A 115343-nucleotide genomic window follows, 5' to 3' on the forward strand; every position below is an offset into this window, starting at 1 on the left:
GTCGGGCCGTCCTCGCCCAGACCGATGGAGTCGTGCGTCCAGACGTACGTCACGGGGAGCTGCATCAGCGCGGACAGGCGCACGGCGTTGCGCATGTAGTCGGAGAACACCAGGAACGTGCCGCCGTAGACACGGGTGTTGCCGTGCAGCGCGATGCCGTTCATCGCCGCGGCCATGGAGTGCTCGCGGATGCCGAAGTGGATGGTGCGGCCGTACGGGTCGGCCTCCGGGAGCGGGTTGTCCGCCGGGAGGAAGGACGACGTCTTGTCGATCGTCGTGTTGTTCGAACCGGCCAGGTCGGCCGAGCCGCCCCACAGCTCCGGGATCACCGCGCCGAGCGCCTGGAGCACCTTGCCGGACGCGGCCCGGGTCGCCACCGGGGTGCCCTCCTCGAAGACGGGCAGTGCCTGTTCCCAGCCCTCGGGCAGCCGGCCCGCGACCACCCGGTCGAAGAGCCGGGCCCGCTCGGGCCGGGCGGTGCGCCACTCGGCGATCCGCTTGTCCCAGGCGGCGTGCGTCTCCGCGCCCCGGTCGAGGGCCCGGCGGGTGTGGGCGAGCACGTCGTCGGCGACGTCGAAGGTCTTGCCCGCGTCGAAGCCGAGAACCCGCTTGGTGGCCGCGACCTCGGCCTCGCCCAGCGCCGAGCCGTGCGCGGCCTCGGTGTTCTGCGCGCCCGGAGCCGGCCAGGCGATGATCGTGCGCATCGCGATGATCGAGGGTCGGGATGTCTCCTCCCGCGCGGCCAGCAGCGCGTCGTACAGGGCGTGCACGTCGACGTTGCCGTTGAAGGCGGGCTCGATCCGCTGTACGTGCCAGCCGTACGCCTCGTACCGCTTCAGCACGTCCTCGGAGAACGCGGTGGCCGTGTCGCCCTCGATGGAGATGTGGTTGTCGTCGTACAGGAAGACGAGGTTGCCGAGCTTCTGATGGCCCGCCAGCGACGAGGCCTCGGCGGAGATACCCTCCTCCAGGTCACCGTCGGAGACGATGGCCCAGACGGTGTGGTCGAACGGGGACGCTCCCTCGGGGGCGTCCGGGTCGAACAGGCCGCGTTCGTAGCGGGCGGCCATCGCCATGCCGACGGCGTTGGCGGCGCCCTGGCCCAGTGGGCCGGTCGTGGTCTCCACCCCGGCGGTGTGGCCGTACTCGGGGTGGCCCGGCGTCTTCGAACCGTGCGTCCGGAACGCCTTGAGGTCGTCCAGCTCCAGTTCGTACCCGGCGAGGAAGAGCTGGGTGTAGAGGGTCAGCGAGGTGTGGCCGGGGGAGAGGACGAAGCGGTCGCGGCCCGTCCACTCGGGATCGGCCGGATCGTGACGCATCACCTTCTGAAAGAGCGTGTACGCGGCGGGCGCGAGGCTCATCGCCGTTCCCGGGTGCCCGTTGCCGACCTTCTGCACGGCGTCGGCGGCCAGCAGACGGGCGGTGTCGACGGCGCGCCGGTCGAGTTCTGTCCAGTTCATGTTCAAGAAGTCCTCGATGAGACGGCGGAACTGCTCTGACGTGTTCAAAAGTAAAAGTCTGACCTTTGTTGGGGAAGGTCGTGGTGTGCCAGCCTTCGGTGAAACTGGGACACCGACGACGACGCGGCGGCGAGGACATGACGGACAGAGACTTCCCGGACGGCGACCGGATCAAGACCTTCCCGTTCCCCGTCGACCGCAGCCTCTCCGGTGTCGGCATGCAGATCGGCCCGATGGACGGCGGCGGCCCCTGGCGCGCGGACACACCCGTGGAAGGGGTCCACCGCATCGACTTCCATGTGGTGATGCTGTTCGACGGCGGCCCGGTGCACCACATGATCGACTTCACCGGGTACGAGGTGGGCGCGGGCGACGTGTTGTGGATCCGTCCGGGGCAGGTGCATCGATTCTCACGCGTGAGCGAGTACCGCGGGACCGTCCTCACCATGCAACCGGGCTTCCTGCCCCGCGCGAGCGTCGAGGCGACGGGCCTCTACCGCTACGACCTGCCGCCGCTGCTCCGCCCCGACGAGGCCCAACTGGCGGGGCTGCGCGCCTCGTCGGCCCAGCTCGAACGCGAGTACGTCGACACCGCCACGCTGCCGCTCAGCCTCCACACCGCCGTACTGCGGCACTCCCTGACGGCCTTCCTGCTGCGCCTCGCCCATCTCGCCGCCAGTTCGGCGGAGGCGGAGCGCCGGCCCGGCGACACCACCTTCACCCGCTTCCGGGACGCCGTCGAGCGGGACTTCGCCGGCAACCACAGCGTCAGCGCGTACGCCGACGCCCTCGGTTACTCCCGCCGCACCCTCGTCCGCGCGGTCCGCGCCGCGACCGGCGAGACACCCAAGGGCTTCATCGACAAGCGGGTCGTCCTCGAGGCGAAACGGCTGCTGGCCCACACGGATCTGCCGATCGGCCGGGTCGGCGTGGCCGTCGGCTTCCCCGACGCGGCCAACTTCTCCAAGTTCTTCCAACTGCACGCCGGGGCAACGCCGGTAGCGTTCCGGGCGGAGATGCGGTGACCCTCCGGGGTGAACGCGGGGGCCGGCGTGCGAGCGGTGCTGTCGGGGGTGAAGTGGGCGGCCGGCGTGCGAGCGGTGCTGTCGGGGGTGAAGTGGGCGGCCGGCGTGCGAGCGGTGCTGTCCGGGGGTGGACGTGGGTGGTTGGCGTGCGAGCGGTGCTGTCGGGGGTGGACGTGGGTGGTTGGCGTGCGAGCGGTGCTGTCGGGGGTGGACGTGGGTGGTTGGCGTGCGAGCGGTGACCCGTCGGGGGTGAAAGCGGGTGGTCGGCGTGCGCGGTGACCCGTCGGGGGTGAACGCCCACGGCCGACGGCCGACGTGCGGGCGGTGGCCCATCAGGGGTGAACACCGACGACCGGCGTGAACGTGCCCGAGGGGCTCCGCGCTCGTGCGCGAAACCCCTCGGGGATGTGCCGACGCGCCGCTCAGCGGCCGAAGTTGAACCAGTTCACGTTCACGAAGTCCTGCGACTGCCCGCTCGTGAAGGTCAGATAGACGTCATGGGTGCCGGTGACCTGGCTCATGTTCATGGGCACCGTCCGCCAGGACTGCCAGCCACCGGTGTTGGCGATCGAGAAGTTGGCGACCGGTGCGCTCGTCCGGCTGTCGAGTCTGACCTCGACCAGACCGCTCACCCCGGTGTTGGCGCCGGAGGCGACCCGGGCGATGAACTGGGTGGCCGCCGTGGAGCCGAAGTTGACGTTCTGGAACAGCGCCCAGTCGCCGTTGGCCAGGGAGCCGATGTTCTGGCCGCCGCCGGTGTCGGTCGTGGTCTCGGTGAGGGTGCCGCTCTGGCTGTTGTACGACTCGGCCTGGATGGCGCTGTACGCGTCACGGGTGCCCGTCGGCGGCGGTGTGGTGGTGCCTCCGCCGGCCGACAGCACCTGCACGTAGTCGACGACCATCGGGACACCGGACCGGGTGTCGCCGTCCAGGCCGCCGCCGAACGCGTCCGGGAAGGCGCCGCCCATCGCCACGTTCAGGATGATGAAGAAGCCGTGGTTGGTGGCGTTGGACCAGGTGGTCGCGTCCACCTGGTTCGCGTTGACCGAATGGAACTGGGTGCCGTCGACGGAGAACCGGATCGTCTCGGGGGTCACCGAGCGGTCCCACTCCATGGTGTACGTGTGGAAGCCGGACTGGCAGGTCGTGTTGGGGCAGGCCGTGGAGTTGCCGATGCCGGTCGTCTCGTTGCACGGGCCGCCGGGGTTGGTGCCGCAGTGGATCGTGGCCCAGACCTGGTTGCGGCCCTGGACGTTCTCCATGATGTCCAGTTCGCCGACGCTGGGCCAGTTCTGGTAGTTGCCCCGGTAGGGGGCGCCCAGCATCCAGAACGCCGGCCAGTAGCCCTCGGCGGCCGTTCCGGTGACGTTCGGCATCTGGATCCGGGACTCGACCCGCAGCTTGCCGCCCGCCGGGGGCTGGAAGTCGGTGCGGTTGGTCTCGATCCGGCCCGAGGTCCACCTGCCCGCCGAGTCGCGGACCGGGGTGATGCGCAGGTTGCCGCTGCCGTCGAGGGAGACGTTGGCGGTGCTGTTCGTCATCGTCTCCACCTCGCCGGTGCCCCAGTTGGCGGGGCCACCCGGGTACGAAGTCCCAGTTGCGTACTGCCAGTTGGAGGTGTTGACGCCGGTGCCGGCGGTGCCGTTGAAGTCGTCGACGAAGACCTGGGTCCAGCCGGCGGGCGGTGCGGGGGCGGCTCCCTGCGCGGTCGTCGCCCAGGCCGTGGCCAGCGCCAACGCGCCGGCCATGGCGAGGAACGCGCGCCTGAGCGGGCGGCGGCGTCTGATGGGTATGCCGGAGGTTTCACTCATAGCGGCCTCTTCGGGTGTACGGAGTGAAATGCGCGGGTGGGGGGAGCGCTCCGTGGAGTCCCGTCCTGAGAGCGCTCTCAAGAAGAGCGTGCGGTCAATGTGCGCTCCGGCGCTGCGGCCGTCAAGAGTTAAAGCGGAGAAAGTCCGTGCGGGAGGGGCGAGTTCACCAGGTGAAGATCGGCCGATGTCGGGCGGTCACGGACCGGGCGGGTGAGGGGAAGAGGGGACGGTGAGTCAGTCCCCGGCGGCGGACGCGGACGGCCGGGCCTTCGGCTCGTCCGGGTTCACCGAGAGCGCCGTGTCCCCGGCCACCGCCACGATCGCGTCGTCCACGAGCAGCACTCCGGGCGGCGCCTCCGCCGCGATGTCCCCCGGGTCGTCGAGCGCGTCCGTACGCCACAACTCGCCGCCCGTGGCTCTGTCCAGGGCCAGCAGTCGGCCGAACCGGTTGGCGAAGTAGATCTCGTCGCGGGCCGTCGACACCACCGGAGCGGACAGGTTCTCCATGTCCGTGGCGCGTTCCCACAGCTCCTTGCCGCTCGTCGCCGACACGGCGGTGACCGACCCGTTGGTCCGCACGAAGTACACGACCCCGTCCACCAGCCTCGCCGAGCCGCGCAGCGCCCGTTCCAGCGCGATCCGGTCGGTCTTCCCGGTGTCCGGGTCCACTCGCAGGAACGCGTTGTACGGCCGCTCGTACCCGGCCTGGTACACCTCCTCGGTGGTCTCCGCCTTCAGGAACAGCGGCCGACCGTCGACGGTGCCCAGGGCGAGCGACTTCTCGGGCAGCGCGGCGAGCTCCCGCCGTGTGCCGTTGTCCGGATCGAGCCGTACGAGCTCGAACGGCCTGGTGTCGAGGAATTCGTCGCCCGTCCAGCACAGTTCGTACGGGTCGCCGCCGAGCACCGAGGGGACGCAGCTCACTTCGCCGGGCACGGACGACCGCCACAGCTCCTTGCCCGCCGTGGAGTAGGCGATCAGCTCCTGGTGGTCGGGCGCGAGGGTGAGGATGCCGCCGTCATGGAGGTAGGCCGGTTCGCTGGCGCTGATGTTCCGGGCCCACCGCTGCTTCCCGGTCCGGGTGTCCAGGGCCACCAGGCGCCGTCGGGTGGTGTCGGGTTCTGAGTAGGCGTACACCAGGCCGTCCCGCACGCCGACGGGGTGCGAGGTCTGGGGCAGGGTGCCGTGCCGCCAGCCCATGCGGCCGGTGCCGGCGTCCACCTTCGCGACGACGAAGCCCGTACCGCCGCAGTACAGGTCCGTTCCGTCCGTCAGGCACCCCGGTTCCTTGTAGCCGGTCGCGAGGTACTCGGAAGGGAAGCCGTGGTCGTTCCGCAGTGGTGTACGCCACGGCTGCCAGCCCTTGGGCAGGGACACGGAACGGTAGTCGACGGCGGTGTCGGGGGCGGACGGCGTCGAGCTGTCCTCGAACCCCGCGTACCCGAGCAGTGCGGCGCTCAGCGCGGTGACGGTGAGGGCGGCGCCGAGGCCGATGAGGAACACCTGCCGTTTGGCGCGGCGCTTCGCGGGGCGTCCGTCCGCCGGCCGGTCGTCCTCCGGCCGGCCGGTGGCCGTCCTGGCGTGCGCCTGTCCCCCTTCTGTGCGCCCGTGGTCCGTCGGCCGGTCGAGCGGCACGGGCGCGGTCCCGGTGGCGGCGGGGCCGGCTCCGGGCGAGACCGGCAACTCCAGGAACAGGCGGTGCAGTTCGGAGAGGTCCGGCCGGGCCGTCGGGTCCTTGTCCAGGCATCGTCCGGCGATGCTCCGCAACGGCTCGGGCACCGCGTCCAGTTTCGGTGCCTCGAACATGACCTGGTAGCCCGCCAGATAGGGGCTCTCCGCCTTGAACGGGCTGTGCCCACTGGCCGCGTACACCAGCAGTGAGCCCAGCGAGAACACGTCCGACGCGGCGGAGACGTCCCTCGGCGAGCGCAGCTGCTCCGGTGACATGAACGGCGGCGTGCCGATCACCCGGCCGGTCACGGTGAGCTGCAGGTTGTCAGCGGCACGCGAGATGCCGAAGTCGATGACCCGCGGGCCGTCCTCGGCCATGAGGACGTTCGCCGGTTTCAGGTCCCGGTGCACGACTCCCGCCCGGTGGATGTCCCGCAGTGCCTCGACCAGCCCGAGCGCGAGGCCCCGCATGCCGGCCCCGCTCAGCGGACCCTCCTCGCGGACCAGATCGGAGAGGGTCGGCCCCGGCACGTACAGCGTCGCCATCCACGGCCGGGCCGCCTCCGGGTCGGCGTCCACCACGGGGGTGGTGAACGCCCCGCTCACCCGCCGCGCCGCCGCGACCTCCTGCCGGAACCGGGACCGGAACTCCTCGTCGTCGCAGTACTGGGCGTGCACCAGCTTGATCGCGACCAGCCGCCCCGACGCGGACCGGGCACGATAGACGACCCCCATGCCACCCGCGCCGAGCCGGTCCTCCAGGACGTATCCGTCTATGACGGTGGGATCGTCGTCCTTCAGCGGCATTTCCCACCACGTTCTCATCCGTACGGCAGCTGCCGCCGATCAGCCTAGGGGATGGGTGCGGGGCCGCCGGACCAGGGGCGCCGGAGCGCCGTGCGAGGCCGCGGTGCGGTTCGGAGCGCGCTCCCGTCCTTCCGGCCGGCCCAGGACCGGCTTCCGGCCGTTGAGGCCGTCGGACGCGTCGAAGGTCCGCCCGCCCGGGTTCTTCACGATCACGACGTGCCGAGCGGCGAGCCGTCGCGGAACTGACGGTCCGGCACCGAGGCGTCGCCGCGCCCTTCGTGCCGCGCCCTTCGTGCCGTGCGATTCGTGTCGTGTGAGCGGTTCACGCAGGAGCCGTGGACGGCGGGGGCCCCGCGCCCGCGGCCTCCACGACGGTCTCGCCGGCCCGGGTGCGGGCGTACAGCACCTCTCGGCCCGCCCGGTGGGCGCTGACCAGACCGGCGGTGCGCAGGGCCGTCAGGTGCTGGGAGACGCCACCGGGAGTCAGTCCGGCACGGCGGGCGAGGTCGGTGGTCGAGGCGGGGGCGGTCAGTTCGGTCAGAAGGGTTGCGCGGGAGCGGCCCAGTACCCCCGCCAGGGCATCGGATCCGGTCCCGGCCCGCTTGTGCCAGAGCGTGCCGACGGCGCGTGGCGGATAGCGCAGCGAAGGCTGCCACGGCTCGTCGAGTACGGAGAACACACGCGGCCACACGAAGGCCGACGGCACCAGCAGCAGGCCACGGCCGTCGAGCCGGCGTGCCCCGCGCACGGTGCGGTGCTCCAGACGCAGGTTGCCCCCGGCCCAGGTGACCTGCGGGTCGAGGTCGGCGAACAACTGCTGGGCGCCGCCTTCGACCAGACGGCCGGCGCGGTAGCGGATGTCGTCCTCCAGCAGGGTGAGGATCCGCGACCAGTACGGTGCGAGAGCCAGCTCCCAGTACGCCTCGATCACCTCGGCCAACCGCCCCAGTCCGGCGGCCGGGTCGGCATGCAGCGCCGCCATCCGTGGGGGCGGTATTTCGGCCGTCGTGCGCAGCAGCGCCTGCGGGGTGGCCCGGACCGTGGCCAGCTCCACCTCCAGCGACGGCAGCGGCGTCGTGGGCGGCGGACAGACAAACCCCGGGACGCGACCGGCCCAGGGTGAGCGGGTCGGTACCGGGACGAGGTCGAACAGCGGGCTCAGATCGAGGTCCGCTGCCGCCAGCCGCGGGCGCACCTGCTCGGCCCAGGTGCGATGCACGCCCTGTCCGTCCGCGCCCTTGAGCACCCGGACGCTGGCCACCACCTCCCACAGCGGGGAGATCGCGAAGCGGGTACGGGCCACGTCCTCCACACCGAGTTCGATCTCGATCATTCAGCCGAGGGTAAATCAGTAGGTGCGAGGCCGGCGGTCGCGCACGGTGGCGCGCATGACCGAAGTCCCCGATTCCCCGTGGCGGTCGCGCGACTTCCGCGTGCTCTTCGCCGCGGGCGCCCTCAGCCACCTCGGCGGCAACGTCGGCTACGTGGCGATCCCGCTGCTCGCCGTCACCACGCTCGACGCGGGTCCCGGCCAGGCCGGTGCGCTGGCCGCGCTGTCCACCGTCGCCTTCCTCGTCATCGGCCTGCCCGCGGGCGCCTGGCTGGACCGTCTGCCCGGCCGCCGGGTGCTGGTGGCCGCCGACGCCGCCCGCGCGATGCTGTTCGCCTCGATCCCCGTCGCCTGGTGGCTGGGCACTCTGTCGCTGCCGCAGCTGTACGCGGTGGTGCTGCTGAACGGCTGTGCCACGGTGTTCTTCGACGTCGGCTCGCAGAGTGTGCTGCCCGAACTGGTCGGCCGCGAGCGCCTGGTGCGGGCCAACACGGCCGTCGTGAGCCTGATGGCCGGCGCCAACATCGCGGGCCGCGGTGCCGGCGGCTTTCTGGTCCAGCTCCTCACCGCCCCCCTGGCGATTGTCGGCGGGGCCGTCGCCTACCTTGTCTCCGCCGTCGGCCTCACCGGCATCGTCCGACGACGCGCTCCCGCGACGCCGGGGGAGGGAGGAGTGGCGGGGGCCGGTCGGCGACGGCTGTCGGCCGAGATCGCGGAGGGGCTGCGCCACGTCCTCGGCAGCCGGGAGCTGCTCGCGCTGGCCCTCACCGCGACGCTCACCAACCTCGGCGCACAGATGATCAACGCCGTACTGCCGGTGCTGTTCACCCGGGATCCACACCTGTCCGCCGGGGCACTCGGGGTGTACTGGGCCGCCGGCGGCGTGGGCATCCTGCTCGGCGCAGGTCTCGCGCGCCGCTTCGCCGCCCGCCTCGGCCACGGTCGCACCCTGGGGCTGGCCGGCCTGTGGTTCGCGCCCGGCGCACTCGCCGTCGCGCTGATCGGCTCCGGGCCGTGGCTGTGGGTGGCCGGCGCCGGATGGCTCGTGGTCATGACGAAGACGGGCATCGACAACGTCCTCGGCGTCACCCTGCGCCAGCACCTGACCCCGGACCCGCTGCTCGGCCGCATGAACGCCACCTTCCGCTTCCTGCTCACCGGCGCACTGGCCGTCGGCTCCGCCCTCGGTGGCCTCGTCGGTCAGGTGGCGGGCGTACGCGTGGCTGTCTGGACGGGCGCGATCTGCCTGGCCGGCGCCTTCCTCCCGGTCTTCTGCTCCCCGGTCCGTACGCTGCGCGAACTTCCGCCGCCCGCCACGCCACAGCACCCGGCGGCAGCGGCGTCCGCCACCGAGGCGTGACGCGCGGACCGGGCATCGACGGTGAGATCCGCAGCAACGTTTCCTCGTCGGTGCCCCCGTTTATTCGATGGCTCCGCCCGAGGGCCCCCGCTACCTTCCCCTCATGGCGTTGACTTATGGCACGTGCACGGACCGGTTCGCAGCGGTGCGCGAGGCGTTGGCGGCCTCGCTGGACGACAAGGACGTGGGGGCGTCGGTCGCCGTGTACGTGGACGGTGAGCCGGTGGTCGACCTCTGGGGCGGATACACCGACGCGGACCGCACCACACCGTGGGAGCGGGACACCCTCACCCATGTGTGGTCCACCACCAAGACGATGACCGCGCTGTGCGTGCTGATGCTCGCCGACCGGGGCGAACTGGACCTGGACGCGCCGGTGGCGACGTACTGGCCCGAGTTCGCCGCGGCGGGCAAGGAGGACGTACGCGTCAGGCATGTGCTCGCGCACACGGCCGGCCTGCCCCGCTTCGAAGCACCCACGACGCTGGAGGACCTGTACGACTGGCCGACCGTCACCTCCCGGCTCGCCGCTCAGGCACCGGCCTGGGAGCCCGGTACCGAGGCCGGCTACCACGCGGTCACCCAGGGGTATCTGCTCGGGGAGATCGTCCGCCGGGTCACCGGCCGCAGCCTGGGCACCTTCCTCGCCGAGGAGGTCACGGGCCCGCTGGGCGCCGACTTCCACATCGGGCTCCCCGCCGAGCACGACCACCGGGTGGCGCCGATCATCGCGCCGCCCTCGTCCTCGCCCCGGGGCGGCCCGCCGCCCAACCCGGCCATACCGGACGGCACCGCCAACACGACCGCCTGGCGCCGCGCCGAGATCCCGGCCGCGAACGGTCACGGCAACGCCCGCTCGGTCGCCGCCGTGCAGTCGCTGCTGGCCTGCGGCGGGGCGGCGCGCGGTGTGCGCCTGCTGTCGGAGAAGGGGTGCGAACGGGTCCTGGAGGAGCAGTTCGACGGCACGGACAGTGTCCTGGGCGTACCGATGCGCTACGGCATGGGCTACGGCCTCAACGGCGGCCAACTGCCCAACCCCCGGACCTGTTTCTGGGCCGGCTGGGGCGGCTCGATCGTCCTGGTCGACCTCGACGCCCGGATGGCCGTGGCGTACGTGATGAACCAGATGATCGACGAAGGACTCGGCGACGACCGGGCCTTCATGATCCTCGCGGCCGTCTACGAGGGCCTGTCCGGCTGAAGCCGACGGCGCACTCCTGCTGACCGCACCGGCCACACGACCGCACGCCTCGCACCGGCCCGGGAACCCCGGGCCGGTGCGAGGCGTGGCAAGGGTGTCTGGCAAGATCAACTGTCCTCGGTGGAACCAGAACCCCGCCTTCCCCCTCTCCAGGGTCGGGGGGCGCACAGGTGAGGACCGCGGCCTCCTCCGGCCTGCCGCCACACGATGTTCATGCCCTGTGCATGGTGTTGCTCCAGGGGACCCGTCCACCATCGGATCACGATCGTCCGCCCGTCATCGCCCAGGAGTTCGCATGCCCAGCCGCCGTCGCTTCCTCACCGGGACCGCCGCCGTCGGCGCGACCGGGGCGGCGGCCGGATGTGTCGAGCACGAGGGACGCAAGGCGGGGGTGCGCGAGGTCGCCGCTCCGCAGGTGAGCCGCCCGTCCGCGCCGGTCGTGCCCGCCGCCAGGACCCCGTCGCGGCGGCCGAACTTCGTGGTCGTCCTCGCCGACGACCTCGGCTACGGCGAACTCGGTTCCTACGGCCAGGAACTGATCGACACCCCGCGCCTGGACGCCCTGGCCGCGGAGGGACTGCGCTTCACCGACGCCTACGCCGCCGCCCCGGTCTGCGCCCCCTCCCGCTGCTCCTTCCTCACCGGACTGCACAGCGGCCATGCCACCGTTCGCGAGAACCCCTGGGGTCCGGGCGGCCAAGGCGCTCTCACCGAGCAGGACTTCACCTTCGCCGAAGCGCTGCGCGCCCTCGGCTACCGCACCGCGCTCATCGGCAAATGGGGCTTCGGCCCCGAGCGGCCGGATCAGCCGAGCCACCCCAACTCCCGTGGCTTCGAGCAGTTCTACGGCTATCTGACGCACAAGCACGCGCACGAGTACTACCCGACTTACCTCTGGGACAACGGCAGGAAGCAGGACATCCCCGAGAACCGGGACGGCGCCCGCAGGACCTACGCCCCCGACCTCATCGAGGACCGGGCGCTCGGCTTCGTCGACGCCCACAAGGACGAGCCGTTCCTGCTCTTCCTCGCCCCGACCGTGCCGCACGCCCCGAGCCGCGCCCCGCAGCTGGGGGCGTACGCCGACGAGCCCTGGACCCAGCCGAACAAGGCGCACGCGGCCCAGGTCACCGGCCTCGACACCCTCGTCGGCAACATCGTGGACCGGCTGCGGACACACGGCATCGACCGGCGCACCGTCGTCCTCGTCACCAGCGACAACGGCCCGCACGAGGAGGGCGGCACCGACCCCGACCTCTTCGACGGCAACGGACCGCTGCGCGGCTACAAACGCAACCTGTACGAGGGCGGCATCCGCGTCCCCCTCATCGCCTGGTCCCCGCAGCGCGTCCCGGTCGGCACCACCGACCGGCCGACCCCGCTGACCGACCTGCTGCCCACCCTCGCCGAACTCGCGGGCGCGCCCGCCCCGTCGGACATCGACGGGCTCTCCGTGGCACCGCTGCTGAGCGCCGGTGACGGCGAGGCGGCACGCCACGACCACCTGTACTTCTACCGCAACCACAGCGGTGTCACCTCGCGCGCCGACCAGGTCGACCGGGGCCGGGCCCGGCGACTGGCGGAGGCAGTGCGGCGCGGAGACCTCAAGGCGGTGCGGTTCGCGCCCGGCCAGAACCGCAAGGCGCCCGACGGGAGGTGGGAGGTCGAGCTGTACGACCTCGCCAGGGACCCCGGTGAGCGGAACGACCTCGCGGCGGCGCGGCCCGCCCAGGCCGACGCGCTGGTACGGCTGATGCGGTCCTCCTGGGTGGACGACTACCGGCGCAAGCCCTACGGCGTCACCCTCCAAGTCCAGCCGGAAGACGGGAAGTTCCTGGTCATCGCGTCCTTCGCCAACGGCTCCGCCCGCCCCTGGACCGCGGCCCGCCTCGCCCTCACCGCGCCCAGCGGCTGGCAGGTGCGCGACCTCGGCACGGTCACCACGGACCGCATCCGCTCCGGCGGCCGGTTCGCCGCCCGCTGGGAGGTCACCCCAGACGCGGACACCGACCAGGTCCTGTTTATGGTCCGTGGCACGGCGACACACGCGGGTGCCGTCGTGACGTACGCGGCGCAGGCCCTGGCCGGGAAATAGCCGCGCGCCTCGCTCAGGAAACGGCCGCGCGCCTCGCTCAGGAAACGGCCGCGCGCCTCGCTCAGGAAACGGCCGCGCGCCTCGCTCAGGAAACGGCCGCGCGCCTCGCTCAGGAAACGGCGCCGCGCGCCTCCCTCAGGCGGGAGAAGTGCCCCGGCCCGGAATCAGTGACCCCCGGCGGGGTTCGTCCGGCTGCCAGCCCAGAGCGCGGGAGATCCCGCGTGCCGCCACCCGGACGGCGGGCGTCAACACCGGTACCTGGGCGCCGACGTGGGGCACGACGACGGACACGGCGGCCACCACGGCCCCGCCAGGACCGCGTACCGGCGCGGCCACCGACAGGGCGTCCTCGGTGACCTGACGACCGCTCACCGCCACGCCAGTGCGCCGGACTTCGGCGAGCACACGCCGCAACCGGGTCGCGTCGGCGATGGTGTACGGCGTGAAGGAGGCCAACGACCCCTGGCAGTAGGTCTCCTGGGACGAGGCGTCGCCGTGCGCGAGGAGGGCCAGGCCCACCCCCGTGGCGTGCAGGGGCCAGCGTCCGCCGACCCGGATGTGGACGCCGACGGCGGAGCGCCCGGAGAGCCACTCGATGTAGACGACCTCGTCACCGTCGCGCACCGCGAGCTGCACGTTCTCGTGCGTGGCCTCGTACAGGTCCTCCAGGTACGGCAGCGCGATCTGCCGTAGCGCGAGCCCGCGCGGGGCGAGCGCCGCGAGCTCCCAGAGCCGGAGCCCGACGTGGTAGATCCCGTCCGCGTCCCGCTCCAGGGCGCCCCACTCGGTGAGCGCGCCCACCAGCCGGTGGGCCGTGGTGAGGGTCAGCCCGGCCCGGCGGCTGATGTCGGTGAGGGAGAGCGCCGGGTGGTCGTGGTCGAAGGCGGCCAGCACGGCGAGGAGCCGGTCGGGGGCGGAGCGGACGGCCCCCGGGGGCGCGGTCCTCGGCGACGCGGCCTGCTGGGGCACGGGTCCCGGCGAGGGGAGAGCGTCGGTGGTCATCGTCATGGCGTCACCCCAGTCCGGCTTCGGCGACCTTCTGCAGCAGCACGTGGAGGGTCTCACGCTCGGCGGCGTCGAGGGGTTCCAGCAGTTCGTTCGTGACGCGCTGTCCGGCCTCGTCGGTGTCGCGGAGGAAGGACCGGCCGTCATCGGTCAGGACGATGATCCGGCTGCGGCGGTCGTCGGGGGAGGGGCGCCGCTCGGCGAAGCCCAGCTTCTCCAGGTCGTCCACCAGCCCGACGATCGCGCTCGGGTCGTAGCCGAGCGACGCGCTCAGCTCGCGCTGGAGAACGCCGGGGGACGTGGCCAGGAAGCGCAGCAGCGCGTAGTGCCGCAGCCGCAGCCCCGACTCCTGGAGGGACGAGTTGAACAGCTGCCCTGACCGCAGCCCCAGGCGGTACAGCAGATAGCCCGTGTCCGCGTGCAGCCCGCGCATCCACGGCTCGTGCGCGTCGATCGAGGCGGCGTCCTGAGTCTGCTGGCGGGCGATGGCGGGCTCCCTGGTCTTTGGGGCCTGTCTTTCGGATCAGGCCTGGTCGCGGGGTTGGGTGCGCGCGTCCGCGGCGTTGTCGTCGGTGGCCGACGCTTCGCGTCGACGCCCTCCTCCGCCCTCGCGGCCGTACGCGCCCAGCCCCGCTCACCGGTGTTCGTCCGGCACCCCGGCCCGCAGCCGGCCTGATCCGAGAGGCAGGCCCTGGGTCCCGAGCAAGGGTCGGCGCTTGTGTACCGCCCCAGCATGACGCAACGCCCGGGGAACAACAACTATTGACGTCAACAACTATTGCTCTTAGCTTCGATCTCGTAGCCGCAGTCGGCAGGCGCTCGACAGCGTCGGCCGTCGCACCCCATCCGAAGGGATCCCCTCGTGCCCAGCATCGATCTCACCGGCAAGGTCGCCGTCGTCACGGGCAGTGGCCGTGGCCTCGGTCTGGCCTACGCACAGGCCCTCGCCGCCGTCGGCGCCTCCGTCGTCGTGAACGACATCGACGAGGCCGTGGCCGAAGCGGCCGTGAAGTCCATCACCGAGGCGGGCGGCAAGGCCGTCGCCGAGGTCGTCGCAGTCGGTACGACCGAGGCGGCCGACCGGCTGGTGGGCCGCGCGGTGGAGGAGTTCGGGCGGCTCGACATCCTCGTCACCAACGCGGGCATCCTGCGCGACAAGGTGCTGTGGAAGATGTCCGACGACGACTTCGACGCGGTGATCAACACCCACCTCAAGGGCACCTTCACCTGCGCCCGCGCCGCCGCGATCCGGATGCGCGAGCAGGGCGAGGGCGGCTCCCTGATCCTCGTCGGCTCCCCGGCCGGCCAGCGCGGCAACTTCGGCCAGACGAACTACGCCGCCGCCAAGGCCGGTATCGCCGCCTTCGCCCGCACCTGGTCGATGGAACTGGGCCGCGCCGGCATCACCGTCAACGCGATCGTCCCGGTCGCCGCCACCGCGATGACCGAGACCATCCCGGTCTTCGCCCCGTACGTCGAGGCGCTGCGCGAGGGCAAGCCGTTCCCGGAGTTCCTGCGCAAGGGCGAGGGCTTCGGCACCCCCGAGGACTGCGCGGCCCTGGTCCCGTTCCTCGCCTCGGAGGCGGCGCGCGGTGTCACCGGCCAGGCCATCGGCATCGGCGGCGACAAGGTGGCACTCTGGTCGCACCCGCAGGAGATCAGGACGGCGTACGCGAACGGCGGCTGGACCCCCGAGGCCCTCGCCGACGTCTGGCCGACCTCGCTGGGTGCCGAGCCGCAGACCGTGGGCGTCCCCGCCCCGAAGATCCCGGAGGCGTGATGAGTCCCGCCAACCCCGCCATGAACGTGGACGAGCTGGTCGCGATCGACGTCCACACCCACGCGGAGGTGTCCTCCAAGGGCAACGCCTCCCTGGCCGACGACCTGCACGACGCCTCCTCGGCGTACTTCAAGGTCGAGGGCAAGCGGAAGCCCACCCTGGAGGAGACGGCCGCCTACTACCGCGAGCGGAGAATGGCCGCCGTGATCTTCACGGTGGACGCCGAGTCCGCGACCGGCACCGAGCCCGTCCCGAACGAGGAGGTCGCCGAGGCGGCCGCCGCCAACGCGGACGTGCTGATCCCCTTCGCCTCCATCGACCCCTTCCGCGGCAAGGCGGGCGTGAAGCAGGCCCGCCGCCTGGTCGAGGAGTACGGGGTGAAGGGTTTCAAGTTCCACCCCAGCGTCCAGGGCTTCTTCCCCAACGACCGCGCGGTGGCGTACGCCCTGTACGAGGTGATCGAGGAGACGGGCACGATCGCCCTCTTCCACACCGGCCAGACGGGCATCGGCGCGGGCGTCCCAGGCGGCGGTGGCATCCGGCTGAAGTACTCCAACCCGATGCACGTGGACGACGTGGCCGCCGACTTCCCGCACCTCAAGATCATCCTGGCGCACCCGTCCTTCCCCTGGCAGGACGAGGCGCTCGCGGTGGCCACGCACAAGCCGGGCGTGCACATCGACCTGTCCGGCTGGTCGCCGAAGTACTTCCCGCCGCAGCTGGTGCAGTACGCGAACACCCTGCTCAAGGACAAGGTGCTCTTCGGCTCCGACTACCCCGTCCTCACCCCCGACCGCTGGCTCTCCGACTTCGAGAAGCTGCCGATCAAGGACGAGGTCAAGCCGAAGATCCTGAAGGAGAACGCCGCCCGGCTGCTCGGACTGACGAAGCCATGACGACGCCATGAGGAAACCGTGAGGGACCACCCCATGTGCAATGACGGACAGGGGCACAGACATGCGCAATGAGGGACTGGGGTCGTGGCCCGCCCGCCGTGCCCGCAAGACCCCGCAGCGCACCGCGCTGATCCACGGCGACACGAGCATCACCTACGGGGAGCTGTACGAGCGCACCACGCGCCTGGCCCACGCACTTCGCGCCTCCGGCGTACGCCGCGGCGACCGCATCGCCTACCTGGGGCCCAACCACCCCTCGTATCTGGAGACGCTGTTCGCCGCCGGTACCCTCGGCGCGGTCTTCGTCCCGCTCAACACCCGCCTCGCGGGCCCCGAGATCGCCTACCAGCTGGCGGACTCCGGGGCCAAGGCGCTGGTGTACGGGCCGGCTTTCACCGGGCTCGTCGCCGGACTGCCGGGCGACGGCACCGGCGTCCGCACGTTCGTGGAGACCGGCGCGGAGTACGAGGCACTGCTCGCCGGGGCCGAGGCCGAGCCGATCGACCAGCCCGTCACCGCCGACGACACCTGCATCATCATGTACACCTCGGGGACGACGGGCCGCCCCAAGGGCGCGATGCTCACGCACGGCAACATCATCTGGAACGCCGTCAACGTGCTCGTCGACCAGGACGTCATCACCGACGAACGCGCCCTGGTCTCCGCCCCGTTGTTCCACACGGCAGGGCTGAACATGCTCACCCTGCCCGTGCTGCTCAAGGGCGGCACCTGCGTCCTGGTCGAGGCCTTCGCCCCGGAGGCCACCTTCGACCTGATCGAACGGCACCGGATCACCTTCATGTTCGGTGTGCCGACCATGTTCGACCAGGTCGCCCGGCATCCCCGCTGGGCCGACGCCGACCTGTCGTCGCTGCGGATGCTGTCCTGCGGCGGCTCACCGGTGCCGACCCCGCTCATCGCGAAGTTCCAGGAGCGCGGGCTCACCTTCCTCCAGGGCTACGGCATGACGGAGGCGGCCCCCGGCACGCTCTTCCTCGACGCGGAGCACGCCGTGAGCAAGGCCGGTTCGGCGGGTGTGCCGCACTTCTTCAGCGATGTGCGGGTCGTACGGCCGGACATGACCCCGGTCGACGTCGACGAACCCGGCGAGGTCGTGGTCCGCGGACCGCACGTCATGCCCGGCTACTGGGGGCTGCCCGAGGAGACGGCCGCGGTCTTCGCCGACGGCTGGTTCCGCAGCGGGGACGCCGCCCGGGTCGACGAGGACGGCTATGTCTTCATCGTCGACCGCATCAAGGACATGATCATCTCCGGGGGAGAGAACATCTACCCCGCCGAGATCGAGGACCAGCTCCTCGCCCACCCGGACGTCGTCGAGTGCGCGGTCATCGGCATCCCCGACGACAAGTGGGGCGAGGTGCCGCGCGCGGTCGTCGTGCCGCGGGAGGGCAGCGCCCTGGACGCCGACGAGGTGCTCGCCTCGCTGGCCGGGCGGCTCGCCAAGTACAAGATCCCGAAGTCGGTGGTGATCGCGGACGAGCTTCCGCGCACCGCCTCCGGAAAGCTCCTCAAGGCCCGGGTGCGCAAGCGCTACGGCACGAACTCTTAGCTAAGGAACGTCATATGAGCATCACCGTGAACGGCATCGACGAACTCAAGAAGCTCGCCGGCAGCGACCTCGGCACCAGTGAGTGGATCGAGGTCACCCAGGAGCGCATCGACACGTTCGCCGACGCGACCGGGGACCACCAGTGGATCCACGTCGACCCCGTGAAGGCGGCCGAGGGCCCCTTCGGTGCGCCGATCGCCCACGGCTACCTGACCCTGTCGCTGTTCATCCCGCTGTTCACCGAGCTGCTGGATGTCGAGGGTGTCTCGACGAAGGTCAACTACGGCCTGAACAAGGTGCGTTTCCCGTCGCCGGTGAAGGTCGGGTCGAAGATCCGCCTGGTGGGCAGGCTGGCGTCGGTGGAGGACGTGCCGGGAGGCGTGCAGATCACGGTCGACGGCACGATCGAGATCGAGGGCGCGCCCAAGCCGGCGGCCGTCCTGCAGAGCCTTTCCCGGTTCTACGCCTGAGCGCTCCGCCGGGAGCGCCACAGGGGCGCGGGGCGAGGGGAACCGCCGGGCCGACGTGGCCGGTCGCGCGGTTCCCCACTTCCCGGAGAAGGCCCTGGTGCTCAACTCACGTCCACGAACACCGGGTTCGAGTAGAACCACGTGTCCTCCCACGGGTCCCCGTCGCCGGGCGAGTGCGGGATCGGGCCGTGGGGGTCGGTCGCGGCGCCCAGGTAGCCCGCCCCGTTGCGCTTGCCGTCGCTGCCCCGCAGCCGGAGATAGAAGGACTCGTCCCCGGCCGTGACCGGGATGCGCAGGGTGTACGTGCCCTTGCGGCCGCTCACGTCCTTGGTGTGGACGACCTTGGTGGCGGGGGCCTGCCAGGCGTCCCGGTCCGTCACCGGGCCGCGCACCGCGCCCCGGATGACATCGACATGGGCCAACTCCGGCAGGATTCCCCGGGGGTTGGCGCGCGACGCGGTCGTCACCGTCACGCTCAGCGTGAGCCTCTCGCCCTTGCGGACACGCAGCCGGCCACCCAGGGTGACGCCCCGCCCGTGGTCGCGGTCGCGCCGCACGCGGACGTCGAGGCCGTCCAGCAGATGGCCGTGGTCGACCCAGACGCGGCCCGCCCGCAGGCCCGCCATCACCGCGCGGTAGCCGTAACGGGTCACGCCCACGTGGGTGCGGCTGAACTGGCCGGGCCAGAAGTCGCTGCCGGGCTGCGGGGTGTCGGTGTTCACCGGGTCGGGCAGCTTGCCGGTGTTGTCGAAGTTCTGCCCGGCCGGCCAGTCGCCGTTCTTCCAGGTGTCGAAGACGATCCGGTGGGCGTCCGAGTTGGTGGTGATCGAGAACAGCCTGCCCTCGGCCAGCATGGAGTCCCAGAGACCGCCCACGGTCGATGTCGACCAGTCGAAACCGCCGTACGTGAGGTAGGCCTCCGCCGGGTAGCCGGGCCAGGACTGGGCCGACGGCTTGTTCTCGTACTCGCCGCGTATCGAGGTGGCCCCCCGCCAGCCGGGGATCGCCGCGCCCTGGGCGCCGGGCGCGCCCTCCATGCCGATCATGATCTCGGGGGCCGCGTCCCGCCAGGCGCGCATCTCGTGCGGGGAGTCGATGCCGAGGCGCAGGGGGTGGTTGGCCAACACCAGCACGTCGTCCACGTATCCCTTACGGCGCTGCTCGGCCAGCCACTTGACCGCCCTGACGGCATGCGCCTCGTTGCGGGCGGTGTCCGCGCCGCCCACGGAACCGTCCGTGTAGCCCAGCAGTTTGCCGTCGTAGTCGCGCTCGAAGCGGGTGAGCAGGTCCACCTCGTGCCGGCCGGGGGTCGTGAAGACCGTGCAGTGCTCCGCGGCCGGGATGTACCACTCCAGGCCCTGGAAGATCAGCTGCCGCGGGTTCTCGGCCCGCGCCTTCAGGATCTCCTTGTGCTCCAGCGCGGCCCCGAAGTCGGCGTGCCCGAAGTTGGAGTGCTCGGTGAACACCATCCAGTCGAGGCCGTACTTCGCGCCCGCCGCGGCCAGTTGGGAGAACGTGTACTTGGCGTCGTGGCTGTAGACGGTGTGGATGTGGTGGTCGCCGACCAGGTAGGCCAGGCGCGGGTCCTCGCCGCCGTAGGGGCGGGAATGCGCGGAGGCGGGTGCCGTGAGGGCCCCCGTGGCGCCCATCGCGAAGGCGGCGCCGAACAGGCCCGCGCCGCGCAGCAGGCCGCGGCGTGACACGCCCTGCGCGTCGAGGTCGGCGGGGGAGACGGACGGATCGGCCCAGGCGGGCAGTTGCTGCTCGTGCGTGCCGGACAGGCCGGACGGGTCGGACATGATCGGGGTCCCTTCGCGTCTCAGTGGTTCATGAACGACTCGACGGGCAGCGCCCGTTCGACGATCCGGACGTCACCGAGCCGCCCGTGCAGGATCTGGTCGATCTTCCCGGCGTACTCGTAGCCGCCGAGGATCCAGGGCAGGCCGACGGAGGCCAGTCCGACGACGGTGGCCTTCGGGTTGCGCACGACCGGGCAGCCCTGGACGTAGAGCGTGGTGTGCTTGCCGTCGTTGACGATCGCGAGGTGCCACCACGTCTCCAGCGGGGTCTCCTGGCCCCAGTTGGTCGCGATGCCCTGCTGGTTGAGCGGGCGCACCGCCCACTGCGGCTCCCTGTCGTTCGACAGCGACAGCGTGGCCAGCGGCTCGTCCGGGTCGTCGGCGGTCCTGCCCGCCGCGCCGCCCGTGCCGGTCCGGCCGAGGAGGCCGGCCCAGGCGTGGTTCGACGGGTTCCAGTCGGCGGGCAGCCGGTAGAACGCCTCGATGGTGTAGCCGCCCTTGAACGTCTTCGAGTTGAGCGGCGCCCCGTCGACCGTCCGCAGGTACGCGCCCTTCAGCGGGGGCTTGCCGCCGTGGAACTCCAGGCTGCCGTGGCCGGGCTGGTCCGGGTGGTGGTCGGCGGACCAGGTGAGCGTGCCGCCGCCGACGGCGACCAGGCCGAGGTCGTTGCCGTGGCCCGAGCGGTCGCGGATCGTGCCCCTGACGGCCGCTCCGTCCTCCTGTCCGTCGAAGCGCCAGTACGCGACCGTGCCGGGCACCAGAAGCTCGGCGACCGGCCTCGACGCCCGCGCGGGCACCGGCGCGAAGCCGGCGAACCGCTCGTCGAAGTCGACCTCGACCGTGAACCGGTCGGAGTCGCCGGAGAGTTCGCTCTCCTGCCGCTCCAGTTCGTTGAGCCCCTTTGCGGCCCGGCCCAGGATCCACGGGGAGATCGTCTCCACGTCGATGGTGTTCCGGTCGAGGTCGAAGCGGTAGAGGCGGATCATCGCCGCGCCGCCGAAGTACCGGTTCTGGTAGTTCGTGAGGTGCAGATGGACATCGTTGTCAGCACTGTTCTTCCGCGTCGCGCGCGCCGCCGGCCAGTAGTGCCCGTTGAGGGTGAGGAAGATCTGATCGTGGTCCTTGATCAGCCGGTCCCACAGCGTCTGCCCGTACGAGGAAAGGGAGTCGTCCCCGTCGACCAGTTCGTGCGTGGTGAGGACGACCGGCGTTCTCGGGTGCCGGGCCAGGACGTCCTGCGCCCACGCGAAGCCCTTCGCGGACAGCCGCCAGTCCAGGGCCAGCACCATCCACTGCCGGCCGCCCGCCTCGAAGAGGTGGAAGGAGTTGTAGCCGTCCGGGGAGGCACCCCCGAAGGTCGGACGGCCCTTGAAACGGGCGGGCCCGAAGACGTCCAGGTACGGGGTGGAACCCCGCTGGTCGTCGGTGGAGGAGCGCACGTCGTGGTTGCCCGCGAGGACGCTGTAGCCGACGCCCTTGCGGTCGAGCAGCCGGAACGCCTCGCCGATCGCCGCGGTCTCCTGTGCGCTGCCGTTCTGGGTGAGGTCTCCGAGGTGGGACAGGAACACGAGGTTCTCGTCCTCACCGTGCTCCAGGAGGTAACGCAGGGACGCCTCGACGGGCTTCTTGTCGATGCTCGGTCCGTCGAAGAGGTACTGGGTGTCGGGCATGACGGCGAGTGTGAAGCGGCGGCTCGTGGGGTCGGGCTTTCGGCGCCGCGGCGCCGCCTGTGCCGCCGTGGCGGGCAGCGCGACCGTCGCCGCCGCGCCCAGCAGGGCCGTGGCACGGAGGAAGTTGCGTCTGCCCGAATGGGCCTGGGCAGACTCCTGCCCCGGTTCGTGCGAGGTGCACACAGTGACTCCGTAGAAAGGGTTGGTGGGTCAGAGCGCCCGCAGCGTCCACGACCAGCGGTGGACGCCCGACGGGACGAGATAGGAGGGCGAGGTGTCGGGCCCGCACGAGGCGGTGCCCAGCCCCCGGTGAGCGGCGTCGATGTGGACCACGCAGCCCGGCCGGGGTGTCAGTTCGTCGTGGTGCGCGGCGGCCGTCAGGTCCGCCGCGCGGTGGCGGGTCACCGAGACCTGCCGGGGTCCGTCCAGCCGCACCGACAGGACGTGGTCGTCGCCGGTGAGCGTGAAGTGCCGTACACCGTGCCGGCCCCCGCTCTCCTGCGGCCGTAGATAGGGGGTGAACAGCTCGTCCACGGTGGCCGAGTGGTGTCCGACGGGCGCTCCGGCCGCACGGTCCGGGTAGCTCTCCCAGGGGCCCTGCCCGTACCAGGCCAGACGGTCGAAGCCGTCCGCCGTCTCGAACACCGTGCCGACGCGGGCCACGTCCGTCAGCTCCTCCGGCAGCACGGCCGTCTCCTCGACGAGGATCCGGCCGTCCACCAGCGCCGTGAACGCCTGCTCGTGCTCCACGGCCCCGGCCCCCGTCGCCCAACGGGAGCGGACCCGCACGGTCGACCCCTTGCGCTCCACGGCGACCAACGCGCGCTCCGCGCGGTCCAGGCCCAGTTCACGCCAGCGCTCGGCCATGCCGCCGAGGACGTCGTTGTCGGTCGGGGCCCGCCACAGGCTCAAGCCCGGCGGGGAGGCGAGCAGCGGGTGCAGCAGCAGCCCGGCCTCGTCCGTCTCCGGCGGCGGGATGTGCCCGAGGTCCTCGTCGGCGCCCACCACCGGCTCGCCCTCCTCCGGCTCGTACCACTGGACCTGCGGGAGGCACACCTCGGTGCCGCGCGGTGCCCAGGGCTCGTCGGCGGCCGTCGTCACCCGCAGCGTCAGCCAGATCTCGCCGCCCCCGCCCGCCGGCTCGGGCCGGTCGATGACGGCCGAGCCACCGGGCGGTACGTCGGGCAGCCGGGCCGGCAGCGTCCAGGTGCCGCCGTCGGCCGCCGCGAACTCCCACTCGGCGGCCAGCCACGACAGATCGCGGAAGTGCTGCCGGTTGTGCACCCGCAGCACCCGCCAGGTCCCCTCGCCCTCCACGGACAGCCGCACCGGGGCGGCGATCTCCCGGTGCTCGAACATCACCGGCTTGGGCGTGCGGTCGGGGAAGACGACCCCGTCGGCGATGAAGGCCCCGTCGTGGACGCTCTCGCCGAAGTCGCCGCCGTAGGCCCAGCGCAGGCCGGGGCCCGCGACTCCGTTCTCGTACAGCCCGGTGCCCCCACGCCCGGCCGGTCGTCCGTCGTTCACACGCTGGAGGATGCCGTGGTCCCAGAACTCCCAGATGAACCCGCCCTGAAGACCTGGGGTTGCCTCGATGGCGGCCCATGTGTCGGCCAGGGTGCCGTTGCTGTTGCCCATGGCGTGCGAGTACTCGCACTGGATCAGCGGCCTGGTCTGCTCGCCCGACAGCGCGTGCGCCACACAGTCGTCGATGGGCGCGTACATCGGGCAGGCGATGTCGGAGGCGTCGTCCGTGGCCGCCCAGTCCAGCTTCGCGGCCCCCTCGTACTGCACCGGCCGCGTCGGATCGTGCCGCCGCAGCCAGCCCGCCGCCGCGTCGTGGTTGGCTCCGTAGTCGGACTCGTTGCCCAGCGACCAGACGATCACCGACGGATGGTTCCTGTCCCGCAGGACCATCCGGGAGACGCGGTCCACGAAGGCGCCCAGATAGCGAGGGTCGTCGGCGATCTCGTGGGCGTGGTCGTGGGACTCGATGTCCGCCTCGTCGACGACGTAGAAGCCCAGCTCGTCCGTGAGGTCGTACAGGGCCGGGTCGCCCGGGTAGTGGGAGGTGCGGATCGCGTTGAAGCCGAACCGCTTCAGCGTCAGCAGGTCCGCGCGCATGTCCTCGTACGACACCGTCCGCCCCGTCAGGGGATGGAAGTCGTGCCGGTTGACGCCCCGGATGTAGACGCGCTCCCCGTTGACCAGCAGGTCCCGGCCGTGGATCTCGACGTCGCGGAAGCCGACCCGGTGGTGCGAGGTGTCGGCGACCGTGCCGTCGGCGCGGTGCAGGCGGACGGTGAGGTCGTACAGCTCGGGGGTCTCGGCGTTCCAGGTCCGTACGCCCTGGACGACCGTGCCCATCCGGGCCTCGCCGAGGAAGTCGGAGACCCGGTCGTCCTCGGTGTTGAGCCGGTCGAACTCGGTGTCCTGGGCCAGCTCCAGGCCGTCCAGTTCCCCGCTGACGTACCACCCGGCGGGCAGCGCGCCCGTTTCCGTCCCCGCCGCCGAGCGCACCCGGCAGTCCACCCGCAGCTCCCCGTCGCGGCGCGCCCGCACGCTCACGTCCGCGAGATACAGCGGATCGGTGGCGTACAGCAGCACCGGGCGGGTGATCCCGCCGAGCCACCACTGGTCCTGGTCCTCGATGTGCGAGGCGTCGGACCACTTCACCACCGTGAGCCGCACGGTGGCCCTCTCCCCGGGCCGGACCAGACCCGACAGGTCGAACTCGGCGGCCAGATGAGAGTCCTTGGAGAGACCGGCCGGCCGCCCGTCCACATGGACGAGCAGCACGCTCTCGGCGGCGCCGACGTGCAGGACGATCCGGCGGTCGGCCCAGTCGGCGGGTATGTCGACCTCCCGCTCGTACACACCGGTCGGGTTCTCGGGCGGCGAGTCCGGCGGGAACTCGGTCCACGGCATACGGACGTTGGTGTACTGCGGGGGGTCCGCCGCCACCTGGAGCGCCCAGGAACCGGGGAGTTCGGCCCAGGACCAGCCGGGGCCGGGTTTCCCCTCGGGCGACGGCAGTAGCTGGAACCGCCAACGGCCGTCGAGCGACAGCGCCCCCTCGCGCCGGTCGACGGCGTTCATGGGCAGCCGCCCCCAGGAGGTCAGCTCAGGTGCTTTCCAGGGGCGCAGGGCGAAGAGTGCGTCGGTCATGACCGTTCCGAAGTCGCTGGTGGAAGGGGGGAGGCGGCCGGCCGGGGCAGGATGCGGCCCGGCAGGCCCCAGGCGGGGTCGACGGGGATGCCGAGGCGGTCCAGGACGGTGGGGGCGATGTCGACGAGGCGGGGTGTGTCCAGCCGGGTGCCGCCGGGCGTTCCCGGCTCGGCGAGGACGACGAAGACCTCGCGCTCGGCGCGCGTGTCGCCGCCGTGGCCGCCGGTGTCGAGATGCCCGTGGTCGGTGGTGACCAGGACCGTCCAGTGCTCGTCCGCCCGGACGGGATCGGAGCGCCGGGACTCGACGGCGTCCAGCAGCCGCCCGAGGTGGGCGTCCTGGGCGAGGAGGGCCCTGTCGTAGGCGGGGCTGAGGGGGCCCGTGGCGTGTCCGGCCTCGTCGGTGGCGCCGAAATACACGAACACGACGTCCGGGTCGTCCTCGGCGAGGCGGCGCACGGCGGTGTCGGCGACGAGCCGGTCCGCGCTCTCGTAGCCGTCGGACTCGCCGTCGTACCGCGCGCGCTCGCCGATGGCGGGGCCCAGGGTGCCGCGGTCCACCAGTTCCGGCCAGGACACCGCGGCTACCGTGCGCAGGCCGGGCCGTGCGGTGACGGCGCGGCTGAGGAAGTCGGGGTGGCGGGAGTAGTCGGCGCCGGTGAAGTCGTTGCCGGTCACCCCGTGCCGGTCGGGCCACACCCCGGTCAGCACGCTCGACCAGCCGGGGCCGGAGTCGGTGTAGGCCATGCTGGTGGACGGCCCGCCCTCGGCCTGACCGTCCACCTCGCCGTAGGGCAGCAGGCTGCTGCCGTGGGCGCCCGCGGCCATCAGGCCGTGCAGCACGGGTGCCGTGGACGGCGGGCGAAGCGAGTCGGGGGTCCCCCCGCGCGGAGACCGGGGGAGGGGCAGCCGGTCGAAGCGCACCCCGTCCATCCCCACCACGAGCACCTTGCCGCGCCCCGGCCGTCCTTCGCCGGCGACGACATCCACCATCGCGCACCTCTCTCCGGGGAGCGGTTCAGCTGCCCTGTACCGCGCCCTCGGTGGCGCCCGCGATGAACCCGCGCGCGAAGATCGCGAAGACCACGACGAGCGGGATGGACGCCATGAGCACACCGGCCATGACCATGCTGTAGTCGGTGTTGTGGCCGAGGTTGAGCTGTGCCAGCTCCACCTGGAGCGTGACGTGTTCGGGGTTGGTGAGCACGATGAGGGGCCAGACGTAGTCGTTCCAGGCACCGACGAAGGCGTAGATGGCCAGGAAGGACAACGCCGGCTTGATCATCGGCAGCGCGACGTTCCAGTACTGGCGGAAGAACCCGGCGCCGTCGATGCGCGCCGCGTCCAGCAGTTCGTCGGGCACCCCGTTCTCGATGTACTGGCGCAGCCAGAAGATGCCGAAGGCGTTGGAGAGCGCGGGCCAGACCAGTGCCTTGAGCATGCCGACCCAGCCGACCTCGGACATCAGGATGAACTGCGGCAGGACGGCCAGCTGTAGCGGCAGCATCATGAACACCAGCAGCGTGCCGAAGAGCACCTTGCGTCCGGGGAACTCGAACTTGGCGAAGGCGAAGGCCGCCAGGGAGTCGACGAACAGCACCAGGACCGTGGTGACGCACGCGACGACGACCGTGTTGAGCATCGACCCGAAGAAGTCGATCGTGTCGAGCACATGCCGGATGTTCTCCAGCAGATGGGAGCCGAAGGTCAGTTTCGGTGGGCTCTTGTAGATGTCGCGGGTGGTGTTGGTCGCCATCACGATCGTCCACACGAACGGGAAGACCGAGATCAGGACGGCCAGGACGAGGAGGACGTGCGCGGTCAGACCCTTGGGGCGGCGCGAGCGCTTCGTGCCCGTGGCCGGCCGTGGCGTGGCGGCTGTCGTCATGACTTCCTCCCTCGTTGCACGATGCGCCAGTTGACGACGACGAGCACGATGATCAGCACGAAGAAGGCCCACACGATGGCCGCGCCGTAGCCGTAGTCGTTGTCGAGGAAGGCCGACTGGTAGAAGTACAGCAGCGTGGTCAGGCCCGCCTGGCCCGGGCCGCCGAGGTTCTGGTTGGCGGCGTTGCTGGCGAAGAGCACCTGGGGTTCGCTGAAGCTCTGCAGACCGTTGATGGTCGAGATGACGACGGTGAACAGGATGATCGGCCGCATGATCGGGATGGTGATCTGGAAGAACGTACGGATCGGCCCGGCGCCGTCCATCCTGGCCGCCTCGTAGACCGACTGCGGGATGGCCTGGAGGCCGGCCAGGTAGATGATCATGTTGTAGCCGGTCCACATCCAGGTCATCAGCAGCGCGATGACCACCTTGATCAGCCACGGATCGCTCAGCCACGGGACGGGCGAGATGCCGACCGTGCCCAGGATCGCGTTGACCAGCCCGAAGTCGTTGCTGAACACCGCGCCGAAGAAGATCGCCACGGCGACGATCGACGTGACGTTCGGCACGTAGAGGGCGATGCGGTAGAAGCCCTTGAAGCGGCGCACCGAATGCAGCAGCGTCGCCAGCACCAGGGCGCCGAAGAGGGTGGGAACGGTGGACAGGACCCAGATCACCAGGGTGTTGCGGATCGACAGCCAGAAGACCGGGTCGTTCCAGAGGAACTCGAACTGCTGCAGGCCCACGAACTGCTTGGTGCCCAGGCCGTCGTAGCGCTGGAAGGACAGATACAGCGAATAGAAGACGGGGACGAACGAGAAGACGATGAAGATCAGGTAGAAGGGAGAGATCGCCAGGTACTGCCGCCAGAACGACAGCACCCCACGACGCTGGGGCCGCGCGACCCCCGCGGGCGGGGTGCGCCGCGGGCGGAAGCGGGCCGGGCCGGGCCCGCCACGGTGCTCGTGCACCGTGGCGGAGCCGGTGACCGGAGGTGACGACACCTCAGTTCACCCCCTGCCGCCTGGCGATCTGCTTGGCCTGGGAGACCGCGTCCTTCCAGGCGTCGTCGGGCTTCTTGCCCTTGGCCTCGATGCTGGTCAGCTCGGCCATGAAGGGAGCCATGACCGCGGAGTCGGCGGGCGCCTCGTAGCTGACGGGTATGGCCTCGGCGGCCGGGCCGAAGACCTCGATGATCTTCTGTCCGCCGAAGAAGGCGTCGGGGCCCGTCATGGCCGGCATCGCGTACGTCTCCGGGGAGGCGGGGAAGATCGCGGCGTCGGTGAAGCTCTTGGCGTTGTTGTCCGGGCTGAGGATCCAGCTGATGATCTTGAATGCCTCTTCGGGGTTCCGGCACTGCTTGGGCAGCGTCAGATAGGAGCCGCCCTGGTTGGCGGGGCCGCCCGGCGTCGCGCAGACCCGCCACTTGCCCTTGGTGCCCGGGGCCGCCGACTCGATGTCCAACGCGTGCCAGGCGGCGCCGACCTCGGTGGTCAGGCTCTTGCCGACGGCGGCGTTCCAGCTCTGGTCGTTGATCTTGGCGTCGAGGCCGAGCGTGTAGGCGCGGACCGCCGTGTCCCACGCGGCGCGGATGTGGTCCTGGTCGCCGATGAAGTGGTTGTCCTGGTCGATGAACCGCTTGGTGCCCTGGCCGACCGCGATGCTGAACACCGACCCCATGTTGTTGATCAGGAAGGTGCCGGGCAGCGCCTTCTTCAGTTCGGTGCCGAGCGCGAAGTAGTCCTCCCAGGTCTTGGCCTCGGCCGCGACCTTGGCCGGGTCGCTGGGCAGCCCGGCCTTGTCGAACTGGTCCGCGCGGTAGAAGAGCGCGGTGGGGCCGATGTCGATCGGGAAGCCGACCTGCTTGCCGTCCTCGGTCTGGGCGAGCTTGGTCTTCCACTCCAGGTACTGCGACGAGAGCGTCTTGAAGCCCAGGTCGTTCAGGTCGAGGAAGCGGTCGGCGTTGGGCAGGAAGGAGGCGATGTCCTCCCCCTTGATGCCGGTGATGTCCGGGACGGAGGAGCCGCCCGCCGCGAGGGTGGTGGTGAGCTTCTGCTTGAAGTCGCCGCCGATGGAGGAGCCGGTCAGCTTGACCTGGCCCTTGAAGTGCGTCTTCGCCTCGGCGACCACCTTGTCGCTGAGGGCTCCGCCCCAGTACCACATGGTGAGGTTCTTGCCGTTCTTGGTGCCGCCGGATTCCGAGTCGCCGCCACAGGCGACGGTCAGGCCGGAGGCCGCCGCCGTGAGCACGGCAGCCTGGAGGAAGCCTCTACGAGAAAGGTCCACGGGTCACTCCTGTTTGTTCCTGTTCGTGGTACTTCGGGGCAATTTTCTGGGGGGATCAGAGGCGCGCGATGCCCGGGGGGATCAGGGCAGCCGCGCGGGCGGGGTGACCGGGGCGTGGCGCACCGGTGGGCCGACGTCGGCCGGAATGCGGTCGGTGAGGAAGCCGTAGGCCTTCTTCAGGTCGGGGTCGGTCAGCGAGCGCCACCAGCGGTCGACGCCGTACCAGCCGGGCGCCGCCAGACCTCCGCCGTGGTGCCCCACGGACAGTCCGGCCGACAGCACGGCGAACCGCAGCCGCTCCATCAGTGGCCAGCCGCCGAGGGATGCGGCGACGAAGCTGGCGCCGAAGACGTCGCCGGCGCCCGTCGCGTCGAGCACGTCGACGTCCAGGGCCGGGACCTCCGCGTACTCCCCGGTCGTCTGGTCCACCGCGACCGCGCCCTCGCCGCCGCGGGTGACCACGGCCACCGGCACCAGCTCGCTCAGCGTGCCGAGCGCGGCGACCGCGCTGTCGGTACGGGTGTACGCCATCGCCTCGGTCTCGTTCGGGAGGAAGGCGTGGCACAGGGCGAGTTGGTCGAGCAGGTCACGGGACCACCGCTGGGTGGGGTCCCAGCCGACGTCCGCGTAGATGTGCGTGCCGTTCGCGGCGGCCTTGGCGAGCCACTCGCGCGGCTCGGCCTCGATGTGCACGAGGGCCGTGCGCGACTCGGGCGGGTCGCCCATCAACACGTCCTGCGAGTACGGCGGCTCCTGGCCGTGGGTGACCAGGGCCCGGTCGTGACCGTGCGCGAGGGAGACGGTGACGGGGGTGTGCCAGCCGTCGGCGGTGCGCGAGAGGGAGAGGTCCACGCCCTCCTGTCCGGCGAGGACCTCATGGCAGTGGGCGCCGTAGTAGTCGTCGCCGAAGACCGTGGCCAGGGAGGTCCTCAGGCCGAAACGGGCGGCGGCCACCGCCAGGTTGGCGATGCCGCCCGGACCGCAGCCCATGCCGTCGGTCCAGATCTCCTCGCCGGGTGTGGGCGGCTTTCCCAGCCCCGTGAGCACGAGGTCGTAGAAGAGCAGCCCGGTCAGCAGCACATCGGGCCGGTCGTCGTCCACGCGTGCACCCTCTCGTCGAGACCTTCGAGGATCACTCTTCAAAAGTCTTCAATTTCGGTGCACAGATCGTGCGCGCCTCCGAGAGCTTTGGCAAGAGTCGAGCAGAAGTGAGCATAGAAATGATTGGGAATGACGAGTACTGTTCAGCGCGTGCTGGCAGAGCGACGACACCAACTCATCCTGCGGGCCCTGCGATCAGGGGGCCCGGCGGCAGTCACCGACCTGTCCGAACAGCTCGGTGTGAGCCCCGCCACCATCCGGCGTGACCTCCTGAGGCTGGAGGAGGAGGGGCTGCTCACCCGTGTGCACGGCGGCGCGGTCGTGGACGAGGGCGACCAGCCCTTCGCCGAGGTGGCCGAGGTGCGGGTGGCCGAGAAGGACGCGATAGCGGCGAAGGCCGCCTCGATGGTCCGTGACGGTCAGTCCGTGCTCCTCGACATCGGGACCACCGCCTACCGCCTGGCCCGGCAGCTGCACGGCCGCCGCCTCACCGTGATCACCAGCAACCTGGTGGTCTACGAGGAGCTGGCAGACGACGAGGGGATCGAACTGGTACTGCTCGGCGGCATGGTCCGCCGCGAGTACCGTTCCCTCGTCGGCTTCCTCACCGAGGACAACCTCCGGCAGCTGCACGCCGACTGGCTGTTCCTCGGTACGAGCGGAGTGCGGCCCGGCGGACAGGTGATGGACACGACCGTCGTCGAGGTCCCGGTCAAACGCGCGATGATCAAGGCCGGCGACAAGGTCGTCCTGCTCGCCGACTCCGCGAAGTTCCCCGGTACGGGGATGGCGCGGGTCTGCGGGCCCGGGGAACTCGACGTGGTCGTGACCAACGGGTCGGTGGACCAGGGCACTCGGTCCTCGTTCGAGGACGCGGGGGTCGAGGTGGTCACCGTATGACCGCCCCGGGACGGGGCGGCTGACACGTGTCGGGACGGCCCGCATGTATGCACGATCGGTAAAGGTGGTAGTTGCGTGAAGCTGACGATTCTGGGCGGCGGAGGATTCCGGGTGCCCCTCGTGTACGGGGCGCTCCTCGGGGACCGCGCCGAGGGCCGGGTCACCCATGTCGTCCTGCACGACCTGGACGCCGAGCGGCTCTCCGCCGTCACCCGCGTCCTGGCCGAGCAGGCGGCGGACGTGCCCGACGCCCCCGAGGTGACCGCCACCACCGACCTCGACGAGGCCCTGCGCGGCGCCGACTTCATCTTCTCCGCGATCCGCGTCGGAGGCCTGGAGGGCCGTGCGGACGACGAGCGGGTGGCCCTCGCCGAAGGCGTCCTGGGCCAGGAGACCGTCGGCGCCGGCGGTATCGCCTACGGCCTGCGCACGGTCCCGGTGGCCGCGGACATCGCGCGGCGGGTGGCCCGGCTCGCCCCCGACGCCTGGGTCATCAACTTCACCAACCCGGCGGGTCTGGTCACCGAGGCCATGTCCCGCCACCTCGGCGACCGCGTCATCGGCATCTGCGACTCACCCGTGGGCCTCGGCCGCCGTATCGCCCGCGTCCTGGGCGCCGCGAATCCGAAGGAGGCGTGGATCGACTACGTCGGCCTCAACCACCTCGGCTGGGTCCGCGGCCTGCACATCGCGGGCCGCGACGAACTCCCGCGCCTGCTCGCCGACCGCGACCTCCTCGGATCCTTCGAGGAGGGCAAACTCTTCGGTGTCGACTGGCTCCAGTCCCTCGGCGCGATCCCGAACGAGTACCTGCACTACTACTACTTCAACCGCGAGGCCGTCCGCGCCTACCAGGCGGTCGACAAGACCCGCGGTGCCTTCCTCAAGGACCAGCAGGCCCACTTCTACGAGGAGATGCGCCGCCCGGACGCCCACGCGCTCAAGGCCTGGGACCGCACCCGCGCCGAACGCGAGGCCACCTACATGTCGGAGAACCGGGAGACGGCGGGCGCCGGTGAACGCGACGCCGACGACCTGTCCGGCGGCTACGAGAAGGTCGCCCTCGCCCTGATGCGGGCCATCGCCCGCGACGAGCGCACCACCCTCATCCTCAACGTCCGCAACAAGGGCACCCTCTCGGCCCTCGACACGGAGGCCGTCATCGAGGTGCCCTGCCTGGTCGACGCCAACGGCGCCCACCCGGTCACCGTGGCCCCCCTGCCCGACCACGCCACCGGCCTGGTCTGCGCGGTCAAGGCCGTCGAACGCGAGGTCCTGGCCGCCGCCGAGGCGGGTTCCCGTACGACCGCGGTGAAGGCCTTCGCCCTGCACCCGCTGGTCGACTCCGTCAATGTGGCGCGCAGGCTGGTGGAGGGGTACACCGAGGTCCACCCGGGCCTGGCGTACCTCAAGTAGGCTCACCGCCGGAAAGCGCTTTCCCCCGCTCGCTCCCTCTCTGGAGACCCGTCATGCACGACGAACGCCGCCGCATCGAGGAACGCGTCGAGCGCGTCCACACCCAGCGCGTCAAGCCCGCGATCTACGCGGCCTCCGCGCCCTTCGAGGTCGAGGCCTGGCAGGCGCCGGGCGAGCCCGTCCCCTTCGAGGAGGCCGCCGCCGCCTCGTACACACCGTTCGCGATGGACACCCCGTGGGGCCCGCCGTGGGGCACGACCTGGTTCCGGATGCGTGGACGGGTGCCCGCCGCGTGGGCGGGCCGCCGAGTCGAGGCGGTCATCGACCTCGGCTTCGTCGGCGACTGGCCCGGCAACCAGGCCGAGGCCCTCGTCCACCTCGCCGACGGCACCCCGCTGAAGGCGGTCAACCCGCTCAACCAGTACGTGCCGATCGGCAACCCCGTCCGGGGCGGCGAGACCATCGACTACCTGGTCGAGGCGGCGTCCAACCCCGACATCCTCGCCGACAACTTCTCGAAGATCACGCCGATGGGCGACATCCTCACGGCCGGCGACAAGCCCCTCTACACCTTCCAGCGCGCCGACCTCGCCGTCCTCGACGAGGAGGTCTTCCACCTCGACCTGGACCTCCAGGTACTGCGCGAACTCATGGTCCACCTCGGCGAGCACGAGCCCCGCCGCCACGAGATCCTGCACGCCCTGGACCGGGCCATGGACGCCGTCGACCTGGACGACGTCTCCGGCAGCGCGACGGCGGTCCGCGAGATCCTCGCCCCCGTCCTCGCCAAGCCCGCCCATGCCAGCGCCCACACCATCTCCGGCGTCGGCCACGCCCACATCGACTCCGCCTGGCTCTGGCCCATCCGCGAGACCAAGCGCAAGACGTCCCGCACCTTCTCCAACGTCACCGCGCTGGCCGACGAGTACGAGGACTTCATCTTCGCCTGCTCCCAGGCCCAGCAGTACGAGTGGGTGCGCGACAACTACCCGCAGGTGTGGGAGCGCATCAAGAAGTCAGTCGACAAGGGCCAGTGGGTACCCGTCGGCGGCATGTGGGTCGAGTCCGACGGCAACCTGCCCGGCGGTGAGGCCATCGCCCGCCAGCTCGTCCACGGCAAGCGGTTCTTCATCGAGAACTTCGGCATCGAGACCAAGGGCGTCTGGCTGCCGGACTCCTTCGGCTACAACGCCTCCTACCCGCAGCTCGCCAAACTCGCAGGCAACGACTGGTTCCTCACCCAGAAGATCTCCTGGAACCAGACCAACAGGTTCCCCCACCACACCTTCTGGTGGGAGGGCATCGACGGCACCCGCATCTTCACCCACTTCCCGCCGGTCGACACCTACAACGCCCGCTTCAGCGGCGAGGAGATGGACCGCGCCGTCCGCAACTACCAGGAGAAGGGCGCAGGCACCCGCTCCCTGGCGCCCTTCGGCTGGGGCGACGGCGGTGGCGGCCCCACCCGCGAGATCATGGAACGCGCCCGCCGCCTCGCGGATCTGGAGGGCTCACCGAAGGTCGTCGTCGAACACCCCGACGAGTTCTTCGCCAAGGCCCGCGCCGAGTACGAGGACGCCCCCGTCTGGAACGGCGAGCTGTACCTCGAACTCCACCGCGCCACCTACACCTCCCAGGCCCGCACCAAACAGGGCAACCGCCGCAGCGAGCACAAGCTGCGCGAGGCCGAACTCTGGGCGACCACGGCCGCGCTCCACGCGCCCGGCTACTCCTACCCCTACGAGAAGCTCGACCGCCTCTGGAAGACGGTCCTCCTCCACCAGTTCCACGACATCCTGCCGGGCTCCTCGATCGCCTGGGTCCACCGCGAGGCGGAGGCGGAGTACGCGAGGGTGGCGAAGGAGCTGGAGGAGCTGACGGCCGAGGCTGTCACGGCGCTCGGCGCCGGTGACCCGCGTGTCTTCAACACCAGTCCGCGCGACCGGGCCGAGGTGGTCGTCACGTCCGCGGGTGCACCGGTGTACGTGACGGTCCCCGCGAGCGGCAGCGCGCCCCTCACCGCCACCGCGCCCCCGCATCCCGTCACCGTCTCCGGCCGCGTCCTGGACAACGGCCTGGTCCGGGTGGAGATCGCCGAGGACGGCACCCTCGCCTCCGTACGCGACCTGCGTGCCGACCGCGAAGTGCTCGGCGACACGGGCAACCTGCTCCGCCTGCACACCGACCTCCCGAACTACTGGGACGCCTGGGACGTCGACAAGCACTACAAGAACCGCTACACGGACCTGCTGGACGCCGAGTCGATCACTGTGGTCGAGGAGGACCCCCTCCTCGGCGCCATCCGCGTGGAGCGCTCGTTCGGAAAGGGCTCCCGCATCACCCAGACGATCACCCTGCGCGCCGGCAGCCCCCGGATCGACTTCGAGACGGACATCGACTGGCACGAGGCCGAGAAGTTCCTCAAGGCCGGCTTCCCGATCGACGTCCGCGCGCCGCACTCCTCCGCCGAGATCCAGTTCGGCCACATCCAGCGCCCCACCCACACCAACACCAGCTGGGAGGCGGCCCGCTTCGAGGTCTCCGGCCACCGCTGGGTGCACGTGGCCGAGCCCGGCTACGGCGTGGCGGTGATCAACGACTCCACCTACGGCCACGACGTCTCCCGCACGGTCCGCGAGGACGGCGGTACGACCACGACGGTCCGCCTCAGCCTGGTCCGAGCCCCGCGCATCCCCGACCCCGAGGCAGACCAGGGCAAGCACCGCCTCACCTACTCGCTCCTCCCCGGCGCGAGCATCGAGGACGCGGTCGCCGAGGGCTACGCCCTCAACCTGCCGCTGCGCGTCGCGGACGCTGCGGGCGCCCCCGAGCCGGTCGTCTCCGTGGACGGGGAGGGCGTGACCGTCGAGGCGGTCAAGCTCGCCGACGACGCCTCCGGTGACGTCGTGGTCCGGCTCTACGAGTCGAGCGGCGGCCGGGCCCGGGGCGTCCTGCGCACCGGTTTCCCGCTCGCCGGGGCCCAGATCACCGACCTGCTGGAACGCCCCCTGTCCCAGGCGGCCACGGACGGGAACGGCGTCCCGGTGACGCTGCGCCCGTTCGAGGTGCAGACACTGCGGCTGGCGGTGGGGGAGCGGTGACCCGTACAGCGGTGAGTCCGCTTCCCGTGAAAAATTGAGGGAGCATAGAACAGCTGGTCGCGGCGGGTGCACCGCCCGCCGCGACCACGGTGCTTTCCCTCCACGACACCTGGAATTCGCCCACTACCGTTCCTGTGGACCGAGCGGGGGGTGAGTCCGTTCAGCCGCGCGCCCCGAACGGTCCCGGGCGAGCTGGTCCCCGGCGTACTCGACCCCGGGGCGGCGACACGCATCCTGTACGTGGTCCGGGCCCGGGAGGCCCCCGCGGCCGGAGCCGCTGATGGACACTGCCCTGCGCGACCTGGCCGAACAGGCACAGCCAGAGGCGACGGAGAGGCCCTGGACCGTCACACCGGTGGAACAGGGGCCCCGCACGCTGACGCCGTACCCCGCGTCCCAGATCGCACGATCACGCCAACCCGAACGGCCCAGGGCAGCACAAGCCCGGAAGCCGACCATCACACGATCGAGCCAATTCGCCCCCATTCGCCCTCCCTGGCGAGCAGCTACCAACCCCTGTGATACGGGGCAACGCGACAGTGCGAAGAAAAGTGGTGAGGTGTCATCGTGCGAGATCCGCGCAAGTCCACGATCGGCAAGGGGCTCAGGCGTCGCGGCAGACTGATCGCCGAGGCGGTGAGCCCGCCGCGCAAGCCGCTGAACGCCGTCCCCGCGCCCCGGACCGACACCGCACCCGCAAAGCCCCCGTACGTGGCGCCGCGCGCGTCCCGGCTGGTGGACGCGCCGGTGTTCGTGCTGTCCTCGGTGCGCTCCGGCTCGACGCTGCCGCGGGTCGTCCTGAACAGCCACAGCCAGATCCGTGCCCCGCGCGAGATGCACCTGCGGACCGTCCATGTCCATCTCTCCCGGGACTTCACCGGGGACGCGATGAAGGCGCTCGAACTCGACAGGTGCGAGTTGGAGCACATCCTGTGGGACCGTATCCTCCACCATGAGCTGATCCGCAGCGGCAAGCAGATCATCGTCGACAAGACCCCGCCGGACACCCTCATCTGGCCGCGCCTGCACCGATGTTGGCCGAACGCCCGCTACATCCTCCTGCTGCGCCATCCCGGTGCGGTCGTCCAGTCCCTCACGAGCCGCCGCGCCGACCCCGACCACGAGGCGATCCGGGCCGAAGTCCTCCACTACAGCGAGAAGTTGGAAGAGGTCCGCCAGAACCTCCCCGTTCACGTCATCCGGTACGAGGAGCTGACCGCCGACCCCGAGAAGGTCACCCGGGGCATCTGTGACCACCTGGGCCTCGCATGGGAGCCCGGCATGCTCGACTACGGCACCCAGGACCACGGCACCTTCCGCCCCCAACTCGGCGACTGGTCCACCACCATCAGGTCCGGCCGCATCCAGCCGGCCCGCGAGGCGAATCCGGCATCGGAACTCCCGCCCCGCCTGAGGGAGTTGGCCGAGACTTGGGGCTACCTGAGCCCCTGCCCCTGAAAGGGGCGCGGGGAACTGCGCGACAAGCCCCCACCGACCCGCACCCGACCAACTCCCTCAGGGGGCCTGGGGGCGCGGCCCCCGGGATGGGACGGGTCGGGGCGGCGGGGGCGAGAACGCTCGGGCGTTCAGACCGCCAACGGCCGGTCGGCAGCCGGCTTGCACACCGAGGACGGTGCGACAGCCACCGGGCGCGCCTCCACGGCGACCGGCACCTCGGGAACCTGGTGCGGCAGGGTGACCGACCGCACCGGCCGCGTCCCCGACACCACCGTGTAGTCCTCCCCCAGCCGCGTCGGCATCACGTCACCCGGGTCCTCACCCAGCGCCAACTGCACGGCCGCCCAGGGGGCGTTGATCCCGCACAGCGCGAGCTGGTGCAGCCCACCCGCCGGACGCGTGTTGACATCCATCAGCACCGGTTCGTCGCCGTACATGCGGAACTGGATGTTCGTCAGGTAGTGCAGCTCGAACCGCTCCGCGATCCGCCGTGCGGGCTCGATCCACGAGGGGTTCTGACTGAACCCACGACGCCGGCCGTTCTTGGTGCGGCCCACGGCCATCCGGACCCGTCCGTCGGGGCCGGTGAGGCAGTCGACGGACACCTCCGGCTGTTCGAGGCGCGGCATGACCATCCAGTCCACGGGCTCCTCGGCCGCCCGCACCGCCTCCACGACCATGTCGAGATGCACGTAGGGGCTCGGGAATCCGCTGAGCTGATCGAGCGAGAAGGGGGCGCGCGAGACGACGCGGAAGCCCACGCCGCCCGCCCCGGACGCCGGCTTGAAGCACGCTCTGTGTCCGCCGTCCTCCAACTCGTCGACGGCGGCGACGAGTTCGTCGGCGTTCGTCACCCGGAACCACGGCGGCACCGGGACTCCGTGCGCCTGGACCGCCTCGTACGCGGTCACCTTGTCCTCGAAGACCTCGATGGCCCGGGCGGTCGGCGCCAGCAGGACCGTACCGACGGCCGCGAAGTCCTCGCGATGCGCGGCCAGGGCCGCCTGGTGCAGCCGGGGCACGAAGACATCGATGCCGCGCTTGGCGCACTGGTCGAGCGCGTACTCGACGTACGCGGCGGGGGAGAGGCCCTCGGGCTCCAGGTCGGCGGTGTCCGCGGCGGCCAGTACGGGGGAGTCGGCGTCACCGTGCGTGGCATGGATGTCCACCGGACGAGCGTGCGGATTATGCCGCAGCTGATCCATGAAGAAGACGTTCTCCGCGTACGTGCGGTTGAGCCAGACGCGTACGCGAGAGACCATGCAGGCCGCCTTTCCAGGGTTCGCGGGCACAGCGGAGCAGGCCGTGCCCGGCCAGGGGGGATGGAGGTACGCCGAACCGCCGTACGCGAAAGACAGGCGTGGCGGTGGTGTAGGAGGGATCATACGGCCACCGGAGGTCAGGTTTCTGTCACGCGCGTGTTAATCCTTGCGCGGCGGGTTCACCGGGACGCGTGTCGAGTGGTTCGCCTGGTCTGTCTTGTCCACCGGTACGCTCGTGTGTTCTCGTGTTGATGTTGGATGTTCGGAAAAGGAGTGCGGGTGGAGTCGAGGGTCGGCCGTCACGGAAATCTGCTGGCCATCAGTGATCTGCACATCGGCTATCCCGAGAACCGCGCCCTCGTCGAGCAGATGCGCCCCGAGACCGACGACGACTGGCTCCTCGTGGCCGGCGACGTCGCCGAGACCGTCGCCGACATCCGCTGGGCCCTGGAGACCCTCGCCGGCCGCTTCGCCAAGGTCGTGTGGGTGCCGGGCAACCATGAGCTGTGGACCCACCCCAGCGAGACCGTCCCGTACCGGGGCGTCGAGCGGTACGAGCATCTGGTCGCCCTCTGCCGGGAGCTGGGTGTCGTCACCCCGGAGGACCCGTACCCCCTCTGGGAGGGACCCGGCGGCCCGGTGGTGATCGCTCCGCTCTTCCTTCTGTACGACTACTCGTTCCTGCCCAAGGGCTGTGCGACGAAGGAAGAGGGCCTCACGTACGCGCACGGCACCGGCGTCGTCTGCACCGACGAGCACCTGCTGCACCCCGACCCGTACCCGAGCCGCGACGACTGGTGCCGCGCCCGGGTCGCCGAGACCGGACGCAGGCTCGCCGAACTGCCGCCCGACCTGCCGACGGTGCTGGTCAACCACTACCCGCTGGACCGGCACCCCACGGACATCCTGCACTACCCCGAGTTCGCCATGTGGTGCGGCACGGAACTGACGGCCGACTGGCACCGGCGCTTCCGCGTCGAGGTCATGGTCTACGGCCATCTGCACATCCCGCGGACCACCTGGCTGGACGGGGTCCGCTTCGAAGAGGTGTCCGTGGGTTACCCCCGCGAGTGGCGGCCGCGTCCGGGACCGCCGGGCAGGCTGCGCCGCATTCTGCCGATGGAGGTCCAAGCCGGTGATCGAGGAACTGCTCCCGGGAGCGGTCGTGGTCGTGGAGGCGCACGCCCCTGACTGGGCCGCGGCCGCCGAGGGGATCGAGCTGTATCCCGAGGAGGAGGCGGTCGTGGCGCGCGCGGTGCCGAAGCGGCGCCGGGAGTTCACCGTCGTCCGCGGCTGCGCCCGGCGGGCCATGGAGAAGCTCGGCGTGGCGCCGCGGGCGATCGTGCCCGGCGAGCGCGGTGCCCCCGGCTGGCCGGACGGGCTGACCGGCAGCATGACCCACTGCGAGGGGTACGCGGCAGCCGCCCTGGTCCGCGTCGACGACCTCGCCTCCCTGGGCATCGACGCCGAACCGCACGACACCCTGCCCGAGGGCGTCCTGACGGCGATCGCCCTCCCCGCGGAGGAGACCCGGCTGCACCGTCTGATCGCCGGTGACCCCTCGGTCCACTGGGACCGGCTGCTCTTCAGTGCCAAGGAGTCCGTCTACAAGGCGTGGTTCCCGCTGACCGGGCGGTGGCTGGACTTCGCGGAGGCCGACATCGAGGTGTCCGTCGACCCCGGTGGCCGCTCCGGCGCACTGCGCGCCGAACTCCTCGTGCCCGGACCGGTGGTGAAGGGTCGTCGCATCGACGTCTTCGACGGACGCTGGACGGTGCGGCAAGGACTGGTGGCGACGGCGGTCCCGGTTCCCTTCCCCACCAAGGGCGAGGACGCGGGATGAGCTGCCTTTCCTACGCGGACCTGCACAGACAGTTGTCGTCGGACATCGACGCGGAGATCACGGCCGCCCTGGAGAGTCTCGGGCCCTCGTCCGAAGCGGTACGGAGATCCATATCCGGACTGCTGGACCACCAGCGGATGAAGTACCCCTTGTCCGTGCTCCCGCTCCTCGTGCACGCCGCCGAGACGGGCTTCCCGGGACCGGCCGTCCCCCTGGGGGCCGTGCATGTCCTGTGGTGGACCTCCGCGTGTTTTCTCGACGACCTGGCCGACAGCCACGGCGCCCGCATCCCCGCCGGACTCGGCACGGAAGAGGCGCTGTTGGTGTCCGTCCTCGGCGGACACGCCCTTCCCATCAGGATCGTCCAGGCCCAGCCGGTCCCGGACGCGGTGCGCAACGCCCTCACCGTCGAGATCGTCAACTGCTGTATCGACGCCGTTGAAGGTCAGTTGCGGGATCTTCGCGGCGACAGCGAGAACCCCTCGCGGGACGCGGTCGTCGCCGCCTGTCGCGGGAAATCCGGCGCCCCCTTCAGCATGATCACGACGATGGCCGCGCTGCTCGCCGACGCCGGACCCGAACGAACCGAACTGTGGCGGGAGTTCGGCAGAACCTTCGGGGTTCTCTGGCAGCTCTTCAACGACCAGGAGGACCTGCTCTCCGGCCGCGAGGAGGACCTTCGCAACGGCACGGCCACCTATCTCCTCGCCTGCGCGCTGGAGGAGACGCCAGCTGGATCGAGGACGCGGGTGGTGGAACTCGGTGTCGCCGCACGGAGTTCCGAACGGGCGCGCGCGGAGCTCCGCGCGCTGCTGCTCGACCCCGTCGTTCTCCGCCGTTTCGAGAAGGACCTCGCGGTGTTCCGCGACGAGGCGCACCGCGTGCTCGGCGAACTGGGCGGCGACGAGACCTACATGCCGGCCTTGCGGCAGCTGGTGGACCGGACCGCCCGGCTGTACCTGACCCAGGGCGCTTCTGCTGGCTCCTGGTCGGAGATCATCCGGCCGATCGGCGCCGCGCGAGGTGACTCGTGAGGCGCCGGCCACCTCACCGGACTCGTCCGTAACCGCTCACGAACGGCCTCAAGAGCCGTCAGAAACGGCCTGGGCGCCGGAGAACAGCGACGGTCCACCGGGGCACCCGGCGGACCGTCGCCGCACGCGCTCAGGCCCTCGGGCACCAGCTCCGCAACAGCCGGAAGAACTCCTCCTCGTTGCCCGCCAGTCCCGCCGCCGCCAGTGCCTGCTCCGCCTCGGCGAGCGCGGCGGGCGGCACCACGGGTGGTCGGCGTGACTCCCCGGGCCCGTCCAGCGCTGCTCGTACGGTCCCCAGCAGCCGCAGATAGGCCTGTACGGCGGCGCGCTCGCGGTCGGTCAGTACGGCGGTCGGCATCGAACGGCTCTCCCCTGGTCGGATCGGTAGAACTCCGTGCCCGCCCCGGCATACGGGTGGCACACCCCCAGCTTGCCGTCCACCACTGACAATCCCGTCCTCCCGCGCGCGAATGTCGCCCGGGGGCTACCGAGGTGCCGAGCCCAGCACCGCTTCCCGTTCATGCTCCGTCAGGGGCGGTTCCACCAAAGGGGATTTGACCGGGCCGCGGAGCACCGCCAGCACGACCTCCGGTCTGACGAGAGCGCTGATCGGTTCGGTGAGGGTGACCACGCCGAGGTACGCCTTGAAGACCAGGGGCCGGCCGAGCGCGGTCCGGATCAGCCGCTCCACATAGCGGCCGAAGAGCCTCCGCACGGCGTTCGGCCGCTTGCCGATGGCCTCCGGGTAGCGGATGTCCGTGCCGGTGGCCAGCTCCCAGGCCAGCGACACCGGGACCGCCACGGCCTTCTGGACGCGGCGCGCGAGCCCCGGCGCCGCCAGGCCGTGCGCGGCGACCCGCTCACGCAGGGCCAGGGCGCTCTGGGCGGCGACGGACATGCCGTGGCCGTATATCGGGTTGTACGTGGCGACCGAGTCGCCGATCGCGACGAAGCCGTCGGGCCAGCCGGACACCTTCTCGAAGAAACGCCGCCGGTTGATCGTGCTGCGGGTGACCACGACGTCCGTCAGGGGCTCGGCGTGGGCGATCAGCTCACCGACGACCGGATGCCGGACGTCACGCGCGAACGTCTCGAACTCATCCGTGAGCGCGGTCGGTTGACCTCCTCGGGTGCCCGACAGCGTCACCAGCCAGCGCCCGTCCTCGATGGGCACGAGGGTCGCGCTCCGCCCCGGCACCGGCTGCGACCCGTCCGGCTGCACATTGACCACCGGGTACTCCTCGGTGCCCGCGGGCGCCCGGAAGATCCGGCTGGCGTACACGAGCCCGGAGTCGACCTCGTCCATCGGCGCGGGCGCGACCCCCAGCGCGTCGAGCCAGGCGGTGCCGCGCGAACCACGTCCGGTGGCGTCCACCACCAGATCGGCGGTGAGCACCTGTTCGTCGCCCTCGGCGGGACGGACCCGCAGCCCCGTCACCCGGGAGGCATCGCCCGCCAGGCCCTTGATCTCGGTGCGGTCCAGGAGGGTGACCCGGGGCCCGGCGAGGAGCCGGGCGCGGACGACCGACTCCAGCAGATCGCGGCTGCACGCGATCATGAACTCCATCTCGGGCCAGCGCCGCACCCAGCCCTGGGGTGAGAGCGAGACCAGACCGGTCGGCAGCGGAATGCGCCGGGCGCCGGCCGCCAGCCAGGCGTCCGTGACCCCCGGCAGCAGTTCCTCCATCGCGCGGGCCCCGCCGGACCACAGCAGATGGGCGTGCCGGGCCTGGGGCACGCCCTTGCGGGGGCCGGGCCCCTCGGGCAGCGCGTCGCGTTCGACGACGGTGACCTCGGCGTGGTCGCGCAGCGCGGCGGCGGCCAGCAGGCCGGCCAGGCCCGCGCCGACGACGACGGCACGCCGGGGAGCCGTGACCGCGGTGTCGCTCGGGCCGCTAACGGGTTCGCTCATGGAAGTCGCTCTCTGACCTGGTCGCGGCGGCCCATTCACGGGCGGCCGCTACGACGGGTGACTGACGCAGGGCGATGGACATCCGTACGAGGTCACGGGGGTTCTCGGCGGGCGGGGCGGGGGCGTCGGCCGTGGCGGAGCTGATGACCCGGCCCTCCGGGTCGTCCTCCTTGGCCCGTACCGCCGCCGTCACCATCGCGGCGTCGGCCTCGGCCCGCGCCTGGACGGGATCGGAGCCCGCCGCGACGGCGGCGGTGTACGCCTTGGCCCGTACCTCGGAGTCGAAGTACGGGTACAGGCTGAGCATGCCGTCGTGGATGTCGGACTCCCGCTGCGTCATCTGGAGCCGGGCCGGCGCCCACCAGGAGATCCGCACCTCGTGGCTCGCCTGGGCCCAGACGGGACGCAACTCCCGCCACAGCGGGCCGAGTCGACGGTACATGGACCAGATGGTCCAGGAGTCGCCGAGGCGCTCTCCGGCCAGCGGCAGACAGAAGCCGAGCGCGCAGATCTGGGCGCCGACGGACGACAGCACGGGCGCGACGTACGTGCTCAGGTAGTCCAGGTCGCCGCCCTGCCAGCGGGTGACCACGGCGATCAGTTTGACGGCCGCGAACGGGATGTTGAGCAGGAAACCGAACGCGATGATCACCAGCCCGGCGCGCAGCCAGCCGCGCACCTGGAGCGCCCAGCGCCAGCACATGACGTTCATCGCGACGCCCGCGGCGGTGAAACCGATCAGATACAGCACGATCATCTCGCGCAGGAACGGGGTGGTGGCGTAGTACGTGTCGAAGTCCCGCACCCGCTCCACGGGGGCCTCGCCGAGCACGAACAGCAGCACGATCGCCGCGCACACAGCGCCGTACCCGGCGAGCCAGCGGTGCGAGAGCCGGCGTGTCGTGTCGGGCGGTCCGCCCCGCCAGTTGGTGATCAGCACCAGACAGGAGCCGCTGAAGGCGCTCAGCAGCAGGTAGACGACGGCCGCCGACATGTTCGCGACGCCGGTGACACGGTTGACCTCGGTGATCGTCGGCGGCGCGGCGAAGCAGAAGACCAGGGCGGCCAGCGTCATCAGCGCGCACACGGACCTGATCAGGGGGTCGCCCCAGTTCCGCAGCAGCGCGGGTGTCTTCGAGGCGAGGGCGATCGTCATCGCGACGGCAGGAATGTAGTAGCTGGACCCGTCCATGTCTTCGGCGTCTCGGCGTCTCTGCGTCTCGGCTTCTCGATGTTCCCGGCCGCTCAGCCCTGCGGCCCGCGGTAACCCAGGGAGGCCCCGATGCGGCCGGCCAGGTGATCGCGGCGCACCGGCCCGCGCAGCGCCGAACCGGCGAGCCAGGTACGGCACTTGCTGGCCAGCAGCAGTCCGAAGCTCTCGGCGTCCTGCTCGTCCGTCAGGTCGAAACGGGTCCGGGCGGCGACCTTCAGCACGGTGGCGTGCAGATCGGTGTCCTGGCTCAGTAAGCGCGTGGCGACCGCGGCACCCTCCACGTGACGGCCGCAGTGCCCGGCCTGCATGTGCCACAGCTCGTGGCCGAGGATCACCAACTGGTGGTCGGGCGCGGTGCGTTCCTCGATGACCACCAGGTCCTGCTCGGCCATGTCGAGCCACAGCCCACTGGCCGTGCCCGGCGGGAAGACGGCCGTACGGTAGTGGACGGGGCGGCCGCGGCGTCTGCTCATGGCGTCGCACAGGGCGCCGTAGAGGTCGGCGGGGTCCGCCGGTGCCGGCAGCGTGAGTTCGCCGACCAACTCGCCGCACAGACGGCGCATTTCCTTTCCGATGCCCACAGATCTCCCCCGGTCAGGACTCGGGCCGCTTGACGCTCTCCAGCAGCATGTCCAGCCACTCCGCCACCTTGTCACGGTGCTGGTCGGTGGGCAGCTGGGCCGCCCGCCAGGCGATGGAGCGCACCCCGTGGTTCTGCAGCAGCCGCTGCAGCGGGTCGTCGGCGGCCCCGGCCGCCGCGCGCTCACGGTCGGCGAGCTGCTGGAGGAGCTCCTGCTCGGTCCGCATCAGGGCGCTCGCCAGCGCCTCGGGGTCCTCGGCGGTGAGGAAACCCGCGTGCACCCTGAAGAAGCGCTGGATGGCGTCGCAGTGCTCCATCGTGGGACGCCGGTCCCCGTTGATCAGGGCACCCGCCTGCTGGCGCGACATGCCGGCGCCGTCGGCGATCTCCTGCTGGGTGTACTTACGGCCACCCGGCTTGAGCCGGGTGCGTCTCAGCAGGTCCAGGCGCTGCAGAAAGCGGGCCTGGACGTCGGGCTCACCGGCGCGCTGCCCGCTCAGCAGGGCCTTCACCACCGCCTCCGGCACACCCGACGCGCCCGAGAGCCGTCGGGTGTCGAAGACCTCCGTGTGCCGTACGCGCAGCTTGTCCGCCAGCGCGGTGACACGGGCCACGACGGCCGGCAGCAGAACCGTCGCCGCGGCGTCCGGAACCTCGAAGCCATCCGTCACCGACAGATCTCCTACGTCTCTCTCAGGCCAATTTCGCGGTACTGCGGAATCCGTGGATCCAAGCCTGGCGCGAGACCCCGGTCTCGGCAAGTACACCGTGAACTGCGGGGAGACTAGCGGTTCGGTCGAACTCACATCCAGGCCTCGCCACAACTGTGGCGAGATTCAGCCGTCAACAGGCGTCGAATGCCACGATAGTTGACACGACTCCGCCCAGGGCAGCAGGATCAAGGCGCCGCGAGAAGGCCGCATAGGCAAGAGGGGTGACCTCCCGATGGCGTATCAGGCAGGAGGGCGGCGGTCGGTACCGCGGCCCGTCCCCGACAGTCTCGAAGCCCGGGAAGCACAGGCGTACCTCCAGGACTACGCCGTGCTGCAGGATTCCGTCCTGTTCCCGTCCGTCGTCCTCGACCACCGCTGGGACGTCGTCCTGACCAACGCCGCGTTCCGGGCACTCTTCAACGGCGTGGGACCGCACCCGACGGCCATGCCGGGCGACAACTTCCTCCGGTTCGTGCTCTTCCACCCGGACGCTGCCACGGTCCTCGGCGACCACGAGTCCAGCTGGTGCCTGCCGATGCTCGCCCACTTCGCCACCGCGGTGGAGCATCACCCCCAGGATCGGGGCCTGCAGTCCATCCGCCGGGACATCGCCCAGGATCCGATCATGGACGCCGCCTACCGCCACGGCCTCCCGCACTGGCTCCGCACGGTCGGCCCCGCGGCCGGCCGGCACGACGGAGCCGTACGCCCCCTCGTCCACCCGGACCCGCGCTGGGGCGCCACCCTCTGCCGGATCGTCGGCGAGACCCCCGACACCCTCCGCGACATGGGATACCACCGCATGACCCTCGTCCTGCGCGAGGTGGGCCGCCCGTCCGACCCCCTGCGCAGGACGCGCCGCCCCCGGGGCGCCGCGGCGGGCCATCTGAGCGTGGTGCCCTCCCCCGAGAGGTGAGCCGCACCCCCTCCGGTGCCGCCGGCGTTCAGGTCGCCGACGGCACCGGAGGTCACCCCGCGTCGTCCCCCGATGTCACCCCTTGTCCAGGGGGACACCCCGCTTCGCCGCCTGGATCTGCTCGTACACATGGGTGCGCAGCTCCGCGAAACGCGGTGCCACGCGGGTGTGCAGCTGGTCGCGTTCGGCCGGGAGGTCGATCTTGAGCTGTTCCCGTACGACGGTGGGGGAGGCGGACAGGACCAGGACGCGCTCACCGAGGTAGACGGCCTCGTCGATGTCGTGGGTGACGAACAGGATCGTGATGCCCCGCTCCCGCCACAGGCCCCGCACGAGGTCCTCCAGATCGGCGCGGGTCTGGGCGTCCACCGCCGCGAACGGCTCGTCCATCAGCAGCACGTCCGGCTCGTAGGCCAGTGCGCGGGCGATGGCGACCCGCTGCTGCATACCGCCGGACAGCTGCCAGGGGTACGCGCCCGCCGCGTCGGACAGGCCGACGGAGGCGAGTGCGTCGTCGACCAGCTCACGTCGCCGGCCCTTGCTCGACTTCTTCTGCTTCAGCGGCAGTTCGACGTTGTCGCGGACCCGCATCCAGGGGAACAGACTGCGCCCGTACTCCTGGAAGACGACCGCCATGCCCGGCGGCGGCCCGTCCACCGGCCGTCCCCCCAGGACGACTTCACCGGCTGTCGGGTCCAGCAGCCCGGCCACACACTTCAGCAGGGTCGTCTTGCCGCAGCCCGACGGGCCCACCAGACAGACCAGTTCGCCCGCGTCGACGGTGAACGTGAGGTCCCGCACGGCCTCCACGCGGCGCCCGGAACCCTCGTAGACCTTCCTCAGACCCCGTACGTCGAGCATCGCCCGCTGCCCCTTCTCGAATGTCACCACGACCGCCGGGAGGATGCGCGCAGACCGTGGTACCAGCCGAGCACGCGCCGCTCGACCAGCCGGAAGACGACGGACAGCAGGAACCCGAGCAGGCCGAGGACGAGGATGCCGGTCCACATGTCGGGGATCGCGAAACTGCGCTGGAACTGGACGATGGTGTGGCCGAGCCCGTTGCTGGACGCGGTCATCTCGCTGATGACCATGAGGATGATGCCGATCGACAGCGCCTGGCGCAGCCCCGCGAAGATCTGCGGGCTCGCCGAGCGCAGGACCACGTTCCGCAGCCGGGCCACGCCCGTGATGCCGTACGACCGGGCCGTCTCGGACAGCACGGAGTCCACCGCGCGTACGCCTTCGACGGTGTTGAGCAGGACCGGCCACACGCAGCCGCTCGCGATGACGACGATCTTCATCGTGTCGCCGATGCCCGCGAACAGCATGATGACCGGGACGAGGACCGGCGGCGGCACGGCCCGCAGGAATTCGAGGACCGGTTCGCAGACCGCCCGCACCCGGCGGTAGGAGCCGATGACCGTGCCGAGCGCGATGCCGGCCACGGCGGCCAGGGCGTACCCGGCGGACAGGCGCAGCAGGCTGGGCAGGACGTCGGCGCGCAGCCGCTCGGCCGTCCAGACGTCCGGGAAGGTGGTGAGGATCGTACGCAGGGGCGGCCAGTACACATCGGTGCTGTCGTCCGACGCCAGCCACCAGACGGTGACCAGGACGAGGGGGAGGGCGACGACGGACAGCAGCCTCAGCAGCACGAGTCTCACACCGTCACCTCCCCACGCACCGACTGGTGCCAGGCCAGGGCCCGCCGCTCCACCGTGCGGGCGCCCATGTTGACGATCAGCCCCAGCAGCCCGGTGACCACGACCAGGGCATACATCTCCGGCACCGCCTGCGAGGTCTGCGCGACGGAGATGCGCCTGCCCAACCCCGGTGCGCCGATGACGAGTTCCGCGGTCACGGCCAGGACGAGGGCCACGGCGGCGGCCAGCCGGACGCCCGTCATGACGTACGGCAGGGCTGTGGGCCACAGGACGTACCGGATCCGCGCCCAGGTGCCGAGGCCGTAGGAGCGGGCCGTCTCCTCGGCGACCGGGTCGACGTCCTGGACGCCGTACAGGGTCTGGATCAGGATCTGCCAGAAGGACGCGTAGACCACCAGCAAAAGCACCGACCGCAGTTCGCTGCCGTACAGCAGGACGGCGAGGGGGATCAGAGCGACCGAGGGGATCGGGCGCAGGAACTCGATCGTGGAGGACGTCGCCTCGCGCAGATACGGCACGACGGCGATGACCACTCCTGTGAGGATCCCGGCCGTCACGGCGATCAGCAGCCCGACCGCCCATCCGGTGAGGGTGTCACCGAGCGCCACCCAGAACGCCTCGTCGGCGAGTTCACCGGCGAGGGCGTCGGCCACTCGGCTGACCGGCGGGAAATAGTCGTCCTCGACGAGGCCGAGCCGCGGGACCGCCTCCCAGAGGGCGAGGAACCCCGCGAGCCCGGCCGCGCCGAGGAGCGTGTCGGCACCCCTCACGGCAGTAGCTTGTCCAGGTCCGGGGCCTTCTCGAACAGGCCGTCCTTCTGCCCCAGTTCGGCGAGCCGCTCGATGGAGGCGCGGTCCGGCTCAGCGGGCCAGCGAGGCAGGACGACCGTCTCCAGCAGGTTCTCCGGGATCTTCGTGTACGTGGTGATGATCTCGCGGACCTCGTCCGGGTGCGCGTCGGCGTACGCGAGCGACTCCGCCGTGGCCTCCTGAAACTTCTTCACCGTCTCCGGGTTCTTCTCGGCGTACTGCTGCGAGGTGAAGTACATGGCCACGGTGAGGTACGGCGACACGTCGACGAAGTTCGACGCCAGTACGGTGCCGCCCTGGGACTTGATGGTGGCGAGCGCGGGCTCCACGACACAGGCCGCGTCGACCTGCCCGTTGGCGAGCGCGGCCGGCATCTGGTCGAACGGCATCTCCACGTACTCCACCTCGGACGGGTCGCCGCCGTCCTTGCGGACAGACTCGTTGACCGAGGTGTCGCAGATGTTGCCCAACGTGTTGGCGGCGACCTTCTTGCCTTCCAGGTCGCTGGCGGACTTCAGACGGCTGTCCTTCCTCACGGCGATCGCCGCGAAGTCGGCGCCCACCTTGCCGGTGGAGGCGACCCCGTTCACCACGGCCTTGACCGGTACGTTCTTGGACCGGGCGACCAGCAGGGAGGTCATGTTGCTGAAGCCGAAGTCGAACTGGCCGGAGACGACACCGGGCACGATGGCCGCCCCGCCCTGCGCGAGCGTGGGCTCCAGTTCGAGCCCGCGCTTGCTGTAGAAGCCCTTCTTCTCACCCAGATACAGGGGGGCGACGTCGATGATGGGGATGACGCCGAGCTTGAGTGTGGTGGTGCCACCGGATGCCGAGTCACCGCCGTCCGACCCGGAGCCGGACGAACCGCAGGCCGTCGCGGTGACGAACAAGGTGCCGGCCGCGAGACCGATGAGCAGACGACGCATGACTCCCCCTGGTGGGAACGCTCTTCGACAGACTGTGCGCACACCGCACGGAAGTGCTCAGCGGGAAGGTAGAACGCCGTCGGCCGCGGGTCAATGGCCTGGCCCCGCAAGGCCGTTGACAGTTGCAGAAGTGTGCTCCTAGCGTGCGCAGAGCGCACCGTCGTGCGAACGGAGCGCACGTGCCGCGCTTCGTTCGTGCGGCTTTCGTGTGGGTCCCGTGCGGATTCCGTGCGGTCTTTGTGCGTCTTCCTGGAGGCGACGATGCCCGATCGAGACCGGTTCGGCGGGGCCCGCGAACCGCACTTCGTCCGGTCCTTCGAGAGGGGCCTCGCGGTCATCCGGGCCTTCGACGCCGAGCGTCCCGCGCTGACCCTGAGCGAGGTCGCCCGGACCTGTGGGCTGACCCGGGCCGCCGCCCGCCGTTTCCTGCTCACCCTCGTCGACCTCGGGTACGTCCACACCGACGGCCGGCTGTTCCGGTTGACCCCGCGCGTGCTCGAACTCGGCTACGCGTACCTGGCGAGCTTCACCCTCCCCGACCTCGCCGTGCCGCATCTGGAGCGGCTGGTCGCGCAGGTCGGGGAGTCGTCCTCGCTGTGCGTCCTCGACGGCGACGACGTCGTGTACGTGGCGAGGGTGCCGACGAGCCGCATCATGACGGCCTCGATCACCGTGGGCACCCGCTTCCCGGCCCATGTCACCTCGGTCGGCCGGGTGGTCCTCGCGCATCTGCCGGACGAGGAGATCGAGGCCCGGCTCGCTCGCGCCGACCTCAGGCCCCTCACCCGGCGCACCCTGACCTCCACCGACCAGCTCAGGGCCGAGCTGCGCCGCGTACGCCGCCAGGGGTACGCCGTCGTCGACCAGGAACTGGAGGAGGGGCTCCGATCGGTCGCCGTCCCGGTCCGGGACCGGGACGGCGAGGTGGTGGCCGGCGTGAACATCCCCGCCCACGCCGGCCGCACCTCGGTCGAGTCGGTACGCCGCGACCTGCTGCCCCACCTGCTGGCCACGGTCGCCCGGATCGAGGCCGACCTGTGCGTGACGCGGACGGCCACGGGCCGGGCACGGGCCGTGGCCCCGGAACCGCTACAGGTCGAGCACCAGCCGTGATCCGTGGCACCGGGACACACAGATGAGCATGGTCTCCCCGGCCTCGCGCTCCTCGTCGCTCAGCACCGAGTCGCGGTGGTCGGGGGTGCCGTCCAGGACGTCCGTCTCGCACGTCCCGCAGGTGCCCTCCGCGCAGGAGTACAGCACCTCGACCCCGGCGGCCCGCACGGTGTCGAGCACGGAGACCCCGACGGGAACCGTGACGGTCTTCCCCGTCCGCTCCAGCACGACCTCGAACTCGGTGTCCGGGCCCGTCTCCTGCACCTTGGGCTGGAACCGCTCGACCCTGAGCGCCTTCCCGGGGCACCGCTCCTCGACCGCGTCGAGCAGGGCGCCGGGCCCGCAGCAGTAGACGAGGGCGTCCTCGGGCAGGCCGTCCAGCACGGATCCGAGATCGAGCAGTCCGGTCTCGTCCTGCGGGGCGAAAGTGACCCGGTCCCCGTAGCCGCCCAACTCCTCCCGGAACGCCATGGACGCACGGCTGCGCCCGCCGTACAGCAGGGACCACTGAGCGCCCGCCGCCTCGGCCGCGGCCAGCATCGGCAGGATGGGTGTGATGCCGATGCCGCCGGCCACGAACCGGTAGCGGGGCACGGGCTCCAGGGCGAAGTTGTTGCGCGGCCCGCGCACCCGGACCTTGTCGCCCCGCGCCAACTCCGTGTGCACGTACGCCGATCCGCCGCGCCCGTCGGGCTCCCGCAGGACCCCGATCCGCCAGCTGTGCCGGTCCGCCGGGTCACCGCACAGCGAGTACTGGCGCTCCAGCTCCGGCCCCAGCAGCACATCGATGTGCGCGCCCGGCTCCCAGGCGGGGAGTTCCTCGCCCAACGGATGCCGCAGGACGAGGGCCAGCACGCCGTCGGCGGCGAACTCCCGCCCGTCGACGACGAGTTCGGCCTCGTACGTCGACGGCGAAGGCGAAGGTGAGGGGGACGAGGTCATGAGCTGTTTCCTTGCGGCTCGTGTCCTTGGGGGTGGGCGAGCATCCACTCCCACATCTCGATGGGGTCCTGCGCGGTGTGCTCGCGCCCGCAGTGACAGGTGCCGTGCAGGATGTCCGTGCCCGGCAGCCAGTCGATGCGGTAGACCTCCCCGGTCCGGAAGGCGGGAGGTGTGCTCACAGGACCTTCTCCACCGGCTTCTCGCCCTGCTCGACCAGCCGGGCGAGGATACGGCGGGCGGCCAGACCACCGGTGTCGATGTTGATGCTCAGCTCCTGGTAGCCGGTGCGCTCGGTGCCCAGCGTCTCCTGGAGCAGGTTCAGCGCGACGACGTCCTGCATGACGACCGTGTGGTTGTTGCCCTTGAGGAACTCGGTGACCTCGTCGCTCTCGGTCGCCCAGTCCCGGGAGACCATCCAGAAGTCGTAGACCTTGCCGTCCGCCGACGGGGTGATCGCGTAGGTGATCTCGGTGTGGAAGCCGTTCGGGTCGCTGCCGTCCGCCTCGGGGACCACACCCACGGGGGCGATCCGGCTGTGCAGCAGATACAGGCACGGCGCGAAGTACTCGATGTCCTGCCAGCGCGTGATCCGGCCCTCGATGCCGGTCGACTTCGCGTAGAACGGCGGGCACTCCGCGTCGTCCATGTGCCGGCTCACCCGTACGACGCCCGCGCCCTCGTCGACCTCGGTGGTGATCGGCGTCTCGGCGACCTCGGGGGTGCCGATGTAACCGCCGTGCAGATAGGTCTCGTGGGACAGGTCGAGCAGGTTGTCGACGAGCAGCCCGTAGTCGGCGTCGATCGGCTCCATGCCGCGCACGGTGGTCCAGCCGGGAGCGGCCAGGTGCTGGGCGCGCGGGATGGTCTGCGGGTCGGCGAGCGCCGGGTCGCCTATCCACACCCAGATCAGCGAGTCCTGCTCGACCACGGGGTACGAGGCCACGCGTGCCGTCCGCGGGATCCGCTTCTGCCCCGGCACGTACACACAGGCGCCCGTCGTGTCGTAGGTGAAGCCGTGGTAGCCGCACACGATCCGGTCCCCGTCCAGCCCGCTCTCCGACAGCGGGTACCGGCGGTGCACACACCGGTCGTGCAGCGCCACCGGCGTGCCCTCCTCCGCCGTCCGGTAGAAGACGATCGGCTCACCCAGGATCGTCCGGCCGAGCAGTTCCCGCCCGACCTCTTCGGCGTAGGCGGCGACGTACCACTGATTCCTGGCGAAGGCGGTCATGTGAGGCATGGCGATCCCGTCCCTGAGAACCCTGAGCGCGGAGCCGCGTCGCCCCGCGTGTCACCACATTCGTGAGCGGGCACGGGACCCGGCAATACCCCTTCCGTCAGACGGAAGCCGCTTTGCGCGGCCGTGGCGCGCCGGCCCGGCGCTGTTCGCGCGGCGGCCCCCCACGTGTCACATCCGCGCCACGGACCCTTCCCCGGCGTTGGTTCCTCTTGGACCATTCCTTGCGCGCAGGTCACATCCGACGCACCACGTCAGGACAAGAGGTCATCCACCCATGCCTGAAGTCAACCGGCGGCGATTCCTCCAGGTAGCGGGCGCCACGACGGCGTTCAGCGCACTGTCGGCCAGTATCCGGCGGGCCGCGGCGCTGCCCGCGCACCACCGTTCCGGCACGATCGAGGACGTCGAGCACATCGTCGTCCTCATGCAGGAGAACCGGTCCTTCGACCACTACTTCGGCGCCCTGAGAGGAGTAAGGGGCTTCGGCGACCCGCATCCGGTGACGCTGGACAACGGCAGGAGCGTGTGGCACCAGTCGGACGGCACGAAGGACGTCCTGCCGTTCCACCCCGAGGCCGACGATCTCGGGATGCAGTTCCTGGAGGGCCTGCCGCACGGCTGGCCGGACGGGCACGCCGCCTACAACGGGGGCAAGTACGACCGGTGGGTGCCGGCCAAGGGCACGACGACGATGGCGTATCTGACCCGCGAGGACATCCCGTTCCACTACGCCCTCGCCGACACCTTCACGGTCTGCGACGCCTACCACTGCTCGTTCATCGGCTCGACCGACCCGAACCGCTACTACATGTGGACGGGGTACACGGGCAACGACGGCAAGGGCGGCGGCCCCGTCCTCGGCAACGACGAGGTCGGCTACGACTGGACGACCTACCCCGAGCGCCTCGAAGCGGCCGGGATCTCCTGGAAGATCTACCAGGACGTCGGAGACGGCCTGGACGCGGCCGGCTCCTGGGGCTGGATAGCGGACGCCTACCGGGGCAACTACGGCGACAACTCCCTGCTCTACTTCAACAGGTACCGGGGCGCCGAGCCCGGCGACCCCTGGTACGACAAGGCCCGCACCGGTACGAACGCCAAGGCCGGCGACGGCTACTTCGACCTGCTGAAGGCGGACGTCAAGGCGGGCAGGCTGCCGCAGATCTCCTGGATCGCCGCGCCCGAGGCCTTCTCCGAGCACTCCAACTGGCCGTCCAACTACGGCGCCTGGTACATCTCCCAGGTCCTGGACGCGCTCACCTCCAACCCGGCCGTCTGGGCGAAGACCGCGCTGTTCATCACGTACGACGAGAACGACGGCTTCTTCGACCACCTCGTGCCGCCGCTGCCGCCGCGCGACGCCTCCCGCGGCAAGTCCACGGTGGATGTGGCACCGGACCTCTACAAGGGTGACGCCAACCGTGTCGCAGGCCCCTACGGTCTCGGCCCGCGCGTACCGATGCTGGTCGTCTCCCCCTGGAGCAAGGGCGGTTACGTCTGCTCGGAAACCCTCGACCACACCTCGATCGTGCGGTTCATGGAGCGCCGCTTCGGGGTGAGGGAACCGAACATCTCGCCGTGGCGGCGGGCCGTCTGCGGTGACCTCACCGCCGCGTTCGACTTCTCCCACAAGGACAGCCGGCCGGCCGCGCTGCCGGACACCGAGGAGTACGAGCCGCAGGACCGGGAGCGGCACCCCGACTACAGGCCGGCGGTGCCGGCGGACCCGAGCATGCCGAAGCAGGAGCGGGGGCTGCGACCGGCCCGGCCGCTCAGGTACGCGCCCAGGGTGGACGGTTCGACCGATCCGAAGGCAGGGACCCTCACCCTCACGTTCGCCTCCGGTGCCAAGGCGGGGGCGGCCTTCCTCGTCACCTCCGGGAACCGTGCGGACGGGCCGTGGACGTACACCACCGAGGCGGGCAAGGCCGTGTCGGACACGTGGAACTCCGCGTACTCCGGTGGCTCGTACGACCTCACGGTGCACGGTCCGAACGGCTTCCTGCGGGTCTTCGAGGGGCCGGGGAAGGCATCGACGGCCGGGCCCGAGGTGACCGCGCGGCACGTCGGCGACGATGTGGAGCTGACCTTCACCAACAAGGGCTCCGGCGCGGTGAGTCTGAAGGTCGGGAGTGCGTACGGTGGCCGCTCCCGCAGGGTGAGGGTGCGGGCCGGGGCGACCGTCCGGCAGGTCGTGGATCTCCGGTCGAGCAGGCGCTGGTACGACCTGACCGTCACCGCCGACGGGGGGTTCCTCCGGAGGTTCGCCGGGCACGTGGAGAACGGGCGGGCGGGGGTGAGTGATCCGGCGCTGGGGTGGCGGCAGGGCGACCGGTAGCTCGGGGCGCGTGTCCCTGGGCGACTGCGGCTTGCACGTGGTTGAGCGCGCAGGTCCCCGCGCCCCCTGAAGGCCTATGGCCCCAGCGCGCGCGGCCCTGCCGCCGGCACCGCCCCGGCGGCGGCCGCCGCGCCGCCGGGTGCCGCCTGCCGTCCCGACTGCGGGCAGTCGTGCCGCTGGGGCGGCACGGGTGGGCGCAGTCGACGCCCTGCCAGCGCCGGCAAGCACCTCGTCCCGACGCGCTCAGAGGGGAGTAAGGTGCCCCGGTGCCGCAGAGCCCTGCTGGAGCGGGAGCGGTGACGGCTCCGTCGGGGCGTGGCGGGGTTCCAGTGCGAGCACGGCCGCCACCGGGTGGTCCTCGTCCACCGGGGCAGGGCCCATCGGTTGGATCTCGACCACCGGTGTCACCCTGGTCAGCAGCACCACGCCCCGCGCCGCCACCACCGCTCCCGCCACCGCGAGCGACACCCCCGCGACGCCGCCCCGCAGGCCCTCGCCGAGGAGGGAGAGGCCGATCACGGCGGCGGCCAGGGGGTTCGCCAGGGTCACGACCGCGAGGGGCGCGCCGAGGCCCCCTCGATACGCGGTCTGGGAGAGCAGGAGACCGCCCACGGCGAACGAGGCGACCAGGAGGGCCACCACGACGACCTCGACGTCGAGGAGGGAGCCCGAGCGGTCGGTCGCGGCGACCGTGACGGTCTGGGTGAGCGCGGAGGCGACGCCCGAGGCCATGCCGGACGCGCCGGCGTGACGCAGCCCGGGCTCGGTGCCGGGGCGGGAGAGGAAACCGATCAGGGCAGCGGTCGCGCCGGCCACGGCGACGGCCTCCGGGACACTCAGCACATCGTCCGGGGCGGGCCCGGACGCGGCGATCAGGATCGCCGCGAGTCCGGCCAGCGTGAGCGCGGTGCCACGCCACTCCGTCGCGGTGACCCGGCGCCCGGCCACCCGCGCCCCGAGCGGCACCGCCGCCACGAGGGTCAGCGCGCCCAGGGGCTGCACGACGGTGAGGGGGCCGTACCTGAGGGCCACGACGTGCAGCAGCGCGGCCCCCGCGTTCAGCGCGACGGAACTCCACCAGGCGCCGCTGGCGAGCATCCGCCGTACGCCCGTGTCGGTGCTGCGGGAGGCGAGCCGTTCCTGGGCCACGGCGGCGGCCGCGTAGGCGACGGCGGAGACCAGGGACAGGGCGACGGCGACGAGGGTGGCGTTCATCGGCCCGCCCCCACCAGGACGGGCTCCTCGGCCGGCACGAGGGCCGTGGAGTGCTGCCCGGCGGTCGTGGCCGTGGAGTGCGGGAGCTGGATCACGGCGAGGGCGACGGCCAGCAGGGTGCCCGCCACGATCGCGTCCAGCCAGTAGTGGTTGGCCGTGCCGACGATCACGACCAGGGTCACCAGCGGGTGCAGCAGCCACAGCCGGCGCAGACGGGAGCGGGTCGCGGCGATCAGACCGATCGCGACCATCAGGGCCCAGCCGAAGTGCAGTGAGGGCATCGCCGCGAACTGGTTCGCCAGGGAGTCGGTCGCGGGAGCCGCCGAGTAGACCGTCGGCCCGTACACCTGTCCGGTGTCGACGAGGCTGGCGACGTCCAGCATCCGCGGCGGGGCCAGCGGGAACGCGAGGTGCAGCAGCAGGGCGGCGGCGGTGAGGGCGGCGAGTACCCGGCGCGCCCAGACGTAGTGCGCGGGGCGCCGCAGGTACAGCCAGACCAGGAAGGCCATGGTCGCCGGGAAGTGGACGGTCGCGTAGAACACGTTCGCGAGGTGGACCGGCGTGTCGCCGTGCAGCAGCGCCGACTGAACGGAGCCCTCGCCCGGCAGGTGCAGGGCCCGCTCCCAGTCCCACACGAGGTGGGCGTTGCGGAAGGCCTCCGTGGTGTGGCCGTTGGCGAGCATCCGGCCGAACTTGTAGACGAGGAAGAGCCCTGCGACGAGCAGGAACTCACGGACGAGGGGCGGCCGCTCTATCGCGGCGGCCCGCTCTTGTGCAGGCTCGGTGCGGCATTCCATCCCCCGGCCCTTTCGCTTACGGCGCTGGTGGCGCTGGTTCCCATGGCGGTACAGGCGATCGATACGTATGAGTACCGATACGCATGAGTACCGATACGAGAGTGTACCGATACGCCACTGTACCGAAACGATGGGGTATCGATACGGCACTGTACCGATACGGAGGCGTTCCGGTACAGTGCCGTATCGACAGGCTTTTCGGCTGGGGACGACCGAAGGAGACAAGGGCCATGACGTCGCAGGCCGCGGACGGCCCGGAGGCGGCCGTCGCCTCGCGCCGCTCCAAACTCACGCCCGAGCGTGAGCAGGAGTTCTTCGACGCCGTGCTCGAACAGATCCGTCAGTGCGGTTACGACTCGGTCACTATGGAGGGCGTCGCCGCGACCACGCGGTGCAGCAAGTCGACGCTCTACCGGCAGTGGAGGACGAAGCCGCAGTTCGTGGCGGCCGCGCTGCGCGCACGCCGCAGTGTCCGCTTCGCGGGGATCGACACCGGCACTCTCGCCGGTGACCTGCGCGAGGTGGCCCGGGCGGCCGGTGAGGGCTACGTTCTGGAGGGGCGGCTGTTCCAGGCCCTCGGCCACGCCGTCGTGCAGGACGAGGAGCTGCGGGCGGCCCTGCGGGACGCGCTGGTGGAGCCGGAGATCGAGGCGCTCCGGACGATGATCGCCCGCGGAGTGGCCCGGGGCGAGGTCTCCGCGGACCATCCGGCGCTGGAGTTCATTCCGGCGCAGATCTTCGGCGTGCTGCGCGCCCGCCCGGTCCTGGAGGGACAGGACGCGGACGAGACGTACATCATCAAGTTCATCGAGGCGGCCGTGCTACCGACGCTCGGCCTCGCGTGAGACTCGGGCCGCCGTCCGTGGACTGAACCGGACGACGACCTGATCGCGCCGCACCGTGGGGACGGGGGCGGCGCGTACCCCGGCCGGGTGGGGTTCCTCTGGAGCGGAGAGGAATCCCACCCGGCCGACTTTTCCGGCCGATCGGCCGGAGTGGGACGGGCGTGCGGGCGGTCAGACGCCCTGACCGCTGCCGCTGATCGACGCCTTCTTGATGCCCTTGGTGATGTCGTCGATGACCGACTGCTTGGGCGCCTCGTCGCTCACGTCGATGCCGAAGCGGACCACGACGAGCCGTGAGGAGTCGGCCGGGGAGGGGAAGGCCAGCGACTCGACATAGCCGTCGTCGCCCTTGCCCGTGACGACCTTCCAGCGGACGTAGTAGCCCTTCTCGCCGGCCACGGTCACCGCCTTGGAGGCCAGTTCCTCGTGGGAGGTGATCTTCCCGTAGCCCTCGGAGCCGTAGGCGTCCTCGGCGGCCTGGGAGATGTCCTCCTTGGCGGCCGCCTCGGCGGTGGTGGCCTTCAGCTTCAGCAACTCGACGGGTGACGAGTAGGCGCCGCCGCGTGTGCAGGTCTTCGTGGCGTCGGCCGGACACTTGTACGACGCCTCCGTCGTCACCTGCGCGCCGGCCTGCAGGGCCGAGCCGAGCCAGCCGTCGGGCACGGGGATGCTGATGCCGCTGGTCGTGTCGGTGGCGTACCCCTCCTCGGTCTGCGGCGGCTGCCCGGAGCCGTCCGGTGCGGGGCTCTGGCCGCCGGAGCCGCCCGATCCACCGGGCCCGCCCTGGCCGCCGGAGTTGCCGCCCGGCCCGCCGTCGGTACCGCCCTGGCCGTTCTGCCCGCCGGAGCCCTGGGAGGTCGTACTGCCGTCGCTGCCACTGTCGTTGAGGGTCAGGGCGTACACCCCCACCCCGATGCTGGCCAGCACCGCGGCCGCCACGGCGACGGCTATCCCGATGCGCAGACCGCGCTTCGGAGCCGCGACCGGATACCCGGGATATCCGGCGTACCCGGGATGTCCGGGGTGCCCGGGATACCCCGGGTGGCCCCCGGTCCCCGGCGGGTACGGGCCGGCGCCCGGCGGATAGGCCGGGGGGCCGAACCCCGTGGCCGAGCCCGCGGGCCGGATCTGGTCCGTCCACGCCTTGCCGTCCCACCAGCGTTCGGTGGCGGGCGCGTCATTTGTCCGGCCGGGGTCGGGGTACCAGCCGGGAGGAGTCACCTGCGTCATGGTGCAACCGTATGAGGCCGGAGTGAAAACCGGATGAGAGGGGACCCGTATTCGCCGACTCACCGCCCGATCGCCCCAGCACCGACCACGTCCTGAAGCGCCCAGGCGCCCGATCGTGTCGGACCACGCGCGAACGCCGCCGAGCCGCTTCGACGGCCCACCGGACTGCCGCGACCCGTACAGCCCCCGCCTGCCCGGCGGCGGCGGACTCCGTCATCCACGACACCGCGCCCCCGAACTCCCCTCCCGAGGGCAGACCTTGGAGCACCCAGACGAAGGTCGGCGGCCAGGGGGCGAGGGCGCCGACCGTGTCGTAGGTCGGGAGTGTGCCGATCGGCGTCGCCACCGCCATCAGGACGATCGAGCGGGGTCAGCACGGGACGGCGTCCGATCCGGTCACCGAGCCTGCCCCGAACAGCGCGACGCCCACCGGCCGGAAGAACGCGCCGGTGCGAACGAGGCGTACATCTTCAACAGCCCCTCGACCTCGCCGCCGCCCGCCGGTGTGAAGAACCGCGCCGCGACGACCGTCGCGAAACAGCCGTGGACCCCGAACCCGTACCACTGGATGAAGGTGCCCACCGACCCTGGGAACGGGGTCCTGCGGGACCCTCTCGGGCCCGCCGGAGCGCGGGTACCGGCCGTGCGCGGATGCGGTCATTCAGGATCCGGGGGGAGAGAATCCGCCAACACCCGGGAACCGGAAAACCGGCCTCGGATCACGGGCAGTTGACTGTCAATCACGATCAACGCGGCAGGTGGGCGGCCGGATGCGTCGCCCCGGAGCCGTCCGACGTCACCCGACACGGCAATAGGTGCCCGGACCAGTCTCCACTTCGGCGGTCGGCGGGCTACGCTCAATGACCTGTACGTCGTTCGGCGGACGCTGGGGAGGTAGCGGGATGACGGAGGGACGGCCCGATCCGGCCGCCTCGGCTTCCCTGTGGGAGCGCGACGCGGAGATCGCCGCCATCACACAGGCCATCGACGAACTCCGGGTCGACAAGGCATCCCCGGGCAGTGTCCTGGTGTTCAGCGGCGAGGCGGGCATCGGCAAGACCGCCCTCCTCGCCGAGGCCCGCCGGATCGCCGGGGAGCGAGGCTGCACGGCCTGGTACGCACGCGGCGGCGAGACCGTCGCGTCCGTCCCCTTCAACGTCGTACGGCAGCTGCTGCAGCCCGCGTTGATCGGGCTTATGGACGAGGAGATCCGCGAGTACCTGGGCGACTGGTACGACATCGCCGGACCCGCACTCGGGCTCGCGGAACCGGGCGAGGGCCCGGTGGACCCGCAGGCCGTGTGCGACGGGCTCGTCGCCGTCGTGAACCGGCTCTCCCGGCGGACCTGGCCGCTCGTGCTGCTCATCGACGACGCCCACTGGGCCGACCAGGAGACCCTGCACTGGCTGTCCGCCGTCGCCGATCGCCTGACGGAGATGTGCGTCCTCGTCCTGGTGGCCCGCCGCCCCGGTGAGGCCACCGGTGAGGGCACCCGCCATCTCGCCCAGGTCGCCGCCAAGGCCCGCCCGATCGCCACGATCAGGTCGCTCACGCCCGAGGCCACCGCCGGGCTCACCCGCGCCACGGTCGGCGAACACGCCGACGACCCGTTCTGCCGCGAGGTGTGGGCGGTGACCGGCGGCAACCCGTACGAGACTGTCGAGCTCCTCGCCAAGGTGCAGGACAGCGACCTGGAACCGGCCGAGGGCTCCGCCGCCGAACTGCGCGCCCTGAACCGGACGGCACGAGGCCGCGGTCTCGTGGCCCGTCTCGAGACGCTCGGCGTCGACGCCACCCGCTTCGCCTGGGCGGCGGCCATCCTGCACACCGGCATCTCCGTGGAGATCGTGGCCCGGCTCGCCTCCCTGAACCGCGAGACGGCGGCGGAGTGTGCCGATCTGCTGACCGCGGCCCGTATCCTCACCGAACCCAGTCCGGTCAACCGCAGGGCGGAGGACGGCGACCTGGAGTTCGTGCACCCGCTGATCGCCACCGCGGTCTACAAGTCGATCCCACCGGGCATCCGCACCGCGTTCCACGGCGTGGCCGCGACGGTCGTCAGCGAGTCCGGGCGGGGCGCCGCGGCGGCCTCACGCCACCTCGTCGAAGTGCACGCCGACGGTGACCCCGAACTGGTCGAACAGTTGCGCGCCGCCGCGCGCGAGCACCTCGCCGTGGGCGCCCCGGACGCCGCCCGCCGCTGTCTGGAACGCGCCCTGAAGGAGCCGCCGGAGCAGGACGTCCGCGTCCGCGTGCTCTACGAACTGGGCTGCGCCACCCTTCTCACCTCGCCCGCCACCACCGTCGAGTACCTCCGCTCGGCACTCGCCGAGCCGGGCCTCGACAGCGCCGAGCGTGTGAACGCGGTCTTCCGTCTCTCCCAGGCGCTGCTCCACAACGACCAGTTGGAGGAGGCGGTCCGCACGGTCGACGCGGAGGTCGCCCGGCTGGAACCGGGCCCGGCCCGGATGCGGCTCCAGGCCGCCCACTACATGTGGGAGGTCATCCACGCGGACGTGGATCTCTCACCGACCCACTCCCAGGAGCTGTCCGCCCTCGCCGCGGCCTGCACGGGGAGGGACAACTCCGAACGCGCGCTGCTGATCCTGCGCGGCTTCGACGCGGTGGTGCGCGGGGAGAACGCCGAGGAGGTCGTCGAGTTCTGCGACCGCGCCCTCGTCAACGGCCGGCTGGCGCCGGGACTCGGCTGGACCGACAGCGAGTGGGACATCGAACTGCCGCTGATGCTGGCCATCGCGTACGCCTACGCCGACCGGCTCGACCGGGCGGAGAGCCTCTACACGGAGGCCCTGCGCACCTACGAGAGCGCCGGGTGGAGCGGCGGCCATCTCGCCCTGGCCCACGCCTACGTCGGACACGGACATCGCATGCGGGGCCGCCTCAGGGAGGCGGAGGAGTCCCTGCGCAAGTCGCTGGCCTTCGCCGAGCGGGTCGGCCGCGGGCTGCCCCTGCACTGGTCGTCGACCTGCAACCTGGTGGACACACTGCTCGCCCGCGGCCATGTCCAGGAGGCCTGGGCGGTCGCCGAGGAGCACGGTTTCGCGCCTCCGTACCCGTCCACCGTCGTGCTGCCCGACCCCCGTTCCGTACGGGGCCGGCTGCTGCTCGCCGTCGGCCGCACCAAGGACGGCATCAACGAACTGGAGGCCGCGGAGAAGGCGGCGGCCGCCCGGGGTCACCACAACACGGTCATCGCCCCCTGGGGCGGGGACCTCGCCCGTGCCCTCGCCTCCGAGGACCCGCGCCGCGCCGCCGAACTCGCCGTGGGCGTCCGCCGCCGTGCCGAACGCCTCGGCACGGACACCGCCATCGGCGAGGCCCTGCGCGTCGAGGCCTACCTCGCCACCGGTAAACAGGCCGCCTCCCTGTACGCCCAGGCGGTCACCTACCTGGCGGCCTCGCCCTCCGCCTACGAGCACGCGGCGGCCCGCGTCGACCACGGCATCGCCATCCGCTCCGCCTCCGAACTCGACCGGGGCCTGACCCTGGCCGAGTCCTGTGGCGCGGACGGACTGGTCGAGCGGGCGAGGAAGGCGCTGGAAGGACTCATGTAGTCCGGCCGTGGTCCGCGTCCTCCTCCGCCAGTACCCGCTGGGCCGTCGCGAACGCGGAGTTCGCCGCCGGGACTCCGCAGTACACGGCGGTCTGGAGGAGGACGGCGCCGATCTCCTCCGGGGTGAGGCCGTTGCGGCGGGCCGCGCGGATGTGCATGGCCAGTTCGTCGTAGTGGCCGTGTGCGACGAGCGCGGTCAGCGTGATCATGCTGCGTTCACGGTGGGACAGTGTGGGGTCGGTCCAGATCTCGCCCCAGGCGTAGCGGGAGATGAAGTCCTGGAAGCGGGCGGTGAAGGGCGTCTGCCGGGACTGGGCGCGGTCCACGTGCACGTCGCCGAGGACCTGGCGGCGCACCTCCATGCCGCGCTTCGCGTATCCGTCGAAGTGCCCGCGCAGCGCGGCCAGTACGGCCTCCGGGCGCTCGGCGGGGGCGAGATGGGAAGCGCCCGGGATCTCCGTGAGCGACGATCCGGGCACAGCGTCCGCGATCTCCCGCAGCTGCGCGGGCGGTGTCGCCGGGTCCTGCCGGCCGGCGACGAGCAGCGTGGGCGCGGAGATCCTGGACAGGTCCTCGCGGATGTCGAACGAGCCGAGCGCGTCGCAGCAGGCGGCGTACGCCTCCGGGTCGGCATTGCGGTGGTCGTCGACCAGCTCCGGCACGGTGAAACCGGGTGTGAACCACCGCGCGTCGGCGGTTTCCGCGAGCCCGGCCAGCCCCTCCCTGCGCACCAGCTCCGCCCGCTCCCGCCAAGGCCTGGCCCCGTTGAAGTGGGCCGAGGAGCAGATCACGGCCAGGGACGACACCCGCTGCGGGTGGTGCGCGGCCAACTGCAGGCCGACCGCGCCGCCCAGGGACACACCCGCGTACGCGAACCGCTCGATGCCCAGCGCGTCCGCCAGGGCCAGCACCAGTGCGGCCAGATCGCCGACCGTGGCACCCGGGGCGATCAGGTCGGCGGGGGAGTCGCCGTGTCCCGGCAGGTCCCAGCGGATCACCCGGTGTGTGATCGACAGCTCGGGCGCCACCTTGTCCCACAGCCTGGTCGAAGTGCCGAGGGAGGGGCCGAGCAGCAGCGGGGGAGCGGAGGCCGGGCCCTCCGCGCGGTGGTTGAGCAGCTTGTCGGTCAACGTCGCTCCAGGGCACGGTCGGTGAGGGCTCCGGCGGAGCCGGTGTAGTGGGTGGGATCGGTGAGATCCGCCAGGTCGAGGTCCTGCAACTCCGGTTCCTCTGCCAGCAGTTCGCCGAGGGACCGGCCTTCGGTGTGGACCCGCCCGGCCGCCCGCGTCAGCAGCTCCTTGGCGCGGGCCCTGCCCAGCACCGGGGCCAGCTCGGCCGCCAGCCGCTCGGAGACGATCAACCCGTGGGTGAGGTCCAGGTGCCGGCGCATCACGTCGGCGTCCACCCGCAGGCCCCGCGTGAGGTCCACCGCGTCCCGTGCCGCACCCCCGACCAGCCGGAGCAGGTCGCGCAACGGCTCCCACTCGGCGTGCCACGCCCCGGCGGGCCGCTCGTCCTCGGCGGGCAGCGCGCCGTACAGCGTCGCCGCCAGCTGGGGTGCCCGCCGGGCCGCCGCCACGATCAGCGTGGACCGTACGGGGTTCGCCTTGTGCGGCATCGCCGACGAACCGCCCCCGCTGCCCTCGGCGACCTCCGCGATCTCGGTACGGGCCAGGGTGAGTACGTCCACCGCGATCTTCCCCAGGGCGCCCGCGGCGAAGGCCAGCGCTCCGGCGAGGTCCGCGATCGGGGTGCGCAGGGTGTGCCAGGGCAACTCGGGTGCGCGGAGGCCGAGTTCGCGGGCGTACGCGGCGACCAGGGCGTGCGTGTCGACCGGATGTGCGGGGGCTGCCGTGGCCCGGGCGCCGGTCGTCCGGAAGGCGGTGAAGGCAGCCAACGTGCCTGCCGCGCCTCCGAGTTGGACGGGCAGGCTCGCCCGTACGGCCGTGAGGCGGTCCCTGGCGTCCAGGATCAGCGAGCGCCAGCCCGCCGCCTTCAGCCCGAAGGTCGTGGGTACGGCGTGCTGGGTGAGGGTGCGGCCCGGCATCGCGGTGTCCCGGTGCGCGGCGGCGACGGCGGCCAGCGCGGACTGAGTACGGCCGAGGTCCGTCAGGATCAGGTCGAGCGTGCGAGCGGCGACCAGCATCGTCGCCGTGTCCATGATGTCCTGGCTGGTCGCACCCCGGTGAACGAAGGGGCCGTACTCGCCGCCGACCGCCGTCGTGAGGTCCGCGACCAGGGGGATCACCGGGTTGCCGCCGCCGCGGGCGCGCGCCGCGAGTGACGGCAGGTCGAAGGCGGCGGCAACCGCCGCCGAGGTCACCGCGGGCCCCGCCGCGACGGGGACAAGCCCCAGCGCGGCCTGGGCGCGGGTCAGTGCGGCCTCGGTGTCGAGCAGCGCCTGAAGGTAGGCGGTGTCGCCGGTCGAGGCCGCGGCCGGGGAACCGGCCCACCCGGGAGCGAGCAGACCGGTGTCGGCGTCAGCAGAAGTCACTGGAACTCCAGGAAGACCGTCTCGCCTTCGCCCTGAAGGCGGATGTCGAAACGGTAGGTGCCGTTGCCCTGCTCCTCGGCGATCAGTGTGCCCCGGCGCGCCTCGTCCACCCGGGAGAGCAGCGGGTCCGCGGCGAGCGCGGCCTCGTCGCCCGGCAGGTAGATCCGGGTGAACAGGTGGACGAGCAGGCCCCGCGCGAAAACGCACACGCTGAGGTACGGCGCGTTCCGCCCGCGCGCGCCGGGCCGCAGCGTACGCGCGGTCCAGTGCCCGTTGGCGTCGGTCTGGACGCGGCCCCAGCCGGTGAACTCCACGCCGTTGCGGCCGAGGAAGCCGCCGCTGGCCGGGTCGCGCCGCATGGAGCCGTCGACCTGGGAGAGGTTGCCGTCCGGGTCCGGGCCCCAGAGTTCCAGGAAGGCGTCCGGCAGCGGGTTGCCCTCGCCGTCGAGGACGTAGCCCTGGAGGGAGATGGTGTCCTTGTGGCCGACCGGGGCGATGTCGCCGCCGCCGGGGAAGGGCAGGGCGTGGCCGTAGAAGGGGCCGACCGTGTGCGACGGGGTCGGGAGCACCGTCTCCGGGCGGTTGGTGTCGATCTTCGTCATGGCAGGTCAGCGTCCTTCTTCGATCCAGGTGGCCTGCGGGCCGTCGAGCACGATGTCCCAGACGTAGCCCATGGAGAACTCCGGCACCGACAGGCTGTGGTCGTAGGTGGCGACCAGCCGCTGCCGGGCCGCGTCATCGGTCACCGACTGGATGATCGGGTCGTAGGGGAACAGTGGGTCGCTCGGGAAGTACATCTGCGTCACGAGCCGCTGGGTGAACGCCGAGCCGAAGAGCGAGAAGTGGATGTGGGCCGGGCGCCAGGCGTTGACGTGCTGACGCCAGGGGTACGGGCCCGGCTGGATCGTCGTGAAGCGGTAGTGCCCGCTGTCGTCGGTCAGCGTGCGGCCGACGCCGGTGAAGTTCGGGTCCAGGGGCGCGTCGTGCTGCTCGCGCTGGTGGGAGTACCGGCCGGCCGCGTTGGACTGCCAGATCTCGACCAGCTGGCCTCGCAGCGGGCGCCCGTCGCGGTCGAGGAGCCGGCCGGAGACGGTGATGCGCTCACCGATCGGCTCGCCGTTGTGCTGCCGGGTCAGGTCGTTGTCGATCTCGGTGATGTCCCGTTCCCCGAAAGCGGGGGAGGACAGTTCCACCAGCTCCGGGTCCTTGGTGACGTCGATGCCGATGGGCGGCTGCTTCGGGTGCCGCAGCACCGAGGACCGGTACGGGGCGTAGTCGCGGCGCGGCTGGTGCTCGACCGGCGCACCGTCGGCGACCCTCTTCTCGTACGCGGCGTGCTCGGCCGCGATCTCCTGGTCGATGTCGTGCTGGGTGAGTGTCATACGGGTTCCCTGAGGTCTCTGAGGGTTTCGTCGAAGTCGGGTTCGGCGTCATGGCCCGTGGGGGCGCGGGGCTGTGGTCCCTGTGCGGCTCCGCCGCGCGGGCGCGACCGGCCGGCCCGAGGCCGCAGGCGGTGCTCAGCGTTCCAGAACGAGGGCGAGCCCTTGCCCGCCCCCGATGCACAGCGTGGCGACGCCGACCCCCGAGCCCTTGCGGCCCAGTTGGTGGGCGACCGTGCCCGCCAGCCGCGCACCGGACGCACCCAGCGGATGGCCGAGGGCGATCGCCCCGCCCTGCGGGTTGAGGACGGCCGGGTCGAACTCGGGCCACTCCGCGACACAGCCGAGCACCTGGGCGGCGAACGCCTCGTCCAGTTCCAGGACGTCGCGCGGACCGTTGTTCATGACTGGATCTCCTCCGGGACGCGCACCTTGGCGGCGGTCTTCGCGACGATCTCCTCGACGGTGACACCGGGCGCGGTCTCCACCAGCACCAGGCCCTCGTCGGTCACGTCGAGCACACCCAGATCGGTGATGATCCGGTTCACGCATGCCTTGCCGGTCAGCGGCAGCGCGCACTCCCGAAGGATCTTCGCCGAGCCGTCCTTGGCGGTGTGGGTCATGACCACGATGACCGTACGCGCGCCGTGGACCAGGTCCATGGCACCACCGATCCCGGTGACCATCTTGCCGGGAACCGCCCAGTTGGCGAGGTCACCGCCGGCGGAGACCTGCATCGCGCCGAGGACGGCCACGTCGATGTGACCGCCGCGGATCATGGAGAACGACAGCGCCGAGTCGAAGTACGAGGCCCCGGGCAGGACCGTGACGGTCTCCTTGCCCGCGTTGATCAGATCGGGGTCGACCTGCTCCTCGGCCGGGTACGGGCCGGTGCCGAGGATCCCGTTCTCCGACTCCAGGATCACCTCGACGTCGGCCGGGAGGTGGTTCGGGATCAGCGTCGGCAGGCCGATGCCGAGGTTGACGTACTGACCGTCCTTGAGCTCGCGCGCGGCTCGGGCGGCCATCTGCTCGCGGGTCCAGGCCATCACCGGCTCACCGTCTCTCGTGCCGAGGGCGCGGAGACCGTGCGCCGCTCGATCTTCTTGTCGGCCGCCTGCTCGGGGGTGAGGGCGATGACCCGCTGCACGAAGATGCCGGGCAGATGCACGGCGTCAGGGTCGATCTCGCCCGGCTCGACCAGCTCCTCGACCTCGGCGATCGTGACCTTGCCGGCCATCGCGGCGAGCGGGTTGAAGTTGCGGGAGGACTTGTTGAAGACCAGGTTGCCGTGCCGGTCGCCCCTGGCCGCCCGGACGAGCGCGTAGTCGGTGCGGATGCCGTGTTCCAGCACGAACTCGGAGCCGTCGAACTCGCGGACCTCCTTGGGCGGCGAGGCCAGCGAAACGCCGCCGTCGCCGTCGTAGCGCCAGGGCAGCCCGCCGTCGGCGACCTGGGTGCCCACGCCGGCCGGGGTGAAGAAGGCCGGGATTCCGGCGCCGCCCGCGCGCAGCCGCTCGGCGAGCGTGCCCTGCGGGATCATCTCGAGCTCCAGCTCACCGGCGAGATACTGGCGCGCGAACTCCTTGTTCCCCCCGATGTACGAAGCGGTCACCCGGGCGATCCGGCCCGCCGCGAGGAGGACCGCGAGGCCGGACTCCATGGCCCCGCAGTTGTTGGACACCACGCCGAGACCCGAGACCCCCCGCTCGTACAGCGCCTGGATCAGCACGTTCGGCACACCGCCCAGTCCGAACCCGCCGACGGCGAGTGTCGCGCCGTCCGGCACATCGGCCACCGCCTCCAGGGCTGTGGCGACCACCTTGTCCATCCGTGAGGCCCCATCTCGTCCGAGCACCCGGTGCCGGTTAATCAGGGCACTGAGCATTTGAGTGAAGTTTCCTTCACGCTGCCACTCGTCGGCCCCCTCGTCAAGGCTCACAGGAAAGGAAAGGTCACTTGCGTACCTGGTGATGGACACGCTCGGCCCGGTGGCGGATATTGTTCAGTGTACGAACGAATCGTCGTCGGTGTGTCACGGTTGACGGTGTCCGACTCATCCGAGCCGAGGAGCGAACATGGCCGCGGTGGACCTCTCCGCCCACCCCGGGCACCTGGCCCGACGGTTGCAGCAGGCCCACTACCTGCTGTGGAACGTGATGGTCTCCGAGGAGACCACCTCGCCGCAGTTCGCGGTCCTCAACACGCTCGTCGCCGAGCCGGGGCTCGACCAGCGCACCGTGGGCGAGCGGGTGGGGCTCGACCGGTCCACGATGTCCGAGGTCATCAGCCGGCTCGGGCGGCGGGGTCTTCTCGACAAGGTGCGCGACCCGCAGGACGGGCGGCGGTTCCTGCTGCGGCTCACGGAGGACGGCGTGCGGACGCATCGCAAGCTCACGGTGCGCACGGCCCGGATGAACCAGGTGTTCCTCGCGCCGCTGTCGGCTCAGGAGCAGGAGGTGTTCTTCGAGCTGATACGGCGGGTCGCGGACGCGGCGGAGACGCTGCGCAGCCCTGCCGAGTCGTCGGGCGCCCGGTAGCTCCGCCGTTGGGGGACCTCTTCCGGCTGCGGGTCGGTCGTGGCTGGTTGCGGTGCGGCGTTCTCACGCCTTCGCGTACACCACCCACACCTGGCCCTCCGCGAAGTTCATCGGCCTGCCGTCCGTCGTCGTGAAGGTCGTGCCGTCCCCGGGTGTGCTGCGTTCCCAGTTCGTGTCGAAGACCCGGCCGTCCCGCAGGACCTCCGCGCGGCCCGAGCCCACCGTCTCCGTGTACGGGGTGTTGTTGCCCAGATAGTCGTGGAACCGGGACTTGCGGATCGTCACGTACTGGACGACCACCGTGGCCGGGGCGACTCGGGTGTCGTCGGTGGTGATCGTCGGGGTGCCGTCCATGGAGACCTGCCAGCGGCGGCTGTCGTCGGACCAGGTGAAGGTGAAGCGGGCCGCCGGATAGCGGACGGTGCGTGAGTCCTCGGGGGTGCCGCCGGCGGGGGCGGGGCCGTAGCGGAAGCCGGTGGTGAGGGCGTCGGCGCCGGGGGGCGGGCCGACCAGATGCGCGGGGCGCAGATACAGGTTGTGCGGGGCGGGTTTCTCGTCGCCCCGGAAGTACGCGTCGTGGGAGTCCTCGGGGGTCTCCGCGCGCAGGGGCGCCCTGTCGATCAGTGGAAGGAGCTTTCCCTGCGCGCCGGAGAAGGCCAGGGTCGGCTCGTCGAACTGGCGCAGTAGCTCCAGGTCGGATTCGCGGGCGCTGCGCACCGGCCCGACCGCCTTCGGCAGCTTCGTCGCGTACACCGCCATCAGCCGGCTGAGGCCGCCCTCGACCTGCTCGGCGTAGACGATGTCCGCTGCGTCGAGGCCGGTCTGCGGGCGGGCGGCGGAGACGTTGTCGATCTTCACGGCGAGTACGGAGCCGACGGGCGGCGCGCTGGTCCGGCCGTCCCGCCCCCGTCCGTCGTCGCTGTCAGGGCCGGTCACGGTGCAGCCCGCCAGAAGGGCGGCCGCGCTCAGGGCGGCGAGCAGGGGTCCCGTCAACGAGCGATGGCGTGCCCGCCATGCCCTCAGTCCCCTGTGTGCCGTGGTCATCTCATCCATGATGCCTTCGATTGTGCGCTTATAAGTTCATAGATGGCCATACTTGTTGGTTCTCCATGCTTCTCCGTGGTTCGCGGGTGGGGCGCCGGGTACCCGTGCCGAACCTGTCGGCGAGGGAACGGAGTGTGGGCGCGATGAAGGCTGTGACGTGGCAGGGCAAGCGGGACGTACGCGTGGAGACCGTGCCCGATCCGGTGATCCAGGAGCCGACGGACGCGGTCATCCGGATCACCTCCACCGGGCTGTGCGGCTCCGACCTGCACCTGTACGAGGTGCTCACCCCGTTCATGACGCCGGGCGACATCCTCGGCCACGAACCCATGGGAATCGTCGAGCAGGTCGGCGCCGGGGTGCCGGACCTGTCCGCCGGGGACCGGGTCGTGGTGCCGTTCCAGATCGCCTGCGGCAACTGCTGGATGTGTCTCACCGGGCTCCCCACCCAGTGCGAGACCACCCAGTGCACCGGCGAGGGCATGGGCGCGGCCCTCTTCGGCTACACCCGGCTGTACGGCTCGGTGCCGGGCGCCCAGGCCGAGTACCTGCGCGTCCCGCAGGCACAGTTCGGGCCGATCAAGGTGCCGGAAGGGCCGGCCGACGACCGGTTCCTCTACCTCTCCGACGTGCTCCCCACCGCCTGGCAGGCGGTCGAGTACGCGCACGTCCCACCCGGCGGCAGCGTCGCCGTGCTCGGCCTCGGCCCCATCGGGGACATGGCGTGCCGGGTGGCCATGCAACGCGGCGCCGAGCAGGTGTTCGGGGTCGACCTGGTGCCCGAGCGGTTGCGCCGGGCGCGCGACAGGGGTGTCGAGACGTTCGACCTCAGGGACTTCGAGAACGAGAAGGACCTGGTCGCCGCCGTCCAGGACCGGACCGCCGGACGCGGACCCGACTCGGTGATCGACGCCGTCGGCACCGAGGCCCACGGCAGCGCGGCCGCCCGGCTCATCCAGAACGCGGCCGGCCATCTGCCCCGGGCGGTCAGCTCGCGCTTCGCCGAGCACCTCGGCGTGGACCGGCTGGCCGCCCTCTACACGGCCATCGACCTCGTACGGCGCGGCGGCACGATCTCCCTCTCCGGCGTCTACGGCGGCAAGGTCGACCCGCTGCCGCTGCTCACCCTGTTCGACAAGCAGATCCGGCTGCGCATGGGCCAGGCCAACGTCCGCACCTGGACCGACGACATCCTGCCGCTCCTCACGGACGACGACCCCCTGGGCGTCGACGCCTTCGCCACCCACCGGGTGCCGCTCACCGATGCCCCGCACGCGTACGAGATGTTCCAGCGCAAGGAGGACGGGGCGATCAAGGTCGTGATGGAGCCCTGACCGGCGCGGGTCGGCGTGGGGGCCCGTCCGGCTGTCGGCTGTCGCGGGCCGGCGTCGGGCCGGCCGCCCCACCGTCGCGGGCCGGTGCATAGGCCGGTGGTCCGGCCGTCGCGGTCGGATTCCGGGACCGGCCGTCACCGTCCACCGTGGGGCCCGCCGATCCACGCCAGGGCGTGGTTCACCGGTTGTCGGGCCCGAGGATCTCCGCCAGGTCGTAGGTCACCGGCTCCTCCAGCTGTGCGTAGGTGCAGCTCTCCGCCGTGCGGTCCGGGCGCCAGCGGCGGAAGCGAGCCGTGTGGCGGAAGCGGACACCGTTCTCCATGTGGTCGTACGCGACCTCGGCGACCTGCTCGGGCCGCAGCGGCACCCAGGAGAAGTCCTTCTTCGCCGACCACCGGCTCGGCGCGCCCGGCAGCCGTGCCGTCTCGTGCGCCGCCTCGTCGGACCAGGCCGCCCAGGGGTGCTCCCCGACGTCCTCCAACCGCAGCGGCTCCAGCTCCTCCACCAGTTCCGCGCGCCGCTTCATGGGGAAGGCCGCGCACACGCCGATGTGCTGGAGCGTGCCGCCGCCGTCGTACAGCCCCAGCAGCAGGGAGCCGACCACCGGCCCGCTCTTGTGGAAGCGGTAGCCGGCGACCACCACGTCCGCCGTCCGCTCATGCTTGATCTTGAACATGGCCCGCTCGTCCTGCCGGTAGAGCAGACTGCGCGGCTTGGCGATCACCCCGTCCAGACCCGCCCCCTCGTACTGCTCGAACCACTGCTCGGCCAGCTCGCGATCCGTGGTCGCCGGGGCGACATGGACCGGAGCCGTCACCCCGGACAGGGCCAGCTCCAGGAGCGCGCGCCGGTCGGTGAGCGGGACGTCGAGCAGCGACTCGTCGTTCAGGGCGAGCAGGTCGAAGGCGACGAAGGAGGCCGGGGTCGTCTCCGCCAGCATCCGGACGCGGGAGTCGGCGGGGTGGATACGCTCGGTCAGGGCGTCGAAGTCCAGCCGCCCGTCCCGGACGATCACGACCTCGCCGTCCATCACACAGCGCTCCGGCAGCCGCTCCCGCAGGGCCTCCGCCAGCTCGGGAAAATACCTGGTCAGCGTCTTCCCCGTCCGGCTGCCGATCTCCACCTCGGGCCCGTCGCGGAACACGATCGCCCGGAAACCGTCCCACTTCGCCTCGTAGTGCATGTCCGGCGGGATCTTCGCCACGGACTTGGCGAGCATCGGTTTCACGGGCGGCATCACCGGAAGATCCATGCCTCAGATTCTCCGACCGCGCGATGGAATTCGCCCGGTATGCGGCATCTGGTCGTTCCCCCTACGGTGGCCGCATGGGTGAAGCGGTGGAGCTGGAGGCGGCGGGGCGGACGGTACGGCTGTCCAGCCCGGGAAAGATCTTCTTCCCGGAGCGCGGCTTCACCAAGCTGGACCTCGCCCGGTACTACATCGCCGTGGGCCCGGGCATCCTGCGGGCCCTGCGCGACCGGCCCACCACCCTGGAGCGCTACCCCGAGGGGGTGACGGGCGAGAACTTCTTCCAGAAGCGGGCCCCCAAGAACATGCCCGACTGGATCCCCACCGCCCACATCACCTTCCCCAGCGGCCGCAGCGCCGACGAGATGTGCCCCACCGAGGTCGCCGCCGTCGTGTGGGCCGCCCAGTTCGGCACGCTCACCTTCCACCCGTGGCCGGTCCGCCGCGACGACGTCGACCGTCCCGACGAACTCCGCATCGACCTCGACCCCCAGCCCGGCACGGACTACGCCGACGCGGTGCGCGCCGCGCACGAGCTGCGCGAGGTCCTGCACGAGTACGGGGGGCTGCGCGGCTGGCCGAAGACCTCCGGCGGCCGTGGCCTGCACGTCTTCGCGCCGATCCGGCCCGACTGGACCTTCACCCAGGTACGCCGGGCCGCCATCGCCGTCGCCCGCGAACTGGAGCGCCGGATGCCGGAACAGGTGACCACTGCCTGGTGGAAGGAGGAACGCGGGGAGAAGATCTTCGTCGACTACAACCAGACCGCCCGCGACCGCACCATCGCCTCCGCCTACTCCGTACGGCCCCGCCCGCACGCACCCGTCTCCGCGCCCCTCACCTGGGACGAGGTGGGCGTCGCCGTCCCACGCGACTTCGACCTGGCGAGCATGCCGCGGCGCTTCGCCGAGGTCGGTGACGTGCACGCCGACATGGACGACCACGCGTTCTCCCTGGAGGCGCTGCTGGAACTGGCCTCGCGGGACGAACACGACCACGGGCTCGGGGACCTGCCGTATCCGCCGGAGTATCCGAAGATGCCGGGGGAGCCGAAGAGGGTGCAGCCGAGCAGGGCGAAGAAGACGTGACGGTGACCCGCGTCCCTCGCGGGGCGCGGGTCACCGTGGTTCCCTACAGTTCCTTGATCCGGATGTCCCGGTAGGAGACGACATCCGTCGTGCCGTGCACCTGGAGGCCGAGGTGGCCGGAGGCGAACCGGCGCCCGTCCGTGCCCGGGTCGTCCGAGCGGGGCGGGGTGAAGTCCTGCCCGCCGGTGTTGTCGAACTCGTTGATCAGGACGCCGTTGCGGTAGACCGAGTAGTGCTGGTCGACCACACGGATCTCGTAGTCGTTCCAGGTGCCCTTCTGGGTGACGCCCGCACCGGCGAGCCCCACCCGGTCGAAGCCGTAGACCGACCCCGTCTTGTACATGTCGCCGTCGGGCCGGTCGAGGACCTGCACCTCATGGCCGTACTTGATGGCCACCCACTCCGGCCGCGACTCCTCCGGGTGGTCGTGGACCCCGGGGAAGCGCACGAACACACCGGAGTTGGCGTTCGACGTGCCGGGCGCGTCGTCACGCCACTGCAGGCGCAGCGAGAAGTCACCGTACTTCCGCTCGGGGAACCACAGCATGCCGAGCCCGGCCCTCGTCGTACCGGAGGTGATCGAGCCGTCGGGGTTCAGCGCGAACGAACCGCCCCCCACCTGCTGCCACTTGGCGAACGATTCCTGCGTGCCGTCGAGGATCGTGCGGTACCCCTCCGTCTGGCCGGGCCTGCCGATGCCCGACTCCGCCGCCGCCTCCTTGACGGCCGTGTACTCGCGCCGGTCGACGACTCCTTCCCTGAACAGCCTGTCGAGGACGGTGTCCACGTGCTTCAGGAACAGCGCGTGGGACGTCCACTCCTTCTCGTCCTCGATCAGCTCGTTGACGCGGCAACGGTTGTTGGTGACCCGGTTCGGCACCCCCGAGTCGACCGTGCCGACGAAGACCGTCAACCGCTCGTCGTACTCGGCGCAGTTGGGCGCGGGGACGCCGCCGCCCGACACGACCGTGAAGCTGACGGAACGGGCCGTGGCCGTGTTCCCCGCCCTGTCGCTCGCCCGGTACGCCACCGTGTGCGTGCCCGCGCGGTCGACCAGCACCGGTGCGGTGTAGGCGAGATAGGGGCCGCCGTCCAGTGAGTACTCGATCGTGGCGACACCCGAGCCGCCGTGGTCGGTGGCGCCGACGGTGACCTCGGCCCTCCTGAGATAGGCGCCGGCGGAGTTCCGGTCGCCCTCGACGGTCACGCCCGTCACCGGTGGTGTGGTGTCGGCGGCGGGCGGGGCGACGACCGTGAACCCGACGTTCTTCTCGGCCGCGACGTTCCCCGCCCTGTCCGTGGCCCGGTACCGCACCTTGTGCGTGCCGACCTCGTGCACCATCACGGGCGCGGTGTAGGGCTGCCAGGCCCCCGATTCGCCGAGCGCGTACTCGATGGTGTTGACCCCCGACCCGGTGTCCGAGGCGGAGACGGTGACCGTCGCCATGGACACGTAGTGACCCTGCGGGTTCTTCTCACCGGTCACCGTCGCCGAGGTCTCCGGCGCGGTCGTGTCGTCCGTCGGCGGCGCGACGACGGTGAACATGACGCTCTTCTCGGCCGCCGTGTTGCCCGCCTTGTCGACCGCCCGGTAGCGGATCCTGTGCGTGCCGACCTGGTCGACCACCACGGGTGTGGTGTACGGCAGCCAGGCGCCGGTGTCGCCGATCGCGTACTCGACCCGCTCGACCCCCGAGCCGCCGGGGTCGGTCGCGCTCACCGCCACCGACGCCGAACCGACGTACGCGCCCTGGGCGTTCTGCGTACCGCTGACCTGGGCCGCCGTCTGAGGAGCGGTGGTGTCCTCACCGGTGCCCTCGGTCACCACGAGGATGCCCTGCATCTGTCCGTGCCCGGGGATGGTGCAGTAGTAGCGATAGCGGCCCGGGGCGAGCGTGACCTCGGCGCTGTGGCGGCCGCCCTGGTCGTCGCCGGGGTTGGCCAGGATGTTGAGCGGGACGTCGTTGTTGTACTCCGGGTCGGAGACGTCGAACGTCAACGTGTGCGGCATCCCCATGGTGTTGCCGGTCGCCCTGCTGTTCTCGAAGACGATGGTGGTCGGGCCCGCCACGGCGGTCCGCGGGGCGGACAGGTACTTGGTGATGTCGTCACCGGCGGTCCAGGTGAGCGTCTGGGCGGCCGCGGCCCGGTCCCGCGCCTCCTCGGTACGGCCGGACGCGGACGTCGACGTGAGCCCGAGCACCAACAGCAGGGCCGCCAACAATGTCGCCCACAGGCGTCCTTCGCGCATCACTCCGCCTTCCCGGCCAGCTCGTCGGCCGCCGGCGTCGGACCGCCGCCCGTGTAGGTGACGCGCCACAACGCCGACTTGGCGTCCGAGGTGAAGAAGCCGCGCCCGTAGTCCAGGACGTACAGCGCGCCGTCCGGCCCGAACTTCCAGTCCATGAGGTTCCTGATGCCGTCGGTCCCGACGGGCACGATCTTCTTCAGCGACTCCGCGTGGATCGGGAGTCCGCCGCTGCCCTGGTTCTTCGGATCGGTGAGCACGGCGTGGCGCGGCTGGTCGGCGTCGTAGAAGTCGCCGACGAACCACTTTCCGTCCCAATAGGCGGGCCAGCGACCGGAGCCGGCATCGGAAGCGGAGTATCGGTAGACCGGCCCGTTCATGGTGGCCTGGCCGCCGCCCTTCAGCCACGGCAGCAGGTACGTGGCCTCCTCGTTCTTGTACGAGGGGATGCCGTTCGCGTCGCGCGGGAAGTCGGGGGCGCCGCCCTGCGGCGAGTACCAGATGTTGCTGCCGGTCACCGGGGGCAGGTTGACGAGCCCGTCGTTGTTCGGGGACTCGTTCTTCGGGTGGTCGCAGTCGTACCAGCCGAGCGGCTTCGAGGGGTCCGGCAGATTGCGGTCCCGGTAGGGCTGCCTGTTGCCCATGCAGTACGGCCAGCCCCGGTTGCCCGCCTCGGTGATGGCGGCGAACGTGTCGTACTTCGCCGGACCCCATGTCGTCGACGGTGCGCTCGCGTCCGGGCCGACCCAGCCGGAGTAGAGGACGTCCGTCTGCCTGTCGACGAAGATCCGCGCGGGGTTCCTGACGCCCATCACATAGATCTCACCACGGGTCTTGCCGCCGCCCTCGGCGGTCTCCCTGCCGGTGAAGAGGTTGCCCGCGGGCAGCGTGTAGGTGCCGTCGGGCTCCGGGTGGACGCGGAGGATCTTGCCGTTGAGGTTGTTGGTGTTGCCGGCGGTGCGGCGCGCGTCGGCGAACGAGACACCCTTGTAGTTCGGCTCGGGGTTGTTGCCCGAGTAACCACCGCTGAAGCCGCTTGAGTTGTTGTCGCCGGTCGCGATGTACAGGTTGCCCTTGGAGTCCCAGGTCATCCCGCCGCCCGCGTGGCAGCAACTGTGGATCTGGACCGGCCACTTGAGCAGCACCTTCTCGCTGCCCAGGTCCAGCTTGTTCGTCGCGGGATCGAGAGTGAAGCGGGAGACCCGGCGCTCGGCCATCCGGGTGTCACGGTCGATCTGCGAGTGCGGTGTGTAGTGCAGGTACACCCAGCCGTTCTGCTGGAAACCCGGATCCAGCTCGATCCCCAGCAGGCCCTCTTCGACCTTGATCAGCTCGTCGCCGCCGCCCTTGTTGCCGAAGACCGTGAGCGCGCCCGCGAGGGTGACCTGCTTCGTCCTCGGGTCGTAGACGTGGACCTCGCCCTTGCCCTTGCCGATGTCCGGATTGTTCCAGTCGGTGACCACGGGCCGGGACGAGTCGGCGCCGCCCCGGCCGATGTAGAGAACCCGCCCGTCGGGCGCGGTGACCAGGCCGTGCGGCTCGCCGATCTGGTCGTTCTGCCCTGGCTGGTTGGGCCGGGTCAGCCGCTCCGCCTTGTAGTTGGCGTCGATCGTCGCCTTGCAGTCGGCCCGCGCCAGACGGGACGTCCACAACAGGGCGCCGCGCAGATGCGTACGGAAGTCGGTCTCGTCGTACGCCGAGACGGTCCCGCCCATGCCCGTGTAGAAGGAACGGCCGCCGTCGTAGTCACGGCACCAACTCACCGGGTGGTCCCAGCCGTTGGCGCTCGCACCCGGCTGGTAGGTCGACTCGCGCACCCGGGCCACGGTGTGCACGGTGCCGGACGGGTTCTTCGTCCAGTTGAGCCACCTGTCGGGCCGCTTCCATTGCGCGGGCAGGCTCTTGGTGGCCGGATGCTGCCGGTCACCGACCTCGACGGTCGCCCGTTGCACGGTCGTCGGGCCGGACGCGGCCGGGCGGGCACCGATCAGGCCCGTGAACCAGTCCGAGTACGGCTCGGCGCGGGCCGCGTCGTGGACGCCGACGAAACCGCCGCCCGCCTCCATATAGGTCTCCAGTCCCGCCTCCTGCTCGGGATCCAGGACGTCACCACCACCGGTGAGGAAGACGACGGCGTTGAAGCCGCTCAGCCGGGTCCCGTCGGTGAAGACGGAGGCGTCGTCGGTGGCGACGACCCCGAACCGTTCGGACGCCGGCCCGGACAGCCCGATCCTCTCGATCGCCTCGATCCCGGCGTTCACGACGGGCGACTCGTCCCCGGCCGCCGCGGAGCCGTGGAAGATCAGCACCCGGGGGCCGGAACCACCCGGCGGAGACTTGATCGACATCGTTGTCAGCGGCGGCTCCGGCGCCGGGCCCGCATGGGCCGCGGGGCCCGACAGAAGCCCCGCGGTGACGACCGAGGCGGTCAGCGTGGCCGCCCAGGCCCGTCTCCTCGCGTCGCTCAACCCTCGTAAGTACATGGGCACCTCCTCGGTCACAGCAACAGCGCCAAGGAAGCTAGCCCCCATTTGCACGGCTCGCCAAGACCTATGACCGGAATGGTGCGAACTTTGTCCTGGGTGTGGAGAAACAGCCGGGCTGTCGCTACCGTCTCACCGGCTGATCACAGGTGCGTCTCCACAAGATCCGTATCAGGGTAGGGAGTTCCGCGTGGACGGGATGGACAGACGAGGGTTCAACCGGCGGGTGCTGCTGGGCGGCGCGGCCGCCGCGACATCGTTGTCCGTGGCCATCGAGACCGTCGGTGCTCCTGAGGCCGTGAGCGCCGCCATGCGGGCGAGGACGGCCCCGGCCGGCGGCGAGGTCAAGCACATCAAGATGTACGCCGAGAAGCTGTCCGACGGGCAGATGGGCTACGGCTTCGAGAAGGGCAAGGCCTCGATACCGGGCCCGCTGATCGAGCTCGACGAGGGCGACACGCTGCACATCGAGTTCGAGAACACGATGGACGTGGCGGCGAGCCTGCACGTCCACGGCCTCGACTACGAGACCTCCAGCGACGGCACCAAGCTGAACAAGAGCGACGTCGAGCCCGGCGGCACCCGCACCTACACCTGGCGCACCCACGCCCCCGGCGCCCGCGAGGACGGCACCTGGCGCGCGGGCAGCGCCGGTTACTGGAACTACCACGACCACGTCGTCGGCACCGAACACGGCACGGGCGGCCTGCGCAAGGGTCTCTACGGCCCGGTCGTCGTCCGCCGCAAGGGCGATGTCCTCCCCGACAAGACCGTCACCGTCGTCTTCAACGACCTGCGCATCAACAACAGGCCCGCCCACTCCGGGCCCGACTTCGACGCCACCGTCGGTGACCGTGTCGAGTTCGTCGTCATCACGCACGGCGAGTACTACCACACCTTCCACCTGCACGGTCACCGCTGGGCCGACAACCGCACCGGCATGCTCACCGGCCCCGACGACCCCAGCCAGGTCATCGACAACAAGATCGTCGGCCCGGCCGACTCCTTCGGCTTCCAGGTCATCGCGGGCGAAGGTGTCGGGGCGGGCGCCTGGATGTACCACTGCCATGTCCAGTCTCACTCCGACATGGGCATGGCGGGCCTGTTCCTGGTGCGCAAGACGGACGGGACGATCCCGGGGTACGAGCCGCATGAGCCGCACGGGTCGAATGCGTCCGCAGCGCCCCATGAGCACTGAGGGGTGTTCAGTGGCGGGCACTCCGACCGGGCTGTGTCCGCTCGGCCGTGTCCCGTAGGCCGATGGCCTCGGCCACCTGCTCGATGGCCACACGGAGAAGGTCGCCGTAGGCGCCCTGGGGGAGGTTCGGGGCGTGCTGGGCAGCCGCTTCGATGTGTTGGCCGGCGGCCTCGAAAGACGCGAGCCTGCGGTGGTCGTCCGCGAGGTTGAGGTGCAGGGACGGGTAGAAGCCGGCGATGTGCAGACGGGCGTCGTGCTCCTGGACGCGCTGCTGGGTCACCGCGTCGGCGGCGTCCAGCGCCCGCACGTCCCAGACCAGGGCCTGGGCGGGGTCGGCGTGGAGATCCGCCAGGTGGTGCGCGAGAGTGCACCGGTGCAGCGGGTCACCGGTGACACCGATCGCGGACCAGAGGTCCAGGAGTCGCCGACGTGCGGAGGCGACGTCCCCGGCGCGCCCCTCGGTGACGGCCTGTCCGATGGCCTCCATGGTGGGGTCGGTGCTGGTGCTGGTGCTGGTGCTGGTGCTGGTGCTGGTGCTGGCGGGGGTGGGGGTGGGGGTGGGGGTACTGGTGGGGGGCATGGATGTGGTCCTTGTCGTCGTTGATCGGACGGAGCGGATTGCTCAGGTGGAAGGGGCGGCCCTGACGGGCATGGCCAGGGTGGTGAGGTCGCCGCGGTCGGCCGAGCGGATCGTGACGGGCTGGTCGGGGCCGCGCAGGTCGAGCATCACGTCGGGCCCGACGGCAGTGCTCACGGCCGGATAGAGCGTCGTCAGCTCGAACCGGATGTCGAGGGCCCGTCCCGTCACGGTGGCCGGAAGCCGCAACTCGCACTGCTCGTCACCGCCCACCAGGACGTCCGTCCCGTGCTCGGCCACGCGCAGGGCGACCCGCTCGGCGCACCGCTCCTCCAGGGCTCGCAGGAGCAGCTGCTTCGAGAGCGTCACGCGGGTGGTGACCTCGGGCAACGCGGCGAGCATCAGCCGGAGGTCGGGGAACTCCTCCGACAGCAACCGGCAGTACTGGTCCTCCCGGTCCGGCATACACAGCCGGATCCCGTGTGCCGTCGCCTCGACGCGCACCAGCGCGCTACGACGCACCTCGGCGACCGCCACCCGCAGCTCGTCGCCGCTGACCGTGCCCGCCCACGTCGCCGTCGGCGGCTCGGCCGGTACCAGCGTCCGGGTCGAGAGCCGGTAGCGGTCGGTCGCGGTCAGGGTGACCGCCTCCTGGTCCGCCTCGATGCGCAGACCGCCGAGGACCGGCAGGTCGGGTTCCCGCGCGGTCGCGGTCAGGATCTGCTCGACCGCGTCGGCCAGCATGGGGCCCTTGAGCGTGACGACCGGCAGACTCGGTACGTCACCGAGGGCCGACTTGAGGACAACGGCCGTCCGCTGCGCCGCCGCCGCGTCCCCGAGAACCCGTGCGACGTGTTCGTCGATGAGCCCGGCCGCCTCCTCGGGCCCGGCGTCGAGAACCTCCTCGACAGCGCTGAGCGGCATGGCGATCTCGCGCAGGCGGCGCAGCGCGGTGGCCCGGCCCATCTGGTCGGCGGTGTAGTAGCGGTAGCCCGAGGCCGGGTCGACCTCGGCCGGTCGCAGCAGCCCGGAGTCGGCATAGAACCGCAGTGCGCTGGAGGTCAGACCACTGCGGCGGGCGAAGACACCGATCGGCATCGGCCCGGGATTCGGAATCGGTTCAGAATGCGGCACCCGTCCATCGTGGGGCTTCAACCAACTTGAAGGTCAACACCGACAGGCTGGGCCGGTCGCCGGTCATGGGTCGCCCGTCGCCTGTCGCCCGTCATGGGTCGCCCGTCGCCCGTCGCCGGTCATGGGTCGCCGGTCGCCGGTCAGTGATCAGGGAGCGCTCTCAAAGGCATGTTCCGCAGGGCTATCCTGGGCGCAACCGCCCCGGAGGAGAGTCCCCAAGTGACCGAGACAGCGTCGCGTCCCACGTTGGAGGCCGTGGCCGCGCGGGCCGGGGTGTCCAGGGCGACGGTGTCGCGGGTCGTCAACGGGGGCGAGGGCGTTCGGGAGCCGCTGGTCGAGCGGGTGCGCAGGGCGGTCGAGGAACTCGGGTACGTGCCGAACCAGGCGGCCCGCAGTCTCGTCACCCGGCGGCACGACGCCGTGGCCGTGGTGATCGCCGAGCCGGAGACCAGGGTCTTCGCCGACCCCTTCTTCGCCCTTCAACTCCGCGGCATCAGTAAAGAGTTGACGGCACACGACTCGCAGCTCGTCCTGCTGCTCACCGAAGGCCCGGAGGACTACGCGCGTGTCGGGCGGTATCTCGCCGGCGGGCACGTCGACGGGGCGCTCGTCTTCTCGCTGCACCTGGACGACCCCTTGCCGGGGCTGATCCGGGGCGCCGGCGTCCCGACCGTGTTCGGCGGCCGGCCCGGCTGGGCGGACGGCATGCGTGGCGACACGCCCACCGTGTACGTCGACAGCGACAACCGGGGCGGCGCGCGGGACGCCGTACGCCATCTTGTCGGCCTCGGCCGCACGCGGATCGCCCACATCACCGGGCCCCTCGATCAGACCTCGGCCGTGGACCGGCTCGACGGGTTCCGGGACGTCATGGTGGACGCCGACCCCCGGCTGATCGTGGAGGGCGACTTCACCCCGGCGGGCGGGGAGCGCGCGATGCGGGAACTCCTCGACCGTTACCCGGAGCTGGACGGGGTGTTCGCCGCCAACGACGTGTCCGCGTCCGGGGCGCTGCGCGTGCTCCGGGAGCGGGGACGGAGGGTTCCCGAGGACGTCGCCGTGGTGGGCTTCGACGACATGTTGCCGGTGGCCGAACAGTCCGATCCACCATTGACGACGGTCCGTCAGGACATAGAGGAGATGGGGCGTTTGATGGCCCGTCTGCTGCTCCGGGGCCTTGAACGACGCTTGCCCGACGAGCGGGAGCACGAGCACGGGCAGGGCCTGACCGGCGCGCCGTCCAGTGTCGTCCTGCCGACGACACTGGTACGACGCGCCTCCGCGTGACCGCTCGGGGCTGCCTGACCGCTCCCGCCGCCCATCAGGGCCTACGCGCCCACCGTCACCGTGAACCGGCGCGGGTTGCCGTCGTGGGCGGCGCCCGACACGTCCGGCCGGCCGTCGGGGCGTACGTCGTCGTACGGAAAGGCGTACCCGATGGGCGAGTTGGCGTGCACCACGCGCGACCAGTGGTTCGTCACGGTCCCCCGGTAGTAGTCGGCCGCCGTCGTCCCGTTCGGCTGTGCGGGGTGGGTGAGCATGATCGAGCGGTTGAAGCCGGCGGCGAGACGGGCGAGGAGGGCCTTCTTGTCGTCGGGGTCGCCGGGGTTGTTGGCGAACGGGCCGTGGTTGCAGGTGAAGATGTCCTTCGACGTCGGCCTGGCGAAGGAATGGCCGCCCGCGAAGGTGAGCGTGTCGCCGGAGACGCGGCCGGTGAGGACGCCCCGCCCGCCCTGGAGGTCGATCCGCAGATCCGTCCCCCGGTACTTCTCCCACACCTGGTCGACGTAGGAGTTCCAGTAGGCGCGGAACGGCATCCGGTCGGGCTGCCCGAAGTACGGCGCCATCAGGTTCTGCGGCGAGATGACCCGCAGCACCTTGCCGTCGCCGCCCCGGATGACGAGCTGGTCCCACGGCTGGCCGTCGCGTGCCGACTGCGCCACCAGATCAGCGGCGATCCGGCCCACCGCCCCGTCGGGAAGCGGGGCGACCGTGTGCGTGGTGTCGCCCTCCAGCGTCAGCCCGTTCGGCAGGGCCGTCACCAGATCGACGTAACTGATGTTGGCGAACAGCTGGGTGGGGTTGAACGTGAACTCGCAGAACGACCATGTCTTGCCGTAGTTGGGATCGGCGGGCGTCGCGAAGGCGGGCTCGACCAGCGCCGGGCCCGGGTTGAGAAAGAACTCGAGGGTGGAGTCCCGTACGAAGTAGACGCGGGCGCCGAACATCTGAGGCAGCGTCAGCACCACGGGCGCCGAGCCCGCCGCGCCGAGCGGGATCGCGCAGTCGACCGGTAGCGGTGTCTGCGGCGCAGAGGGCGAGGCCGGCCGGTAGACACCTCCGTCGGCCCGCAGCAGCACCCAGGCGCCCGTCGACTGCTCGTGCCCGGTGACGTACGCCCGGACCGTGCCCGGCAACGAGGCGTTCCGCAGAGCGAGTTGGCACGTCGCGGGCGCGGCCTGGGCGGGCGTGCCGAGGACGGGGGCGCTGACGACGGCGGCGGTTCCGGACAGGAACATACGGCGGGAAATCACGGTGGCCTCCTGGGATGTGGGGGAGTGGAGGCACAGCGGACGGGGCCCCTGCTGTGGTGCACCCACTGTTCCCAGGGGAGGTTGCGCCGTCAAGACTTATGACTGAGAGCGCTCTCAAGAAGGGTGTGGGTTCATGACGTGACGACAGACCGAACGGCGTCCGGGCTCCATGGCACACCGAGCGACGCTGATCGGCACCGCCGCCGACCCGGTGCGGCGGTGCCGGCCAGCGTGGTCCCTCAGCCCTCCGGCTGCTCACTCCTGATCACCGCGAACCGTGCCCCGTACGGGTCGGCGAGCTTGGCGAAACGCCCCGCGCCCGCGAGGTCCGTGGCGGGCGTACGGACGCTGCCGCCCAGCTCCTGCGCCCTGCTCACCGCGGCGTCCGGGTCGGAGACCTCGAAGTACGGCAGCCAGTACGGCCCGGACCCCGTCTCGCTCGGGTCCTCGTCGAGCGGGACGATGCCGCCGAACATGGACCCCGGATCGGTTCCCGCAGGGTTCACGCAGGTGTAGCTGCCGCCGGCGATGTCGATCGCGGAGGTCTCCCAGCCGAACACGGAGTTGAAGAACCCGGCGGCCGCGGGCAGATCCGGTGTGTAGAGCTCCAGCCAGCACAGCGCACCGGGGTCCGTGACGACGTCGAGGCCCGTGATGCGGCGGGGCTCCCAGATGCCGAAGGGCACGGACGCCCGGTCGGCGAGGATCGCCATGCGGCCCTCGTCCGCCACGTCCATGGGCCGCATCAGCACCGAGCCGTGCGCCTGCTCGACCGCCTTGGCCGTGGCTTCGGCGTCCGGTGTCCGGAAGTAGATGTTCCAGGACGGCGGGCCCTGCTCCGGTGGGTTCTGCATACCGGCCGCGGCGGTGCGGCCGTCGAGCTGGAAGAAGCCGTAGCCGCCCATGTCGGGGCCGGCCGATCGGAACTGCCAGCCGAAGAGGTGGTGGTAGAAGGTGGCGGCGCCTTCGATGTCCGGGGTGCCGAGGTCGATCCAGTTCGGGGCGCCGGTGACATAACGGGTGGTGAGCATGGTCGTGCTCCTCTGCGGAGGTCCGAGGGCCCGTTGCCTGTGCTTCCGAGTCTGGCACCGGTGCGCTGCCGCTGGGGCTGAGCCGCGGGGTGACGGGGAGTGTGTCGTCGGCCGCGGGTGTGTCGTGGCTGGTCGCGCCCACACGGGGGATCGCACGGCGCGCGTGCCTGGTAGGAGCCCCGCCCCTCACGGGTGTGGCTCGGCGCGCCGTCGTGCGCTGCTCCACCGGCCCGGGGAACATGGAGGGCCCTGGGCGTCGTGTTGATGTCACGTTGATCGAACGTTTTTCGGTGCGCGCCACGATGCTGGGCATGCACAACGACACGATCACCCCACTCGACAGCGTCTGGCAGCAGCGGGCGCTGTGTGCGCAGACGGGGGCCGACTTCTTCTTTCCCGAGCCCGGCAGCTCGGTGCGTGAGGCGAAGCGCATCTGCGGCATGTGCGAGATGCGCACCGCGTGTCTGCAGTACGCCCTGTCCAACGACGAGCGGTTCGGCGTCTGGGGCGGGCTGTCCGAGAAGGAGAGGCTGCGAATCCGGCGCGGTGAGAACGGCTGAGGCGGTCGGTACCGAGACCGGCTGAGCCACGGTCGGTACCGATGCCGGGTGAACCGGCGGCTCCGACACCGGCCGATCCGGCGGCTCCGACACCGGTCGATCCGGCGGCGCCGTCGCCGGCCCTCGTCGTCGTGGAGTGCTCGGACACGCTTCGCGTGGCCGCGACGGCGGAGGCGGCCACGGCCCGTCCGCAGTCGGCCCGGGATACCGGCCGATCCGACGGCACCGATAACAGCCGATCCGACGGCGCCGAACACCGCCGACCGTTCGCGAACCGCCAGGCTCCGTATGCCGGTTCGGTCATAAATCGGTGGGCTGAGTTCCAGGCGGTCGCATAGGATCCGGGGGCGCGGTCCGGACGTAGCGCAGAGGTCGGCGCACCGCTACGGCATGGCGGAAACACCGGTTCGAATCCGGTCGGACCGGACCGCGTGCGACGGATTCCGCAGCGCTCGGCGTTCCACGGATCCGAAGGCCACGCGGGTCGGGGCCGGGACAGGGGAACACGGCACGGGACACGCGGGGCGGGGCACGCATGGGCGACGGCGGCGGGATCACCGAGGAAGAGCTGGCGGCCTTCCATCGTACGGTCGGCAGGCTGCGGGCGCTGCCCGTCGGCGATCCCGTGCGGCTACGGGCCGAGCGGGTCGCCGCGTCCTTCGCACGCGACGGTTGGCAGCGTCGCCGTAAGGCGCTCAGCGCCGAGAAGTCCGCCGCGGACGCCGCCGTGATGGCCGCGACCGCCACCGGAGCCCTGGACCGGCGCGAGGACGCCCCACTGTCGGAACCAGCGGCGGGCGGCGGGGGAGTCCTCCTGAAGCCGCGTCACTGCTATGTCTGCAAGACGTCCTATCGACAGGTCGACTCCTTCTATCACCGACTGTGTCCGCGCTGCGCCGCCGACAACACCGCGCGGCGCGGCCTGAGCACCGACCTGAGCGGGCGCCGCGCGCTGCTCACCGGCGGCCGGGTGAAGATCGGCTTCCAGCTGGCGTTGATGATGCTGCGCGACGGCGCCGACCTGCTCGTCACCAGCCGCTTCCCGCACGACACCGTACGCCGCTTCCGAGCCGAGCCCGGCAGCGCGAAGTGGCTCGACCGGCTGACCGTCGTCGCCGTCGACCTGCGGGACCCGCGTCAAGTGCTGGGTCTGTGCGAGCAGTTGCGGCAGGAGGGTGAGCCGCTCGACATCCTGGTGAACAACGCGGCCCAGACGGTACGGCGGCCACCGGAGTCGTACGCGCTGCTGGCCGCCGGGGAGTACGACGCGCTGCCCCAAGGGGCGCGGCAGGCACCCGGGTTCACGCCGATGCGGATGCTGGAGGACGGGGCCGCCGCCCTGCCCGTCGCGCTGCGCGAGGCCGACGAGGCCGGGCTGCTGCCCGACCCCTCCCCGGAGAACTCCTGGTCGGCGCGGCTCGGCGAACTCGACCCCGCGGAGGTCCTGGAGACCCAGCTGGTCAACTCCCTCGCCCCGGCGCTCCTGTGCGACAGGTTGCTGCCGCTGCTGCTCGCCGCACCGCACCCCCGTCGTTACGTGGTCAACGTGACCGCTGTCGAGGGCCGTTTCGCCGTGCGCAACAAGACGGCCGGGCATCCGCACACCAACATGGCCAAGGCCGCGCTCAACATGCTCACCCGCACCAGCGCGGCCGAACTCGCCGACGAGGGCGTTCACATGTGCGCCGTCGACACCGGCTGGATCACCGACGAGAACCCCGCCCCGAAGAAACACCGCATGGCCGGCGCCGGCTTCCGCACCCCACTCGACATCGTCGACGGCGCGGCCCGCGTCTACGACCCGATCGTGCGCGGAGAGGCGGGCGACCCGGTGTCCGGGGTGTTCCTGAAGGACTACCGGGAGGCGGAGTGGTGAATCGGGGGGCGGGTCGAGCAGTGGGCGCAGCCCCTGCTCCTCGGAGGTGCGGGGAACTGCGCGATCGTTCACGATGCACCCGCACCCGCCCGACGACACCACCCCCGAGCTCTCGGGCGAAAGGGGAGCGAAGGAGCACAGCCCCCGGGGACGGAAACGGGTAAGGGTGGCGGGGGCGACAACCCCGATCCTCGTACCAGGAGAAGTCCCACCACGATCAACGGGGGCTTCACCAGTGGCAGGACGAGGCACTACCCTCACCCCAGACGAGGCACTACCCTCACCCCTCAAGGGCGGGGCCGTAGCGCAGAGGCAGTCGCACTGGTCTCCAAAACCGGAACACGCTGGTTCGAATCCAGCCGCCCCGTCCCCCTGCCCGACCGCGGAGGTCGGTTACGCGCCGGCGGCCCGCGCCGCCATCCGCGCCTTGCGCGCCGCGAGCTTCTCGTCGAACTTGCGGGCTTCCGCGTCGAGGCCACCCATGTAGAGGCCGAGCTCCTCCTGGGCCTTCATGCCCTCGGGGCCGAGGCCGTCGATCTCCATGATCTTCAGGAAGCGGATGACGGGCGCGAGGACGTCGTCGTGGTGGATCCGCATGTTGTAGACCTCGCCGATGGCCATCTGCGCGGCGGCGCGCTCGAAGCCGGGCATGCCGTGGCCGGGCATACGGAAGTTGACGACGACGTCGCGGACCGCCTGCATGGTGAGGTCGGGGGCGAACTCGAACGCGGCCTTCAGCAGGTTCCGGTAGAAGATCATGTGGAGGTTCTCGTCGGCCGCGATGCGCGCCAGCATGCGGTCGCACACGGGGTCACCGGAGTGGTGGCCGGTGTTGCGGTGCGAGACGCGGGTGGCGAGCTCCTGGAAGGCGACGTACGCGACCGTGTGGAGCATCGAGTGCCGGTTGTCCGACTCGAAGCCCTCACCCATGTGGGACATGCGGAACTCTTCGAGCTTGTCCGGGTCCACCGCGCGCGAGGCGAGCAGGTAGTCGCGCATCACGATGCCGTGCCGACCCTCCTCCGCGGTCCAGCGGTGCACCCAGGTGCCCCAGGCGCCGTCACGGCCGAAGAGGGTGGCGATCTCGTGGTGGTAGCTGGGCAGGTTGTCCTCGGTCAGCAGGTTCACCACGAGGGCGATCCGGCCTACCTCGGTGACCTTCGACTGCCCCTTCTCCCAGGCCTCGCCGTCCTCGAAGAAGCCGGGGAAGTTGCGGCCGTCGCTCCACGGCACGTACTCGTGCGGCATCCAGTCCTTGGTGACCTGCAGATGCCGGTTGAGTTCCTTCTCGACGACTTCCTCCAGCGCGTACAGCAGCCGCGCGTCGGTCCATTCGGTGGACGGGCTGCCGAGGTGAGGAGAAGTGATCGACACAGATGCTCCAGAGGGACGAACAGGGGACGTGTAATCCGGGGGCGGTCACGGGCGGGTGACCTGAACCTACGGCATCGTAGGCTACGTATCCGTAGGTTACGATGCCGTAGGTTAAGAGCGCTGTAAAGACCGCTGATCAGCCGGGCCTGCGGAGCCGTCTGTGGGCATGCCGAAGGCCCCATGGACGCGCAGGTCCCGGGGCCGACAGGGTGAGGGGATCACCTCTCAGGCGTACAGCCCCCGCAGTCGCACCGAGAGGCAAGTCACACAGCCCTCCAGCTTCTCGAACTCGCTGATGTCGACCACGACGGGCTCGTACCCGAGGTCGGAGTACAGCTCCGCCGTCTTCGGCGCGCTCGCCGCCATCAGCAGCTTGTCGCCGCCGAGGAGCACCACATGCGCCCCGGCCTCCTCGGGCACCGGCAGGAAGCGACCGAACAGCGACGGCGTGTCCATCTTCGGGATGTGCCCGACGACCGTGCCGTCGGGCAGCGCGGTGACCGCCGACTTCAGATGCAGCACCTTGCTCACGGGCGCGGAGACGACCCGCGCCCCCAGCGGCTCGAACGCGGCCCGCAGCTGCTGCACCCCGGCCGCGTTGGTACGCCCGCCCCGGCCCACGAACACGGTGTCGCCGACCTTGAGGACGTCGCCGCCCTCCAGGGTGCCGGGTGCCCAGATCCAGTTCACCGAGCAGCCGAGCGCGGCCACGGCCTCCTCGATCCCCTCGGTCTCGGCCCGCCGGGACTCGGCGCCGGGGCGCGCGATCAGGGCCACGTTCTTGTACATGACCACGGTGTCCTCGACGAACACCGAGTCCGGGCAGTCGTCGGCCGGGTCCACCTCGATCGTCTCCCAGCCGTGGTCGCGCAGGGCCTCCCCGTACGCCTCCCACTGCTCGACCGCGAGGTCGACGTCCACCTCCGTGCGTTCGACGTGCGTGACGAGGCCCTCGGCCAGGCGGGGGCCGGGGCGGCGGACGAGGGCTTTCCTGCTGGGCACGTGGGTGACTCCGAATCGAACGACGGTTTTCCGGCGCGCGTGAAGCGACACCGGTCCGCCATCATGCAGCCCCGGTCCACCTGGACAAAACCCCCGGAGGCAGGCTGTGGCTCTCCTGAGATGCTCGGTGGTAGCCGAGCCCCGCCCGGACGCCCCCGCCGCCAGGCCGGGTCAGCCGGTCGCTTCGATCTCCTCCGGTGTGGTCGCCCGCAGCTCTCCCTCCTCCAGCAACAGCCACCGGGTGATCCCGATCGACTCCAGGAACGGCAGGTCGTGACTGGCCACGATCAGCGCGCCCTCGTACGACTCCAGGGCGGTCGTCAGCTGCCGTACGCTCGCCATGTCGAGGTTGTTCGTCGGCTCGTCCAGCATCAGCAGCTGCGGGGCAGGCTCGGCGAGCATCAGGGCGGCGAGGGCGGCCCGGAAGCGTTCCCCGCCGGACAGCGTCGCCGCCGGCTGGTCGGCACGGGCGCCCCGGAACAGGAAGCGGGCGAGACGGGCCCGGACCCGGTTGTTGGTGGCGTCCGGCGCGAACCGGGCCACGTTCTCGGCGACCGACAGCTCGTCGTCGAGAACGTCGAGCCGCTGTGGCAGGAACCGCAGCGGAACATGCGCCTTCGTCTCGCCGCCCGCCGGCTCCAGCTCGCCCGCGATCGTCCGCAGCAGCGTGGTCTTGCCCGAGCCGTTGCGGCCGATCAGCGCGATCCGCTCCGGGCCGCGCACATCGAACCCGCCACGTACCCGGGCGCCGTACTTCAGCTCCAGGTCCAGCAGGGTGAGGACGGCACGGCCCGGCGGCACGGCCGTGTACGGCAGCTCGACGCGGATCTCGTCTTCGTCCCGTACCGCCTCCACCGCCTCGTCGAGCCGCTCCTTCGCCCCGGCGAGCCGCTCCTCGTGCAGGATGCGGTGCTTGCCCGCGGACTCCTGGGCCGAGCGCTTGCGCAGGCCCGCGACGATCTTCGGTACCCGCTTCTGGTCCTGCATCTTCTGTCCGAACCGCTTGCGCCGGGCCAACTTGACCTGGGCGTCGACGAGTTCACGCTTCTGCTTCTTCAGATCGGACTCGGCGACCCGCACCATCCGCTCTGCGGCCTCCTGTTCACCGGCGAGCGCCTCCTCGTACGCGGAGAAGTTGCCGCCGTACCAGGTGACCTCACCGGCGTGCAGATCCGCGATCTGGTCGACCAGGTCCAGGAGTTCACGGTCGTGGCTGACCACGATCATGACCCCGGACCACGACTCGACGGCTTCGTACAGCCGGCGCCGCGCGTACAGGTCGAGGTTGTTGGTCGGCTCGTCCAGGAGGAGGACGTCTGGCCGGCGCAGCAGCAGTGCGGCCAGGCGCAGCAGCACGGACTCGCCGCCCGAGACCTCGCCGATCGTGCGGTCCAGGTCGACGTGGCCCAGGCCGAGTTGGCCGAGGGTCGCCAGGGCGCGTTCCTCCACGTCCCAGTCGTCGCCGACCGCCGCGAAGTGCTCCTCGGCCGCGTTGCCCGCCTCGATGGCGTGCAGTGCGGCACGGGCGGCGGCGATACCGAGCGCCTCGTCGACCTTCAGGCCGGTGTCCAGCGTGACGTTCTGCGGGAGATAGCCGACCTCGCCGGCCACGCGGACCGTGCCGTCGGAGGGGGTGAGATCACCGGCGATCAGCTTCAACAGGGTTGATTTCCCTGACCCGTTGACGCCGACGAGTCCGGTCCGGCCGGGCCCGAACGCGATCTGCAGATCGTCGAGGACGGGAGTGCCGTCGGGCCAGGCGAAGGACAGGGACGTGCAGGTGAGAGAGAGGGGAGTAGACATGAGGGACCTCGCGAGTGAGGGAAGCGGCCAGGGGGACGCGTTTCGAAACACCGCGAGGGGCGACACGACGAGGGCAGGAGAAAAGCCCGCTGCCGACTGGACGGCTCGTACGCCGAGGTCGCACGCAACGCACACAGGGGTGCCGGGAGACGGCAGGGTGTGTGACGCGGTGTCTCAGGACCTCAGACGAGCAACGTCCTTCTCCAATCGACGGCAACAGGACCGTGGAACAACGTACGGAGGGGGTCGGAGGAGTGTCAACGCATTAACGCGACATGCAACAACGCGGGCACACGAACGCGCGCACACGTCAGCGTCACGTGCCCGGACGGGTCGGACCGGCGCCCGGATCGGCCGCCCCCCGGTGGAACGGGGCGGCGTAATTGGGCGACCTCAGCAGGCGTCGCGCATCAGCTGCGCCAGGTCGTGGTCCAGGTCGACCTGGTGGTGCTCCAGGCCGAGCGGCACCAGGTCGATCGTGCTGTCCAGGAAGCGCCGTACCTCGCCGGCGTGGACGTGCACCACGGCGGTGCCCTCGGGGGCGTGGAACTCCAGGACCAGTCGCTCGTAGCCGTACGGTCGGACGCGTACGTCCCCGTAGCCGACCGGCTCCTCCATCCCGGTCACGAGGAGTTCGCGGGCGAAGGTCCAGCAGACCTCGACGCCCTCCAGCGTGGCCGGGGCGGGGAAGGTCATACGGACGGCGAACGGATCGCTCCGGTCGTAGTGGAGCGTTGCGGGAATGCTCGGCATCCGCGGCGCGGCGGCGACGAGACGGGCCTCTACGGGCTGCTCGATGACGGTGGACAACGCCTTGCTCCCTTGTGACGGGTGGACGGACTCCGGACGGCTGAGGCCGGGCAATTCAGAAGACGCCGGATCGGGCCGATCCGTGCACATGAGGGTCGAGTGACCTCTGTCACCGAGCCCAATCACTGTGGTGATCGATTTCTCATCCCGTGTTCCGGGATATGGGAGAGGACACCGGACGCCGCCCGGCGGTTCCCGGCCGAGGCCATCTGGACGGCACCGGATCGGTGCACTAGCTTCGCCCGCCATGAGGGGCTTGGGGCAGTCGAGACGGATGAGTCGGACGATGACGACGGGCCTGGCCGCAGCGGCACTCGCCGCCGCTCTGGCGGTGCCCGCACAGGCACAGGGGGAAGGTCGGCCACCACACTGGGAACTGAAGGAGACCGGCACTGACGTGCGCTTTCGCGGTCTCGCCGCCGTCAGCCGGAACAGCGCGTGGCTGGCGGGTTCCGCGGGGACCGTGCTGCGCACCGGCGACGGGGGCAGGACCTGGCGCAACGTCTCACCGCCCGGCGCACAGGAACTGCAGTTCCGGGACATCGAGGCATTCGACGCACGCAGGGCGGTCGTCCTGGCCATCGGGGAGGGAGAGGCCTCCCGCGTGTACCGCACGGACGACGGCGGTGCGACGTGGACCGAATCCTTCCGGAACACCGATCCGCGCGCCTTCTACGACTGCCTCACCTTCTTCGACACCCGCCACGGACTCGCCATGAGCGATCCGGTGGACGGGAGGTTCCGCATCCTCTCCACCAAGGACGGCGGCCGTTCCTGGGCGGTCCTGCCGAACGAGGGCATGCCGCCGGCGCTGGAGGGCGAGGCGGGCTTCGCGGCGAGCGGGCAGTGCCTGGTCAATTCAGGTCCGCGCGATGTGTGGCTGGCGACCGGAGGGGCCGCACGCGCGCGCGTGCTGCACTCCGCCGACCGAGGGCTGACCTGGACGGTCGCCGACACGGCCGTCCCGGCCGGCGACCCGGCCCGAGGCGTCTTCGCGCTCGCCTTCCGCGACCGGGCGCACGGCATCGCCGTCGGCGGCGACTACCGCGCCGACCAGCCGTCCCCGCAGGCCGCGGCCACCACCGGCGACACCGGCCGCACCTGGAAGCCCGCCGCGCAGCCGCCACCCGCCTACCGCTCCGGAGCCGCCTGGCTCCCGCACAGCCGTACGGTCGCCCTCGCCGTCGGCCCCACCGGCACCGACGTCACGACCGACGGCGGCCGCACCTGGCGCACGGTCGACACCGGCTCGTACGACACCGTCGACTGCACCCCGGACCTGGGCTGCTGGGCGGCGGGGGAGAAGGGGCGGGTGGCCCGGCTGGAGAACTGACCGGCAGGGAGTCGTTCCGGCCGGGACGGGTACCTGTGGCGTGTTCGCACCACGAAGGGAGTGATCGGCCATGCCACGTGGTTCGAGCCCCAAGAGGGAACGCCAGTACGAGCACATCAAGGAGAGCGCCGAGGACCGGGGCGAGAGCGAGTCGCGCGCCAAGGAGATCGCCGCCCGGACGGTCAACAAGGAACGCGCCCGGTCCGGAGAGTCCAGGACCGCGAGCCGCACCTCCACCCAGGACATGTCGTCGAGCAGGCGCGGGGGCCTGCGCTCTCACCAGGGGGCACAGGGGCCCACGTACGATCAGCTCTACGAGGAGGCCAAGAAGCGGGGCATCCAAGGTCGTTCGGGCATGAACAAGAGCCGGCTCAAGCGCGCCCTCGGCGACAAGTAGCCCCGGGCCGCGTCCCCGTGCCGGGATGCGTACGCTCGTCAGCACCATGACGACCGTACGCATCCCCGCGGGCTGGCCCGCCACCGAAGAGCAAGCCCTCGCCGTGCAGGACGAGTTGCGGGGCAAGGTGATCCTCGACGAGAGCGGGCCGCCGCCCGGCGGCGGGTACGTCACCGGTGTGGACGTGGCCTACGACGACGAGCGGGACGTCGTCGCGGCGGCGGCCGTGGTGCTCGACGCGGCGACGCTCGACGTGGTCGCGGAGGCCACGGCGATCGGGCAGGTGTCCTTCCCGTACGTTCCCGGACTGCTCGCGTTCCGTGAGATCCCGACCGTCCTCGCCGCGCTCGACGCGCTGCCGTGCGACCCCGGCCTCGTCGTCTGCGACGGCTACGGTCTCGCCCACCCGCGCCGCTTCGGCCTCGCGGCCCATCTCGGCGTCCTCACCGGACTGCCCACGATCGGCGTCGCCAAGAACCCCTTCACCTTCACGTACGACGACCCCGGCACCCCGCGCGGCAGCGCCGCCCCGCTCCTCGCGGGCACCGAGGAGGTGGGTCGTGCCCTGCGCACCCGCGACGGCGTCAAGCCGGTCTTCGTCTCCGTCGGCCACCGGGTGAGCCTCGACCACGCGTGCGCCCACACGCTCGCACTGACCCCGGCCTACCGCCTTCCGGAAACCACCCGCCGCGCCGACTCCCTGTGCCGCCTGGCCCTGTGGGACACGGCCCACTGAGCCCCTGACACGGGCCGTACGGGGCCGCTGGGGCATCTCTCGTATGTCCGTGCGGACCAAGTACCTGAGTACGAACTGAGTACGTGTACGGATGTCGGCGCGCCGCATGATCGGCAGGCTGTGCCGTATGACGACGCACCGAGCCATCAAGCCCGCTGCCAGTACCACCCAGTCCGTCGAACGTGCCGTGACGACGGGACTGCTGCTCGCGGTGATCACCGGACTGGCCTGGATAGGCGGGATGGTCTACACGCTGACCGGGTGGGCCCAGTAGGCCCACCTGCGTACGCCGAGCGGGTCCGTCCGCTACTGGGACGCCGCCACCCGGAACGTGATCCCCGCCGCGCGCAGCCGTTCGATCAGCGCGTCGCCCAGCGCGACCGCCGTCGTGACCTGCCCCGCCGTGACCGGGAGGTCGTCGACGGCCAGAGACAGGGCGGCCTCGGCGAACATCTTCGCCGTCTCGCCGTAGCCGGGGTCGCCGCCCGCGACCTCCGTGAAGACCCGGCGGCCACCGCCCTCGCCCACGAACCGCACCGAGAACCAGCTCTTCGCCCGCTTCTCCGCGCTCGGCCCCTCACCCGGCTTGAGCCGGTCGCCCAGCCAGCGCCGCACCGGCGGCACCTGGGCCGCGGCGACCACCGCACCGACGAACGCGACCCCGCCCACCGCGAACGGCAGGGTCTTCACGGCCGCGTAGTGGCGGTAGCGGAAGTCCGGCCCGTAGCGCTCCAGGGCGCGCGCCGAGCGCTGCACCACCTGCGCGTCGATGGTCGGCAGCGGAAGCGCCCACGCCCCGACCTCCTTGGCGAACCGGGGCGCGCTCACCGGCGCGTACGCCCGCCGCCCCACCACGCGTGGCTCGTGCCGCTTGCGGTCCTGCGCGGCGGCCATCGTCTGCCGGGTGCGCGAGAACCCGGTGAGCGCGGAGTTGAACGTACCGCCGGAGAACATCCCCTCGGCGCGCACGAAGCCGTCCACGGTGATCGGCACGTCCTTGGGGAGCTGCTGCACCGTGAAGTACACGCCCAGGTCGTGCGGTATCGAGTCGAAGCCGGCCGCGTGCACGATGCGGGCGCCGGTCTCACGCGCGCGTGCGTCATGCCTGACGAACGTCAGGTCGACGAACTCGGGTTCACCGGTGAGGTCCAGGTAGTCGGTGCCCTCGTCGGCGCAGGCGGCCACCAGTTCCTCGCCGTGCGTGATGTACGGGCCGACGGTCGTGGCCACCACCCGTGCCTGCCGGGCGAGTTCGCGCACGGCCCGCGGATCGGACCCGTCCGCCTGGAGCACGCCGATCTCCGCGCCGCCGGGCAGCCGCTCGCGCAGCGCCGCCAGCTTCTCCGCGTTGCGCCCGGCGATCGCCCAGCGCAGCCCTTCGGGCGCGTTCGCGGCGAGATACTCCGCGGTGAGTTCCCCGACGAACCCCGTGGCCCCGTAGAGCACGATGTCGTACGCCCGATCCGCCCTGCTCTGCCCGCTCATTGCACCTCTCAGCACTCGCCCACGCGCCGTTGTCGGTGGCTGAGGCTAGCGTGAGTGACGAGCAGCGAAGCGCGCGGGATCCGGAGGTGGTCGTGACCGTACCCAGGAACGCCCTGAAAAAGTGGGAGAAGGTGCGTGAGTTCGCCCTCGGGATGCCCGGTGCGGTCGAGGAGTTCCCGTGGGGCGAGAGTGTCGCGAAGGTCAACAAGAAGGTGTTCGTGTTCCTCGGCACGGACGACGGCAGCTATCCGCTGGGCATCACCGTCAAGCTCAGGGACGAGGAGACGCATGCCCACGCCCTGACCTGCCCCGGCGCCGAGCCCGCGGGATACGGCCTGGGCAAGGCGGGGTGGGTGCGCGTCCCGCTGGAGGAGGAGGGCGCCCCGGGCGCGGAGCTGCTGTGCGACTGGGTCGAGGAGAGCTACCGCGTGATCGCCCCGAAGAAGCTCATAGCGGAGCTGGAGGCCCGCTGAGTCCGGCGCCGGAAGCCCGGTGAGGGCGGGCTGACACCCACCGCGACTCCGGGCACAATGACTAAGCGTTTGCTCATTCGGGGCTTGTGCGGAGTGGAACACGTTCTTAGCATCACTGGTGTCACATCATGTGTGTCACAGAGCATGGGGGCTCGATGACAGTGGCGAAGACGCCCGGGCACGGCCCGCTCGCCGGTGTGCGCGTGGTGGAACTCGCGGGCATCGGCCCGGGACCGTTCGCCGCCATGCTCCTCGCCGACCTCGGTGCCGATGTCGTCCGCGTCGACCGGCCGGGCGGCGCGGGCCTGGCCGTGAACCCCCTGTACGACGTCACCAACCGCAACAAGCGCTCGGTGATCGTCGACCTGAAGTCCCCGGACGGCCCCGGCATCGTCCTCGACCTGGCCGAACGCGCCGACATCCTGATCGAGGGCTACCGGCCGGGCGTCGCCGAACGCCTCGGCGTGGGCCCCGCGACCTGCCACGTCCGCAACCCGGCACTCGTCTACGGCCGGATGACCGGCTGGGGCCAGCAGGGCCCGCTCGCCCAGCGCGCCGGCCACGACATCGCGTACATCGCCCTGACCGGCACCCTCGGCATGATCGGCGCCCCTGACGCCCCGCCCGCCGTCCCCGCCAACCTCCTCGGCGACTACGCGGGCGGCTCCCTCTATCTCGTCGTCGGCCTCCTCGCCGCCCTCCACCACGCCCGCGCGACCGGCACCGGCCAGGTCGTGGACGCGGCCATCGTCGACGGCACCTCGCATCTGTCCGCGATGATCCACGGCATGCTCGCCGCCGGCGGCTGGCAGGACCGCCGCGCCGCCAACCTCCTCGACGGCGGCTGCCCCTTCTACGGCACGTACGAGACGGCCGACGGCCGGTACGTCGCCGTCGGCGCCCTGGAGCAGCAGTTCTACGGCGAGTTCGTCGACCTCCTCGGCATCGGGGACCGGGCCCCGGCCCGCAAGGACGTGGCCGCCTGGGGCGAGCTGCGCGAGACGGTCGCGGCCCGCTTCAGGACCCGTACGAGGGACGAGTGGACGGCCGTCTTCGAGGGCTCCGACGCCTGTGTGGCACCCGTCCTGTCGCTGCGTGAGGCCCCGCACCACGCGCATCTCGCGGCCCGGGGCACCTTCACCGACTTCGGCGGCATCACCCAGCCCGCCCCCGCGCCCCGCTTCTCGGCCACCCACACCTCGGTGCGCAGCGGACCCGCCCAGCCGGGCGCCGACACGGCGGACGTGGCCCACGACTGGGGCATATCGGGCCTCTCGAACGGCGCTCCCGACCGCGACACGTCCCCCGAGGACGGCTTCTCGACGGGCGACTCCTTGCCGGACGCCTCCGCGAAGGACACCGACTGACACCGGCCCCCGGGCCGCCCCCTCCGCAACTGGAAAGGCCAGACTCGTGAGCACCGAAGCGTACGTGTACGACGCGATCCGCACCCCGCGCGGCCGCGGCAAGGCGAACGGCTCCCTGCACGGCACCAAGCCCATCGACCTGGTCGTCGGGCTGATCCACGAGGTCCGGCGCCGTTTCCCCGGCCTCGACCCGGCCGCGGTCGACGACATCGTGCTCGGCGTCGTGGGCCCGGTGGGCGACCAGGGCTCCGACATCGCCCGGACCGCCGCGATCGCCGCCGGACTGCCGGACACGGTCGCCGGCGTACAGGAGAACCGCTTCTGCGCCTCGGGGCTGGAGGCCGTCAACCTGGCTGCCGCGAAGGTCCGTTCGGGCTGGGAGGACCTGGTGCTCGCGGGCGGCGTCGAGTCGATGTCCCGGGTGCCGATGGCCTCGGACGGCGGAGCCTGGTTCAACGACCCGATGACCAACCTGGCCGTCAACTTCGTGCCGCAGGGCATCGGCGCCGACCTCATCGCCACCGTCGAGGGGTTCTCCCGGCGTGACGTGGACGAGTACGCGGCGCTGTCCCAGGAGCGGGCGGCGGCCGCCTGGAAGGACGGCCGCTTCGACAGGTCCGTCGTCCCCGTCACCGACCGCGCCGGCCTCGTGGTCCTCGACCACGACGAGTACATGCGGCCCGGTACGACCGCCGACTCGCTCGCGAAGCTGAAGCCGTCGTTCGCGGACATCGGCGAGCTGGGCGGCTTCGACGCGGTGGCGCTGCAGGAGTACCACTGGGTCGAGGAGATCGACCACGTCCACCACGCGGGCAACTCCTCCGGCATCGTGGACGGCGCGTCGCTCGTCGCCATCGGTACCAAGGAGATCGGCGAGCGCTACGGCCTGCGCCCGCGCGCCCGGATCGTCTCCGCCGCCGTCTCCGGTTCCGAGCCCACCATCATGCTCACCGGCCCCGCCCCCGCGACGCGCAAGGCCCTCGCCAAGGCCGGGCTGACCATCGACGACATCGACCTCGTCGAGATCAACGAGGCGTTCGCCGCCGTGGTGCTCCGCTTCGTCAGGGACATGGGCCTCTCGCTCGACAAGGTCAACGTCAACGGCGGCTCCATCGCGCTGGGCCACCCCCTCGGCGCGACCGGCGCGATGATCCTCGGCACCCTCGTCGACGAACTGGAGCGCCAGGACAAGCGGTACGGGCTCGCCACGCTCTGCGTGGGCGGCGGCATGGGCATCGCGACCATCGTGGAACGCGTCTGAAACGACCGGCGGATCACCAGACCAAGACTTCTGCGGAAAGACTCTACGGAGACCCTGTCATGACACAGAGCACCACCATCCGCTGGGAACAGGACCGCACGGGCCTCGTCACCCTCGTCATCGACGACCCGAACCAGTCCGCGAACACCATGAACCAGGCGTTCCGCGACTCCCTCGCGGTGATCACCGACCGCCTGGAGGCCGAGAAGGACACCGTTCGCGGCGTCATCATCACCTCCGCCAAGAAGACCTTCTTCGCCGGCGGCGACCTCCGTGACCTCATCAAGGTCACCCCCGAGACCGCGCAGCAGCTGTTCGACGGCGGTCTGGAGATCAAGCGCAACCTGCGTCGCATCGAGACCCTGGGCAAGCCCGTCGTCGCGGCGATCAACGGCGCGGCCCTGGGCGGCGGTTACGAGCTGGCCCTCGCCTGCCACCACCGCATCGCCCTCGACGCCCCCGGCTCGAAGATCGGCTGCCCCGAGGTCACCCTCGGGCTGCTGCCCGGCGGCGGTGGCATCGCCCGCACCGTGCGGCTGCTGGGCATCGCCGACGCCCTGCTGAAGGTGCTGCTCCAGGGCACCCAGTACACCCCGCAGCGCGCCCTGCAGAACGGCCTCGTCCACGAAGTGGCCGCCACACAGGACGAGTTGATGGACAGGGCCCGCGCCTTCATCGACGCCAACCCCGAGTCGCGGCAGCCCTGGGACGAGCCCGGCTACCGCATCCCCGGTGGCACCCCCGCCCACCCGAAGTTCGCGGCGAACCTGCCCGCCTTCCCCGCCACCCTGCGCAAGCAGACCAACGGCGCGCCCTACCCGGCCCCGCGCAGGATTCTCGCCGCCGCCGTCGAGGGCGCCCAGGTCGACTTCGAGACCGCCCAGGTCATCGAGGCGCGCTACTTCGTGGAGCTGGCGGCGGGCCAGACCTCCAAGAACATGATCCAGGCCTTCTTCTTCGACCTCCAGGCCGTCAACTCCGGTGCGAACCGCCCCAAGGGCATCGAGCCCCGCCAGGTCCGCAAGGCCGCCGTCCTCGGCGCCGGGATGATGGGCGCGGGGATCGCGTACTCGTGTGCCCGCGCGGGCATCGAGGTCGTCCTGAAGGACGTGACGCCCGAAGCCGCCGCGAAGGGCAAGCACTACTCGGAGAAGCTCTGCGCCAAGGCGGTGGCCAAGGGCCGCACCACGCAGGAGAAGGCCGACGCGCTCCTCGCCCGCATCACCCCCACCGCCGACCCGGCCGACCTCGCGGGCTGCGACGCCGTCATCGAGGCCGTGTTCGAGAACACCGAGCTGAAGCACAAGGTCTTCCAGGAGATCGAGGGGGTCGTGGCCCCGGACGCGCTCCTCTGTTCCAACACCTCCACCCTCCCCATCACCGAGCTGGCCGAGGGCGTCGTCCGCCGCTCCGACTTCATCGGCCTGCACTTCTTCTCGCCCGTCGACAAGATGCCGCTCGTCGAGATCATCAAGGGCGAGCAGACGGGTGACGAGGCCCTGGCCCGCGCCTTCGACCTCGTCCGTCAGATCAAGAAGACCCCGATCGTCGTCAACGACTCACGCGGCTTCTTCACCTCCCGGGTCATCGGCCACTTCATCAACGAGGGTGTCGCGATGGTGGGGGAGGGCATCGAGCCCGCGTCGATCGAGCAGGCGGCGGCCCAGGCGGGCTACCCCGCCAAGGTCCTCTCCCTCATGGACGAGCTGACCCTCACCCTGCCCCGCAAGATCCGCGCCGAGTCCCGACGGGCCGTGGAGGAGGCGGGCGGCACCTGGACCGTCCACCCCGCGGAGGCCGTCATCGACCGCATGGTCGACGAGTTCGCCCGCCCGGGCCGCAGCGGCGGCGCCGGCTTCTACCAGTACGGCCCCGACGGCCGCCGCGCCAAGCTCTGGCCCGGCCTCCGCGAACACTTCACCAAGCCCGGGTACCGGATCCCCTTCGAGGACATGCAGGAACGCATGCTCTTCTCGGAGGCCCTGGACACCGTCCGCCTGTTGGAGGAAGGCGTCCTGACGTCCGTCGCCGACGCCAACATCGGTTCCGTCTTCGGTATCGGCTTCCCCGGCTGGACCGGTGGCGTCCTCCAGTACATCAACGGCTACGAGGGCGGCCTCCCGGGCTTCGTCGCCCGAGCCCGCGAACTGGCCGAGCGGTACGGCGACCGTTTCGTGCCGCCGGCCCTGCTGGTGGAGAAGGCGGAGAAGGGGGAGCGGTTCGGGGACGCGTGAACCCCCGGGCGGGTGGGGGGCTTTGCTCGCCCCCGCCGCCCCTACCCGTCCCATCCCCAGGGGCTGCGCCCCTTCGACCCCCAGCGCGGGCCCGTCGTGGTTGCTTGCGCAGTTCCCCGCGCCCCTGAAAAGGGCCTGCGGCCTGTTTTTCAGGGGCGCGGGGAACTGCGCGACCAGCCCCCACCCACCCGCAGACAACCGGCACACGTGAACGGGTCGAAGGGGCGCAGCCCCTCAGGGCTCGTCCAGCCACTCCTTCAGTTCTCCCGTCAACGACCGCTGAAAGATCGTCAACAGCGCCTGCACGACCAGTGGTTGCATATGTGCCGAGAGCGACTTCACGGCCTGCGGATCGCGTTCCGCCACCGCGTCGCGGAAGAGCCGCGACAACGCGTGGGCCGCCGCGCGCGAGTGCTCGATCAGAACGTTCCGCGCCGCGAGGATCGACTCCTCGGACAGGGGTACGTCGAGCAGCTCCAGCCCGAGCCGCAGCAGCCCGGGATCCACACGAAGACCTTCGCCGTCCCGCTCGACCACGCCGATGTCGACGAGCCGCTCCACCTCCGCCTCGCCGAGGGGCCGCCCCGCGAGCCGGTCGAGCTCCTCCCGCGTGACCGCCTCCACCGCGTCCGGCGCCCAGGACGCCACCACCGCGCGCTGCAGCGAGAGATCGCGCGGGGTGAGGTCCGGCGGCAGTTGTCGCAGATACCGTTCGATGGCGGCGAGGGTCATGCCCTGCCGCTGCAGTTCCTCGATCAGCGCGAGCCGCGCGAGGTGATCCGGCCCGTAGTGACCGACCCGGCGGGGACCGATCACCGGCGGCGGCAGCAGCCCCCGGGTGCCGTAGAAGCGGACCGTACGCACCGTGACCCCCGCCCGTGCGGCCAGTTCGTCGACGGTGAGAACGATCTCTCCGGCGTCCTGCCCGGAACCGGTGCCGGTGTTCTCTCCGGTGTCGGTGGTCATACAGAGCAGTATCGCTGTCCCACCGGTGCTGTGAAACCTCGGGCGACGGGCGGTTGTCAGTGCGGCCCCGTACGGTGGCGTCATGTCGGGGATCACATACGTCCGGGGGGACGCCACCGTGCCGCTGGGCAAGGGCGTCAAGGTCATCGCGCATGTCTGCAACGACCTGGGCGGCTGGGGCAAGGGTTTCGTCCTCGCCCTGTCCCGCCGCTGGCCGGAGCCGGAGGCCGCCTACCGCGCCTGGCACCGCGACCGCGCGAACAACGACTTCGGACTCGGTGCCGCCCAGTTCGTCCAGGTCGGCCCCTACATCCGGGTCGCCAACCTGATAGGCCAGCGCGGCATCCGCACCGGCAGCAAGGGAGTACCCGTCCGCTACGAGGCCATCGACACGGCACTCGGGCTGCTCGCCGACAAGGTCCTTGAGCTGGACGCCTCGGTGCACATGCCCCGCATCGGCTGCGGGTTGGCGGGCGGCAAGTGGTCCCGCGTGGAGCCCCTGATAGCCGGCCGGCTGGTCCGGCGCGGGATATCGGTCACGGTGTACGACCACGGGGACTGATTCCCGGCCGAGGCGCGGTACCACCGGGATGTGAGCGGGTAGGGCACCGGTATGGATCTTCTCCCGATGGACATCGGCCCGTTGAACCCCGTCGTCGGGGAACTCGCCGTCGCGGCGGTGCTGTTCGCCCTGGTGTTCCTCTTCTTCGTCCGGCTCGTGCCCCGGATCCAACGCGTCCTGGACGAACGGGAGGCGGCGACCAAGGGAACCGAGGCGCAGGCCGAAGCCCTGCAGGAGGAGGCCCGGATCAAGCGGGCCGAGGTGGCGGCGGCCCTGGCCGACGCCCGCCACGAGGCCGCCCGCATCCGCCAGCGCGCCTACGAGGAGGGCGTCGCCCTGATCACCGAGGCCCGCGCCGATGGCAGCCGCGAGTACACCACCCTCCTCGCCGAGGGCCACGCCCGCCTCACCGCCGCCCGCGCCTCGGCCGAGGCCGAACTCCGCCTCCAGGTATCGGAGTTGGCCTCGAACCTGGCCGGCAGAATCATCGGAGAACCAATCGAGGCGAAGACCGGCCCACGCCCCTGAAAGGGGGCGAAGCCCCAAGGTCTCAGTGCCCACCCCCACCCCCATGCTCATGCGCATATTCAGTGCCTGGGTGCCCGCCCATGTCCTTGGCCGCCTGTGTCACACGATCGGCCTTCGGCCGACATGAGTGACCCGGTCCCACGCTCCTTTCAGGCCACATCGTGACCGAAGCCCCGCGAGCCACAAAAGGGCCTCTTTTGCACGGGAGTTGACCGCAGTACCGTCCGCGCATGCCGATACCTGTGCGACGCATGCGCTTCACGACCTGGAGATCGCTCGCGACGGCGGCCACGGCCGCCGCCCTCACGGCCACCTTCCTCACCCCTGCGGTCGCCGGCACCCCGGCCCCCCGGAAGAGTGAACCGGTCTACTCGTACGACAACGCCATCCGCGAGGCCGTCTGGGTGGACACCGGGCTCGACGGCGACCGCGACGGAAAGCCGGATCGTGTCGCTGTCGACATCGTCCGCCCGAGCGAAACCGACCGACGGGGCCGCGAGATCCCCGTGATCATGGACGCCAGCCCGTACTACTCCTGCTGTGGACGCGGCAACGAGAGCCAGCGCAAGACGTACGACGCGAGCGGGAACGTCGTCCGGATGCCGCTGTTCTACGACAACTACTTCGTGCCCCGCGGCTACGCCTTCGTCGCCGTCGACCTCGCCGGAACCAACCGCTCCGACGGCTGTGTGGACGTCGGTGGCCGCTCCGACATCCAGTCCGCCAAGGCCGTCGTCGACTGGCTCAACGGCCGCGGCAGGGCGTACACCACACGCACGGGCAGCACGAGGGCCAAGGCCGGGTGGACCAACGGCAGGACCGGCATGATCGGCAAGAGCTACGACGGCACGATCGCCAACGGCGTGGCCGCCACCGGCGTCGAGGGCCTGGAGACCATCGTCCCGATCGGCGCGATCTCCTCCTGGTACGACTACTACTTCGCCAAGGGCGCCCCGCTCTACAACTCCGGCCCCGACTGGCTGTCCGACCGCGTCGAGAGCCCCGACGCCCGCGCCAGGTGCGGAGCCGTCCAGCAGGAACTCGTCGACGGGGCACCCCGCACCGGCGACCTGACCCCGCTCTGGACCCGGCGCGACCACGTCAAGGACGTCCACAAGATCGACGCCAGCGTCTTCGTCATCCACGGCCAACAGGACCTCAACGTCCGCCCCAAGCACTTCGGCCAGTGGTGGGACGCCCTCGCGAAGCACGGCGTCGAGCGCAAGATCTGGCTCTCCCAGACCGGCCACGTCGATCCGTTCGACTTCCGCCGCGCTCAGTGGGTCGACACCCTGCACCGCTGGTTCGACCACGAACTCCTCGGCTACGACAACGGCGTCGACGACGAGCCCATGGCCGACGTCGAACGCCACCCGAACCAGTGGGAGACGTCCAAGGTCTGGCCGCCGCGTGCCACGAAGGCCACGACCCTCCACCCGGCCGAGGGCAGCGAGCCGGGCGTCGGCACGCTCGGCCTGCGCAAGCGGTCCGGCACCGAGACCTTCACCGACGACCCGGCGCTGAACGAGACCGACTGGGCCGCGTACGTCGACAGGCCCACCCCCGACAAGGCAGGCTTCGTCACGCCGCCGCTGACCGAGGACCTGCGCCTGTCCGGCTCCTCCAAGGTGACCGTCACCGCCACGCCCACCACCTCCACCGCCCACCTCTCGGCGGTCCTCGTGGACCTCGGCCCCGACACCGTCCGTGACTACTCCGCCGCGGGCGAGGGCATCACCACCCTCACCGAGCGCACCTGCTGGGGCCCGAGCACCACCGGCGACAGCTCCTGCTTCCGGGAGACCCGGGCCAGGACGGCCGACGTCGACCACACGATCTTCAGCCGCGGCTGGGCCGACCTCGGCAACCACTCCGGCGGCACCGGAGCCCGGCTCACGCCCGGCACCCCGTACACGATCACCCTCGACCTGCACGCGAGCGACCACGTCGTCCCGGCGGGCCACCGGCTCGCACTGATCATCGCGGGTACCGACGAGGATCTCATCGACCCGCCGTCGAGCACGCCCACGCTGACCATCGACCTCAGGCGGACCTCCGCGAAGGTCCCGCTGGTCGGCGGTGCCGCGGCCTTCCGGAAGGCGATCGCGGGCGCCACCGGCACCCCGGCGGCCTCCGTCCTCGACGGCGTACGCGACCCGAGCCCGGCCGCCCGGATCCCGGGCGGTGCCGCATGAGGGCCCGCATCGCTGCGCTGATCGCCACCGCGCTCGCCGCACCCCTGCTGCCGACGCCCGCGTACGCGACGGACACCACCCCGCCCCGCACCGGATTCGAGCAGTCGGGCGGCGCCCGCTGGACCAGTCAGCCCGAGGAGCAGGAGTTCCTCGCCGCCGTGGACCGGGGAAGCGACCGTGTGTCGATCACTCGTATCGGCACGACCGAGCAGGACCGCCCGCTCCAGCTCGTCCGCATCGGCACCCGCCCCACCACGCGCACGGTCCTCCTCATCTGTAGCCAGCACGGCGACGAGCCCTCGGGCCGCGACGCCTGCCTCACCACGATCCGCGACCTCGCCCACGCCAGGGACAAGCGGACCGAGCGGCTGCTGAGATCCACCACCGTGCTCGTCGTGCCCACGGCCAACCCCGACGGCCGGGCCGCCGACACCCGGGGCAACAGCGACGGCGTCGACATCAACCGCGACCACCTCGCCCTGCGAACGGCCGAGGGGCGGGCACTCGCCGCCGTCGTACGCGACCGCGAACCCGACGTCGTCTACGACCTGCACGAGTACGGCGCCACACCCCTGTACTACGACAAGGACCTCTTCGACCTCTGGCCGCGCAACCTCAACACCGACGCGGCCGTCCACACCGAGGCCCGCAACCTGTCCCTGAACCACGTATGCCCGGCCGCGGGGGCCGCCCGCCACTCGACCGGCACGTACGGCATCTGGACCGATCCGGTCACCGGCGACCCGATCCGCCAGGTCGCGGGCGACGGCCAGGAACGCATCCTGCGGAACATGTCCGGAATCAAGCACTCCGTCGGACTGCTGATCGAGAGCCGCGTGGAACCGCTGACGGCCGGCGTCGAGGAGCCCGCCAACAACCGGCGCAGGGTGAACTCCCAGCTCGCCGCCCTGAAAGGCCTGTTCGGGTTCGCCGGTGAACGCGGCCGGCAGGTCGACCGGGTGACCGGCGCGGCCCGTCTCGCCGGCTTCCGCGACACCGGCCCGGTCTACCTCGGCGGGGCGGACAACGACCCCGCCGAACCCGCCGAGGTGATCCAGGACCCGCCCTGCGGCTACCGGCTCACCGCACGGCAGTACGAGGAGTTCGGGGACGAGCTGGCCCTGCACGGCGTCCGCGTACGGCCCGGGAACGACGCTGACGGCGGCGGTGTCCGCGTACTGCTGCGCCAGAAACTGCGCGCGCTCGTCCCGCTGCTGCTCGACGAGCGGGCGCCGTACCGCCTGACGGTGGGAGAGCCCGACACCACCTGTTGAACAAGAAAGGATCCAGGTCACATGGGGTAGAGGTTTCTGGGCAGGAGAGGGTCAGTTCCAGCCACTCCCGAAAGGTTCCACCTGTGACGCACGACCATCGCACCACCCACCACGGGGGAGGCGCGCTTCCAGGCTCGGAGGCGGGTCTCCCCGGCGGCGGGCGGCCCCGGACGGACCGCGTCGTTTTCGGCGTGACGGCGGCACTCACCCTGGCCTTCGTGCTCTGGGGTGCCATCTGGACGGACTCGCTCGAAACCGCCTCCGGCAAGCTGCTGAGCGGCCTGATCCACAACGGTGGCTGGGCCTTCATGCTGGCCGCCTCCTGTTTCGTCGTCTTCGCCCTCTGGCTCGCGGTCAGCCGCTACGGCCGCATCCACCTCGGGGTCGAGGGCGAGAAGCCCGAGTTCCGCACGGTCTCCTGGGTCGCCATGATGTTCAGCGCCGGCATGGGCATCGGCCTGATGTTCTACGGCGTCAGTGAGCCGCTCGCCCACTACTCCTCGCCTCCGCCGGGCACGAACCCCGAGGGGGCCGGCGAGCGCATGGAGACGGCGATGGCGACCACCCTCTTCCACTGGACGCTGCACCCCTGGGCGATCTACGCGGTGGTGGGCCTCGCCATCGCCTACAGCACGTTCCGCAAGCAGCGCCGCCAGACCATCAGCGCCGTCTTCACCCCGCTGATCGGCGAGAAGCACGCGAACGGCACGGGCGGGCGGGTCATCGACATCCTCGCGATCGTCGCGACGATCTTCGGCTCGGCGGCCTCCCTCGGCCTCGGCGCCCTGCAGATCGGTTCCGGTTTCACGGAGCTGGGCTGGATGAACAAGGTCAGCACGGGCCTGCTGGTCGGCATCATCGCGGTCCTGACCCTGGCCTTCGTCGCCTCCGCCGTATCCGGTGTGGAGAAGGGCATCCAGTGGCTGTCCAACACCAACATGGTGCTGGCCCTGGTGCTGGCGGTCTTCGTCTTCGTGGTCGGCCCGACCATCCTGGTCCTCGACCTCCTGCCCACCTCGGTCTTCGCCTACCTCGGTGACCTGCCCCAGCTCGCGGGCCGCACCGAGGCGTCCGGCGGCGAGGGCGTGGCCGACTGGCTCGGCAGCTGGACCGTCTTCTACTGGGCGTGGTGGATCTCCTGGACGCCCTTCGTCGGCATGTTCATCGCCCGCATCAGCCGCGGCCGCACCATCCGCCAGTTCATCGGCGGCGTCATCCTCGTCCCCAGCTCGGTCAGCCTCGTCTGGTTCGCCGTCTTCGGCGGTACGGCGATGAAGCTGCAGGAGCAGGGCCGCATCGGTGAGGAGGCCACGCCGGAGGGCCAGCTCTTCGCCGTCCTCCACGAGTTCCCCGTCGCCACCGTCTCCAGCCTGCTGGTGATGATCCTCGTCGGCATCTTCTTCGTCTCCGGCGCCGACGCCGCGTCCATCGTCATGGGCACGCTCTCCCAGCGAGGCGCGCTCGAACCCGGCCGCTTCGTCGTCGTCTTCTGGGGTGTCGTCACCGGCGCCGTCGCCGCGATCATGCTCCTCGTCGGCAGCGGCCAGGGCGACGCCCTCACGGGCCTGCAGAACCTCACGATCCTGGCCGCCGCGCCGTTCGTCCTCGTCATGATCGGCATGTGTGTCGCGCTGATGCGCGACCTGCGCCGGGACTCCGTGATCGTCCGTGAGGAGATGGCCTCCGAGGCGGTCGAACTCGCCGTCATCGAGGGCCACAAGCGGTACGACGGCGATTTCGAGATCAGGGTCGGGCCGGGGCAGGGCACGGAGACCGCGGGCGACCCGATCGGCCACCGCGCCGAGTAGGTGGTCGCGAGCGTCGCCGTCGGGGCCGCGGGGAGTCGGCGGCTGCGGGGCCGTCCGTGGCCGGTCACGCAGTTCCCCGCGGGCCCCTGACGGTCATCCGGCAGCGAGTCGTGCTGCCTCTCCCGCGCATCCCCAGGCCACCGTGACCCCGGCCCCACCGTGCCCGTAGTTGTGCACCAGCACCCGCCCGCCCGGCAGGAGTTCCCGCTCCAGACGCACTGCCGGGCGCGCGGGGCGCAACCCCACCCGGTGCTCGATGATCCGCGCCCCCCGGATCTCGGGCCGAACCGCCGCGCACCGCTGCACGATCTTCTCCGCGACCACCGGATCGGGCGTCAACGACCAGGAGTCCTCCTCCGCCGTACCGCCCAGGATCAACCCACCCGGCTGCGGCATGAAGTACGTGCTCTCGGACTCGGCGTGATCCACCGAGGTGAGCCAGGTGGCGACCCCGGGGTTCTCCACGACGACCAACTGCCCCCGCACCGGCCGTACGGAAGGATCCGGCACCAGCTCCCGCGCACCCAGTCCCGTGCAGTTGACGACGACGGGCGCGTCGACCGCCGCGAGGTCCGTGACCGTACGTTCCTCCACCGTCCCGCCCGCAGCGACGAACCGCTCGCGCAGCCACCGCAGATGGACCGGCATGTCGATCAGCGGCAGCCGCGCCCACAGCCCGACCCCCCGGTACTCCTCGGCCGTCGTCGCCCGCAGACCGGCCACCCGCGAGGCCCACGCACCGAGCCCGTCCAGCTCGGTCTCGCCGTGTACGCCCTCGACCATGCGTACGCCCGTCTCGTCGGACCGGGCCGCCAACTCCTCGTACACGGCCAGGGTGACGAGCGCCCATTCGCCGACGAGCTCCTCCGGCTCGATCCGGTAGGGCCACCACAGCCCGCCCGCGACGGCGGACGTCGTCCGCTCCGCGGGCTCCCGTGCCCAGATCCGCACCCGTCGGCCGCTCTCCGCCAGAACGACGGCCGTCGTGAGACCGACGACCCCGCCACCGACCACGATCACATCACTGTTCGATTCATGGGTCACGCAGGGACGTTAACGGAATATGGCATGCCGTGCTCACAAGTCTGTCTTTGTGGGGATACTCACACCATGTCTGCCGAGTACGCGACCTTCGGCCTGGCACCGGCGATGCGAGCCGGTGGCGTCCTCGCCAACGGTGCCTACCAGGTGCACCGGGACTTCGTGGACTTCATCGTCGACGGACGCCCGCTGCTGTTCCAGCTCTCCGACCTCGACGCCGTCTCCCCACTCGCCTCCGACGTCCCGCCCTCGATCTTCACCGCCCAGGTGCGCAGCCTGCTCCTGGAAGCCGACGCACCACTGACACGCGGCCGCTATGTCATCTACGGCTGCCCCGAATGCGCCGACCTCGCCTGCGGAGCCGTCACCGCGGTCATAGAGCGGGACGGCGAGGACTACGTGTGGCGGGACTTCGCCTGGCAGACGGAGGAGGAGGCCGACCTCAAGCTGAACGGCTACACGGGCATCGGTCCTTTCCGGTTCCACGGCCCCGAGTACCGCAGCGCCCTGCAGTCCCTGCTGCGCGAGTCCGCCGCCGAGCCGTCGGCCCGCCGCCGGGTCCTCCTCATCGGTGCCCGTGTCGCCGTCCTCGCCAAACTCGCCGCCGCCCTGCGCGCCATCGGGATCGGCGCCGACATAGCGCACGACGCCACCGGCGTGTCCGCCGAGGAACTGCGCACCTACGGTGTCGTGGCCTTCGGCAGGGCCGTCGGCGAGGCGGACCGCGGCGCCGTTCGGCTGGCCTTCCAGCGCGCGGGGGTCCAGGTCGCGTACGTCGACGGGCTCGCCCCGATCATTCCCCTCCTCGTCGCCCAGATCGAGCACGCCCTCGACCGCAGCCCGACGGAACAGCGCCGCCTCACCCGTCTCGTCGCCGCCGGAGGGCAGGCGGGCATCGAGATCACCTCCACCTGCCGGGTGGAGCTCACCGCCTACCGCCTCGACCGGCTGTACCGCCCCCACACCTACCGCTTCTTCGACGGGATCCTCCCTGCGGGCCAGCACCGCATCGGCCTGGACCCGAAGTCCGTGAAGGGAGAGGCGTTCATCGTGGCCCGCACCTCGGGGACGGTGCTGGTGGAGCCGATGGCGAGGTGAGGGACCACCGCGCCCTTTCAGGGGCGCGGGGAACCGCGCGAACGGGGTCTGGGGCGGAGCCCCAGGGACGGGCAGGGGGGAGGCGGGGGCGAGGAGAAGAACGACACGGGCCACCGGCGGCGGCCCGCTGCACAACGAGGCAGCGGGCGCGGCCGACCCTCGCGGGGGCCCGGAGCCGTGCGGGGCCGGGGGCAGACCGCACGGTGCGGCGGCACTGCCTCGCAGCCGGAGGCCGCCGCGTTCCCGCCTCGGGACGCGGCTGCGACCGCTGGATACGGCTCCGCACCCGACGCGGCTGGGAGCATCCGACCCCCTGTCGTTAGGATCGCCCCCTGTGACCGCCACCCTCGTCGTCAAGAACCTCGCCGCCGGCCACGGCGACCGCTCGCTCTTCTCCGGGCTCGACCTCGTCGTCGCCCCCGGCGATGTGATCGGACTGGTCGGTGCCAATGGCGCCGGCAAGTCCACGCTGCTCCGGCTGCTCGCCGGACTGCTCCCGCCGGAGGAGGGCGAGCTGCGGCTGTCCCCGCCCACGGCGACCGTCGGCCACCTGCCACAGGAGCCGGAGCGCCGGGAGGGCGAGACCGTACGGGAGTTCCTCGCCCGGCGTACGGGTGTGGCGGAGGCCCAGCGGGTGATGGACGAGGCCACCCAGGCGCTGGTGGACGGCGCCCCGGGCGCCGACGACGCCTACTCGGTGAGCCTGGAGCGCTGGCTCGACCTGGGCGGCGCCGACCTCGACGAGCGGGCGGAGGAGGTCGCCGACTCCCTCGGCCTCCGCGTCGACCTGGACCAGCCGATGACCGGCCTCTCCGGCGGTCAGGCCGCCCGCGCCGGACTGGCCTCCCTCCTCCTCTCCCGCTACGACGTCTTCCTCCTCGACGAGCCCACCAACGACCTCGACCTGGACGGCCTGGAACGACTCGAACGCTTCGTCTCCGGCCTGCGCGCGGGCACGGTGGTCGTCAGCCACGACCGCGAGTTCCTCACCCGCACGGTCACCAAGGTCCTCGAACTCGACCTCGCCCAGAACCAGATCAACCTCTACGGCGGCGGCTACGAGGCCTACCTGGAGGAGCGCGAGACGGCCCGTCGGCACGCCCGCGACGACTTCGAGGAGTACGCCGACAAGAAGTCCGCCCTCCAGGACCGCGCCCAGATGCAGCGCTCCTGGATGGACAAGGGCGTCAAGAACGCGCGGCGCAAGGCGAACAACGACAACGACAAGATCGGCCGCAAGTTCCGCAGCGAGGCGAGCGAGAAGCAGGCCGCGAAGGCCCGGCAGACCCAGCGCATGATCGAACGGCTGGACGTCGTCGAGGAGCCGCGCAAGGAGTGGGAGCTGCGGATGGAGATCGCGGCGGCTCCGCGCTCCGGCGCCGTGGTCGCCACGATGCGCGACGCCGAGGTGCGGCGGGGCGACTTCGCGTTCGGGCCCGTGTCCCTGCAGATCGACTGGGCGGACCGCATTGCCATCACGGGCGCGAACGGCGCCGGCAAGTCGACCCTCCTGGGCGCGCTGCTCGGCCGGGTCCCCCTGGACTCGGGCCACGCCGCGCTCGGCTCGGGCGTCCTCGTCGGCGAGGTCGACCAGGCTCGCGGGCTCTTCCTCGGCCCCGAGTCCCTCCTCGACGCCTTCGCCGCGGCCGTCCCCGACACGGAACCCGCCGAAGTCCGCACCCTCCTCGCCAAGTTCGGCCTCAAGTCCACCCACGTCCTACGCCCGGCGGTGACCCTTTCCCCGGGCGAACGCACCCGCGCGGCCCTCGCCCTGCTCCAGGGCCGAGGCGTCAACCTCCTGGTCCTCGACGAGCCCACCAACCACCTGGACCTCCCCGCGATCGAACAGCTGGAATCAGCCCTGGACTCCTACGAGGGCACGCTCCTGCTGGTCACTCATGACCGCCGCATGCTGGACGCGGTACAGGTGACGAGGCGCTTCGCGGTGGAGGCAGGCAAGATGACGGAGAGCTGAGGGCGTCGTCCCGCCCGCGGGTGGGCGGGGGCTGCTCGCGAGGTTCCCTGAAAAGCACGGGCGCAGCCCCTGCTTTTTCAGGGGCGCGGGGAACTGCGCGACCAGCCCCCACCGAACCCGCGGACGGGGGTCGAAGGGGCGCAGCCCCTGGGATGGGACGGGTAGGGGCGGCGGGGGCGAGAAACCCCCGCCGAACCGCTCAGCGCCGCTTCTTGTCCACCAACCCCGCCCGCCGCAACGCATCCGCCATCGCACTGTTCGAAGGCGCCGGCGCAGCAGCCCCCTGCCGAGAACCGCCCCCGCCCCCACGCCCCTGCTGCCGAGGCGGCTGAGCCCCACGTGTCCCCCGCTGAGGCCGGGTCCCCCCACCAGGCTGACCCTGGCCGCCCTGCCCCTTGGGCGCGGCCTCGTCGTCCAACCGCAGCGTCAAAGAGATCCGCTTCCGCGGAATGTCGATGTCGAGAACCTTCACCTTGACGATGTCCCCGGGCTTGACCACGTCACGCGGGTCCTTGACGAACGTCTTGGACAGCGCGGAGACATGCGCCAGCCCGTCCTGGTGGACACCGATGTCGATGAACGCCCCGAAGGCCGCCACGTTCGTCACGACGCCCTCCAGAACCATCCCGGACACCAGGTCGGAGATCTTCTCGACGCCGTCCTTGAACGTGGCCGTCTTGAAGGCGGGCCGAGGGTCACGCCCCGGCTTCTCCAGCTCCTTCAGGATGTCCGACACCGTCGGCAGACCGAACGTCTCGTCCACGAAGTCCCCGGGCCTGAGCGACCGCAGGACCGCCGTGTTCCCGACGAGCGCCGCCACCTCCTGACCGGAGGACTTCACCATCCGCCGTACGACGGGATACGCCTCCGGGTGCACGCTGGACGCGTCAAGCGGGTCGTCGCCGCCCCGGATGCGCAGGAACCCCGCGCACTGCTCGTACGCCTTGGGACCGAGCCGCGCCACACCCTTCAGCTGCGACCGCGACTTGAAGGGACCGTTGGTGTCCCGGTGGGTCACGATGTTCTCGGCGAGCCCGGAGGAGATGCCGGAGACACGGGCCAGCAGCGGGGCGGACGCCGTGTTCACGTCGACGCCGACGCCGTTCACACAGTCCTCGACCACCGCGTCCAGCGAACGCGACAGCTTCACCTCGGACAGGTCGTGCTGGTACTGCCCGACACCGATGGACTTCGGGTCGATCTTCACCAGCTCGGCGAGGGGGTCCTGGAGGCGGCGCGCGATGGAGACGGCGCCGCGCAGCGACACGTCCATGTCCGGCAGCTCCTGCGAGGCGAACGCCGACGCCGAGTACACGGACGCGCCCGCCTCCGACACCATCACCTTGGTGAGCTGCAGCTCCGGGTGCTTGGTGATCAGTTCACCGGCGAGTTTGTCGGTCTCGCGGGAGGCCGTGCCGT

94 protein-coding genes, 2 tRNA genes and 2 pseudogenes (2 of these 98 cut by a window edge) are annotated in these 115343 nt (G+C 71.2%); 44 read left to right on the top strand and 54 right to left on the bottom strand.

Annotated features, from left to right (window positions below):
- On the bottom strand, positions 1-1460 hold the 5' portion of the coding sequence (gene tkt / locus OG858_RS37925) for a transketolase (RefSeq protein WP_327745345.1). The gene continues 592 nt to the left of window position 1, outside the view; 1460 of the gene's 2052 nt are visible here — the first part of the coding sequence; the start codon lies at positions 1458-1460; the stop codon falls past the left edge of the window.
- Positions 1461-1597: 137 nt separating this feature from the next.
- Here tkt and OG858_RS37930 point away from each other — a divergent pair, with 137 nt between their 5' ends.
- Positions 1598-2485, top strand: coding sequence for a helix-turn-helix domain-containing protein (locus OG858_RS37930; RefSeq protein WP_086747601.1), 888 nt, complete (start codon positions 1598-1600; stop codon positions 2483-2485).
- Between the two features lie 422 nt (positions 2486-2907).
- On the opposite strand, the gene OG858_RS37935 is transcribed toward OG858_RS37930, so the two are convergent.
- The 3 genes from OG858_RS37935 to OG858_RS37945 all read right to left on the bottom strand — a co-directional run bounded on the left by OG858_RS37935 (position 2908) and on the right by OG858_RS37945 (position 8107).
- Positions 2908-4296 (bottom strand): glycoside hydrolase family 16 protein, encoded by a 1389-nt coding sequence (locus OG858_RS37935; RefSeq protein ID WP_086752317.1) that lies wholly within the window; start codon positions 4294-4296, stop codon positions 2908-2910.
- A 234-nt stretch (positions 4297-4530) separates the two neighbouring features.
- A complete protein-coding gene (locus OG858_RS37940; RefSeq protein ID WP_319064096.1) occupies positions 4531-6774 on the bottom strand; it encodes a serine/threonine-protein kinase in 2244 nt (747 codons plus the stop codon).
- A gap of 322 nt (positions 6775-7096) precedes the next feature.
- Positions 7097-8107 (bottom strand): ArsR/SmtB family transcription factor, encoded by a 1011-nt coding sequence (locus OG858_RS37945; protein WP_086752313.1) that lies wholly within the window; start codon positions 8105-8107, stop codon positions 7097-7099.
- Between the two features lie 55 nt (positions 8108-8162).
- Here OG858_RS37945 and OG858_RS37950 point away from each other — a divergent pair, with 55 nt between their 5' ends.
- From OG858_RS37950 to OG858_RS37960, 3 genes are all read left to right on the top strand, one after another.
- The gene (locus OG858_RS37950; protein WP_319064095.1) at positions 8163-9464 is read left to right on the top strand and encodes an MFS transporter; all 1302 of its coding nucleotides are present in this window, start codon (positions 8163-8165) and stop codon (positions 9462-9464) included.
- 103 nt (positions 9465-9567) lie between these two features.
- The gene (locus OG858_RS37955) at positions 9568-10665 is read left to right on the top strand and encodes a serine hydrolase domain-containing protein (protein ID WP_086752255.1); all 1098 of its coding nucleotides are present in this window, start codon (positions 9568-9570) and stop codon (positions 10663-10665) included.
- Positions 10666-10960: 295 nt separating this feature from the next.
- The gene (locus OG858_RS37960; protein ID WP_319064094.1) at positions 10961-12760 is read left to right on the top strand and encodes a sulfatase-like hydrolase/transferase; all 1800 of its coding nucleotides are present in this window, start codon (positions 10961-10963) and stop codon (positions 12758-12760) included.
- 135 nt (positions 12761-12895) lie between these two features.
- On the opposite strand, the gene OG858_RS37965 is transcribed toward OG858_RS37960, so the two are convergent.
- Entirely contained in the window at positions 12896-13768 is an 873-nt protein-coding gene (locus tag OG858_RS37965) for an IclR family transcriptional regulator (RefSeq protein WP_086746869.1), read from the bottom strand.
- A 4-nt stretch (positions 13769-13772) separates the two neighbouring features.
- Positions 13773-14198: a MarR family winged helix-turn-helix transcriptional regulator gene (locus OG858_RS37970; protein ID WP_086746868.1), complete on the bottom strand. Its 426-nt coding sequence runs from the start codon at positions 14196-14198 to the stop codon at positions 13773-13775.
- A gap of 429 nt (positions 14199-14627) precedes the next feature.
- Between OG858_RS37970 and OG858_RS37975 the strand changes: the two genes are divergently transcribed.
- From OG858_RS37975 to OG858_RS37990, 4 genes are all read left to right on the top strand, one after another.
- Positions 14628-15545 carry an SDR family NAD(P)-dependent oxidoreductase gene (locus OG858_RS37975; RefSeq protein WP_319064092.1) on the top strand — a complete coding sequence of 306 codons (918 nt, stop codon included), beginning with the start codon at positions 14628-14630 and terminating at the stop codon, positions 15543-15545.
- 20 nt (positions 15546-15565) lie between these two features.
- Positions 15566-16441 carry an amidohydrolase family protein gene (locus tag OG858_RS37980; protein WP_086746872.1) on the top strand — a complete coding sequence of 292 codons (876 nt, stop codon included), beginning with the start codon at positions 15566-15568 and terminating at the stop codon, positions 16439-16441.
- 61 nt (positions 16442-16502) lie between these two features.
- Complete coding sequence (menE, locus tag OG858_RS37985) at positions 16503-18011, top strand: o-succinylbenzoate--CoA ligase (RefSeq protein ID WP_086746871.1); 1509 nt, start codon at positions 16503-16505, stop codon at positions 18009-18011.
- 14 nt (positions 18012-18025) lie between these two features.
- Positions 18026-18481: a MaoC family dehydratase gene (locus OG858_RS37990; RefSeq protein ID WP_086746866.1), complete on the top strand. Its 456-nt coding sequence runs from the start codon at positions 18026-18028 to the stop codon at positions 18479-18481.
- 101 nt (positions 18482-18582) lie between these two features.
- On the opposite strand, the gene OG858_RS37995 is transcribed toward OG858_RS37990, so the two are convergent.
- From OG858_RS37995 to OG858_RS38030, 8 genes are all read right to left on the bottom strand, one after another.
- On the bottom strand, positions 18583-20280 hold the full coding sequence (locus OG858_RS37995; RefSeq protein WP_086746865.1) for a PHP domain-containing protein: 1698 nt from the start codon (positions 20278-20280) through the stop codon (positions 18583-18585).
- Positions 20281-20300: 20 nt separating this feature from the next.
- The gene (locus OG858_RS38000) at positions 20301-22133 is read right to left on the bottom strand and encodes a LamG-like jellyroll fold domain-containing protein (RefSeq protein WP_327748201.1); all 1833 of its coding nucleotides are present in this window, start codon (positions 22131-22133) and stop codon (positions 20301-20303) included.
- Positions 22134-22160: 27 nt separating this feature from the next.
- Positions 22161-25118: a glycoside hydrolase family 2 TIM barrel-domain containing protein gene (locus tag OG858_RS38005; RefSeq protein ID WP_328543998.1), complete on the bottom strand. Its 2958-nt coding sequence runs from the start codon at positions 25116-25118 to the stop codon at positions 22161-22163.
- The gene (locus tag OG858_RS38010; protein WP_327748200.1) at positions 25115-26110 is read right to left on the bottom strand and encodes an alkaline phosphatase family protein; all 996 of its coding nucleotides are present in this window, start codon (positions 26108-26110) and stop codon (positions 25115-25117) included. Before OG858_RS38010 ends, OG858_RS38005 begins: the two co-directional genes overlap by 4 nt.
- 25 nt (positions 26111-26135) lie before the next feature.
- On the bottom strand, positions 26136-27005 hold the full coding sequence (locus tag OG858_RS38015) for a carbohydrate ABC transporter permease (protein ID WP_086746861.1): 870 nt from the start codon (positions 27003-27005) through the stop codon (positions 26136-26138).
- On the bottom strand, positions 27002-27886 hold the full coding sequence (locus tag OG858_RS38020) for a carbohydrate ABC transporter permease (protein WP_037704672.1): 885 nt from the start codon (positions 27884-27886) through the stop codon (positions 27002-27004). The genes OG858_RS38015 and OG858_RS38020 overlap by 4 nt, the downstream gene beginning before the upstream one ends.
- A gap of 124 nt (positions 27887-28010) precedes the next feature.
- On the bottom strand, positions 28011-29291 hold the full coding sequence (locus OG858_RS38025) for an ABC transporter substrate-binding protein (RefSeq protein WP_086746860.1): 1281 nt from the start codon (positions 29289-29291) through the stop codon (positions 28011-28013).
- 81 nt (positions 29292-29372) lie between these two features.
- Positions 29373-30392, bottom strand: a complete 1020-nt coding sequence (locus OG858_RS38030; protein ID WP_086746859.1) for a carbohydrate kinase family protein — start codon at positions 30390-30392, stop codon at positions 29373-29375.
- Positions 30393-30542: 150 nt separating this feature from the next.
- Between OG858_RS38030 and OG858_RS38035 the strand changes: the two genes are divergently transcribed.
- From OG858_RS38035 to OG858_RS38050, 4 genes are all read left to right on the top strand, one after another.
- Positions 30543-31292, top strand: a complete 750-nt coding sequence (locus tag OG858_RS38035) for a DeoR/GlpR family DNA-binding transcription regulator (RefSeq protein ID WP_046704169.1) — start codon at positions 30543-30545, stop codon at positions 31290-31292.
- Positions 31293-31367: 75 nt separating this feature from the next.
- Entirely contained in the window at positions 31368-32708 is a 1341-nt protein-coding gene (locus OG858_RS38040; RefSeq protein ID WP_086746858.1) for a 6-phospho-beta-glucosidase, read from the top strand.
- A 53-nt stretch (positions 32709-32761) separates the two neighbouring features.
- Positions 32762-35809: an alpha-mannosidase gene (locus tag OG858_RS38045; protein ID WP_086746857.1), complete on the top strand. Its 3048-nt coding sequence runs from the start codon at positions 32762-32764 to the stop codon at positions 35807-35809.
- A 567-nt stretch (positions 35810-36376) separates the two neighbouring features.
- Positions 36377-37267, top strand: a complete 891-nt coding sequence (locus OG858_RS38050; protein WP_328543997.1) for a sulfotransferase family protein — start codon at positions 36377-36379, stop codon at positions 37265-37267.
- A gap of 128 nt (positions 37268-37395) precedes the next feature.
- Here the strand turns inward: OG858_RS38050 and OG858_RS38055 are convergent, their stop codons facing one another.
- A complete protein-coding gene (locus OG858_RS38055; RefSeq protein ID WP_086746856.1) occupies positions 37396-38529 on the bottom strand; it encodes an ATP-grasp domain-containing protein in 1134 nt (377 codons plus the stop codon).
- Between the two features lie 258 nt (positions 38530-38787).
- Between OG858_RS38055 and OG858_RS38060 the strand changes: the two genes are divergently transcribed.
- From OG858_RS38060 to OG858_RS38070, 3 genes are read left to right on the top strand one after another with little or no spacing between them, the layout of a single operon-like run.
- Positions 38788-39720, top strand: a complete 933-nt coding sequence (locus OG858_RS38060) for a metallophosphoesterase family protein (RefSeq protein ID WP_408059454.1) — start codon at positions 38788-38790, stop codon at positions 39718-39720.
- Positions 39665-40372 carry a 4'-phosphopantetheinyl transferase family protein gene (locus tag OG858_RS38065; RefSeq protein WP_319268495.1) on the top strand — a complete coding sequence of 236 codons (708 nt, stop codon included), beginning with the start codon at positions 39665-39667 and terminating at the stop codon, positions 40370-40372. Before OG858_RS38060 ends, OG858_RS38065 begins: the two co-directional genes overlap by 56 nt.
- On the top strand, positions 40369-41406 hold the full coding sequence (locus OG858_RS38070; RefSeq protein ID WP_319268498.1) for a polyprenyl synthetase family protein: 1038 nt from the start codon (positions 40369-40371) through the stop codon (positions 41404-41406). The genes OG858_RS38065 and OG858_RS38070 overlap by 4 nt, the downstream gene beginning before the upstream one ends.
- Positions 41407-41536: 130 nt before the next feature.
- On the opposite strand, the gene OG858_RS38075 is transcribed toward OG858_RS38070, so the two are convergent.
- The 5 genes from OG858_RS38075 to OG858_RS38095 all read right to left on the bottom strand — a co-directional run bounded on the left by OG858_RS38075 (position 41537) and on the right by OG858_RS38095 (position 45782).
- Entirely contained in the window at positions 41537-41764 is a 228-nt protein-coding gene (locus tag OG858_RS38075; RefSeq protein WP_086750224.1) for a hypothetical protein, read from the bottom strand.
- Positions 41765-41890: 126 nt separating this feature from the next.
- Positions 41891-43318, bottom strand: a complete 1428-nt coding sequence (locus OG858_RS38080; RefSeq protein ID WP_319268500.1) for an FAD-dependent oxidoreductase — start codon at positions 43316-43318, stop codon at positions 41891-41893.
- The gene (locus tag OG858_RS38085; protein ID WP_086750222.1) at positions 43302-44510 is read right to left on the bottom strand and encodes an MAB_1171c family putative transporter; all 1209 of its coding nucleotides are present in this window, start codon (positions 44508-44510) and stop codon (positions 43302-43304) included. Before OG858_RS38085 ends, OG858_RS38080 begins: the two co-directional genes overlap by 17 nt.
- A 53-nt stretch (positions 44511-44563) precedes the next feature.
- Positions 44564-45094, bottom strand: a complete 531-nt coding sequence (locus OG858_RS38090) for a toxin-antitoxin system, toxin component (protein WP_086750221.1) — start codon at positions 45092-45094, stop codon at positions 44564-44566.
- Between the two features lie 31 nt (positions 45095-45125).
- Positions 45126-45782 carry a helix-turn-helix domain-containing protein gene (locus OG858_RS38095; RefSeq protein WP_086750220.1) on the bottom strand — a complete coding sequence of 219 codons (657 nt, stop codon included), beginning with the start codon at positions 45780-45782 and terminating at the stop codon, positions 45126-45128.
- A 274-nt stretch (positions 45783-46056) separates the two neighbouring features.
- On the opposite strand from OG858_RS38095, the gene OG858_RS38100 reads away from it, so the two are divergent.
- The gene (locus OG858_RS38100; protein ID WP_319064079.1) at positions 46057-46740 is read left to right on the top strand and encodes an MmyB family transcriptional regulator; all 684 of its coding nucleotides are present in this window, start codon (positions 46057-46059) and stop codon (positions 46738-46740) included.
- Between the two features lie 75 nt (positions 46741-46815).
- On the opposite strand, the gene OG858_RS38105 is transcribed toward OG858_RS38100, so the two are convergent.
- From OG858_RS38105 to OG858_RS38120, 4 genes are read right to left on the bottom strand one after another with little or no spacing between them, the layout of a single operon-like run.
- Entirely contained in the window at positions 46816-47601 is a 786-nt protein-coding gene (locus tag OG858_RS38105; protein ID WP_086746846.1) for an ABC transporter ATP-binding protein, read from the bottom strand.
- 23 nt (positions 47602-47624) lie between these two features.
- Positions 47625-48404 (bottom strand): ABC transporter permease, encoded by a 780-nt coding sequence (locus OG858_RS38110; RefSeq protein WP_086746845.1) that lies wholly within the window; start codon positions 48402-48404, stop codon positions 47625-47627.
- The gene (locus tag OG858_RS38115; RefSeq protein WP_086746844.1) at positions 48401-49174 is read right to left on the bottom strand and encodes an ABC transporter permease; all 774 of its coding nucleotides are present in this window, start codon (positions 49172-49174) and stop codon (positions 48401-48403) included. The genes OG858_RS38110 and OG858_RS38115 overlap by 4 nt, the downstream gene beginning before the upstream one ends.
- Complete coding sequence (locus OG858_RS38120) at positions 49171-50139, bottom strand: ABC transporter substrate-binding protein (RefSeq protein ID WP_086746843.1); 969 nt, start codon at positions 50137-50139, stop codon at positions 49171-49173. The genes OG858_RS38115 and OG858_RS38120 overlap by 4 nt, the downstream gene beginning before the upstream one ends.
- A gap of 261 nt (positions 50140-50400) precedes the next feature.
- Here OG858_RS38120 and OG858_RS38125 point away from each other — a divergent pair, with 261 nt between their 5' ends.
- Positions 50401-51252 (top strand): IclR family transcriptional regulator domain-containing protein, encoded by an 852-nt coding sequence (locus OG858_RS38125; protein WP_086746842.1) that lies wholly within the window; start codon positions 50401-50403, stop codon positions 51250-51252.
- Here OG858_RS38125 and OG858_RS38130 read toward each other — a convergent pair.
- From OG858_RS38130 to OG858_RS38140, 3 genes are read right to left on the bottom strand one after another with little or no spacing between them, the layout of a single operon-like run.
- Positions 51229-52194, bottom strand: coding sequence for a PDR/VanB family oxidoreductase (locus tag OG858_RS38130; protein WP_086746841.1), 966 nt, complete (start codon positions 52192-52194; stop codon positions 51229-51231). The genes OG858_RS38125 and OG858_RS38130 overlap by 24 nt on opposite strands.
- Positions 52191-52373 (bottom strand): hypothetical protein, encoded by a 183-nt coding sequence (locus tag OG858_RS38135; RefSeq protein WP_086746840.1) that lies wholly within the window; start codon positions 52371-52373, stop codon positions 52191-52193. Before OG858_RS38135 ends, OG858_RS38130 begins: the two co-directional genes overlap by 4 nt.
- Positions 52370-53434, bottom strand: coding sequence for an aromatic ring-hydroxylating dioxygenase subunit alpha (locus tag OG858_RS38140; RefSeq protein WP_179200809.1), 1065 nt, complete (start codon positions 53432-53434; stop codon positions 52370-52372). Before OG858_RS38140 ends, OG858_RS38135 begins: the two co-directional genes overlap by 4 nt.
- A 274-nt stretch (positions 53435-53708) precedes the next feature.
- Between OG858_RS38140 and OG858_RS38145 the strand changes: the two genes are divergently transcribed.
- Positions 53709-55772 carry a phosphocholine-specific phospholipase C gene (locus tag OG858_RS38145; RefSeq protein WP_328543996.1) on the top strand — a complete coding sequence of 688 codons (2064 nt, stop codon included), beginning with the start codon at positions 53709-53711 and terminating at the stop codon, positions 55770-55772.
- Between the two features lie 243 nt (positions 55773-56015).
- On the opposite strand, the gene OG858_RS38150 is transcribed toward OG858_RS38145, so the two are convergent.
- A complete protein-coding gene (locus OG858_RS38150; RefSeq protein ID WP_328543995.1) occupies positions 56016-56987 on the bottom strand; it encodes a DMT family protein in 972 nt (323 codons plus the stop codon).
- Positions 56984-57784, bottom strand: coding sequence for a phosphatase PAP2 family protein (locus OG858_RS38155; RefSeq protein ID WP_328543994.1), 801 nt, complete (start codon positions 57782-57784; stop codon positions 56984-56986). The genes OG858_RS38150 and OG858_RS38155 overlap by 4 nt, the downstream gene beginning before the upstream one ends.
- 230 nt (positions 57785-58014) lie before the next feature.
- On the opposite strand from OG858_RS38155, the gene OG858_RS38160 reads away from it, so the two are divergent.
- Positions 58015-58629 (top strand): TetR/AcrR family transcriptional regulator, encoded by a 615-nt coding sequence (locus tag OG858_RS38160; RefSeq protein WP_086754355.1) that lies wholly within the window; start codon positions 58015-58017, stop codon positions 58627-58629.
- 171 nt (positions 58630-58800) lie between these two features.
- On the opposite strand, the gene OG858_RS38165 is transcribed toward OG858_RS38160, so the two are convergent.
- Positions 58801-59859, bottom strand: a complete 1059-nt coding sequence (locus tag OG858_RS38165; protein ID WP_086754354.1) for a DUF2510 domain-containing protein — start codon at positions 59857-59859, stop codon at positions 58801-58803.
- Between the two features lie 162 nt (positions 59860-60021).
- Positions 60022-60441 (bottom strand): annotated as a pseudogene (locus OG858_RS38170) (MFS transporter); the annotation flags it as partial.
- Positions 60442-60761: 320 nt separating this feature from the next.
- On the opposite strand from OG858_RS38170, the gene OG858_RS38175 reads away from it, so the two are divergent.
- A complete protein-coding gene (locus tag OG858_RS38175) occupies positions 60762-63434 on the top strand; it encodes an ATP-binding protein (RefSeq protein ID WP_086749105.1) in 2673 nt (890 codons plus the stop codon).
- Here OG858_RS38175 and pcaDC read toward each other — a convergent pair.
- From pcaDC to OG858_RS38210, 7 genes and pseudogenes are all read right to left on the bottom strand, one after another.
- Entirely contained in the window at positions 63427-64563 is a 1137-nt protein-coding gene (pcaDC, locus tag OG858_RS38180) for a bifunctional 3-oxoadipate enol-lactonase/4-carboxymuconolactone decarboxylase PcaDC (protein WP_086749106.1), read from the bottom strand. The two genes, OG858_RS38175 and pcaDC, sit on opposite strands and share 8 nt — an antisense overlap.
- Entirely contained in the window at positions 64560-65927 is a 1368-nt protein-coding gene (gene pcaB / locus OG858_RS38185) for a 3-carboxy-cis,cis-muconate cycloisomerase (protein ID WP_319265628.1), read from the bottom strand. Before pcaB ends, pcaDC begins: the two co-directional genes overlap by 4 nt.
- Complete coding sequence (pcaG, locus tag OG858_RS38190; RefSeq protein ID WP_086749108.1) at positions 65924-66529, bottom strand: protocatechuate 3,4-dioxygenase subunit alpha; 606 nt, start codon at positions 66527-66529, stop codon at positions 65924-65926. The genes pcaB and pcaG overlap by 4 nt, the downstream gene beginning before the upstream one ends.
- 6 nt (positions 66530-66535) lie before the next feature.
- A complete protein-coding gene (gene pcaH, locus OG858_RS38195) occupies positions 66536-67309 on the bottom strand; it encodes a protocatechuate 3,4-dioxygenase subunit beta (protein WP_328543993.1) in 774 nt (257 codons plus the stop codon).
- A gap of 135 nt (positions 67310-67444) precedes the next feature.
- A pseudogene (locus tag OG858_RS38200) lies at positions 67445-67693 on the bottom strand (3-oxoadipyl-CoA thiolase); the annotation flags it as partial.
- 14 nt (positions 67694-67707) lie between these two features.
- On the bottom strand, positions 67708-68355 hold the full coding sequence (locus tag OG858_RS38205; protein WP_319265630.1) for a CoA transferase subunit B: 648 nt from the start codon (positions 68353-68355) through the stop codon (positions 67708-67710).
- On the bottom strand, positions 68355-69137 hold the full coding sequence (locus OG858_RS38210; RefSeq protein ID WP_086749111.1) for a CoA transferase subunit A: 783 nt from the start codon (positions 69135-69137) through the stop codon (positions 68355-68357). The genes OG858_RS38205 and OG858_RS38210 overlap by 1 nt, the downstream gene beginning before the upstream one ends.
- Positions 69138-69384: 247 nt before the next feature.
- On the opposite strand from OG858_RS38210, the gene OG858_RS38215 reads away from it, so the two are divergent.
- The gene (locus tag OG858_RS38215; RefSeq protein WP_037704152.1) at positions 69385-69846 is read left to right on the top strand and encodes a MarR family winged helix-turn-helix transcriptional regulator; all 462 of its coding nucleotides are present in this window, start codon (positions 69385-69387) and stop codon (positions 69844-69846) included.
- A 63-nt stretch (positions 69847-69909) separates the two neighbouring features.
- On the opposite strand, the gene OG858_RS38220 is transcribed toward OG858_RS38215, so the two are convergent.
- Complete coding sequence (locus OG858_RS38220) at positions 69910-70890, bottom strand: DUF3048 domain-containing protein (RefSeq protein ID WP_406200208.1); 981 nt, start codon at positions 70888-70890, stop codon at positions 69910-69912.
- Positions 70891-71033: 143 nt separating this feature from the next.
- Here OG858_RS38220 and OG858_RS38225 point away from each other — a divergent pair, with 143 nt between their 5' ends.
- Positions 71034-72224, top strand: a complete 1191-nt coding sequence (locus OG858_RS38225; protein ID WP_086747393.1) for a zinc-dependent alcohol dehydrogenase — start codon at positions 71034-71036, stop codon at positions 72222-72224.
- A 178-nt stretch (positions 72225-72402) separates the two neighbouring features.
- Here OG858_RS38225 and OG858_RS38230 read toward each other — a convergent pair whose 3' ends face one another.
- Positions 72403-73476: an ATP-dependent DNA ligase gene (locus OG858_RS38230; RefSeq protein ID WP_086747392.1), complete on the bottom strand. Its 1074-nt coding sequence runs from the start codon at positions 73474-73476 to the stop codon at positions 72403-72405.
- A gap of 74 nt (positions 73477-73550) precedes the next feature.
- Here OG858_RS38230 and ligD point away from each other — a divergent pair, with 74 nt between their 5' ends.
- On the top strand, positions 73551-74561 hold the full coding sequence (ligD, locus tag OG858_RS38235; protein WP_046704096.1) for a non-homologous end-joining DNA ligase: 1011 nt from the start codon (positions 73551-73553) through the stop codon (positions 74559-74561).
- A 43-nt stretch (positions 74562-74604) separates the two neighbouring features.
- Here ligD and OG858_RS38240 read toward each other — a convergent pair whose 3' ends face one another.
- Together OG858_RS38240 and OG858_RS38245 are read right to left on the bottom strand one after the other, a co-directional pair.
- Positions 74605-76812, bottom strand: a complete 2208-nt coding sequence (locus OG858_RS38240; protein ID WP_328543992.1) for an OmpL47-type beta-barrel domain-containing protein — start codon at positions 76810-76812, stop codon at positions 74605-74607.
- Positions 76812-79292 carry a ThuA domain-containing protein gene (locus OG858_RS38245; protein ID WP_328543991.1) on the bottom strand — a complete coding sequence of 827 codons (2481 nt, stop codon included), beginning with the start codon at positions 79290-79292 and terminating at the stop codon, positions 76812-76814. Before OG858_RS38245 ends, OG858_RS38240 begins: the two co-directional genes overlap by 1 nt.
- A 199-nt stretch (positions 79293-79491) precedes the next feature.
- Here OG858_RS38245 and OG858_RS38250 point away from each other — a divergent pair, with 199 nt between their 5' ends.
- Entirely contained in the window at positions 79492-80490 is a 999-nt protein-coding gene (locus OG858_RS38250; protein WP_086747395.1) for a multicopper oxidase domain-containing protein, read from the top strand.
- 7 nt (positions 80491-80497) lie between these two features.
- On the opposite strand, the gene OG858_RS38255 is transcribed toward OG858_RS38250, so the two are convergent.
- Both OG858_RS38255 and OG858_RS38260 read right to left on the bottom strand, forming a co-directional pair.
- A complete protein-coding gene (locus OG858_RS38255; RefSeq protein WP_086747394.1) occupies positions 80498-80977 on the bottom strand; it encodes a hypothetical protein in 480 nt (159 codons plus the stop codon).
- Between the two features lie 135 nt (positions 80978-81112).
- On the bottom strand, positions 81113-82165 hold the full coding sequence (locus OG858_RS38260) for a DNA polymerase III subunit beta family protein (protein WP_327725329.1): 1053 nt from the start codon (positions 82163-82165) through the stop codon (positions 81113-81115).
- Positions 82166-82420: 255 nt separating this feature from the next.
- Between OG858_RS38260 and OG858_RS38265 the strand changes: the two genes are divergently transcribed.
- Positions 82421-83488, top strand: coding sequence for a LacI family DNA-binding transcriptional regulator (locus OG858_RS38265; RefSeq protein WP_086751902.1), 1068 nt, complete (start codon positions 82421-82423; stop codon positions 83486-83488).
- A 41-nt stretch (positions 83489-83529) separates the two neighbouring features.
- Here the strand turns inward: OG858_RS38265 and OG858_RS38270 are convergent, their stop codons facing one another.
- Positions 83530-84720: a glycoside hydrolase family 64 protein gene (locus OG858_RS38270; protein ID WP_328545275.1), complete on the bottom strand. Its 1191-nt coding sequence runs from the start codon at positions 84718-84720 to the stop codon at positions 83530-83532.
- A 254-nt stretch (positions 84721-84974) separates the two neighbouring features.
- Positions 84975-85766 (bottom strand): VOC family protein, encoded by a 792-nt coding sequence (locus tag OG858_RS38275; protein WP_327725331.1) that lies wholly within the window; start codon positions 85764-85766, stop codon positions 84975-84977.
- A gap of 302 nt (positions 85767-86068) precedes the next feature.
- Between OG858_RS38275 and OG858_RS38280 the strand changes: the two genes are divergently transcribed.
- The 4 genes from OG858_RS38280 (at position 86069) to OG858_RS38295 (ending at position 88570) form a co-directional block, all read left to right on the top strand.
- Positions 86069-86326 (top strand): WhiB family transcriptional regulator, encoded by a 258-nt coding sequence (locus tag OG858_RS38280; protein ID WP_373420893.1) that lies wholly within the window; start codon positions 86069-86071, stop codon positions 86324-86326.
- A 350-nt stretch (positions 86327-86676) separates the two neighbouring features.
- Positions 86677-86752 (top strand) — tRNA-Ala (locus tag OG858_RS38285).
- Positions 86753-86861: 109 nt separating this feature from the next.
- On the top strand, positions 86862-88202 hold the full coding sequence (locus tag OG858_RS38290; protein WP_086751303.1) for an SDR family NAD(P)-dependent oxidoreductase: 1341 nt from the start codon (positions 86862-86864) through the stop codon (positions 88200-88202).
- A 294-nt stretch (positions 88203-88496) separates the two neighbouring features.
- Positions 88497-88570, top strand: a tRNA-Trp gene (locus OG858_RS38295).
- Between the two features lie 25 nt (positions 88571-88595).
- On the opposite strand, the gene OG858_RS38300 is transcribed toward OG858_RS38295, so the two are convergent.
- From OG858_RS38300 to ssgD, 4 genes are all read right to left on the bottom strand, one after another.
- Positions 88596-89576 (bottom strand): acyl-ACP desaturase, encoded by a 981-nt coding sequence (locus OG858_RS38300; protein WP_086751305.1) that lies wholly within the window; start codon positions 89574-89576, stop codon positions 88596-88598.
- 225 nt (positions 89577-89801) lie between these two features.
- Positions 89802-90578, bottom strand: coding sequence for a dimethylargininase (gene ddaH / locus OG858_RS38305; RefSeq protein WP_319068337.1), 777 nt, complete (start codon positions 90576-90578; stop codon positions 89802-89804).
- A 171-nt stretch (positions 90579-90749) separates the two neighbouring features.
- On the bottom strand, positions 90750-92381 hold the full coding sequence (locus OG858_RS38310; protein ID WP_319068335.1) for an ABC-F family ATP-binding cassette domain-containing protein: 1632 nt from the start codon (positions 92379-92381) through the stop codon (positions 90750-90752).
- A 393-nt stretch (positions 92382-92774) separates the two neighbouring features.
- Positions 92775-93191, bottom strand: coding sequence for a spore wall synthesis regulator SsgD (gene ssgD / locus OG858_RS38315; protein ID WP_037704139.1), 417 nt, complete (start codon positions 93189-93191; stop codon positions 92775-92777).
- 286 nt (positions 93192-93477) lie between these two features.
- Here ssgD and OG858_RS38320 point away from each other — a divergent pair, with 286 nt between their 5' ends.
- From OG858_RS38320 to mmpA, 4 genes are all read left to right on the top strand, one after another.
- Positions 93478-94524: a WD40/YVTN/BNR-like repeat-containing protein gene (locus OG858_RS38320; RefSeq protein ID WP_328543990.1), complete on the top strand. Its 1047-nt coding sequence runs from the start codon at positions 93478-93480 to the stop codon at positions 94522-94524.
- 70 nt (positions 94525-94594) lie between these two features.
- A complete protein-coding gene (locus tag OG858_RS38325; protein WP_319068329.1) occupies positions 94595-94921 on the top strand; it encodes a plasmid stabilization protein in 327 nt (108 codons plus the stop codon).
- Between the two features lie 46 nt (positions 94922-94967).
- Positions 94968-95657, top strand: a complete 690-nt coding sequence (locus OG858_RS38330) for an endonuclease V (RefSeq protein ID WP_328543989.1) — start codon at positions 94968-94970, stop codon at positions 95655-95657.
- A 127-nt stretch (positions 95658-95784) separates the two neighbouring features.
- The gene (gene mmpA, locus OG858_RS38335) at positions 95785-95931 is read left to right on the top strand and encodes a morphogenic membrane protein MmpA (RefSeq protein ID WP_179200883.1); all 147 of its coding nucleotides are present in this window, start codon (positions 95785-95787) and stop codon (positions 95929-95931) included.
- 32 nt (positions 95932-95963) lie between these two features.
- On the opposite strand, the gene OG858_RS38340 is transcribed toward mmpA, so the two are convergent.
- Positions 95964-97142 (bottom strand): saccharopine dehydrogenase family protein, encoded by a 1179-nt coding sequence (locus OG858_RS38340; RefSeq protein WP_086747422.1) that lies wholly within the window; start codon positions 97140-97142, stop codon positions 95964-95966.
- A 92-nt stretch (positions 97143-97234) separates the two neighbouring features.
- On the opposite strand from OG858_RS38340, the gene OG858_RS38345 reads away from it, so the two are divergent.
- The 4 genes from OG858_RS38345 to OG858_RS38360 all read left to right on the top strand — a co-directional run bounded on the left by OG858_RS38345 (position 97235) and on the right by OG858_RS38360 (position 102477).
- Entirely contained in the window at positions 97235-97615 is a 381-nt protein-coding gene (locus OG858_RS38345) for an MmcQ/YjbR family DNA-binding protein (RefSeq protein ID WP_086747425.1), read from the top strand.
- A gap of 155 nt (positions 97616-97770) precedes the next feature.
- Complete coding sequence (locus tag OG858_RS38350; protein ID WP_319068324.1) at positions 97771-98982, top strand: CaiB/BaiF CoA transferase family protein; 1212 nt, start codon at positions 97771-97773, stop codon at positions 98980-98982.
- A 46-nt stretch (positions 98983-99028) separates the two neighbouring features.
- Positions 99029-100243, top strand: coding sequence for an acetyl-CoA C-acetyltransferase (locus tag OG858_RS38355; protein ID WP_319265650.1), 1215 nt, complete (start codon positions 99029-99031; stop codon positions 100241-100243).
- Positions 100244-100302: 59 nt separating this feature from the next.
- Positions 100303-102477: a 3-hydroxyacyl-CoA dehydrogenase NAD-binding domain-containing protein gene (locus OG858_RS38360; RefSeq protein ID WP_327725334.1), complete on the top strand. Its 2175-nt coding sequence runs from the start codon at positions 100303-100305 to the stop codon at positions 102475-102477.
- A 234-nt stretch (positions 102478-102711) separates the two neighbouring features.
- Here OG858_RS38360 and OG858_RS38365 read toward each other — a convergent pair whose 3' ends face one another.
- The gene (locus tag OG858_RS38365) at positions 102712-103443 is read right to left on the bottom strand and encodes a MerR family transcriptional regulator (protein ID WP_086753127.1); all 732 of its coding nucleotides are present in this window, start codon (positions 103441-103443) and stop codon (positions 102712-102714) included.
- Positions 103444-103525: 82 nt separating this feature from the next.
- Here OG858_RS38365 and OG858_RS38370 point away from each other — a divergent pair, with 82 nt between their 5' ends.
- The 5 genes from OG858_RS38370 to OG858_RS38390 all read left to right on the top strand — a co-directional run bounded on the left by OG858_RS38370 (position 103526) and on the right by OG858_RS38390 (position 109810).
- Positions 103526-104005: a macro domain-containing protein gene (locus tag OG858_RS38370; protein WP_319068319.1), complete on the top strand. Its 480-nt coding sequence runs from the start codon at positions 103526-103528 to the stop codon at positions 104003-104005.
- A gap of 51 nt (positions 104006-104056) precedes the next feature.
- On the top strand, positions 104057-104533 hold the full coding sequence (locus tag OG858_RS38375; RefSeq protein WP_319068318.1) for a F0F1 ATP synthase subunit B family protein: 477 nt from the start codon (positions 104057-104059) through the stop codon (positions 104531-104533).
- Positions 104534-104763: 230 nt separating this feature from the next.
- Positions 104764-106728 carry a Xaa-Pro dipeptidyl-peptidase gene (locus tag OG858_RS38380; protein ID WP_086749254.1) on the top strand — a complete coding sequence of 655 codons (1965 nt, stop codon included), beginning with the start codon at positions 104764-104766 and terminating at the stop codon, positions 106726-106728.
- Positions 106725-108002, top strand: a complete 1278-nt coding sequence (locus tag OG858_RS38385) for a M14 family metallopeptidase (protein WP_328543988.1) — start codon at positions 106725-106727, stop codon at positions 108000-108002. The genes OG858_RS38380 and OG858_RS38385 overlap by 4 nt, the downstream gene beginning before the upstream one ends.
- Positions 108003-108085: 83 nt before the next feature.
- Positions 108086-109810 carry a BCCT family transporter gene (locus OG858_RS38390; RefSeq protein ID WP_319068313.1) on the top strand — a complete coding sequence of 575 codons (1725 nt, stop codon included), beginning with the start codon at positions 108086-108088 and terminating at the stop codon, positions 109808-109810.
- Between the two features lie 93 nt (positions 109811-109903).
- On the opposite strand, the gene OG858_RS38395 is transcribed toward OG858_RS38390, so the two are convergent.
- Complete coding sequence (locus OG858_RS38395) at positions 109904-110854, bottom strand: FAD-dependent oxidoreductase (RefSeq protein ID WP_319068311.1); 951 nt, start codon at positions 110852-110854, stop codon at positions 109904-109906.
- Between the two features lie 66 nt (positions 110855-110920).
- Here OG858_RS38395 and OG858_RS38400 point away from each other — a divergent pair, with 66 nt between their 5' ends.
- Together OG858_RS38400 and OG858_RS38405 are read left to right on the top strand one after the other, a co-directional pair.
- Positions 110921-111949, top strand: a complete 1029-nt coding sequence (locus OG858_RS38400; protein ID WP_086749250.1) for an oxidoreductase — start codon at positions 110921-110923, stop codon at positions 111947-111949.
- Positions 111950-112283: 334 nt separating this feature from the next.
- Positions 112284-113924, top strand: a complete 1641-nt coding sequence (locus OG858_RS38405) for an ABC-F family ATP-binding cassette domain-containing protein (RefSeq protein WP_086749249.1) — start codon at positions 112284-112286, stop codon at positions 113922-113924.
- Positions 113925-114123: 199 nt separating this feature from the next.
- Here the strand turns inward: OG858_RS38405 and OG858_RS38410 are convergent, their stop codons facing one another.
- A protein-coding gene (locus OG858_RS38410) for a Tex family protein (protein ID WP_328543987.1) crosses the window boundary here: on the bottom strand, positions 114124-115343 show its 3' portion. The gene runs 1171 nt beyond the window's last position; only the last 1220 of its 2391 coding nucleotides appear in the window; its start codon lies off the right edge, out of view — the gene reads right to left on this strand; it ends in the stop codon at positions 114124-114126.

Source organism: Streptomyces europaeiscabiei, from assembly GCF_036346855.1.
Taxonomy (GTDB): domain Bacteria; phylum Actinomycetota; class Actinomycetes; order Streptomycetales; family Streptomycetaceae; genus Streptomyces; species Streptomyces europaeiscabiei.

What these genes read in the sequence shown, in the direction of transcription:
- OG858_RS37930 (WP_086747601.1), top strand. Translation starts at nt 1,598, where the DNA reads ATGACGGACAGAGACTTCCCGGACGGCGACCGGATCAAGACCTTCCCG.
- OG858_RS37935 (WP_086752317.1), bottom strand. Translation starts at nt 4,296, where the DNA reads ATGAGTGAAACCTCCGGCATACCCATCAGACGCCGCCGCCCGCTCAGG.
- OG858_RS37940 (WP_319064096.1), bottom strand. Translation starts at nt 6,774, where the DNA reads ATGCCGCTGAAGGACGACGATCCCACCGTCATAGACGGATACGTCCTG.
- OG858_RS37945 (WP_086752313.1), bottom strand. Translation starts at nt 8,107, where the DNA reads ATGATCGAGATCGAACTCGGTGTGGAGGACGTGGCCCGTACCCGCTTC.
- OG858_RS37950 (WP_319064095.1), top strand. Translation starts at nt 8,163, where the DNA reads ATGACCGAAGTCCCCGATTCCCCGTGGCGGTCGCGCGACTTCCGCGTG.
- OG858_RS37955 (WP_086752255.1), top strand. Translation starts at nt 9,568, where the DNA reads ATGGCGTTGACTTATGGCACGTGCACGGACCGGTTCGCAGCGGTGCGC.
- OG858_RS37960 (WP_319064094.1), top strand. Translation starts at nt 10,961, where the DNA reads ATGCCCAGCCGCCGTCGCTTCCTCACCGGGACCGCCGCCGTCGGCGCG.
- OG858_RS37965 (WP_086746869.1), bottom strand. Translation starts at nt 13,768, where the DNA reads ATGACGATGACCACCGACGCTCTCCCCTCGCCGGGACCCGTGCCCCAG.
- OG858_RS37970 (WP_086746868.1), bottom strand. Translation starts at nt 14,198, where the DNA reads ATGCGCGGGCTGCACGCGGACACGGGCTATCTGCTGTACCGCCTGGGG.
- OG858_RS37980 (WP_086746872.1), top strand. Translation starts at nt 15,566, where the DNA reads ATGAACGTGGACGAGCTGGTCGCGATCGACGTCCACACCCACGCGGAG.
- menE (WP_086746871.1), top strand. Translation starts at nt 16,503, where the DNA reads ATGCGCAATGAGGGACTGGGGTCGTGGCCCGCCCGCCGTGCCCGCAAG.
- OG858_RS37990 (WP_086746866.1), top strand. Translation starts at nt 18,026, where the DNA reads ATGAGCATCACCGTGAACGGCATCGACGAACTCAAGAAGCTCGCCGGC.
- OG858_RS37995 (WP_086746865.1), bottom strand. Translation starts at nt 20,280, where the DNA reads ATGTCCGACCCGTCCGGCCTGTCCGGCACGCACGAGCAGCAACTGCCC.
- OG858_RS38005 (WP_328543998.1), bottom strand. Translation starts at nt 25,118, where the DNA reads ATGACCGACGCACTCTTCGCCCTGCGCCCCTGGAAAGCACCTGAGCTG.
- OG858_RS38010 (WP_327748200.1), bottom strand. Translation starts at nt 26,110, where the DNA reads ATGGTGGATGTCGTCGCCGGCGAAGGACGGCCGGGGCGCGGCAAGGTG.
- OG858_RS38015 (WP_086746861.1), bottom strand. Translation starts at nt 27,005, where the DNA reads ATGACGACAGCCGCCACGCCACGGCCGGCCACGGGCACGAAGCGCTCG.
- OG858_RS38045 (WP_086746857.1), top strand. Translation starts at nt 32,762, where the DNA reads ATGCACGACGAACGCCGCCGCATCGAGGAACGCGTCGAGCGCGTCCAC.
- OG858_RS38055 (WP_086746856.1), bottom strand. Translation starts at nt 38,529, where the DNA reads ATGGTCTCTCGCGTACGCGTCTGGCTCAACCGCACGTACGCGGAGAAC.
- OG858_RS38060 (WP_408059454.1), top strand. Translation starts at nt 38,788, where the DNA reads ATGTTCGGAAAAGGAGTGCGGGTGGAGTCGAGGGTCGGCCGTCACGGA.
- OG858_RS38070 (WP_319268498.1), top strand. Translation starts at nt 40,369, where the DNA reads ATGAGCTGCCTTTCCTACGCGGACCTGCACAGACAGTTGTCGTCGGAC.
- OG858_RS38075 (WP_086750224.1), bottom strand. Translation starts at nt 41,764, where the DNA reads ATGCCGACCGCCGTACTGACCGACCGCGAGCGCGCCGCCGTACAGGCC.
- OG858_RS38080 (WP_319268500.1), bottom strand. Translation starts at nt 43,318, where the DNA reads ATGAGCGAACCCGTTAGCGGCCCGAGCGACACCGCGGTCACGGCTCCC.
- OG858_RS38085 (WP_086750222.1), bottom strand. Translation starts at nt 44,510, where the DNA reads ATGGACGGGTCCAGCTACTACATTCCTGCCGTCGCGATGACGATCGCC.
- OG858_RS38090 (WP_086750221.1), bottom strand. Translation starts at nt 45,094, where the DNA reads ATGCGCCGTCTGTGCGGCGAGTTGGTCGGCGAACTCACGCTGCCGGCA.
- OG858_RS38100 (WP_319064079.1), top strand. Translation starts at nt 46,057, where the DNA reads ATGGCGTATCAGGCAGGAGGGCGGCGGTCGGTACCGCGGCCCGTCCCC.
- OG858_RS38105 (WP_086746846.1), bottom strand. Translation starts at nt 47,601, where the DNA reads ATGCTCGACGTACGGGGTCTGAGGAAGGTCTACGAGGGTTCCGGGCGC.
- OG858_RS38120 (WP_086746843.1), bottom strand. Translation starts at nt 50,139, where the DNA reads ATGCGTCGTCTGCTCATCGGTCTCGCGGCCGGCACCTTGTTCGTCACC.
- OG858_RS38125 (WP_086746842.1), top strand. Translation starts at nt 50,401, where the DNA reads ATGCCCGATCGAGACCGGTTCGGCGGGGCCCGCGAACCGCACTTCGTC.
- OG858_RS38130 (WP_086746841.1), bottom strand. Translation starts at nt 52,194, where the DNA reads ATGACCTCGTCCCCCTCACCTTCGCCTTCGCCGTCGACGTACGAGGCC.
- OG858_RS38140 (WP_179200809.1), bottom strand. Translation starts at nt 53,434, where the DNA reads ATGCCTCACATGACCGCCTTCGCCAGGAATCAGTGGTACGTCGCCGCC.
- OG858_RS38145 (WP_328543996.1), top strand. Translation starts at nt 53,709, where the DNA reads ATGCCTGAAGTCAACCGGCGGCGATTCCTCCAGGTAGCGGGCGCCACG.
- OG858_RS38150 (WP_328543995.1), bottom strand. Translation starts at nt 56,987, where the DNA reads ATGAACGCCACCCTCGTCGCCGTCGCCCTGTCCCTGGTCTCCGCCGTC.
- OG858_RS38155 (WP_328543994.1), bottom strand. Translation starts at nt 57,784, where the DNA reads ATGGAATGCCGCACCGAGCCTGCACAAGAGCGGGCCGCCGCGATAGAG.
- OG858_RS38160 (WP_086754355.1), top strand. Translation starts at nt 58,015, where the DNA reads ATGACGTCGCAGGCCGCGGACGGCCCGGAGGCGGCCGTCGCCTCGCGC.
- OG858_RS38165 (WP_086754354.1), bottom strand. Translation starts at nt 59,859, where the DNA reads ATGACGCAGGTGACTCCTCCCGGCTGGTACCCCGACCCCGGCCGGACA.
- OG858_RS38175 (WP_086749105.1), top strand. Translation starts at nt 60,762, where the DNA reads ATGACGGAGGGACGGCCCGATCCGGCCGCCTCGGCTTCCCTGTGGGAG.
- pcaG (WP_086749108.1), bottom strand. Translation starts at nt 66,529, where the DNA reads ATGACGAAGATCGACACCAACCGCCCGGAGACGGTGCTCCCGACCCCG.
- pcaH (WP_328543993.1), bottom strand. Translation starts at nt 67,309, where the DNA reads ATGACACTCACCCAGCACGACATCGACCAGGAGATCGCGGCCGAGCAC.
- OG858_RS38205 (WP_319265630.1), bottom strand. Translation starts at nt 68,355, where the DNA reads ATGGCCTGGACCCGCGAGCAGATGGCCGCCCGAGCCGCGCGCGAGCTC.
- OG858_RS38210 (WP_086749111.1), bottom strand. Translation starts at nt 69,137, where the DNA reads ATGGACAAGGTGGTCGCCACAGCCCTGGAGGCGGTGGCCGATGTGCCG.
- OG858_RS38215 (WP_037704152.1), top strand. Translation starts at nt 69,385, where the DNA reads ATGGCCGCGGTGGACCTCTCCGCCCACCCCGGGCACCTGGCCCGACGG.
- OG858_RS38220 (WP_406200208.1), bottom strand. Translation starts at nt 70,890, where the DNA reads ATGACCACGGCACACAGGGGACTGAGGGCATGGCGGGCACGCCATCGC.
- OG858_RS38225 (WP_086747393.1), top strand. Translation starts at nt 71,034, where the DNA reads ATGAAGGCTGTGACGTGGCAGGGCAAGCGGGACGTACGCGTGGAGACC.
- OG858_RS38230 (WP_086747392.1), bottom strand. Translation starts at nt 73,476, where the DNA reads ATGGATCTTCCGGTGATGCCGCCCGTGAAACCGATGCTCGCCAAGTCC.
- ligD (WP_046704096.1), top strand. Translation starts at nt 73,551, where the DNA reads ATGGGTGAAGCGGTGGAGCTGGAGGCGGCGGGGCGGACGGTACGGCTG.
- OG858_RS38240 (WP_328543992.1), bottom strand. Translation starts at nt 76,812, where the DNA reads ATGCGCGAAGGACGCCTGTGGGCGACATTGTTGGCGGCCCTGCTGTTG.
- OG858_RS38245 (WP_328543991.1), bottom strand. Translation starts at nt 79,292, where the DNA reads ATGTACTTACGAGGGTTGAGCGACGCGAGGAGACGGGCCTGGGCGGCC.
- OG858_RS38250 (WP_086747395.1), top strand. Translation starts at nt 79,492, where the DNA reads ATGGACAGACGAGGGTTCAACCGGCGGGTGCTGCTGGGCGGCGCGGCC.
- OG858_RS38255 (WP_086747394.1), bottom strand. Translation starts at nt 80,977, where the DNA reads ATGGAGGCCATCGGACAGGCCGTCACCGAGGGGCGCGCCGGGGACGTC.
- OG858_RS38260 (WP_327725329.1), bottom strand. Translation starts at nt 82,165, where the DNA reads ATGCCGATCGGTGTCTTCGCCCGCCGCAGTGGTCTGACCTCCAGCGCA.
- OG858_RS38270 (WP_328545275.1), bottom strand. Translation starts at nt 84,720, where the DNA reads ATGTTCCTGTCCGGAACCGCCGCCGTCGTCAGCGCCCCCGTCCTCGGC.
- OG858_RS38275 (WP_327725331.1), bottom strand. Translation starts at nt 85,766, where the DNA reads ATGCTCACCACCCGTTATGTCACCGGCGCCCCGAACTGGATCGACCTC.
- OG858_RS38280 (WP_373420893.1), top strand. Translation starts at nt 86,069, where the DNA reads ATGCTGGGCATGCACAACGACACGATCACCCCACTCGACAGCGTCTGG.
- OG858_RS38290 (WP_086751303.1), top strand. Translation starts at nt 86,862, where the DNA reads ATGGGCGACGGCGGCGGGATCACCGAGGAAGAGCTGGCGGCCTTCCAT.
- OG858_RS38310 (WP_319068335.1), bottom strand. Translation starts at nt 92,381, where the DNA reads ATGTCTACTCCCCTCTCTCTCACCTGCACGTCCCTGTCCTTCGCCTGG.
- OG858_RS38320 (WP_328543990.1), top strand. Translation starts at nt 93,478, where the DNA reads ATGACGACGGGCCTGGCCGCAGCGGCACTCGCCGCCGCTCTGGCGGTG.
- OG858_RS38325 (WP_319068329.1), top strand. Translation starts at nt 94,595, where the DNA reads ATGCCACGTGGTTCGAGCCCCAAGAGGGAACGCCAGTACGAGCACATC.
- OG858_RS38330 (WP_328543989.1), top strand. Translation starts at nt 94,968, where the DNA reads ATGACGACCGTACGCATCCCCGCGGGCTGGCCCGCCACCGAAGAGCAA.
- mmpA (WP_179200883.1), top strand. Translation starts at nt 95,785, where the DNA reads ATGACGACGCACCGAGCCATCAAGCCCGCTGCCAGTACCACCCAGTCC.
- OG858_RS38340 (WP_086747422.1), bottom strand. Translation starts at nt 97,142, where the DNA reads ATGAGCGGGCAGAGCAGGGCGGATCGGGCGTACGACATCGTGCTCTAC.
- OG858_RS38350 (WP_319068324.1), top strand. Translation starts at nt 97,771, where the DNA reads ATGACAGTGGCGAAGACGCCCGGGCACGGCCCGCTCGCCGGTGTGCGC.
- OG858_RS38360 (WP_327725334.1), top strand. Translation starts at nt 100,303, where the DNA reads ATGACACAGAGCACCACCATCCGCTGGGAACAGGACCGCACGGGCCTC.
- OG858_RS38365 (WP_086753127.1), bottom strand. Translation starts at nt 103,443, where the DNA reads ATGACCACCGACACCGGAGAGAACACCGGCACCGGTTCCGGGCAGGAC.
- OG858_RS38370 (WP_319068319.1), top strand. Translation starts at nt 103,526, where the DNA reads ATGTCGGGGATCACATACGTCCGGGGGGACGCCACCGTGCCGCTGGGC.
- OG858_RS38375 (WP_319068318.1), top strand. Translation starts at nt 104,057, where the DNA reads ATGGATCTTCTCCCGATGGACATCGGCCCGTTGAACCCCGTCGTCGGG.
- OG858_RS38380 (WP_086749254.1), top strand. Translation starts at nt 104,764, where the DNA reads ATGCCGATACCTGTGCGACGCATGCGCTTCACGACCTGGAGATCGCTC.
- OG858_RS38385 (WP_328543988.1), top strand. Translation starts at nt 106,725, where the DNA reads ATGAGGGCCCGCATCGCTGCGCTGATCGCCACCGCGCTCGCCGCACCC.
- OG858_RS38400 (WP_086749250.1), top strand. Translation starts at nt 110,921, where the DNA reads ATGTCTGCCGAGTACGCGACCTTCGGCCTGGCACCGGCGATGCGAGCC.